Genomic DNA, 93,027 nt, shown 5'->3' with positions numbered 1-93,027 from the left:
AGCTTCGACACCGTCGGCTGGCTGACCCGCGACGCCGACCTGCTCGCCCTGGTCGGCGACGTGCTGCTGCCCGACAGCACCGCACGGGGCAGCAGCGAGCTGGTGCTGGTGCCCGAGCTGCTCGACCTCGCCGAGCCCGACGTGCGCGAGGCGGTCGAGGGCTGGGCGGCCAGCCACGGCCAGCTGGTGCGCGAGAGCTGGCCGCTCGACGAGCTCGCCGAGTGGCGCCACGCGTTCCAGACCTGGCAGGCGTGGGAGGCCTGGCAGGCGCACGGAACGTGGCTGCGCGGGCGTCTCGACGTGCTCGGCCCCGACGTCCGGGCCCGCTTCGAGCACGCCGCCGGCGTTCCCGAGCACACCGCGGAGCTGGCCCGCCAGACCGTGCAGGCCGCGCGCTCGCGCCTGCACGGGCTCGTGGCCGACCGGGTGGTGGTGCTCCCCTCGACGTCGTCGGTCGCGCCGCGGCCGGGCGCCGACCTGCAGCAGGTGCGTGACGCCACGATGACGCTGACCTGCCTGGCGGGCCTGGGCGGCCTGCCCGCGGTCTCGCTGCCCCTGACCACCGCGGCCGGGCTGCCCTGCGGCGTCAGCCTGGTCGCCGCTCCTGGCCGTGACCGTGACCTGCTGCGGCTGGTGGTGCCGCTGGCGCCGTAACGCTGCTGAAACCGTAGTTTCGCCAGGTCGTCATACGGAACGCCTAGTTTCAGCCCCCAGGAGGCACGGATGCGACTGGAGGAGCTCAACACGATGTCGATGGCCCAGGCGGAGGCGGCGCTGCGACCCTGTGCGGCGGTCACGTCGTGGGTACGCACGCTCGTCGACTCGCGCCCGTACGACGACCACGACGCCCTCGTCGAGACGGCCCGCTCGGCTGCGGCCTCGTGGGGCGAGGCGGAGCTCGACGAGGCGCTGGCGGACCATCCGAGGATCGGCGAGCGGCCGACCGGCGCCGGAGCGAGCGCCGCGTTGAGCAGCCGCGAGCAGTCCGGCGTCGGTGACGACTCGCTGGTCCGGGCCCGCCTGGCCGAGGGCAACCGTCGCTACGAGGAGCGCTTCGGGCGGATCTACCTGGTGCGCGCCGCCGGGCGCAGCGCCGAGGAGATGCTGGCGCTTCTCGAGCAGCGGTTGACCCACGATCCGGCTACCGAGCGCGCCGTCGCCATCGACCAGCTGGCCGAGATCGCACTGCTGCGCCTCGACGCCCTGGTCGAGGGACCCGCCTCGTGACCACCTTGTCGACGCACGTGCTGGACGCCGCCCTCGGGGTGCCGGCGGCGGGACTGGCCGTCGTGCTGTCGCGAGAGGGCCTCGAGCTCGAGCGGGCCACCACCGACGACGACGGCCGGGTCGCCTTCACGACCAGGCCACCCGGGGGTGAGTGCGCCCTCACCTTCGCCACCGGGGCGTGGTTCGCCGCCGCCGGGCGCACCGCCTTCCACCCGCAGGTCGACGTGGCCCTCGCCGTCGACCCGGACGAGGAGCATCTGCACGTGGCCCTGCTGCTGAGCCCCTTCGCCTACACCACCTACCGCGGGAGCTGAAGCGTGAACGAGCCCGCCCCCGGCACGATCGTCCTGGGCCCCAACCAGTACGGCAAGGCGGAGTGCCGCCTGGTCCGCCTCACCCGCGGCACGCCCGAGCACCCCGACCGGCACCTGGTCGAGGACCTCACCGTCACCAGCCAGCTGCGCGGTGACTTCGAGGCCTGCCACACCGAGGGCGACAACAGCCGCGTGGTGGCCACCGACACCCAGAAGAACACCGTGCACGCCTTCGCCCGCGAGCACGGCGTGCACTCCCCCGAGCGGTTCCTGCTGCGGCTGGCCGACCACTTCGTGGGGGAGTTCGACTGGGTCAGCGGAGGGCGGTGGTACGCCGAGCAGCACGCCTGGGAGCGCATCGGCACCGACCACGGTCCCCACGACCACGCCTTCGTGCGCAGCGGCGCCGGGACCCGCACCGCGCTGGTGCACCGCGACGGCGAGCAGACCCACGTCCTGTCCGGCATCCGCGACTGCACGGTGCTGAAGTCGACCGGCTCGGAGTTCAGCGGCTTCCCCCGCGACCGCTACACCACGCTCACCGAGACCGACGACCGTGTGCTGGCCACGAGCATCACCGCCTGGTGGCGCTGCACCGGCGACCTCGCCACGACCGCCGGCGAGCACGACCGGCGCTGGGACGAGGTCCGTGACGTGCTGCTCGCGACGTTCGCCGACCTGCACTCGCTGGCCCTGCAGCAGAGCATCTTCGCGATGGGCCGCGCGGTGCTGGAGCGCTTCGACGACATCGCCGAGATCCGCCTGTCGTGCCCCAACAAGCACCACTTCGTCGTCGACCTGGCGCCCTTCGGCCTCGACAACCCCGGTGAGGTCTTCCATGCCGCCGACCGGCCCTACGGGCTGATCGAGGCCGCGGTGCAGCGCCACGGCGCGCCGCAGGCCCCCGACGTGTGGGCCGGCGTCGCCGGCTTCTGCTGAGGCCGGGGTGCTGCCCAGGGGGGTGCGGGTCGAGGCGGTGCGCGCCGAGCACGTGCTGGTCGACGGCGCCTTCGTGCCGGCCACGCTGCGGCTCGTCGACGGGCGGGTCGCCGCCATCGAGCGGGGCTCGCGCGTCCAGGACGCCTCGGACGCCCAGGACGCCTCGGGCGGGGTGCTCCGGGTGCCACCGACGGCGTACGTCGTGCCGGGCGTGGTCGACACCCACGTGCACGTCAACGAGCCCGGCCGCACCGAGTGGGAGGGCTTCGCGACCGCGACGCGAGCCGCGGCGGCCGGCGGGGTGACCACGTTGGTCGACATGCCGCTGAACTCGGTGCCGCCCACGACGACGCTGACGGGGCTGCGTGCCAAGCAGCGGGCCGCCCGCGGAGCGCTCGCGGTCGACGTCGGGTTCTGGGGCGGGGCGGTGCCGGGCAACGTGGCCGACCTGAGACCGCTGTGGGAGGCCGGGGTGCTGGGCTTCAAGTGCTTCCTGTCGCCGTCGGGGGTCGAGGAGTTCCCCCCGCTGGACCGCGAGGGCCTGCACCGCGCCCTGTCCGAGGTCGCCTCCTTCGACGGGCTCGTCGTCGTGCACGCCGAGGACGCCGGCGTGCTGGCGAGCGCACCCCACCCGCCGAGCCGTGCCTACGCGGACTTCCTGCTCAGCCGCCCCGACGCCGCCGAGACCACCGCGATCGACCGGCTGCTCGCGAGCGCCCGCGAGACCGGGTGCCGGGTGCACGTGCTGCACCTGTCCAGCGCACGGGCGCTGGACAGGCTGGCCGCGGCCCGGGCCGAGGGGCTGCCGGTCACGGTGGAGACCTGTCCGCACTACCTGTGCTTCGCCGCCGAGGAGATCCCCGACGCGGCCCCCGAGTTCAAGTGCTGCCCGCCCATCCGCGACTCGGGCAACCGAGACGCGCTGTGGCAGGCCCTGCTGGAGGGGCTCGTCGACGTCGTCGTCACCGACCACTCCCCCTCCACCCCTGCCGAGAAGCTGCGCGGCGGCGGGGACCTCCAGCAGGCGTGGGGCGGCGTGGCGGGGCTGCAGGTCGGATTCGCTGCCGTCGCCGACGAGGCGCGCCGCCGCGGCATCGGCCTCGAGCACGTCGCGCGGTGGATGTCGAGCGCGACCGCCGACCTGGTGGGCCTGGGCGGTCCTGGCCGACCGGGCGGACGGGGTCGCATCGAGGTCGGCGCCAACGCCGACCTGGCTGTCTACGACACCGCGCTGGTGCACCGCGTCGAGGGCCCGGCGCTGGCCCACCGGCACCCGATGACGGCCTACGACGGACGCACGTTGGCCGGCCGGGTCTCGCACACCCTGGTGCGCGGACGACTGGTCGACCCGCTGGCCCCCGACCACGGGTGGGGACAGCAGCTGGTCCGGCCCTGAGCGGACCACAGGCCCCGGATCGAGAGCTGGAACAGAACGGCACACGAGCGAAACACCGGCGAAACCATCGTTTCATAGCGTCCCGGACATGAGCCTCGGACCGATCGCCCCGCCACCTCGGCTGTTGATGGGGCCGGGGCCCGCCACCGCCGATCCGCGGGTGCTCAGGGCGATGTCGGCGCAGCTGGTCGGCCAGTTCGACCCCGCGATGACCCGGACGATGGACGAGACGATGGCGCTGTACCGCCAGGTCTTCGCCACGACCAACGAGCACACGTTCCTGGTCGACGGGACCTCGCGGGCCGGCATCGAGGCGGCACTGGTGAGCCTGCTCGAGCCCGGCGACCGGGTGCTCGTGCCGGTCTTCGGTCGCTTCGGCCACCTGCTGGTCGAGATCGCCGAGCGGTGCCGCGCCGAGGTGCACACCGTCGAGGCCCCCTGGGGAGAGGTGGTCGAGGCCGAGGCGGTGGAGGAGGCGGTGCGCCGGGTGCGCCCCCGGCTCCTCGCGGTCGTGCAGGGCGACACCTCGACCACGATGCTGCAGCCGCTCGCCGGGATCGGCGAGGTCTGCCGCGCGCACGACGTGCTGCTCTACTGCGACGCCACGGCGAGCCTGGGCGGCAACCCCTTCGAGACCGACGCGTGGGGAGTCGACGCCGCGACGGCCGGGCTGCAGAAGTGCCTGGGCGGTCCCTCCGGCAGCGCACCCGTCACCCTCTCCCCCGCCGCCGTCGGGGTCATCGAGGCCCGCAAGCACGTCGAGGCCGGCATCCGCGACCCCGACGACCTGGCCCGCGGCACCCGGATCGCCTCGAACTACCTCGATCTCGCGCAGGTCATGGACTACTGGGGTCCACGCCGGCTCAACCACCACACCGAGGCCACCACCATGCTCTACGGCGCCCGCGAGTGCGCCCGGCTGCTGGTCGAGGAGGGCGTCGAGCAGGCGGTGGCCCGGCACCGGCTGCACGGCGCGGCGATGCTGGCCGGCGTCCGCGGGATGGGTCTGGAGGTCTTCGGCGACGTCACGCACAAGATGAGCAACGTCGTGGCCGTGCACGTGCCGCCCGGCGTGGACGCCGACGGGGCCCGCGCGGCGATGCTCGCCGACTTCGGCATCGAGATCGGCACCTCCTTCGGGCCGTTGCACGGCCGGGTCTGGCGCATCGGCACGATGGGCCACAACGCCCGCACCGACGCCGTGCTCACCACCCTGGCCTGCCTCGAGCAGGTGCTCCGCGCGGTCGGCGCCCCCGTCACCGCCGGAGGCGGCGTCGGCGCCGCACGGGAGGTGTACGCCGCGTGAGCACCGCCGCCGAGGTGCTGGCCCGCTGCAGCGAGCTGGACCGCTTCTCCCTGCACCGCACCCGGTTGGAGCGCACCCACCTGACCCCGCAGCACGCCCAGGCCAACGCGCGGGTCGCGCAGTGGATGGGCGCCGCCGGGCTGCGCACCTGGCAGGACGCTGCCGGCAACGTCTGCGGGCGTGCCGAGGGCCGCACGCCCGGTCTGCCCGCCCTGCTGCTCGGCTCCCACCTCGACAGCGTCCCCGACGCCGGCAGCTACGACGGCATGCTCGGCGTGCTGATGGCGATCGCCGTCGCCGAGCGGCTGGCCACCGCCGTGGCCTCGGGTGAGCTGGAGCCGCTGCCCGTCGCTCTCGAGGTGATCGGCTTCGGCGACGAGGAGGGGGCACGCTTCGGCACCGCACTGCTCGGCTCGCGCGCCGTCGCCGGCGCCTGGGACGACGACTGGTGGGACCTGCGCGACCGCGACGGCACCACGCTGCACCAGGCGTTCCTGGACTTCGGGCTCGACCCCCGCCGGGTCGGGGAGGCAGCGCGACGGCCCGAGGAGCTGGTCGGCTACCTGGAGGCCCACATCGAGCAGGGGCCGGTGCTCGAGGCGGCCGACGAACCGCTCGGCTACGTCACCAGCATCGCCGGCGCCCGCCGGTTCCGGCTCACGGTGCACGGCGAGGCCCGACACGCCGGCGGGACGCCGTACGCCCGTCGGCGCGACGCCCTCGTCGGCGCCAGCGAGGCCGTGACCGCCATCGAGCGGCTGGCGCGAGCCAGCGGCGAGGACGGCTGCATCGCCACCGTGGGCCGGTTCGTGGTGCACCCTGGGGCGGTCAACGTGATCCCGGGGCGCGTCGAGCTCAGCCTCGACCTGCGCGCCGCCACCGACGCGGCACGGGACGCGATGTGGGGTGACATCGAGGACGAGGTACGACGTCGGTGCACTGCCCGGGGGCTGCGCCTGGAGGTGCTCGAGACGCACCGCGCCGCGGCCGTCCGCTGCTCGCCCTGGCTGCAGGAGGCCGTCGTGCAGGGCATCGGGGCCACCGGTCGGGCGCGGCCGCCGGGCCTGTGGAGCCGCGCCGGGCACGACGCCATGGCGATGGCGCGGGTCACCGGCACCGGGATGCTGTTCCTGCGCTGTGCCGGCGGCATCAGCCACCACCCGGACGAGGCCGTCCGTGAGGACGACGTCGCCGCCGGCCTCGACGCGCTGCAGGCCGCGGTGCTGGCCGCAGCCGGCCGGCACGCGGAGAGCCGGGGTTGAGCGGGATGCGCATCGACGACCGGATCGCGGCCCACCAGCTCGACCTGAGCCCGCAGGAGCGACGCGCTGCCGCCACGCTGCTCGAGCACCTCGACGACCTCGCGACCTACCGGGCGGCCGAGCTGGCCGACCTGGCCGGCGTGTCGAGGGCGACGATGAGCCGGCTCTTCCGCAGCCTGGGCTACGCCGACTTCGACGAGGTGCGCGAGCAGCTGCGGGCCCAGCGGGCCGCGGGCGAGCCCCGGCGTCCCGAGGGCGGCACCGACCTGCCGGGCCACGCGCTGCGCGAGGCCGAGGCGGTGCGGCGGGCCGTGGAGCACCCGCGGGTCGCCGAGGTGGTCGCCCTGCTCGCGACCGCGCCCCGCGTCACCGTCGTGGGCTGGCGCAACAGCCACCCGGTCGCGCTGCACCTGCGTCAGCAGCTGGCGCACCTGCGCGGCGACGTGCGGCTGGCGCCGCTCCCGGGCCAGGTCGTCGGCGAGGAGCTGGCCGACCTGCGCGCCGGCGACGCCCTGGTCGTGGTCGGCTTCCGCCGCCGCCCAGCGGGATTCGCCGACGTGCTGCGCGAGGCCCTGGCCAGCGGCGCCACCGTGGTCCTGCTGGGCGACCCGACGGCGCTCGAGCACGGGCGCAGCGTCCACCTGTGGCTGGAGTGCCCCGTCGACAGCGTGCTCGGCTTCGACAGCTATGCCGCCGCGATGAGCCTGGTCAGCGTGCTGGCCGACGGCGTGCTGTGCCACCTGGGTCGCGCCGGCCAGGACCGCATCGACGCGATCAGCCGCAGCTACGAGCGCCTGGCTGAGGTCGAGAGGGCCCGGCACCCGGGTCGACCCCGGGCCGGACGGAGCAGCTGATGGACCTCACCACCGTGACCTCCTACCGGCTGGCCCACGGCCGCGACGACCTCGTGCTGGCCCCTGGGGAGGCGTTCGTCGCCGGTGGCACGTGGCTGTTCTCCGAGCCGCAGCCCGACCTCACCGGGCTGGTCGACCTGACCGCGCTGGGTTGGCCCGACACCGAGCCCCAGCCCGGAGGAGGCCTGCGGATCAGCGCCACCTGCCCGGTCTCGGTCGTGCGTGACCTCGGCCCCGCGCTCTTCCGCGACTGCGCCGACGCGCTCCTGATGTCGTGGAAGATCCAGCACGAGGCCACCGTCGGCGGCAACCTCGTGCTCGCCCTGCCGGCCGGCGGGATCATCTCGCTGGCAGCCGGCCTCGCCGGCGAGGTGGTGCTCTGGACCCCGGACGGCGGCGAGCGCCGCGAGCCGGTGACCGCGTTCGTGCGCGGCGCCGGGCTGACCGGGCTGCGTCGGGGCGAGGTGCTGCGTGCCGTCGACCTGCCCGGCCCCGCACTCGCCGCCCCGGCGGCGTACCGGCGCGCCGCCCTGGCCCCACGCGGCCGTTCCGGGGTGGTGGTGGTCGGGCTCCGCGACCCCCGCGGCGTGCGGGTCACGATCACCGCGGCCACCACCCGGCCCGTCGTCGTGCGCAGCCTCGCGGAGGTCGCGGCGGTCGACTGCTGGTACGACGACGTGCACGGCGCGCCCGACTGGCGCGCGGCCGTGACCGCCCGGCTGGTGGCCGAGGTCCTGGAGGAGCTGTCATGACCGGTTCGCGACCCACCGTGAACGGACGTCGGGCCGCGCAGGACCCCGCGCCCGGTCAGTGCCTGCGCACCTACCTGCGCCAGGTCGGCCGGCTCGACGTGAAGAAGGGCTGCGACAGCGGCGACTGCGGTGCCTGCACCGTGCTCGTGGACGGCGAGGCACGCCACTCGTGCGTCTATCCCGCCGCACGTGCCGCGGGACGCGAGGTCACCACCGCGGCCGGGCTGGGCACGCCCGAGCAGCCGCACCCGGTGCAGGAGGCGTTCGTGGCCTGCGCCGCGTTCCAGTGCGGCTTCTGCACCCCCGGGTACGTCGTCACCACGGCCGCCCTGGCCCAGCGCGGCGACCTGCCCACCAGCGACCGGGCCGAGGAGGTCGACCGGCTGTTCAAGGGCAACCTGTGCCGGTGCACGGGCTACCGGTCGATCCGCGACGCGATCGACCGGGTCGCCCGCGCCGAGGTGGCGCCGCAGCGCCCGGCGTCCGCCACCCCGCCCGCCGCGGCGCCCACCACCTCGGTCGGTGCCTCGGTGCGGGCCCCAGCCGCCTGGCGGGTGGCCTGCGGCCAGGAGCCGTTCACGATGGACGTCGCCGACGACCCGGCGCACCCCGAGGCGGCCACGCTGCACCTGGCGGTCCTGACCAGCCCGCACCCGCACGCCCGGATCACCGCGGTCGACACCGCCGCCGCCGAGGCACTGCCGGGCGTCCGGCTCGTGCTGACCCACCACGACGCCCCCGACGTGCTGTTCTCGACCGCGCGTCACGCCAGCCGGCTCGACGACCCCGACGACACCCGGATCCTCGACGACGTCGTCCGCTTCGCCGGCCAACGGGTGGCGGCGGTGGTCGCCGAGACCCTCGCCGTCGCGGAGGCGGCCTGCTCGCTCGTCGAGGTCACCTACGACGTCCTGCCGGCTGTCCTCGATCCCGAGGCGGCCCGCGCGCCGCAGGCACCGCTGGTGCACGGGGAGAAGTCGACGATGCGCTCGCGGATCGCCGAGCCGATGCGCAACGTGGCGGCGCAGACCCACGGCGAGGTCGGCGACGTGCGGGCCGGGCTGGCCGCGGCGGTGCACCGGGTGGGCGGCGAGTGGCGCAGCACCCGGGTCAGCCACGCCGCGCTCGAGACCCACGGCGCCCGCGCCTGGCTGGACGCCCCGTTGGCCGAGGGCGGCCGGTTGGTGGTCCGCACCTCCACCCAGGTCCCGTTCCTCGTGCGCGACGAGCTCGCGCACCTGTTCGCCCTGGACCCCACGCAGGTGCGCGTCGTCGCAGCGCGGGTGGGCGGCGGGTTCGGCGGCAAGCAGGAGATGCTGGTCGAGGACCTGGTCTCGCTCGCCGTGCTGAGGCTGGCCCAGCGCGGGGTGGACCGGCCGGTGCAGTGGGAGCTGACCCGCGAGCAGCAGTTCACCCTCGTGCCCAGCCGGCATCCCATGCGGGTGCGCGTCGAGCTCGGCGCGGACGCCGACGGGGTGCTGACCGCGATGACGGTCGACGTGCTCAGCGACACCGGCGCCTACGGCAACCACGCGGCGGGGGTGCTCTTCCACGGGGTGCACGAGTCGGTGGCCCTCTACCGGTGCGCCAACAAACGCGTCGACGGCGAGGCCGTCTACACCCATACCGTGCCGGCGGGAGCGTTCCGCGGCTACGGCCTGGGCCAGGTGGTGCTGGCCATCGAGTCGGCCGTCGACGAGCTGGCCCGGGCCGCGGGGCTGAGTCCCGCCGAGGTGCGACGCCGCAACGTCGTCGTGCCCGGCGACGAGCTCGTCGTCAACGGTCCCGCCGACACCGACCTGCTCTTCGGCAGCTACGGCCTCGACCAGTGCCTGGACCTGGTCGAGGACGCGCTCGCCGCCGACGACGGGCTGCCCTCCCCGGGGCCCGACTGGCTGCTCGGCGCGGGGCTCGCGTCGTCGATGATCGCCACCATCCCGCCCCGGGGCCACCACGCCAGCGCCACCGTCAGCCTCCTCGACGCAGCGTTGCACGGTCCCGCCGCCGGAGTGGTCGAGATCGGCGTCGGCTCCGCCGAGTTCGGCAACGGCTCGGCCACCGTGCACGTCCAGCTGGTCGCCGAGGCACTGGGCATCGACCCGGGGCGGGTGCGCCTGCGTTCCTCCGACACCGACGCCACGGCGTACGACACGGGCGCCTACGGCTCGACCGGCTCCGTCGTCGCCGGCGGCGCGGTGCTCGCCGCCGCCCACGACCTCTGCCGTCGTCTGGGCGACGGGGCCGAGGAACGACCGCTGGTGGGCACCGGGGAGCACCACGGCAGCCCCCGCTCGGTCGCCTTCAACGTGCACGGCGTGCGCGTGGCGGTGCACCCGGCCACGGGTGAGCTGCGGGTGCTGCGTTCGGTGCACGCCGCCGACGCCGGCGTGGTGCTCAACCCCGAGCAGCTGCGTGGCCAGGTCGAGGGCGGCGTCGCCCAGGGCTACGGCTCCGCGCTGCAGGAGGAGGTGCGCGTCGTCGACGGCCACGTCACCACCCGTGCGCTGCGCGGCTACCGCATGCCGCAGGCCGCCGACGTGCCGACCACCGAGGTGCTGCTCGCCGACACCGTCGACAGCCTCGGCCCGCACGGCGCGAAGTCGATGAGCGAGGCCCCGTACAACCCCGTCGCGGCCGCGGTCGCCAATGCCGTGCGTGACGCCACCGGGGTGCGGCCCCACGAGCTGCCGATGACCCGCGACCGGCTGTGGCGGCTGTTGCACGACCCCGGACACCAGGAACCGACCACCCACGACCTCACCAGGAGCACCCATGGACGTTGACGACCAGACCTGGCTCGCCCGCGCCGTCGAGCTGGCGGTGGCCAACGTCGCCGACGGCGGCGGTCCCTTCGGCGCCCTCGTCGTGTGCGACGACACCCTCGTGGCCACCGGCCAGAACCGGGTGACCCGTGACCTCGACCCCACCGCGCACGCGGAGGTCCTGGCCATCCGCGCGTCCTGCCGGGCTCGCGGTGACTTCTCGCTGGTCGGCTGCACGCTCTACACCTCGTGCGAGCCCTGTCCCCTGTGCGTCTCCTCGGCCCTGTGGGCCAGGCTCGACCGGGTCGTCTACGCCGCCGACCGCGACGACGCTGCTCGCGGGGGTTTCGACGACCGGGCCTTCTACGAGCTCTTCACCCAGGAGCGCTCCACCTGGCCGACACCGGTCGACGCGGTCTCCCTGGGGCAGTCCTTCGCTCCCTTCGACGCCTGGCTGGGCAAGAGCGACCGGACGCACTACTGAGCGGCCGACATCCCCATCCGGGCCAGCACGGCCGTCTCGAGCAGCTGTACGAGGTTGTAGAGCAGCAGGGTGACCGCGGTGATGATGGCGACCGAGGCCCACAGGTCGTCGAAGCGCGCCGAGGCGTTGAACTTCTGGATCGCACCTCCCACCCCCTGGCCCGTGGAGAGCCACTCGGCCAGCAGCGCCCCGGTGACCGCGCCCGGCACGGAGACCCGGGCGGCCGCGAACAGCGACGGCAGTGCCCCGGGCAGGGCCACCTTGGCCAACGCCGCGAAGCTGCCGCCGCCGTAGACGCGCACCAGGTCCAGGCTCTCCCGGCTGGCCCTGCTCAGGCCGAACAGCACCGAGGCCAGCGCCGGGAAGAGCACCACGATGGTGCCGATGACCGCCACCGAGGCGGTGGTGCCGCGACCGGTGACCAGGATGATGACCGGCGCGATCGAGACCAGCGGGATGCTGCGCAGCAGCAGCGCCACGGGCATCACCCCCGCCTCCACGGCCTTCGACAAGGTGAACAGCACCGCCAGCACGACCGCGGTGATCATCCCGACCACGAAGCCGATGCCGGCGTCGCCCAGGGAGGTGCGGGTCAGCGCCCACAGCTCGGCACGGTGCGCGGCGGCCGTGGCCCGCGCGTCGGGGTCGTCGACGAACAGGTAGGACCAGACGTCCGCCGGCCCCTTGGCGACGTACGGCGAGATGCTGGTCAGGCTGATGACCGCCTGCCACAGCGCGAGCACGATCAGCACGGTGGCCACCGCGTTGAGCAGCGCCCGGCCCAGCGAGGCCGTGGCGCTCATGCCGCCCGCCCCGAGACCCAGGGCGTCACCAGGCGGGCCACCAGCCCGAGGACGGCGTAGCCGAGCAGGGCGACGAGCGCGCAGAGCAGGAAGACGGCCCACACACGCTCGGAGTCGAGGTTGCCCTGCAGGCGGATCAGCGTGATGCCCACGCTGCGGTCGGTCGCGCCCATGTACTCCCCCAGCACGGCGCCGAGGAAGGCGGTGGGCACGGCGATCTGCAGCGCGTTGAGGATGGCCGGCAGCGCCGCCACCAGCTGGACCTTGCGCAGCTGGGCGAGGCGGCCGCCACCGAAGACCCGCACCACGTCGAGGCTGGCGTGGTCGGCCGCCTTGAACCCCAGCAACGCCCCGACCACGGTGGTGAAGAAGACTGCCAGCGCCGCGAGGAAGACCGCGGTGTCGGAGGTGTCCCCCGGGCGGTCGGCCCCGCCCAGCACCACGATCGAGATGCCACCGACCGCCACCAGCGGCAGGCAGTAGCTGACGACCGCCACCTGGACGACGACGACCTCGAGCCTGGGGGCCAGCAGCACTGTCGCGGCCAGCGCGAGGGCCAGGCCGTTGCCCCAGACGAAGCCCCACGCGGCCTCGGTGATGGTGACACGGAAGGGGCCCCAGTAGGGCTGCGGCCCGTCCTCGACGACCCGGGCGAGCACCGCCCACGGAGTGGGGACCGGCGTGTAGCCGGTCCCCGGCTGGGGCGTGTACACGCTCACCGAGAAGAGCCACCAGGCGGCGACCAGCACGCCGGTGCCGATGAGCGCGGCGAGCCAGCCGGGGAGCCGCCGCTGCCCGGTCATGCCTCGGCCGCCGCGCGTCCGTCGAGACCGAACAGCAGCTCGGAGGCCCGGTCGACCAGGGCGTGGAAGGCCGGGGTGCGCATCATCTCCGGGGTGCGCGGTCGGGGCAGGTCGACCTCGATGACCTCCTTGACCCGGCCCGGCCGGGGGCTCATCACGGCCACCTGGTCGGAGAGGAAGATCGCCTCGGCGATGCCGTGGGTGACGAGCAGCGTGGTGGCCGGCTTCTCGGTCCAGATCCGCAGCAGCTCGAGGTTGAGGTTCTGCCGGGTCATGTCGTCCAGCGCCCCGAACGGCTCGTCGAGCAGCAGCACGGACGGCTTGAGCACCAGCGCCCGGGCGATGGAGACCCGCTGGCGCATGCCGCCGGACAGCTGGGCGGGCCGGGCCTTCTCGAAGCCGCGCAGCCCGACCAGGTCGACCAGCTCCTCGACGTAGGCCCTGTCGACGGGTCGACCGGCCACCTCGAAGGGCAGCGCGATGTTCTTCAGCACGCTGCGCCAGGGCAGCAGGGCGTGGTCCTGGAACGCGATGCCCAGCTGGCTGCCGCGGCGCAGCTCCTCAGGCGTGCGCCCGTCGACGAGCGCCGAGCCGGCCGTGGGCTCCTCGAGACCGGCCAGGATGCGCAGGATGGTCGACTTGCCGCACCCCGAGGGGCCGAGCAGGGCCAGGAACGAACCCTGCTCGGTGTGCAGGTGGGCGTCCTCCAGCGCGGCCACGCCGCGACCACCGGCCCCCTTGAAGGTCTTGGCCAGCCCGTCGACCTGGATGCCGGTCCCGCCCCGGACCTGGTGCTGGTGCCGGGCCATCGTCAGGACAGGTAGTCGACGAGGTCGGGGTTCTCCTCGTAGACCCGGTCGATGAGCGAGGTGTCGAAGAGCTCCTCGACAGAGACCTCCCACCCGGCGGCGGCCAGGGAGTCGACGGTCTGCTGCTGCAGCTCCTCGGTGATGGTGAAGAGCCCCTCCGCCTCCGTGTCGGCCGTCGAGACGAGCTCCTCCTGTGCCGCCAGCCCCTTGGCGGTCTTCACCGGGTCGAGCGCCCCGAAGACGGCCTCCAGCCCCTCGTCGTTCTCGGAGGCCGCTTTGTCGTAGTAGTCCGAGACCAGCTCGACGGTGGCCTCGGTGGGCTCGGTGAGCGCATCGGTCCACCCCTTCACCTCGGCGGTCAGGAAGTCCACGAGCAGGTCCTGGTTCTCCGCCAGGTACTGCTCGGTGACGGTGAAGGTCTCGGCGACGTAGGGCACCCCGTTGTCGGCGTACGGCAGGTTGGTGACCCCGTAGCCGGCCTCCTCGACCGTGATCGCCTCGTTGGTGAGGTAGGCCATGAAGCCGTCGACCTCGCCGTTCATCAGCGGCGTCGGGTCGAAGTCGACCGGGACGACCTCCACGTCGGCGGGGTCGATGTCGTTGGCGTTGAGGATCGCGGCGAAGACGCTCGCGTTCGAGTCCTGCACACCGATCGTCTTGCCCACGAGGTCCTCGGGCGTGGCGATGTCGGCCCCGTCGCTGAGGGAGAGGATGGTGAAGGGGTTCTTCTGGAAGGTCGCGCCGATGATCTTCAGCGGCGCATCCTGCTCGGCGATGGCAGCTCCCACCGAGGCCGCGTCGCTCAGCGCCACCTGCACGCTGCCGCTCAGCAGCTTGGCGACGCCGGTGTCGGGGCCCGAGATCCCGTTGACCGCGTCGAAGCCGGCCTCGTCGTAGTAGCCGTTCTCCTCGGCGTAGAACTCCCCGGCGAACTCCTCGTTCTTGATCCAGGAGTACTGCACGTTGATCTCGCCGTGCGAGGCGTCGCCGTCCTCGCCGCCGGCCGTGGCGGCGTCGTCGGAGCCGCAGGCCGCGAGGGCCAGCACCAGGGTCGCGGACAGGACGGACGCGGCAGCGCCACGGCGGGAGGCGCCACGTCCGGACGGAGCCGGACGCGCGCGCAGGGGTGTCGACATGGTGGGGCCCTCTCGGAAGGTGTCTCAGGTCGCCGCAACGTATCCACGCTGCGTTTCAGCGCCTGGCACCGACGTTTCAGGGGTGTAAAAGTGCAGCGGCGACCGATCTCACAGTCCGTCCGGGTGGGCCAGTCCCTGCGCGGCCCGGGCCAGGTCGTCGACCACCCCGGCGAGCTGGTCGGAGGACTCGGTGGCCAGGTCGACGTGCAGGCCGAGCAGGGAGGCGTCGACCAGGCGCACCACGCGGCGGGCGCGGCGCGGCGGGGCGCCGCAGCGCACGAAGTACTCACGCAGGGCGGCGGCCCACTGCTCGTTGCTGGCCTGCACGTCGCTGCGGTAGGGCTCCTCGCCGAGCAGCCCGGTGGCGGCGGCCTGCAGGTAGATCGTCAGGCAGCCGCCCAGCGGGGTGGCGCCGAAGGACTCCCACAGCCCGTGCACGCCCGCACGCACGGTGCGCCGCGCGGGCAGCGCCTCGAGGGCGGCCACGGCGCGCTCGTTGACCCGCTGCACCACCGCCGAGACCAGCGCGTCGCGGTTCTCGAAGTGGTAGATCAGCATCCGGTCGCTGGTGCCGATCGCGGCCGCGAGCGGGCGCAGCGTCAGCCCGATCAACCCGTGCTCGAGGACGTGGTCGGTGACCTCGTCGAGCAGCTCCTCGCGGCGTGGCATCCGACTATTGTAGCGATCGCTACACTCGTTCGATGCCCGCCCTGCTCCTGACCCTCGCCATCCTGGTCGAGGTCGTCTCGACCGCCCTGCTACCGCGCACCGAGGGATTCACCCGGCCGGGGTGGACCATCGCGGCGGCGAGCGGCTACGTCTGCGCGGCGTTCCTGCTCTCGCTCGTGGTGCGCACGATGCCGATCTCGGTGGCGTACGCCGTGTGGGCCGGCCTCGGCACCGCCCTGGTCGCGGCCGTCGGGGTCGTCTTCCTCAGTGAGCCGCTCGGCTGGCTGCGCGCGGTCTCGCTGGGCATGATCGTGGTGGGCGTCGTGGGCCTGAACCTCACCGGCGCCCACTGAGCGGGGGCGCCTCGCCCAGGTGCCGGCGCTGGTCGTCCACCACCGCGGCGGCCGCGGCCCGGGCGCTGCGAGCCAGGTACGGGAAGCTCAGGAAGCCGTGCGGCATCAGGTGGAACTCCTCCACCCGCGCCGGCGTGCCGGCCGAGACCAGCGCCTCGGCGTAGCGCACCCCGCTGTCGTGCAGCGGGTCGAGCCCGGCGACCACCACCACGGCCGGCGGCAGGCCCGACAGGTCGCGCGCCAGCACCGGCGAGAGCCGCCAGTCGGTCGGGTCGACGCCCTCGGGCAGGTAGTGGCCGTAGAAGATCTCGAGGTCGTCGTTGCTGAGCACGATCCCGCGGTTGCCGACGTACGACGCGTGCTCGCGCAGCGACTCGGTCAGGTCGGTCGCGGGGTAGAGCAGCGCCTGGTGCCGCACCTGCGGCCCGCCCTCGTCACGCGCGCGCAGCGCCAGCACGGCGGCCAGGTTGCCGCCGGCGCTGTCGCCCATCAGCCCCAGGCGCTCCGGGTCGGCGCCGAGGGCGGCGGCGTGCTGGGCGGTCCACAGCAGCGCCTCGTAGCAGTCCTCGAGCGCGGCGGGGAAGCGGTGGGTGGGGGCCAGCCGGTAGTCGACGGCCACCACGACGGCGTCGAGCTCGTCGGCGACGGCGCTGCACAGCCAGTCGCCCTGCCGGGCGCTGCCGAGGACGAAGCCCCCGCCGTGCAGGTGCAGCACCACCGGGCGCGGCGTCGGCGCCGGGCGCTGCGGCACGTAGAGGCGCAGCGGCAGCTCGCCGTGGGAGGTGGGGAAGGTGCAGGTGCTGATCCGCACGCCGCGCCGGGGGCGACCGAGGAGGAGGTTGGCCGGGCCTCGGGAGGGGATGGTGGTCCCCTGGACCCGGCGCAACCTCTCCTCGCTCATCCGGGCGACCGACATCGCGGGCGCGGCGCGGAAGAGCCTGTCCAGCGCGCGCACGCCCAGCGGTGGTCGCTCCGTCACTGCGGGTCGGTCCTGCGGGTGGTTCCGGTGCCGGGTCAGCGGCGGGTGAAGCGGCTGAGGATGCCGCGCACGCCCTTGCCGATGGCGGCGTCGGTGCCGCCTCCGCGGGTCGCGCCGCCACCCATGCTGCCTCCGGTCATGCCGGCACCGCCCGTGCGGGCGCCGCCTCCGCCTCGACCGAGGACCTTGGACAAGATGCTGCCGATCATGGTGTCTCCCTCCTTGCCGGCGCGAGCGCCGGCGACGGTGTGTGCTGCCTGGGCTCCTACCCACTCCGCGGGCGGGTCATGCCGACTCACCCCCCTGGTGCGGACGCTGGTGCGGAGGGTGCCGCGGACGGCTCAGACGACCCGGTCGCCCACGATGCGCAGCTCGCCGCCGACCCGGCCCACGTCGATGCGGCGGGTCTCGCGCGAACCGCCGTCGTAGGTGAGGGTGACGTCGACGCTCCCGCCGCCCACGTCCTGCACCGCGACGATCTCGACTCTCGAGATCCCCGACCAGAACCCGTCGTAGCTGTCGCGCCCGATCTGCTCCTGCAGCGACGGGCTGAGCGTCGCCCAGCCGGCGTCGCGGTCGCCGGGCAGCACCGCGTAGTAGTCCTCGACGAGCCCGACCGCCTCTCCGCCGCTGGCACCCTGGGTGGGCTCGGTGTCCTCGGGCTCCTCGGTGGGTTCCGTGGCCTCCTGCGTCGGCTCCGAGGTCTCCTCGGTGGGCTCGTTCTCCTCGGTCGGCTCGGGCGAACCGGAGGGGGCCGAGGTGGTCTCGTCGGCGCTCGGGGCGCCGTCGTCGTCACCGGTGGTGGCCAGCAGCGCGAGGCCGCCGATGGCCAGCACCAGCACCACGATCACCGCGGCCACCCACCAGCCCGCCGTCGTACGCCGCTGCCGCTCGCGGCCCGGCTCGGGCGCCGGGGCCGGCACGGGCTCCGGCTCGGGCTCGGGCTCGGGCTCGGGCTCGGGCGCAGGAGACGAGGCCGCGGCCGCCGCGGCAGGTGCTGCGGCGGGGACGGGGGCGGGGAAGACCTGGGTCGCCGCGCCGTCGTCGTCGGCCCGCGTGTCCTGCACCCCGGCCCCGCCGGCGGCCACGTCGTGCAGCTCGCGCGCCACCTGGGCCATCGACCAGCGCACCTCGGGGTCGGGGTCGAGCATGTGCCCGATCACGCCGGCCAGGGCACCGGCGCGCCGGGGCGGGTCGGGGCTCTCCTGGGCGATCGCGGCCAGGGTGGCGATCGCGTTCTCGCGGGGTGCGTAGGGCTGGCGGCCCTCGACGGCGGCGTACAGCGTGGCGCCGAGCGCCCACACGTCGGAAGCGGGCGACGACTCGGCGCCGCGGGCCAGCTCGGGCGAGAAGTAGGCGGGGGTGCCGGTCAGCAGCCCGGTCTGGGTGCGGTGCTCGTCGGCGGCGTTGCTGCGGGCGATGCCGAAGTCGGAGATCTTGGCGTGGTCGCCCTCGGCGACCAGCACGTTGCCGGGCTTGACGTCGCGGTGCACGGTGCCGCGCTCGTGGGCCAGCGCCAGCCCGTCGGCGACCTGCGCGCCGATGGCCGCGGCACGGCGCGGGTCGAGCGGTCCCTCCTCACGCGCCAGCTGCGAGAGCGTGCGCGAGGGCACGTACTCCATCACCAGCCAGATGGTCTCGCCCTCGTCGACGGCGTCGAAGACCGAGACGACGTTGGGGTGCTGCAGCGCCGCCGAGCTGCGCGCCTCGCGCAGCCCTCGCGCCAGGTCGGCCGCCTCGCCGGGCAGCGCGCCGATCTGCTTGACCGCGACCTCGCGACCCAGCATCTCGTCGCGGCACAACCACACCGCGCCCATCCCGCCCCGGCCCAGCTCGCGCTCCACGCGGTAGCGCCCGGCGATCAGCTGCGGTGCCATCACTCCCCCTCCGACGACTGCGCCCGGCCCCGTTCGGGGCCCGACCTGTCCTGCATACCCGCTCCGGGCTCGATCCACGCAAGCGAACGGGTGACGACGCTCCGGCGCCTCACCCCGGCAGCACCGGCTCGAGCCCCAGCCACCCCGCCAGGTCCTCGATCTCGGAGCGCACCGCGGCCCGGGTCTCGGCGCCGAACGGCTCGTCCTCGTGCACCGCGTGCACCACCAGCGCCCCGGCGCGCCGGTCGGCGGTGGCGTCGACCTTGCCGAGCAGCCGGTCGCCGACCAGCACCGGCAGCGCGTAGTAGCCCCAGCGCCGCTGGGCCTGGGGCTTGTACATCTCCAGCTGGTAGTCGAAGGCGAACAGCTCGACCATCCGCTTGCGGTCGAAGACCAGCCGGTCGAGCGGCGAGAGCAGCGCCACCCGGGGCTCGAACGGCTCCTCGAGCGCCGCCAGCTGGGCGGGATCGACCCGCCACCGCCCGCGCACCCCCTCGACCACGGCCGGCTCCCCCACCTCGCCGACGTGGTCGGGGTCGGGGCCCGGCACCTTCGCCGACCTGGCGCGGGCCACGCCCAGCGCGGCCAGGCGGCGTATGCCGCGCTCGTGCAGGGCCACCTCGACCGGCGGCAGCGGGTCGTCGGTGTAGACGCGCTCGGCGAGGTCCCACAGCCGGGTGCGGCCCTCGCGCCCGGCCACCGCGACCTCGCCGCGGGTCGCGAGCACCTGCAGCAGCTTGTCGACGTTCTTGCCGTTGCTCCAGCCCGAGGAGCCCCACGGCCGCACGCAGGTGTCGGGCAGCGCGGTCGCCGGCAGCGGTCCGTCGGCGCGCAGCCGCTCGAGCACGTCGGCGCGGCAGCCGCCGTTGTCGAGCGCCCACTCCCAGGCGGCGTGCTCGTAGGGGTCGTGCAGCGCCGGGTCGGGCCAGACCGCCATCTCGGCGCGGTGCAGCGCGACGTCGTCGTGGTGGAGCAGGCGCATCGAGATCTCCACGAGACGCTGGTCCTCGCAGCGCGCGGGCAGCTCGTCGCGGTCGAGGCCCCCGCCCAGCCGGCTCCACAGCACCAGCTCGGCGCTCGGGGCGACCCGCGCGGTCAGGTCGACCTGCACCATCGTCAGCGCCCGCACCACCTCCAGCACGTCGAGCCCTCGTCGCCGCGCCGGCGCGTCGAGCAGCTGGGCCCGCACCGCGACCCGGCGCGCCTGCTCGGCGCTGAGCCGGTGCGGTGACGAGGAGTCGGTGGCCATGCCCGGCAGCGTAGGCCGCCCCGGGGACGGTGCGCAGCCACTACAGTCACGGCCGTGACCCCCCTCAGCGGCCTGCTCCACCGTGGCCTGCACCGTGGCCTGCACCGTGGCCTGCACCGTGGCCTGCACGCGGCCTGGCGCTACCTCGACGGTCTCGGCGAGATCGTGCCCGGCACCACCTCGGCCGCGGCCTTCGGCTCCCTGGGGCGCGGCAGCAGCATCGGCTTCGCCCCCGCCACGATCCTCAACCCCGCCTCGATCCACATCGGCGAGGACACCCTGGTCGGGCGCCAGGTGACCCTCTCGGTCGGGTACGGCGTCGGCGACCCCACCGCACCGCCGCGCGGCCTGGTGATCGGCGACCGGTGCGCCATCGGGGCGCGCAGCTCCTTCACCGCCCACGAGTCGATCGAGATCGGCGACGGGGTCTTCTGCGGGCAGGGCGTCTTCGTCACCGACACCAGCCACGGCTACCAGGACCCGACGATGCCGGTGGGCAAGCAGTTCGGCGCCCACGACCCGGTCGTGATCGGTGCGGGGTCGTGGCTGGGCCACGGCGCGATGGTGATGCCCGGCGCGCGCATCGGACGCAACGTCGTGGTCGCGGCCGGCTCGGTGGTGCGCGGTGTGGTCGAGGACCACGCGGTCGTCGCCGGCAACCCCGCGCGCGTCGTACGCCGCCTCGAGCCCGACGTCGGCTGGGTCGGCTCGCGCGGCGACGTGCGGCCGGTGGTGCCGCAGGCCGAGATGCTGGCGCGCCTCGCAGAGGGCTGAGGGCGGGCCTCAGCGGCTCCCGGTGCGCGCCAGCTCGTCGAGCTCGGCGTGGAAGGCGTCGAGGATCGTCTCCGGGTCGGGCACCACGCGGGTGTCGACCTTGAAGCCCACGCGCACGGTGCCGGCGTAGGTGAAGATGCAGGTGCCGACGGTCTGCTCGCCCGAGCCGGGCACCCAGCCCAGCAGGCTCCCGATGCGGGTGCCGGCCAGGTAGCGCGCCTCGCGCGGGCCCGGCACGTTGGTGGTCACGCCGCCGGCCTTCCCGGCGAAGAACGTCACCAGCGCCCGGCTCAGCCGCGACCCCAGGCGCCCGATCCCCTGGATCAGCGCGAAGGTGATCACCGGCTCCGGGGAGCGCTTGATGACGTCCATGCGCCGCTTGGTCTCCGCCAGCCGGTCGGCGGCGTCGAGGCGCCCCGAGGGCAGCATCAGCAGCACCAGGGCGAACCGGTTGCCGAGCTCGCGGGGCAGCGGCAGGTGCATCGGGCGCAGGTTGACCGGGATCATCGTCGGGATGTCGACCGAGCGGCCGTCGTGGTCGAGCTGGTAGTGCTCCAGCGCCCCGGCGAGCGCCGCGACCAGCACGTCGTTGACGGTGGCGCCGGTCGCGCGGGCGACCTGCTTGACGACCTCGAGGTCGATCGGCTCCGACCAGACGGCGGCCTTGTGGGCCCCCGCCGCGCCCGACAGGGCGGTGTCGGGGTTGGAGGTCAGCAGCAGCTTGCGCAGCGCCGCGACCCCGCTGACACCGATCCGCAGCCCCTCCAGCAGCCCGCGGCGCACCCGCTCGGGGCGCAGCATCTTGGGGACCTCCGGCGCTGCGCGGCGCGCGGCCTGCACCACGTCGGCCAGCGCGTGGTGCGGCTGCGGCGGGGCGTGCGTGCCGTCGCGGTCGGCCTCGGGCGTCTCGTCGGTCAGCGAGAGCAGCACCTGGGTCAGCGCGATCCCGTCGGCCAGCGCGTGGTGCAGCCGCACGTAGACCGCCGACCCCTCACGCAGGCCCTGGACCAGGTGGATGTCCCACAACGGCCGGTCCCGCGGCAGCGGCGTACCGAGGAAGCCGCTGACGTAGGCCTGCAGCGCCGCGTCGTCGCCGGGGGCGTCGAGGTGCACCTCGTGCACGTGCTGGTCGAGGTCGAGGTCGGGTACGTCGCGCCAGCGGGCCCGTCGCGCGCCGAACCGGCCGCGGCCGGGCACCGGCCGGCGCGAGAAGACCGGGTAGACGTCGAGCAGGCGGCTGCGCACCACGTGGTCGAAGCGGGCGCGGTCGAGCGGCCCGTCGAGGAACATCAGCGCCTCGATGACCATCAGGTTCTGCGGCCGGTCCATGCCCAGCCAGATCGCGTCGACCGGGTCGACCCGGTGCTCCCGGGGCCGCCTGGTCATGTCGCAGTCCTGTCGTCGAGCATCGTCAGGCCCCTCCCAAGGCTGCGTGGCACGTCACCGGCGAACCTACGCCGACAGTGGTCGTCGTCGTTCATCGCGGGCGCGAGCGTCGCGCCCCCTGCCCGGGCCGCCACCTCTCCGGCCAAAAACTCCGGGGAAGATGGGTGCCCCCGGCCTCACCTGGGGTATCAAGGGAGCCCACGCAGCACCACCCCCCACCTGTCACGGAGCACCGATGCCGCACTCCTCCACCAGCGACGCTGCGCCGCGCGGCGCGCCCGCGGCAACGCCACGAGGGCGCGGTCTGCACCGCCCACCGCGAGCCGAGGCGCTGGTCGCCACCGCCGTCGTCCTCCTCCTGGTGGTGCACCTCTTCTCGCCGGTCGGTCGCCTCGGGGACGCGACCTACCTCCTGGGGGTCAGCCTGCCCGCAGTGCTGGCGTGGTGGGCCGCGAGGCGGCTCGAGCCGCAGCGCAGGCTCCTCGGCCGACTGGTGGCGGGCGGCGTGACCGCCTCCGCCCTGGGCGACCTGCTGTGGCTGCTGATCTCGTGGAACGGCGGCGCCCCGGACGCGTCGGTGGCCGACGTCGCGTACGCGGCCGGCTACCTGCTGCTGGGTGCCGCCCTGGTGCTCGTGAGCGTCGTGCCGCACGACTCCAGGACCCGGCCCGACAGCATCATCGACGCGCTGACGGTCGTGACCGTCAGCCTGCTGGTGCTGTGGAGCCTGTCCATCGAGACGATCGTCGGCGACGAGTCCGTGTCGCCCGCGGTGCGCGCCGTCTGGTCGGCCTACCCGGTGGCCGACGCGATCCTGCTGGCGCTGGTCCTCCGGGTCCTCGTCAGCCCGCACGGGCGGTCCCGGGTGGGGGTCGTGTTCGCGCTGGGCGTCGGCTGCTGGCTCCTCTCCGACCTCGGCTACCTGCTCCTCGCCTCCAGCGACAGCGTCACGCCTCTCCTCGACGCCGGGTGGATCCTCGGTTCGCTCCTGCTGGCCCTGTCGCTGCGCTGGTGGCGCCCCGGGAGGGCGCGCGTCGCCGAGGCCGGCGACCTCACCGGCGCGCGGGCCAGCGCCAAGCTCGTCCTCGCCGTCCTGCCGCTGACCGTGCCCCTGCTCGTCGACCTGCACGAGCACCGCCAGCACGACGGTGGGAGCACGGCACCGATCTACGTCGCCATGGCCGTCCTCATCGCCCTGGCCTGGGCGCGGGCCGCTCGGCTCCTGCAGTCGGAGCGGGCCGCCAGGACCGCTGCCGCCCGCGAGCAGCGGCGCTACGCGAGGCTGAGCGCCAACAGCTCCGACGCGGTGGTCGTGCTGGACGCCGAGGGTCGCCTGCGCGACGACGCACCCGACCTCGCCCGGTTGCTGCCGGGCCCGGCCGGCGCTCGGGCGGGTGCGCACTGGCGCGACCTGGTGGGCACGCGCGGCCCACACCCCCTGGGCCCGGCCTTCGACGCCGCACTGGCCACGCCCGGCATCGCGGTGCACGCGGAGGTCGAGGTGGCCGGGCACGACGGGCACTGGCTGGGGGTCCGCCTGGTCAACCTCCTCCACGACGCGGACGTCGCGGGCGTGGTGGCCGCGTTCTCCGACATCTCCCCCGCCAAGCGCGCCGAGGCCGAGGTGGAGAGGGCGCGCGACGCCGCGCTCGAGGGATCGCGCGCCAAGTCGGCCTTCCTGGCGACCATGAGCCACGAGATCCGCACCCCCATGAACGGGGTCATCGGGCTGACGAGCCTGCTGCGCGACACCGAGCTCGACGCTCGTCAGCGCACCTACGTCGACGGGGTCCACGCGGCCGGCGACGCACTGCTGGCCGTCATCAACGACATCCTCGACTTCTCGAAGGTCGAGGCCGGCCACCTGGACCTCGAGGAGATCGACTTCGACCTCGTCCAGGTCCTGGAGGAGGTCGCGAGCGTGGTGTGGGACCGAGCCCGCGAGGGGGGCCTCGAGCTGCTGGCCTACTGCTCCCCCCAGCTGCCGCCGCACCTGCACGGCGACCCGGCCCGGCTGCGGCAGGTGCTGCTCAACCTCGCGGCCAACGCCGTCAAGTTCACCCACGAGGGAGAGGTGGTGGTCTCGGCCCACCTCGAGTCCCGCACCGACGACCGTGTGCTGGTGCGGCTCGAGGTCAGCGACACCGGCGTCGGCATCGACGACGACGCGCTGCCCCGGGTCTTCGAGCCCTTCTCCCAGGCCGACTCCTCCACGACCCGCCGCTACGGGGGCACCGGGCTGGGCCTGGCCATCGCCGACCGGCTGGTGCGCGCCATGGGCGGCACCATGGGGGTCACCAGCACCGCGGGCGTCGGCAGCACGTTCTGGTGCAGCGTGCCCCTGACCCTGGCTCACGCACCGGTCCCCCGACCGCCCGACCCCGGTCTGGCCGGCACCTCCGTGCTCGTCGTGGACGACAACGCCACGAACCGGCTGGTGCTCTGCGAGCAGGTCGAGGCGTGGGGCATGCGGTCACTGGCGGTGACCAACGGTCACGAGGCGCTGGCCGCGCTGCGGGACGCGAAGGCGCAGGGCCGGCCCTACCCCTTGGCGGTCCTCGACATGTGCATGCCCGAGATGGACGGCCTCGAGCTGGCGGCCACGATCTCCCAGGACCCCCAGCTGGCCGGGGTGCGGATGGTGCTGCTCACCTCCGGCCCTGACATCTCTGCCGAGCAGGCCCTCCGGGCCGGCATCGTGGCGCGCCTGACCAAGCCGGTGCGGCTGCACGACCTGCGGGCGGCGCTCAGCGAGGCCCTGGCCGATCCGGCCGACGCACCGTCTGCTCGCGGCGGCGCCAGACCGCGTCCCGCCCACCGAGGGCACCTCCTCGTCGTCGAGGACGACGAGACCAACCAGATGGTCGCCACCGGGATCACCCGCCGTCTCGGCTTCACCATCGACATCGCCGGCAACGGGCGCGAAGCCCTCGACGCGCTGGCCCGACGGCGCTACGACGCGGTGCTGATGGACTGCCAGATGCCGGTCCTCGACGGCTACGACGCGACTCGCGAGCTGCGCGCCCGCGAGGGCGACGGGCCCCGCACCCCCGTCATCGCCATGACCGCCAGCGCGGTCATGGGCGACCGGGAGCGGTGCCTGGCCGCTGGCATGGACGACTACCTGTCCAAGCCCTTCGACCCCAGCGGCCTCGACGCCGTGCTCACGCGCTGGGTGCCCGGCACCGGCAGCCGGCCCGACGACCAGGCCTCTGCCCACCCCTGACCGGGCGCCGGCTCAGGGCTGGTTGATGCGACGGTTCACCGCGCGCAGCAACCAGCTCGGCGTCACGCCGGCCGAGGCCAGCATCAACCGGGCCTGGCGGCCGACCGCGCGGTGGGCGCTCGGGCGCCGGCCGGGCTTGACCGCGGCCAGCACCTCGTCGGCGACGTCGTCGGCGGTGAGCTTGATGCCCAGCGAGCGCGTCGAGGCGGTGTCGACGCCCTGCGTCATCGCGGTCTGCACGAACAGCGGCCACAGCGCGCGCACCGTGATGTCGTCGGCGGCCCACTCGAGGTCGAGCGCCTCGGTCAGCCCGCGCACCGCGAACTTGGTGGCCGAGTAGGTCGCCAGCTCGGGCTGGCCGTAGATCGCCGAGGCCGAGGCCAGGTTGACCACGTGCGCGCCCGGTGTCGCGGCCAGGTAGGGGTGCGCGGTGTGGCAGCCGTTGACCACGCCGGTCACGTTGATCTCGACCTCGCGCTGCTGGGCCTCGAGCGGGATGTCGGCGAAGCGGCCGGCCTCGAGGACACCGGCGTTGTTGACCAGCGCGTCGAGGGTGCCGCCGGTGTGCGCGGTCAGCGTCGCCAGCGCGGCGCGCCACTGGTCGGCGTCGCGCACGTCGAGCCGACCGGTCACCACGCTGTCGCCCAGCTCTGCGGCGAGCGAGGCGAGGCCCGGCTCGTCGACGTCGTACGCCCCGACCAGCCAGCCCTCGGCAGCGAAGCGGCGGGCGACGGCGCGGCCGATGCCGGCCGCAGCACCGGTGACCAGGACGGATCGACGTGTCATGCGCGCCAGTATGGCGAGCCGGCCCCGGGTCGGCCGATCCCGCCCACCGTCATGCCGTGTTCTGGGAGAGTCGTGACATGAGCGAGCAGGACGCGGACGGGTCGATCCCGCTCGAGGGCGAGAACGGCGGCGCAGGCTGGTTCGCCTACGCCCCGCTGGGAGCCCAGCCCCCTGACGACGAGGACCCGGTGATCCGCACCGTGCAGCTGCGCGAGCACGGGCACGCGGGCCCGTTCTGGGACGACGAGGGACACCTCAGCGACGACTTCGACGAGCTGCACCGCTGGATCGGCATCTCGCGTGAGCTCTTCGACGACGCGATGGCGTGGAACGACGAGCTCGCGTCACTGCGCAGCGAGCCGGCCGACGACTGGAAGCGCCGTCACGCGGCCAAGCGTCAGGAGCTCCTCCGTCGTCTCGGTGAGGAGGTCCGGCCTGACATCGTGGTCGACTCGTCCGACCCCGGTCGCGGGGCTGGCGCGCGGTGGGCGAGGTCCAGACGTTGAGCGGAACGAGAACCGGGTACGTCGACTACCTTCGATCACCGTTGACAACAGCCGGGGAAGGGCATCTGAGCTGGGCGAATGCCGCCGACGCTAGACGTTGAAGCGAACACGGTCTGACCTGGGGGAACGCGTTCGGAACGATCTCGCGGGGTTTCGGGGGTTGATCGCCGACGACGTCCAACGGTCCCGAGACTGTTTGCGGACCGGTGGCTGTCGAGAGCCCTCCGGCGAGGGCGGCGTCGAACAGCCCCGGGCGACCTGCTCGGCCTTCTCGATCGTCGCAGCACCCACCGGCTGTGCCACGTAGGCTCGGGGCGGAGGACGGGATGGTCGCGCCAAGATCGAGCGAGGTACGTCGCACCTGCCCAGCTTGTATGCCGCCGTCAGATGCCTAGCGAGGTGTGAGTAGTGCCGGGTCAGGATTCGTGGCACCGTCCGAGCCTCGACTCGCCGCTGCACCGCCCTCCCGGGCCGCCGCCTGCTGTGCCCCATCGGGCGCTCATGGAGCTCCTCCCGCTTGACGTGCTCCCGTGGCCGGACTTCGAGAGCATCCAGTGGCGGTTGATGCGCGACGTTCTCGGCCTTCGCGATCCCCAGATGTACGGCACGCCGGGGCAGGAGCAACTGGGTCTCGACGTCATTGCCCAAGCCGTTGATGGCTCTGGTGTCGCTCTGCAAAGCAAGCGGCTAAAGCAGTTCGGACCCAAGAAGATCGAGGCTGCGGTCAACAAGTTCCGCGACTCGACGCACCCCTTCGATGTCTCCACCTTCATCATCGGCGTCAGCCGCGAGGTGCGCTCAGACCGGTCCCTGAAGATGCTCGCCAAACTGCGCGCAGAGATGCTGCCTGTCAGGCTGGAGCTCTGGGACCAGCGCGAGCTCTCGATGAGGCTCAAGAACGCGCCCTTGATCGTCATCGAGTACTTCGGACTGGACATCGCAGAGCGCTTCTGCACGCCGTTCACGATCGATGCTCAGAAGGTTCCGCCCCAGAATGCGGTCGCTGTTCAGCAGGCGTTGGCCCGGACCCCTGAGGTCACGACGGGCGCTGGTGAACTCCTGGCGGAGGTCGAGCGCCTCGAGGGCGAGGGGCAGGCATCCGCAGCCCTCGAGATGCTGGGACAGGCCCAACGGGCTCTGTCCGAAGGGGGCTTTGACGCCCACGCGGCGCAGCACGAGGGTCGTCGGACGTCGCTGCTGCTGGCGCTCGACCGAGGTGTCGAAGCGTCTCGGAGACGACTCGACGACTTCTGGGTGGCGATCGACCAGGGGCTGATGGGGCAGGCTCAACGCGCGCGGAGCGATCTTGAGAGGATCGCCCAGCAGACGAGTGATCCTACGGCGGCGCGTCTTCTCGAGTGCGCCGACTCGGCGCTGCGTCTGGCGGCCAATCCCGCGGCATCGCTACCACGGGTCGAGGACACTCCCGGCGCCCATGCGTCTGACAATGCTCGGCTCCTGATCCTCGCCGGGGAGACGGCGCTGGCCGCCGACCGCTTCGACTGGCTGTCAGAGAACGCGCAGAGTCTGCTGTCGGCCGCTGCTGAGGTCATCGAGCCGAAATTGCGCGTCTGCCTTCAGATACTCGCGGCGGAGGGCACGGGCGACTGGGTGCAGGTGCTCGGCGATGCCCGTGTTGCCCGCCAAGGACATGACCTGGCTGGCCTGGTGAACGCGCGCTACGCCCGGCATCTGGCTCTGCATCATCGGTTCCAGGAAGCAGACGCAGCGTGGGACGAGGCCGCTGGCGCAGCCTGCCTGGCGCAGCGCTGGACAGACGCTGCCAACTGGACCTTCAGCCGCCGAGCATTCCGCATCAGATGGAACCCGTTCACCAGTGACGAGCTCCTCCCGCTGCAGGCATCGTTGAAGGCCCGCGGGCCGGCCCAGACGGTGCTGACTCGCGACGAGGACGCTCTCGAGTACGCCTACGCACGGCGGTCAGATGGTGGTCTCAGGGCGGCCGCAATCGCAGCGCAGCGTGCACTCCGAGATGCCATCACCCTGAGCGACTGGGAGGGTGAGCGTCGGGCTCGTCGACTCCTGGCCGACATCCTCGGCGCCTCGGAGGAGCCCGGGCTCGCGGCTCACCACCTCGTCAGGGCAGGTGAGATCAAGGCCATTGAGGCACTCGCAGAATCCAACAACAAGGTCTTCCTCGATGTCATCGAGGACTTGTCGGCGACGAGTTACTGGATCGCTGGTACGGCCTATCGGCTGATCGCGAGCCAGGCGGATCTGGTTCCTGACGAGAAGGTCGATGACGTCGTGGCACCAGCGCTCGCTGTCCTTGAGAACGCGCGCGCGGGAACACTCGTAGATCTGATCGGCTTTGCGGGCTCGCGCTTCCTCGGCGCGGTCAACGCGCTGGCTGGACTCGCAGCGAGGCTCAACCAGTCGCAAGCAGAGACCGCGCTGAAGTTCTTCGAAACCCAGGGCGACATCGACCCTGGTCACTACCGTTACCACGACGACAGCGAGGCGCTCGCCGTTGCGGGCATCGCCTCGACTCAGCCGGCGTTGAGGGCTCGGGCTCTGGAGCACTTGGTGGCATTGCTCGCCAGGGCCGACGGATCACGCAACGCCACGACGTTGCGCCCCGTGACTGTCTTCTTCGAGGAAGCGCGTCCCTTCCTCGAGCCGCTGCGCGCCGATAGCAATGCCTGGGCGCGAGAGCTGATGGCCAGCCAGGAGCCCACAGCGGTGGATCCGCTCGAGGCAGCCCAGGCATTAGAGCGTCTGGTGCGCCCCCTGAAGCACGTCGAAGGTGTCTGGAGCGGCGGCGGCGGGGGTCAGGCAGTCGCGGACTCGGTCGTGGCCATGGGGCAGGGAGCGCCGGAGCGGAGCGCGGCGATTGATCAACTTCTCGAGCGCGCAGACCATCCTCGTGTAGGGAGCACTGAACGAGCCTCGTATCTCGTGGCGGCCTCGAACCTTGTAGATGGCCTGGCCGACGATGTCCGAGCGGCGTTTCTGGGGCGGGCGCTAACCCTGGTCTCGCAACCGTCGGCATCGCTGGCTGACGCGATGAACGAGCAGTTCTCCCACCCGCTGGGCGCAATGCGCATGGGACGCACTCAGGACGCGCGCGCCCAGTCTGCCCACCTGGCTGCCACGCTCGCAAAATCGCCAGAGGAACAGGCAATGGTCCGAGACTCGGTTCTGGCGCTTGTGGGCGACGAGAGCGTGAACGAGTACTGGGTGACACGTGCTTTCCAGCGACTTGGAGAGGCACTGGCCGCGGACGTCGGTTTCCTGAGCGGTCAAGGATGGGCGCTTCGCTCGCTCGCTGCCCTTCAGTGGGTGAAGACAACCCGTCCTGCGCCGGTTGGCGGGCGCCTCGCCGTCGACCCTGATGTGCGAGTGCGCCGTGCGCTGGCGACGGCGCTCTCAGAGGTCGCACAGGCTGCGGAGGAGACCGACCAGGGCCTGGAACTGGCCAGGTCCGCCGTCCGGGAGATACTCAGCGCCGATCCTTGCTACAGCGTACGTAGTCTCATAGCGCAAGAGTCGTCAGCCCAACCAGTCGACTAGCGCCCGCCGGTAGCGGGACGACCGACCCATGCCAGGTGGGCTGGCATGACGTTCTCATCCAGAGAGCGTCGGCCGCGCAGGATCCGTCGAGCCGCTCTGCGCAGCGAGGACTAGCCCAGGCGCACGACTCCGCCATCCTGGGAGACCACCCAGACGTCGATGGCCGCTGCGCGCAACGACACCGCTGTGTCCGCGTGCAGCTCCCGGTACACAGGGAAGTCGGGGAAGCACATCACCGACATCGAGTCGGGCTCTTGCGTCCGAAGGCGCATGGCCGGCACCAGCGCGCGCGCGTACCACTTCTTCGCCTGCTCCTTGGGTGTGCTGGTCTTCACCTGGCCCTTCTTCGGACCGGCGACATAGAAGCGAGACGGGTAGCCCTTCACCTCAACCCCGAGGCGCTGACCGTCGCGCTCGGCAATGACATCGAGGCCGTGCTCGCGCGTCGCCGTGTTCGCCGTTCGGACGATGGTCCATCCCTCACCAGCGAGCCATTCAACGAGAAGGCGCTGGGTGTTCTCCTCCGTGTGCCACTCCGACGCCGGCTCCCCCTCTGCTGGGAACGACGGCAGCGGTGTAACCGCCGGAGCGGGGACATCTGCTCGCCAGCCTTCGATCTCCTCGGGGCGCGCTCGCCGGAACAGACCTCGGTCGAGCTTGGTCAGGAACGGCTCCTTGGACGAGAACTGGGAGCGGTTATCCACGTTCCAAGATGCGCCGCGGATGTGAGTGCGAATGGTCCGCTCGTTGGCCTTGTCGGGGGCGTGGCGGCGAAACCACGAGAGCGCCTCTTGCGAAGTGAAGGCCCCGGACTGGGTCGCGGCGTAATCCCGGAGGAGTTCCCACACCGTCATCGTTTCTCTGTCGCTCACGCCGCAAGAGTTCCACAGGCCTCCGACAGCGCGCGTGCTTCCGCGCTGCGTTCCGGCGCTCTTGGACGCCAAGTTCCGGCGGCCCCACTGCGCGTCCCCTTAGCCTTTGAGCATGACGGGGCGAAACGAGCGGGACACCTGCCGCGAGTTCGTCGTTCCGAGATTGGTGGAGTCCGGCTGGGCGGACAGCTTCCGCACCGAGTACATGGTCCGCTCGGACCTTGCCACCAACACCACCCTCGGTGGCGATGGCCGGGTCGACTACCTGCTTGAGATCGTGCCCGGCCTGCCCGTTGGCGTGGTGGAGGCGAAGCGCGAGTACTCGAGCCCCGGACAGGGTCTCCAGCAAGCCATCGAGTACGCCGTCGCCCTCGACCTCCCGACAGCGATCGCCTCGGACGGTCACTCCATCATCGAGCGGGACCTGTCGACGGGGACCGAGCGGCAGCTGGACGCTTTCCCGACCCCGCCCGAGCTGTGGGACCGGTACGCCCGCCACCACCACTTGGACGATGAGGCGCGGTCGGCGCTCTCCCAGCCCCTCTCGCAGACCTTGACGAACGCCGACGGATCCATACGACAGTTGCGTTACTACCAGGTGGTCGCAATCAACCGCGTCCTGCGTGCCATCCTCGCCGGCGAGCCTCGTGTGCTGCTGCTGATGGCCACGGGCTCGGGCAAGACCCTCACCGCATTGCAGCTCTGCTGGAAGCTCCTGTCGTACTGGCGGGCTGTCGATGCCGAGCGACCCCGACGAATCCTCTACGTCGCTGACCGCGACGCGCTCATCAAGTCCCCGCTCAATGGCTACTTCCGACCCGTGTTCGGCGAGGGCGCGACGCGCATCCAGGGGCACGCCGTCATGGGCCGAGAGATCTACTTCGCCACCTACCAGTCGCTGAAGAACAGTCAGGACGCCGAGTCGACGTTCGAGGGCTACCCGCCGGACTTCTTCGACGTCGTGATCGTCGACGAGTGCCACCGCGGTTCTGTGCCCGGGTCCTCCTGGCGTGCCGTGCTCGATCGCTTCACGTCGGCAGTCCACCTCGGCCTGACCGCCACGCCAAAGCGCGAGGAAAACGTCGACACCTACGACTACTTCGGCGAGCCGGTGTTCGAGTACTCCCTGCGCCAGGGCATCGAGGACGGCTATCTCGCCCCTTACACGGTGCGACGGGTCGTGCTTACTCCCGATGCCGAGGGCTGGCGGCCGGATCCCGGCGAGGTCGACACCTTCGGGCGAGACATTCCCGACGGGCTCTACACGACCCGTGACTTCGAGCGCCTCGTGTCACTCCTGCGCCGCACGGACGCGGCAGCTCGTCACCTCACCCAGGTGTTCCAGGACCGCCCCGGACGCGCCGTCATCTTCTGCGTCGACTCAGAGCACGCGGAACAGATGCGCATGGCGCTGGTGGCGCACAACCGGGCAGCTGTGGAGGCCGATCCCTTCTGGGTGGTCCGGATCGTCAGTGCCGAAGCCGAGACCGGCCGGCGGCAGCTCGATCGATTCTGCGACCCTGAGTCGTCGTCACCCGTGGTCGCCACGACATCACGGATGCTGTCCACCGGCATTGATATCCAGGACCTGAAGTACGTCGTCCTGTTCCGCCCGATCGGCTCGATGGTCGAGTTCAAGCAGATCGTCGGGCGAGGGTCCCGTCTCTACCCCGACAACGACAAGTACTCCTTCGAGATCGTGGACTACGTCGGCGCGTCGGTCCTCTTCTCCGACCCGGGCTTCGACGGCGAGCCGGTGCGCATTCGGACCGAGCGCATCGACGAGTCCGGGGAGATCGTCGAGAGCGACGCCGGGGACGTCGCCCCCTCGATGCCGTCGCTCGGCGAACCGGAGCCCGACTTCGACCGCACCCGGTCCGAAGGAGAACTCAACCAGCCGCCTGCCAGGAAGTACTACGTCGACGGCACGGAAGTGACCGTCACGGCAGAGGCCTACTACGTCGCCGACACCAGCACGGGCGCTCTCCGCCTCGTGGAATACGCGGACTATCTGGCCGGCCAGGTCCGCGTGCTGTGTCCGACCATTGATGATCTTCGCGCACGCTGGGCCGATCCCCAGCTACGTGCGGTTCTGGAGGAGGGCCTCGCCTCCCGCGGCGTATCCATCGAGGAGATGTCGAGGCGCCTCGAACTTGCGCCTGACACGGACCCTTTCGACGTGCTCGCATACGCGGCGTGGAACATCCCTCAACGGACCAGGGCGGAACGCGCTCGGCTGGTTCGCGAGGACCACGCGAACGACCTCGAGGCGCTGGTGCCGACCGCCCGCGAGATCATCTCCGCCCTCCTCGACCGCTACGAGGAGTACGGCGTCGAGGAGATGACTCACGTCTATGCCTTCCAGGTGCCGCCGCTCAGCAACTTCGGCTCACCGGTCGAAGCGGCGCGACACTTCGGCGGTGTCGAAGGCTGGCGCCAAGCCATCAGCGAGCTCCAGGGCTGGCTGTACTCAGCGTGAGTCTTATTTTGACGATCACGGCTCACACACAACTAAAGTTTATATTGACTTCGAATATCGCTATGCTGGCCCCATGGCGGGCACACGACAGGACCTGAGGCTGGCGCTGCAACGCCTAGCCTTCAGCCAGTCTGGCTACTTCACCGCCGCCCAGGCTCTCGAGCTCGGGTACAGCTACCAGGCGCAGAAGTACCACGTCGACAGTGGTAATTGGCTGCGTGTCGACCGCGGCCTGTTCCGGCTTCCCGACTGGCCCTCCGCTCCGGAGGACCAGTGGGTGCGTTGGACGCTGTGGAGCGAGGACCGAGGTGTCGTATCCCATGACTCGGCCGCGCTCGTCCACGACCTCGGCGAGCTCGATCCTCGCCATGTGCACCTCTCCGTGCCCGTCGGGTTCCGAGCCGTCGACCCGGCGGTCGTGACGCACGTGAGCGAGCTACCCGCGACGGACGTCCTCGACCAGGGGGCCTGGCGGGTGACCACTCCGCTGCGCACGCTGCTCGACCTTGCTGGCGCTGACACCTCTCAGGAGCAACTTGAGGCTGCCGTCGCCGCTGCGCTCGAGCGCGGCCTGACGACCACACGCCGGATTCGCAGCCGCTCAGACGAGGCCGGAGACCGGGCGGCGCTCCGCATCGAGCGGGCGCTCGGGGCGACGACGAAATGACCGAAAACCAGGCACTCCGCACCAGCATCGAGCAACGGCTCGCAAATCTGGCAGCCGAGCGACAGACCTCGCTCGACCGGTTGCGACGCCACTTCGCTTTTCAGCGAATCCTGGTTCGACTGTCCGCGGATGACAACTGGGTACTCAAGGGAGGCTTCGCCCTCGAAGTGAGGCTCGGTCTGGACGCCCGCGCGACCAAGGACCTGGATCTGGCCATGCTGGAGGACCTCGACGGTGTTGAGGTGCAGGATCGTCTGCTCGACGCCCTTGACGTCGATGCCGATGACGGATTGACCTTCCAGGTTTCCCCACCGAGAGCGATTGCCTCGGACGAGGCTGGCAACCCCGGCTGGAAGTTCACCGTCACGTCGGCGATCGGCGGCAAGGTCTTCGCGTCGCTGCGCCTGGACGTGGTCGCGCGGAGCGAGGAGATCGCCGGCGCAGTGGGCACGATCGAGGTGCATCCGCCGATCCTCGCCGAACGCCTGAGCAGCACCGCCATGCCGGCGGTGGACGTCGCCCAGCACGCCGCGGAGAAGTTCCACGCCATGGCACGTACGTACGCCGGCGGCCGACCCAGCAGCCGGGTCAAGGACTTGGTCGACGTGGTTCTGCTCGCGGAAGCGGGACTGCTGCCCCATCCCGATCTGCCGGGCCGGCTTCGGACGGTCTGGCGGGTGCGGGACGGCGTGCCGCCACCGCCGCAGCTCCCCGAGTTCCCAGCGGCCTGGCTCAGCGACTACGCCGCGATGGCCGCCGAGCTCGACCTGGACATCGACTACCCGACCGCCCGCTCCACCGCCGAACGGCTTTACGCCGAGGCGCTTACCACCGAGGAGAACCAGCAGTGACCCGTGCCGCCAAGGCTGCCGTCCAGACCCCACAGGCGCGTCTCGCGTCGGTCATCAAGACCAGCCGGGACATCATGCGCAAGGATGCCGGCCTCAACGGCGACCTGGACCGGCTCCCGCAGCTGTCCTGGCTGCTCTTCCTCAAGGCCTTCGACGACCTCGAGCAGAACCGGATGATCGTCGACCCCGGCTACCGGCCGGCGCTCCCGGAGGACCTCCGCTGGAGCGTGTGGGCAGCAGATCCGACGAAGCGCAAGCAGGGTGACGCCCTGATCACCTGGGTCAACGGGACCCTTCTCCCGGGTCTGGGCGGACTTGAGGGTTCCGGCACGGCGGGCGACGCTCGCGCCACCCTCGCAACGGTCTTCAAGGAGACCAACAACCGGATGCTGTCCGGTTACCTGCTCGGTGACCTGATCGACCAGATCGACAAGGTGCACTTCACGTCAGCCGACGACATCCACACCATGGCCCATCTGTACGAGTCGATGCTGCGTGAGATGCGGGACGCCGCCGGAGACTCGGGCGAGTTCTACACACCGCGGCCGGTGATCCGGCTGATGGTTGAGCAGGTCGATCCGCGCCTGGGCGAGTCGGTGCTGGACCCTGCCGTCGGCACAGGCGGATTCTTGGTGGAGGCCTACGAGCACCTCCGCGACCAAGCGCGCTCCGCGACCGAGATCGCGACGGCGAAACGCTCGATCAGCGGCTTCGAGAAGAAGCCACTGCCCTACTTGCTCTGTCAGATGAACCTGCTGCTGCACGAGGTGGAGCAGCCCAAGGTCACCCGAACGAACTCGCTGACCTTCCCGCTGGCGGACCAGCGCAAGGCCGGGGTCGACGTCGTCCTGACGAACCCGCCGTTCGGGGGTGAGGAGGAGAGCAGCAGCCTGGAGAACTTCCCTGCCGACTCGCGGACGGCAGAGACCGCCTGGCTGTTTCTCCAAGTGGTGATGGCACGCCTGGAGAAGAAGAAGGGCCGGTGCGGGATCGTGGTCCCCAACGGGGTCCTCTTCGCCAACGAAGGCGCGCCGGCGCGAATCAAGAAGAAGCTGCTGACCGACTTCAACCTGCACACTGTGGTGCGGCTGCCAAACGGCGTCTTTGCGCCCTACACCCTCATCCCCTCCAACCTGCTCTTCTTCGAATACGGCGGGCCCACGAAGGACATCTGGTTCTACGAGCAGCCCCTCCCTGAGGGACGGAAGAACTACACGAAGACAAAGCCGCTGCGTTTCGAGGAATTCGCCGATGTCCAAGCATGGTGGGGTGGCGGTGATCGAGCAGGCCGGGTCGAGAACGAGCACGCCTGGAAGGTCGAAGCTGGGACGCTGGCGGAGGACGGCTACAACCTGGATCTCCGCAACCCACACGGTGCCGATGACCTGACGCATCGCTCGCCCGAGGAACTCGTCAAGGAACTGATCGCAGTGGAGGAGCAGATCCTCGCGGCCCTCCGTGACCTCCAGGTCGAACTCGGGGAAGACGTCTGATGGTGGTGCATCAGGTACGGGTGGGAGATGTACTCGAACTCCAGCGCCGCAAAGTCGCGCTCGACGCCTCTGAGGAGTACGTCGAGGTTGGACTCCGTTCGTTCGGCAAGGGCGTCTTCCACAAGCCGGCCGTCACCGGCGCTCAGTTGGGCACCAAGAAGGTCTTCAGGATCGAGCCCGGCGACCTGGTGATCAGCAATGTCTTCGCTTGGGAGGGCGCCTTGGCGGTCGCCTCGGAGGGAGAGAGGGGACTGATCGGCTCTCACCGCTTCATGACTTGGGTTCCCCGCGATGCCGACAAGGTGAGCGTCCGATACCTGTGGCATTACTTCCTTTCCGAGCCGGGCTTGCTTCATATCCGCAGGGCTTCGCCCGGTTCGGCTGGCAGGAACCGCACGCTTGGAATTGCCGCGTTCGAAAACGTCACGATCCCGCTGCCCGCTCTATCCGAGCAGTTGCGCATCGCCGATCGCCTCGACGGCATCCGAACTCGACAAGACAATATTTCGCGCGCAGCGAGCACGAGCGTGTCGGCTGCATTCAATGGAACTCTGTCCAGAATCTTCGAAGGCGCCAACAGATACTGGACAGTGGGCGAGGAGATTCGAGTCATGGGAGGTGGAACACCGAACAAGACAAACCCCAACTACTGGGGCGGAGACATTCCTTGGGTTACTCCGACTGACCTAGGTCGCCTACGATCACGCACTATTGAAACAACAGAGCGGACTCTTTCAGAGTCCGGGCTTGAACGAGGTGGTGCGCGCCTGATCCCATCAAATTCCGTCATCATGTCCAGCCGTGCGCCAATCGGCCATTTGGCAATCAACCCGTACAGTGCAGCCACGAATCAGGGCTGTAAGTCATTCGTTCCCAAGATTCAGACTTACCCCGAGTATCTCTACTTTGCTGTCCTCTCGGTGATGGGCGAGATCAAACGACGCGGCGCAGGCACGACCTTCAGCGAGGTTTCCGCATCTAAATTAATGGGGCTTCGAATACCAGGGGCAGAGATTAATGCGCAGCAAGAGATCGCCGATCATCTTGCACGAGTTCAGGACTCAACCTGGCGGATCGCGGCGCTACACACAGGATTCAAGTCGCTATCGTCAGCGCTACTTCCCGCGGCCAGAAATGAGGAGTTCACGCAGCTGGCCTGACGCTGCGCCACGAACTCCCCGCGAGCACCACGTGGTCGAGGAACCGGAGTCCGACCGCGTCGGCAGCCCGGCCTACCGCCTCAGTGGCCTCACGATCTTGCACACTCGGGGTTGGATCGCCTGACGGGTGATTGTGCGCTAGGGCGAACGCTCGACCGTCGTACCGCAGCACGGCCTGCAGCACCTCTCGGACAGGCAACGGACTCGAATCCACGCCGCCAGTCGCAACGGGCACAAGGCGAAGCACGCGGTTGGCCGCGTCGGCCACCAGGACCAGGACCTTCTCCCGTCGCTCGCGTGCGAGCACCGGTGAGACCAACTCAGCGATCGCGGCTGCGGAGTCCACGACGCGGTTGGTCGGCGCAGCTGTGGCCCGCGCCGCCAGTTCGAAGGCGGCGAGCAGGCGCGCCGCCCCAGCTGGGCCGATGCCCGGTGATCGCGTCAGCTCCTCGGGAAACGCCGTCGAGAGGCCGCGCAGTCCACCGACCTCGACGATCAGTTCGTGGCCCACCGCAACGTCGTCGCGTCCCTCAGCTTCGATGCCGGCGACCAGGGCAACAAGCTCGGCGTCGCTCAGCGCACCAACCCCCAGACGCAGGAGTCGCTCGCAGGGCTGGTCGCCGGCGAGCATCCGCGACCTGATCGACATTCCGCAACGCTAGGTCGCCGAGGGCGCGACCACTATCGCGTCAGAGTCGCCTGTGGAAAGGCAGGCCGGCTCAGCCCTTGAAGATGCAGGTGGGGTCGTCGTCGTACTCGGCCAGCAGCCGCTCGATCGGCTGATCTGGCTCGAGCAGGTCGTAGACATGAGCTCGGGAGTTCCGGTCGAACCCGTACAAGGTCCAGCCCTTGGTCTGCTCGTCGTACTTCATCCGAGCCTGCGGAGTGTCGGTCCACTCCGGGCCCAACGCCGGATTCCACGGCGGCCGATGCTCGACAATCGTCACGGTGCGACCGCGCACGCGGTGCTCCACCCGCACCTGCTCGCGCATCTCGGACGGGACCTGCTTCTCGCAGAACCGCCGTATCCGCGCGAGATCGGTCTCTGGGACGGCCATGGACTCAGTATCTGACGACCCCCACCGCCACCGACAACCTGCCCCTCCTCTCGTCCACCCTTGATTGACAATCATCGACCTTCATCGGTCCTCAGGATCTCCTCACTTTCCACCCGCCGTGAGCCTCTCAACACCTCCCTTCAAGCGGCACGCATGCTACGAAGGTTCGTAGATGGGTCGCCCGTGAACGGGCGGCCCACGCGGCATTTCTAGGGGTCCGTTGGTTATCGACGGACGGAGTGGAGGCGGTGGTCCGAGTGCACGGCGGCGTGAAGTTCTACCGCGGTGGAGCGAAGGCTGCCCGGGCCTACGTCGAGCGGGATCGCTCGCGGGCCGATGACTACTACCTCGGTGAGGGCACCGGCGTCGCCGAGCGGCTCACCGCGACCCCGGCCTGCGTCACGGGAGCCGGTTCGATGGACGGCGAAACCTACGAGCAGTGGGTCGCCGGGATCGACATCGACACTGGGCGCAAGAAGGGTCGGGTCCGCGAGGACGCGAACGCGCTGCGGTTCGTCGAGGTCACCGTCAACGGCCCGAAGACCTGGTCACTGGCCGCCGCGCTTCATCCAGACATCTCGGCTGCGCTGGACGAAGCCCAGGACAAGGCCGCCGCTGAGATCGTCGGCTGGGTCGCCCAGCACGCGACCACCCGGGTGGGACCGCGCGGTCGCCAGGTGCAGGTGCCGGTCGAGAAGATTGAGGCTGCAGTGATCCGGCACTACACGTCGCGTGCCGGTGATCCGCACCGGCACCTGCACCTTCAGATCAACGCCCGCGTGTGGGCGGCCGGCGCCTGGCGGGGGCTGCACTCCGTGGGTGTGCGCGACATGATCGAGGCGATCAACGGCATCGGGCACGCCGCGGTCGCCACCGACCCGGAGTTCCGGGTGGCCCTCGCCGCACGCGGCTTCACCCTGGACCCCGAAACCGGGGAGATCGAGCAGCTCGCGCCGTACGTCGGGGCGTTCAGCGCCCGGACCAGTCAGATCCACCGCAACATCGACCGGTTCGAGGCTGAGTGGCGGCGCGAGCATCCGGGTGAGGAGCCTGGGCCGCGGCTGCGTGAGGTGTGGGATCGCCGGGCGTGGGCCGATACGCGGCCGGACAAGGTCGTCCCCACCGACGGCGCGGAGCTGGTGGCGCGTTGGAACGACGAGCTGCGCGCCCTGGGCTACAGCGACCCGGCCGCCCCAGCCGTGCTCGAAGCGACCCAGATGGGCTGGATCGACCGAGACGGAGCGGCCGACTGGATCATCTCCCAGCTCGGAGCGAAGCGCTCGGCGTGGAACGCCGCCGACATCCGCGGGAAGGTCGAGGTCCTGCTGGCGCAGGCCAACCTGGTCGCCGAGCCCGCCGCGCGCATCGAGCTCGCCGAGGACGTGACGGCCCGCGCCGCCGCACGGTGTGTCCGGCTGCTCACCTCACCCGACGTGCCCGAACACGTCCGCTCACTGACCTCCCAGCAGGTGATGGAGGTCGAGGCGGACCTCATCGGTCGCCTCGCCCGCCGTGTGGAGCAGCCAGCCAGACGCGTCCGGCTGCACGGGCGAGGGCTGACGCGGGTCGACCCCACGCAGGCCGCCGTCGTCGGCGTCCTGGCCGGTGACGGCCAGCTGGTCGTCGTGGAGGGTGCGGCCGGTGCAGGCAAGACCACCGCGCTGAAGTCGGCGCAAACCGTGCTGGCTCGGCAGGGACATCGGCTGATTGTGGTGACGCCGACATTGAAGGCGGCTCAGGTCGCCGCCGCGGAGACCGGCGCCGACGGGCACTCGGCCGCGTGGCTGATCCACCAGCACGGCTGGCGCTGGGACGACGAGGGGCACTGGGCACGGTGCCCCGACGTAACGCCCGACCCGGTCGCCCGACTGCGACAAGGGGACCTGTTGCTGGTCGACGAGGCGGGCATGCTCGACCAGGACACCGCCCGCGGGCTCCTGACCATCGCCGACGAGGCCGGCGCGCGGGTCGCGCTTGTCGGCGACCGGCACCAACTCCCAGCGGTCGGACGCGGCGGCGTCCTGGACCACGCCCTCTCGTGGGCCCACCCAACCGCGGTCGTGTCGTTGGAGAAGGTGCACCGGTTCACTGACTCCGACTATGCGGCACTCTCCATGCGCATGCGCAAGGGCGACGACCCTGCCGCCGTCTTCGACGCGTTGCATCGCCGCGGGTCGATCGTCGTCCACCCCAGCGACAGCGAGCGCACCGCCGCCCTCGCCGAGGCGGGCGCGGCCGGCGACCTGGTCGTCGCCGACACCCGCGAGCACGTGGCCAACCTCAACTCCGCGATTCGCGACCAGCGTCGCGCCGACCTTGCCACGGGCGACTCGGCCGACGCAGACCCGTCTCTGGTGACCGCTCGAGGCGAACGGGCCGGGCTCGGGGACCGCGTCGCTACCCGCCGCAACGACCCTGATCTCGGGGTCGCGAATCGTCAGACCTGGACCGTCACCGGCATCGGCGAGGACGGCCACCTGATCCTTCACGGCCGCGGGCGCGATCGCGAGATCCCGGCGGAGTACGCGACCCGGTTCGTCGAGCTCGCCTACGCCACCACAGTCCACGGAGCGCAGGGCGAGACCGTCGAGGCCGCCCACGTCGCCATCGGCGCCACCACCGGTGCCGCCGCGGCGTACGTCGCGATGACGCGCGGCCGCGAATCCAACACTGCCCACCTTGTCGCCGAGACGCTCGAGGACGCACGGAAGCAGTGGGTCGATGTCTTCAGCCGCGACCGCGCGGACCTGGGCCCCGCCCACGCCCGACGGCTCGCCGTCGACGCGATCGACCGGTACGGCGCGGCCGCCGTAGCGCCTCCAACGCCACGACCAGCGGTCCCGGAGTACCGGCCGCCCATCTCACGGCCCTCCGGAATCGGCCTCTGAGAAGCGGGTGCAGCCAACGACTTAGGGAACGCCGTTGACCTGCACGAACGCAGCGTTCCCCCTCGCGTTCCCCTCGGTTGTTACCGCATTCCGGTAACGCCCCTCGCCCACGCTGATCGGCGTGAATCAACACCTTCACAAGTCCGCGGGGAAACGACTTAGGGATACCTGTTGACCTGCGGAAACACAGGTCCCCTGGCAGGTATCCCCCTCAGGTTCCCCCGATTCCGGGGAACCTGCCGCCCCATGCTGATCAACGCATTCAGATTGTTCGCGACGACAACCGGCGAGGAGCACGCGATGAGTTCCTGAACCTTTGGACGGGCGCCGCCTGACCTGCGAAAACGTCTCCTGACCGGGGCGCCCGTCCCGAGGACGGGCGGGGCCAGGACGGGCGCGAATTGTTGCCCCCCAGCGCGCACCGTAGGACGCGTACCTCTCGACGACAGACACCCACCCATCACGACCGGCGACGAACGACGCCGGGAACCCACCCACAAGGAGGCCGCCATGACCGCACAACCCAGTGGCCCACGACCCCGCCAGAACCCCGGCGACGACATGCTCACCCTCCAGGAAGCCTGCCGCTACCTCCGCGTGCCCGAAGGGACGCTGCGCTACTGGCGCCACCTGGGCGCCGGACCCCGCAGCTTCAAGGTCGGCCGCCACGTCCGCTACTGGCGCGCCGACCTCGTCCTCTGGCTCACCGAGCAGACCAACCGTCCCCAGAACCACCGCTGACCCTGCCCACGGCCGGATCTCAGAGAGACGATGGAGCGATCCTGGAAGGAGCAACACCATGGCGGGAAACATCGCCAAGCGATCCAACGGCAGGTGGCGGGCGCGGTACCGCGACGAGTCCGGCAAGGAGCACTCGCGGCACTTCGACCGCAAGATCGACGCCCAGCAGTGGCTGGACCAGGTCACCTCAGCCGTGGTCACCGGCACGTACCCCGATCCCAAGGCCGGACGGATCACGTTCGCGGCCTTCTTCGGCGAGTGGTCGGCACGCCAAGTCTGGGCGCCCGGCACCGTGCTCGCGATGTCGCTGGCGGCCCGATCGGTGCCCTTCGCGGGGAAACCGATGAAGCAGGTCCGCCGCTCGGACGTCGAGACCTGGATCAAGCAGATGGACGCCGCCGGACTTGCCCCCGGCACGATCAAGACGCGGTACGTCAACGTCAGATCGGTGTTCCGAGCCGCCGTGAAGGACCGGGTGATCGGCTCCGACCCGACCGACGGCGTACGCCTGCCCCGCGGCCGTCGCGCGGACGTCGCCATGTCGATTCCCGCTCCGGAGGAGGTCGGACAGGTCATGGCCGGGGCTGACGAGCGGTTCCAGCCGTTCATCGCCCTCTGCGCTTTCGCCGGCCTGCGGCTCGGCGAGGCCGCCGGGGTCCAGCTCGGCGACGTCGACTTCCTGCGCAGGTCGCTGAAGGTCTCCCGCCAGGTGCAGCGCGTCAACGGTGGGGCGATCGACGTACGGGCACCGAAGTACGGCTCAGAGCGCGTCGTCTACCTCGCCGACAGCCTCATCAACGTGCTCGCCGAACACGTCACCGCTCACGGCACCACCGGCAAGGATCGTTGGCTCTTCGCCGGACAGGGCGACGACCCACCGCACCAGAACACCGTCGGTTACTGGTGGCGCAAGACGCTGCGCGACGCTGGACTGTCCGGCATCAAGCTCCACGACCTGCGGCACTTCTACGCCTCCGGCCTGATCGCCGCCGGCTGCGACGTCGTGACCGTCCAGCGGTCGCTTGGCCACGCGAAAGCGACTACGACGCTCAACACCTACGCCCACCTCTGGCCAACGGCGGAGGACCGCACCCGTAAGGCTGCGGAGTCGATCATGTCTGCGTCACTCGGCGAGCGAGTCGAAGAGGTCACGCCGACACGGGGGCATGAATAGGTCAGGTGATCAGACGACCCTTTGTCCCAACGTCGCCGGCAACGCCCGTTGCACCCCGCAGACTTCATCGGTGATGGTTCGTTACCAAGAGCGCCCGTCGCTGGGTAGGTCATCTTCAATCTCACGCTGGACGTCCCTTTCAGCCGACTTCGCCATGTCGGCGTAGAACCGCCTCTCGATAGATCCCGCTGGCAAGTCCTTCGCAATAGCTCGCGACCTATCTCGCTGTTCAATGGTCTCCGGGAACGGCTCTCCGGGGGTGCCGCTCCGCACACCGGAGATGGTGGCGGACCATAGTGCCCCCATCATCTGTTGGCGCACGTCATCGCCGAGCTGGTCAGCCGCTTGCAACGCAATGCGAACGAAGTCGGGTTGGTCCCAGATGAAGGTCCGGGGAGCCTCGTGGAGGACCGCTGCTACAGCGCGTATCGAGTTCTCGGTGCCACCGGCGAGCGCCTTCCCAAGAAGATCCAGCACCTGACTGTCGTACTCGACCGCCACCGCACGGAAGAGATCGGCGCCCATCTTGCGCCGGGACCATGAGTCCAGGTTCTCCGCAATCCAGGCCAGAACACCGCTCAAACTTGCGAGGAACGCTGGAGTGTCTCGGATCCGCAAGCGCTTGTCCCAGGAGTACGGGAGCGCGTCGTACTCGCGGAGCGAGTTCAGACCCTCGGCAAGCTCGATCCGCTCCTGGAGAAGCCGAACAACCCACTCCGGGTCCGTCTTCGATCGATCCGCAAGCGCCTCTAACACCGAGTACTCGCCGATGCCGGGGAGCGTGACGAGATCGTTGCGAATCAACTCGAGTTCTCTGTCGGAGAAGTCGTCCCAAGAGATGCCGTCGTCGAGGCGAAATGACATGAAGTAGTCGTCGGCCAGACCTTGGCTATCACCGAATCGGAGGCATGCAAGCAAACGGATCGCCTCTGCCTTCTGGGTTCGCGTCAACAGTTGAGCCGCTCGGACCACGTTTCGTCGTATGACTATGTCGGTGTCGGAAGCTAGTTCAAGCAGCAGATCGAGTTCTCCGGAATGGAGCTCGCGGGGGCCTCGGTTCCAGCCGACCGCCTGACCTACGGCCCGTCGGCGTTCTAGTGACGAGCTGGCGAGCAAGTCCCGGATCTCCTGGAGCGCCGCTGCGGGATCGTGCTCTGCGAGAGCGCTGAGGATGACCGGGAGAGTCGGGTCGAGATCGGTAACTCCAGACGTGGTGCGCAGTTTCGCCAGCATCGCGTGTGCAAGGGACGGGCGAGCGTTGATTAGGTTCGCCACCAAGGGTCCCGGATGACCTTCAGCCGGACCAAAGACTTCCCGGTCGGCCCTAAGCCGAGCAATCAGGAGCTCGACTACTTCGTCGTCGGTGTGGGACGTAAGAGCATGACTCACCTGTTCGATGAGTTCCACGCGCTTGGCTTCCATCGCCGCGAAATCGTCGCCGCGGTCGCGCACAAGGCGGCCCCAGCCGTCATGGGTCATGAGCCCAAGCAATTCCTCGACACCGTCCGGGAGCGACTCCATTGCACGTTTGGCAGCCTCGTGCGTCGGGCCGGACCCGTAGCTGTCGTGCCAGAACAGGGCATCGCGCACGGCGACGAGAACGGCGGGGTCGAGACCCCCAGCCGCCGCCCTAGTGCCGAGGCGGTCGATGGTCTCGAGGATTCCGGGGACCCACCCGGCCCGTTCATCATCCGACACCTGGCGCCCAAAGCTCCCCGTCGGGAGTTGCATAGCGGACTTCAAGAGTTTGGCTGCGGCTCCCGAACGCCGCAGGTCGGGGGAGTCCAGTTCCTCGAAGGCCAGGTCAATGACACGCTGCCGAACCCGCATGATGCTCTGCGGTTTCAGCGCGAAGGGCTGAAAGGTGATCGTGTAGCCGCGGACGGTCGAGTCGTCTCCTTCCGTCGCGAGCATCGGTTCGAGAACGTCAAACGGAGACAGCGGCTGGCCATCGACGAACCATGTCGAAGCAATATCGACGATCAGGTCGTTGAACCAGATCGGCTTCCCGACACCGAACTCAGCCAGCTCGCGCAGGACCCGAAGCGGATGACTCGGATGCGGGTTAGTAGGGGGTGCATCACCCTGCGCCAGCTCCCACAACTGTGAAAGGGCACCCGGAAGCGTCTCCTCGGTCAACGCCGCGAGCTTGATCGCAGACGGCAATGCCTCAATCACTCTGCTGTAGTCCGCAGTGAGCAGACTTCGCCAAGCGGCATGCTCACCGTCGAGGCGGTCTGTTGGGTAGTCAATTAGCCAGCGGGTCAGCTCAAGCGCGCGCGTGGGCTGGAAGTACGCGACTTTGGCCAGAGTCTCGGCGAGTGTGCGCCTGTCGAAGACGTCGGCCGCCACGATGCGGGCACGGAAGGCAACCCAAAGGGAGTCAGCGAGGCTCGGTGCATCCGGACGCGTGTTGCGAACCTGCCAGTCGACGCGACTTACGTTTACGAACAAGTGCTCGACGCAGCTTCCGATCACTACAGGCTGGATACGCGCGAGGTACCCAGTACCGAGCGGGCTGTCGTCAAAGGTTGCCTCGGTAAGGATCACGTCGCCCAGAAGGTCGGGAACGATCCGAAGCGCGTCCCCGCGCCGCCGCAGGATGCCGGCGTTCTCTAGGCTCCGCAAGTGCTTGTGCAACTCGTCGTACGGCTTACCCACGATCGCGCTCAGCGATGTGCGCGCTGCTTCCTCGTTGGTGCGGAACGGCTGTAGGGCAGCGACCGCATCCAATACGGCGCGCCGAATCGGCGGGTCGTACGAGAGCGGATCATTCACAAGCGCGTCGCGGAAACCCCGCATGATGTGTAGTCGGACGTTCTCATCCTGCTCCAACGCTCCCGGATCAAGCTGGCCCTGCTTGATTAGGACGCCGCCGACAACGGTGGCCAGCGGAGAGTCCAGGGTGAGCCCGGCGAGCCGACGCGCGACCGCGGGCGACGCTGCGCCGCCGAGCGCTTCACGCGCCAGAGCAACGGCGTCGTCGAACTCAAGATCTCCGAGCATGACCTCGGTGTGGGGCACCGGAAGAAGTCCGTAGCGTGCCATTTCAGTCTTGAGAGTCCGCAGCCCATAAGGCCGAGTAGCGAGGATGACCTTTGCGTTCGGGTTGCGCCGCCAGATGCCAGCCACAATGCCGGTGACCTCGGCGATCTCATGGGCGTCGTCGATGATGATGGTGAGGTCACCGTCGTGCGGTAGCAACTCGAAGTCGGCTGCGGTCACTTGCACGTCGCCGGGCAGTATTCGAGTCTGGGCACCGGCTGGCGCAGCATCGGCGAAGGCCTTGAGGAGTCTCGTCTTGCCGACGCCACCAGCCCCGATCAAGAACGCGACGGTCGCGCCTCCCTGATGGGTTGCGCCCACCAGTTCGTCCAGTTGGGTCTGCCGTCCGACCAGGCTCCACTCGTGGTTGAAGATCGTGGCCTGGGTTCCGACGAAGTGTTCCTCCGGCAGGAGCCATGGTCCCGGCGCTGCAATGCCGAGGAACGACTCCCGATGACCCGGGAAGTAGGTATCGACGATCCGTACGGCCCGCTCGCGCGGAAGATTCCGGATATGGCGGGAGATGTCCTCGCCGTCCCACAGTTCCCAGCTCGCGTGCTTCCCCGCTTCCGCGCGCGCGGCAGGGGTGGCGATGAGTCGGGAGAGGAAGAGGTAGTTCCTGGGCGAAGGGATCGTCACCTCCTCGATGGCTCTTTTCACCGCGGACGGTCCGAACTCGCGGTGTCGCTTGCACTGCCCGGTCGCGACGTTCTTGCCTTGGGCGGCAACGAGGATGTCGATGCCGTGCTGCTTGTGACCGCGTCCGCCGAACCGGCTCGCGTGCCCATCGGGGTGAAGGGTGGCCATGACTTCGGCCAGGAGGTCCTCAAACCGTTCCTCGGTTAGCTCCTCGAGCGGAAGCGCGCGAGTCAGGGAACGGACAGGAAGCCGGACGGTTTGCGCCGGCGCCAAGTACTCACCAGCGTCGAGCAAGTCATCCTCTTCGACCGCGAGGACGCGGGCGACATCGCTGAGCATCGCGCGCCGCGGCCTTGAGCGGCCGTTCTCCCAGCCGCTCACGGCTTGCTGGCGCACATCCAGCTGGGCGGCGACCGCCGCCTGATCTAGCCCGAGCGCCTCTCGACGCTCCCGCATCAACTGAGCCAGTGCTTCATACATGGAGACATCGTACGCATCTACTACGTGTGGTACACATTACGTACGCAGGTTACTGCGTGTGTGTTCATGGCCGAGGGTCAATGTCGGTCCAGTTCACTAGGTTCACGACTCCACGCCACGCTGACGCACTCGAAAGGACCCACCATGGCCAAGACCGTTTTCTATAGCTTCCACTACGAGCGCGACGTTCACCGCGTGCAGCTCGTGAAGAACTTCAACGCGCTAGAAGGACAGCCGCTCCTGAACTCTCAGGACTGGGAGAAGGTGCGCAGAGGGGGCGATGCCGCCATCGAGAAGTGGATCAAGGACCAGATGGCTTACAAGAAGGCGGTCATCGTCCTCATCGGCAAGGAGACTGCAACCCGTCCGTGGGTGAAGTACGAGGTTGAGAAGGCCTGGGCGGACAAGAAGCCGCTCCTCGGCATCCGCATCCACGGCCTCTCCTCGATGGGAACGACCGATTCCATCGGCGGTAACCCGTTCACAAACGCGGGCCTCACCGGTGTCCCCATTTTCGACCCGACTGTCACGAACTGGCAGGGGAAGATCGACAGCCAGGCCACTTACAAAGCCTTGTCGGACAAGATCGAACTGTGGTCGGGTCAGGGAGTGACCCGCTCGTGATCCAGCCACCGTGCCCGTTCTGCCTCATCATCGAAGGGCATGACCCGAACGCCAAGGTCGTATATCAAGACGCCCAGGTCACCGCCTTGTTCCCGCTCAAACCAGCGACTCGCGGTCACACCATGGTGGTGCCGAACAGGCACGTTTCGGACCTCACCGACCTGACCGATGCAGAGAGCCGAATCCTGGGGGCCGCTGTCCGTAGGATCGCGCGCGCTGTTCGCGCATCAGTCTCCCCGGATGGGATGAACGTCATCCAGTCCACCGGCACAGCGGCAACACAGACCGTTCCACACGTTCACTTCCACATCGTTCCTCGATGGAACAGCGACGATATTAAGCTCGAGTGGCCCGACGAGCCGGCTGAGAGCATCTCCGCCCAAACTGAGACTCTCGGAGTCGTTCGCGCCCTCCTGCCGGCCGCTGTCGAAGACGTCTCGCCCGAGGACCGACGTCAGCACCTGTCCTTCATACAGGCCATCGTGACCCGGATGTCCCAGGCGTCCTCGTCCTCGAAGACCTGGCTGTTACCCATCGTGACTTTGACCTACGGCTACGCCATCACCAAGACCGAGTGGTGGATCGCAGTGCTCGGAGCGCTCGCAGTAGTCATCTTCGGCCTGCTCGACGCGAACTACTTGAAGCAAGAACGTGCATTTCGCAAGCTGTACGACAAAGTCGCGTCCGGAGGAGACATACCAACTTTCTTCCTGAATCCAGCCCTTGCAGGACCCGCTGGGACCAAGGTCAATTACTGGCCCGACTGGCAAGACGTCCGGTCTTGGGCCGTAGCCCCCGTCTATGGGCCGCTTCTTGTCGCGGGAGTCGCGATCGCTATCTGGGCCCATTGCACGTGACCAACAGCTGGAGCGCACGCCGCCCTCCGCGCTGACAGGTCGCGTTACAGGTCCCACCGGGCAGCGCCGAGTCGAGAGGCGGGCCGTCCGAACCAGTCCGATCGAGCTCATCCGACTGAATTTTCTTGCGGACTCTGTGCGGACTGGAAGGGGTCACACCCCCTCTGACCTGCGCAAATGCGCCGATTCACACGTTGAAGCGGAACTCCACCACGTCGCCGTCGGCCATGACGTAGTCCTTGCCCTCCATGCGCACCTTGCCGGCCTCCTTGGCCTTCTGCATGGTGCCGTGCTCCATCAGGTCGTCGAAGGAGACGATCTCGGCCTTGATGAAGCCCTTCTGGAAGTCGGTGTGGATGACACCGGCGGCCTCGGGGGCGGTGGCGCCCTTCCTGATCGTCCAGGCCCGCGTCTCCTTGGGGCCAGCTGTCAGGTAGGTCTGCAGGCCCAGGGTGTCGAAGCCGACGCGGGCCAGCACGTCGAGGCCGGGCTCGGTCACGCCCATCTCGGAGAGCATCTCGCGGGCCTCGTCCTCGTCACCGAGCTCGACGAGCTCGGACTCGAACTTGGCGTCGAGGAAGATCGCCTCGGAGGGGGCGACCAGGTCGCGCATCTGCTGCTTGAGGTCGTCGTCGGCGAGCTCGTCGGCGTCGCAGTTGAAGACGTAGATGAAGGGCTTGGCCGTCAGCAGCGACAGCTCGCGCAGCAGCGCGGTGTCGAGGTCGGTGTCGATGACGGGGGTGCCGGCCTCGAGGTGGGCCAGCGCCTCCTTGGCCGCCGCGACGACGGGGGCGAGGTCCTTGTTGCCCTTCGCCTCCTTCTCCAGGCGCGGGACAGCCTTCTCGACGGTCTGCAGGTCGGCCAGGATCAGCTCGGTCTGGATGGTCGAGATGTCGCTCTTCGGGTTCACCTCGCCGTCGACGTGGGTGACGTCCTCGTCACGGAAGACCCGGGTGACCTGGCAGATCGCGGCCGACTCGCGGATGTGGGAGAGGAACTTGTTGCCCAGGCCCTCGCCCTCCGAGGCGCCGCGCACGATGCCGGCGATGTCGACGAACTCCACGGTCGCCGGCAGCTGCTTGGCCGAGCCGAAGACCTCGGCCAGCCGCGGCAGCCGGTCGTCGGGCACCCCGACCACGCCGACGTTCGGCTCGATCGTGGCGAACGGGTAGTTCGCGGCGAGGACGTCGTTCTTGGTCAGGGCGTTGAAGAGGGTCGACTTGCCCGCGTTGGGGAGACCGACGATGCCGATGGTGAGAGCCACGTGGGCTGACTCTAGGCGGGCCGGGGACCCACGGTCACATCTCCACCGTCTCGTTGTCGCCGCGGACCCGGTCGCCGGTGACCTTGGCCTTGACCAGGTTGGTCAGCTGGACGACCTTCGAGCCGCCGGGCGCGTCCCAGTACTCCGCCGACTCGGCGTCGACCTCGATCAGGATGTTCTCGGGGTTGTCGGGCCCGCCCTGCAGCCACGAGTCGGTGAACGCGCTCCACAGCTCCTCGAGCCGAGCCTCGTCGTCGACCACCGAGGCGGTGCCGGCGATCGAGACCCACGAGCCGCGCTCGCTGTAGGAGACGTTGACCCGCGGGTCGGCCTGCAGGGCCTGCACCTTGTCGGAGTGCAGCTCGGCGATGAAGTAGAGCGAGCCGTCGACGTCGGTGTCCTGGGTGGCCATCGGCTTGCTGAGCAGCTTGCCCGAGGGGTCGACGTAGGTGAGCATCGCGATCTTGGCGTCGTTGACCAGGTCGAGCACGCGCTGCTCGTCGGCGGTCAGCTGGTCGTTCGTCACGGGGTCCTCCGGGGTGCTCGGGTGCGCGGGGCGCGGGGCGCGGGGGGGGTTGCGCCGTCGAACGTACGTCGGCCCCCGCGCCCGGAGGTCACCCCTGCAGCGCCCGGAACCGCTCGGCCAGCTCCTCGCCCAGCGCCCGCGACCCACGGGTCTCGTCGTCCATCTGCACGATGACGGTGGTGGCGCGCGCGACCGGCCGCCCGGCCTGGAAGAGCCCCTGCTGCATGGTCACCGAGGAGCGGCCCACCTTCTCGACACGGGTGCCGATGTCGATGGTGCCCGGCCAGGTGATCTCGCCGACCAGGTCCAGCTCGATGCGCACGATCACCCACGAGGCGCCCTCGTCGTTCATCGAGGCCCCGCCGGCCGGGTGCAGGAGCTCGACGCGCCCGGTCTCGAGCAGCGTCGAGAAGACCGCGTTGTTGACGTGACCCTGGCGGTCGGTGTCGCCGTAGCGCAGCTTGTCGTGGCTGCGGGCGGGGAAGTCCTCGAGGACGGGGTGCGCGGTGGTCTGCTCGGTCACGGCGCCCAGTCTGCCTGCGCGGGCGGCGGCGTACGCCGGGGGTGGTGCCGGTCATGTGGTGGTGTGGGTCACACTCGACACCTGCCCCCGCACCGGCCCGGAGCGGGGAGCCGGAACCACCTCGGGAGGAAGCCCATGACAGCGACCCGCTCCGAGCCCGCACGCCGGGCCGACGAACGCATCAGCGACGCAGGGGCCCGCGACGAGCCGGGCGGCTCCGAGCTCAGCACGCCGCTCGACCTGCTGCTCTCGGAGGCCGGACGCGGCCCGCTGCGCCGCTTCCTGCCCGGCATGTCGGGGGTGCGCCTCGCCGCCGGTCTCGCGCGGCGACCTGGGGCCGTCGTCGGCCGCGCCGCCGGCCTGGGCGCCGAGCTGGCCCGCGTCCAGGTCGGGCGCTCCGAGGTGGCCCCGCACCCCAAGGACCGCCGCTTCGCGGACGAGGCGTGGGCCAAGAACCCCTTCCTCAAGCGCACGCTGCAGAGCTACCTGGCGACCGGGCAGGCGCTGCGTGGGCTGGTCGCCGACGCGGGCCTCGGCTACGGCGACGAGCAGCGGATGGGCTTCATCGTCGACAACCTCGTCGAGGCCCTCTCCCCCACCAACAGCCCCGCACTGAACCCCAAGGTCCTCAAGCGCACCATCGACACCGGCGGCGGCAACCTGCTGGCCGGCGGGCGCCGCTTCGTCAAGGACTACGCGACCGCGCCCCGGGTGCCCTCGATGGTCGAGCCCGACGCCTTCGCGGTCGGCGAGGACATCGCGGTCACCCCCGGCTCGGTGGTCCTGCGCACCGAGGTCTTCGAGCTCATCCAGTACACCCCGCAGACCACCAAGGTCCGCAGCGTGCCGCTGCTGATCGTGCCGCCGACGATCAACAAGTACTACGTCATCGACCTGGCCGAGCAGCGCAGCCTCGTCGAGCACCTGGTGCAGGCCGGCCAGCAGGTCTACTGCATCTCCTGGCGCAACCCCGACGCCCGGCACGCCGACTGGGGCCTCGACACCTACGGCCAGGCGATCATCGAGGCGATGAGCACCGCCCAGGACATCGCCCGCCAGGAGCAGGTCGCGCTGCTGGGCATCTGCTCGGGCGGGATGATCGCCTCGATGGTGATGGCCCACCTGGCCGCCACCGGCGACCTCGACCGGGTCGCCGCCTTCAGCCTGGCCGTCACCGTGCTCGACCAGCACCAGGCCGGGCTGCCCAGCGCGCTGCTCTCCCACAAGGGCGCGGCCGCCTCGACGCGGGCCTCGCGCGAGAAGGGCTACCTCGACGGGCGGGCACTGGCCGAGATCTTCGCCTGGCTGCGGCCCAACGACCTGATCTGGAACTACTGGGTCAACAACTACCTGATGGGCCACGCCCCCAAGGCCTTCGACATCCTCTACTGGAACGCCGACCCGGTGCGGATGACCGCGGCGATGCACCGCGACTTCATGGACCTGGCGGTGCGCAACGCGCTCACCCAGCCCGGCGAGTCCACGATGCTCGGCTCGCCCGTCGACCTGGGCACCGTCGACGTCGACTCCTACGTCGTGGCCGGCATCGCCGACCACCTGTGCCAGTGGGAGTCCTGCTACCGCACCACCCAGATGATGGGCGGGCAGTCGCGCTTCGTGCTCTCCACCAGCGGCCACATCGCCGCGATGGTCAACCCGCCCGGCAACGAGAAGGCCAGCTTCCAGACCGCCGAGACCAACCCGGCCGACCCCGCCGAGTGGCTCGCCGGGGCCACCAAGGTCCGGGGCAGCTGGTGGGAGGACTACGTCGAGTGGCTGGCCGCGCGCACCGGGCCGGAGCGCAACCGGCCCCGGCGCACGGGCTCGGCCGCCTACGAGCCGGTCTGCGAGGCGCCGGGCACCTATGTCCACGACCGCTGAGCCGCCCGTGAGCACCCCCGAGTCCGCACCCGAGTCCGCACCCGACAGGGTGCGCACCATCTCGGTCCGCGGCATCACCGCCAGGATCTCGGTGCGCCCCGGCGTCGGGCCGTTCGTCAACGAGCCGCCGCTGCTGCTGTGCAACGGCATCGGTGTCTCCTTCGAGGTGCTGCAGCCCCTGGTCGACGCGCTCGACCCGCGCCGCGGCGTGGTGCGCTTCGACGTGCCCGGCGTGGGCGGCAGCGCACCGCCGCCGACGCCGTACCCGATCGCGGCGCTCGCCTCGTGGGTCGCCCGGCTGATGGCCGACCTGGGCCACCAGCGCTTCGACGTGCTCGGGCTGTCGTGGGGCGGCGGGCTGGCCCAGCAGCTTGCGGTGCAGTCGTGGCGGCGCGTACGCCGCGTGGTGCTGGTCGCGACCGGCACCGGCGTGCTGATGGTGCCGGCGCACCCCTCGGTGCTGCTGAAGATGTCGACGCCGCGGCGCCACCGCGACCCGGCGTACGCCGCCAGCATCGCCGCGGAGATCTACGGGGGCACGATGCGCACCGACCCCGAGAAGGGCGCGCGGCTGCTGCACTCGGTGACCCGCTCGGGCCCGCGGCGCGGCTACTACTACCAGCTCGGCGCGATGGCGGGCTGGTCGAGCCTGCCGTTCCTGCGCCTGCTGCGCCAGCCGACGCTGGTGATGGGCGGTGACGACGACCCGATCATCCCGGCCGCCAACCCGCGGCTGCAGGCCCGGCTGATCCCCCGCGCCCGGCTGCACCTCTACGAGGGCGGCCACCTCGACATCGTCACCGAGGCCGAGAGCCTGGTGCCGGTCGTCGAGGAGTTCCTGCTCGCGCCCGACCACGAGCTGTGACCCGCACCCCCTGATCCGCACCCTGTCGAAAGGCCCTGTCGATGAGCCACGAGCCCGAGGTCGCCGACCTCGACGACTCCCCCTTCTCCGACTTCCTCGGCTTCGAGCTGCTGCTCGAGGAGCAGGACCGCGAGCTGCTCAGCCGGGTGCGCGCCTTCATGACCCGCGAGGTCGAGCCGGTCATCAACGAGCACTGGACCCGCGGCGAGTTCCCGCACCAGCTGGTGCCCCAGATCGCCGAGCTCGGCATCGCCGGGCTGGCCTACGACGGCCCCGGCTGCCCGGGCCGCGGCGCGCTGGTCGACGGCATGGTCGCGATGGAGCTCAGCCGCACCGACCCCTCGATCGGCACCTTCATGGGCGTGCACGGCGGGCTGGCGATGGGCTCCATCCAGCTGTGCGGCTCGGAGGAGCAGCGCGAGCGGTGGCTGCCGGCGATGGCGCGGATGGAGCTGATCGGCGCCTTCGCGCTCACCGAGCCCGACGTCGGGTCGGCGATCTCGATGGGCCTGGCCACCACGGCCCGCCGCGACGGCGACGGCTGGGTGCTCAACGGCGAGAAGAAGTGGATCGGCAACGCCTCCTTCGCCGACCTGGTCGTGGTGTGGGCCCGCGACGAGGACGACGGCGAGGTGAAGGGCTTCGTGGTCGAGAAGGGCACCGAGGGCATGGAGTTCGACGTCCAGCAGGACAAGATCGCGCTGCGGGTGGTGCAGAACGCCGAGATCCACCTGCGCGACGTGCACGTGCCCGAGACCAACCGGCTGCAGGGCGCCGACAGCTTCGCCAGCACCTCCGAGGTGCTGCGGGCGACCCGGATGGGGGTGGCCTGGCAGGCCGTCGGCTGCGCACGCGGCGCCTACGAGCACGCGGTGCGCTACACCAAGGCCCGCGAGCAGTTCGGCCGCTCGATCGCCTCCTTCCAGCTGGTCCAGGACCTGCTGGTCAAGATGCTCTCCAACGTCACCGCCGGCACCGCCATGAACGTGCGCGCCTCGCAGCTGCAGGACGCCGGGCTGCTGCGCGACGAGCACGCCTCGCTGTGCAAGGTGCACAGCACCGTGCGGATGCGCGAGACCGTCGGCTGGGCCCGCGAGGTGCTGGGCGGCAACGGCATCCTGCTCGAGCACCACGTCGGCCGCTTCGTCGCCGACGCCGAGGCCATCTACTCCTACGAGGGCACCCGCGAGATCAACACCCTGATCGTGGGCCGCGCCATCACCGGCGAGAGCGCCTTCGTCTAGGCGGGTGGCCGCTCAGGCCTCCTCGCCCGACTCGCCCCGCACGAAGGCCGCGAAGCCGGGCACGGTGAAGCGCAGCATCCCGCGCGCGGCCACCTCGACGAGCCCCTTGTCGAGCAGGCTGCGGCGCGCGACGCTGATCTCGTTGGTGCCCACGCCCATCCGCTGCGCCACGTCGCCGCGGCGTACGGCGTCGTCGCCCAGCGCCGCCATCGCCGCGAGGAGCCGGCGCTCCCCCGGCGCGGCCTTGGCCCAGCGCGCGCGGAACATCGTCTCGAGCTCGCGCTCGACGTCGGCGTGGGCGCCCTCGAGGTGCTCGAGGCCCAGGCGGGCACCGGCCCGGGGCCGGGCCCGGCGCCACAGCGCGTCGCCGTAGAGCTGCAGGAAGTAGGGGTAGCCCTGCGCGAGGGTGACGACCGCCTCGAGGAGGTCGGGGGCCCACCCGACGTCGTGCTGCGCGGCCGGCACCACGAGCGCCTCGGCCGCGTCGGCGTCGTGGAGCCGCTCGAGGGTGCGGAAGCCGAAGCGCTCGCTGAAGGTCACCGCGGCGGTGAGCACGTCGGGGGCGTTGGGCAGGCCGGCGGCGAAGAGCACCGCCGGCGGCTCGGGCACGGCGTTCTGCAGCTCCTGCCAGGCGTAGGCCAGGGTGCGCAGGTCGGCGCGCGGGGCCGCCTGGATCTCGTCGACGAGCAGGCACAGCCCGGCCGAGCCCCGGCGGCGCGCCTCGAGCGCCGCGGTCGTGACCAGCTCGCCGAAGGCCGCCGAGGTGGCGCGCTGGCCCGGCCCGGGCGCGCCGCCGGGGCTGACGTCGACCTCGACGCCGGCCTTGGCGGGCCCCACCCCCAGCTCGACGCTGAGCCGCTCGAGCCGCTCGCGCCACGGGGTGCGCCGCGCGACGTCGACGCCGATCCGGTCGAGCTCGGTGGCCAGGGCGTGCACCAGCGAGGTCACCAGCGACTCGTCGGTGCGCGCCGTCACCCAGGCCGTCACCATGCCCACGCCCGCCGCCGACTCGCGCACGGTCTTGAGCAGGGAGGTCTTGCCGACCCCGCGGGAGCCGATGTCGACGCGGATCCGCCCCTGGAAGCGGGCGTAGGTGGCCACCACGGCCAGGTCGGCCTCGGCCGACTCGACCTGCTCGCGTCGTCCGGCGAGGACGCTGGGGGCGGCGCCGGGGGTGTAGGGACTGGGCGGGAGCGTCATGATGATTCCTTATGGACCGGTGGTTCCATCAGGAACCATAACCGGGCCCGGCGACGCTGTCGGCACCGCTGCGGCGTACGTTGTCAGCGTGCGCCTGGCCACCTGGAACGTCAACTCCCTCCGCTCCCGCATCGACCGTGTCGAGGCCTTCCTGGCCCGCCACGACGTCGACGTCCTGGCCCTGCAGGAGACCAAGGCCCGGCTCGACCAGCTGCCCCTGATGGGCCTGCAGTCGGCCGGCTACGAGGTCGCCGCCGCCGGGGTGGACCAGTGGAACGGCGTGGCGGTCATCAGCCGCGTGGGCCTCGCCGACATCGAGGTCGGCTTCCCCGACATGCCCGGGTGGGGAGACCCGGTCGCCGCCGAGGCGCGCGCGATCGGCGCCACCTGCGGCGGGGTGCGGGTGTGGAGCCTCTACGTGCCCAACGGCCGCAAGGTCGACGACCCGCACTACGCCTACAAGCTCGACTGGCTGGCCCGCCTGCGCGCGGCCGCCCGCGACTGGGCCGCGACCCCCACCGCGCTGGTCGGCGACTGGAACATCGCGCCGCGCGACGAGGACGTCTTCGACATCGCCCAGTTCAGGACCAGCACCCACGTGACCCCGCCCGAGCGGGCGGCCTTCCAGGGCTTCCTCGACGACGGGTACGCCGACCTGGCCCGCCCCTACACCCCCGAGCCCGACAGCTACACCTACTGGGACTACTACCGCCAGCGCTTCGAGCGCAACCGCGGCATGCGCATCGACTTCGTGCTCGGCTCGCCCGCCCTGGCCGCGCGCACCACCGGTGCCTTCGTCGACCGCGACGAGCGCGCCGGCAAGGGCGCCTCCGACCACGCGCCGGTGGTCGTCGACCTGACCGACTGAGGACTGTCGGCGCCCGGGTCCATGCTGGGCCCATGGACGTCTCGACGGTCGCCTCCCTGACCACCACCCTCCTGCTCGGCCTGGCCGTCGGCGCCGTGCTCGGGCTGCTCTGGGCGCGGCTGCGGCACGCCGAGGCCGCGGCCGAGAAGCCGTACGACGACCGCGTGGGCGCCGCGCTCGACCAGCGCGCCGCCGACCAGGCGGTGGTGCGCGAGGGGCTGGAGCGCCTGCAGGACCAGCTGCGCGACCTCGAGCACAGCCGCGTCTCGTGGCAGGGCCAGCTGCACCAGCAGGTCGCCGACATGCGCCACACCACCGACCTGCTCGGCCGGGAGACCCGGGCCCTGAGCACCGCGCTGCGCAAGCCGCAGGTGCGCGGGCAGTGGGGCGAGCTGCACCTGCGCCGCGCCGTCGAGCTGGCCGGCCTGGTCGACCGCTGCGACTTCCGCGAGCAGGTGCGCCTCGACGACGGCGCGCTGCGCCCCGACCTGGTCGTGCAGCTGGTCGGCGAGCGCCAGGTGGTCGTCGACTCCAAGGTGCCGCTCGACGCCTACCTCGACGCCACCGCCGCCGACGACGAGGAGACCCAGCGCGCCCACCTGGCCCGCCACGCCCGGCAGGTGCGCACCCACGTCGAGCAGCTCGGCGCCAAGTCCTACTGGCGCTCGCTGGAGCAGACCCCCGAGTTCGTGGTGCTCTTCGTGCCGGCCGAGTCGTTCCTGGCCGCCGCTCTCGAGGCCGACCCGGGCCTGATCGAGCACGCCGCGACCCGCCAGGTGGTGCTGGCCTCGCCGACCACCCTGATCGCGCTGCTGCGCACCGTGGCCCAGGGCTGGCAGCACGAGGCGCTGGCCGAGCAGACCCGCGAGATCCACCGGCTGGGCCGCGACCTGCACGGACGCCTGGGCACCCTCGGCAGCCACGTCGATGCCGTCGGGCGCTCCCTCAACGCCGCGGTCGGGCACTACAACAGCGCGGTCGCCTCGCTGGAGTCGCGGGTGCTGGTCTCGGCGCGCCGCTTCACGGACCTGGCGGTCACCGACGAGGAGCTCGGCTCCCCGCGCACCGTCGAGCTGCGCGCGGTCGACCGGCGCGGCGCGCACGACGATCCCGACGAGCGCCCTAGCGTGGCGCTGTAGGCCCCCGGGCCGCCCACACCCGAGCGGAGGTGCGACAGCGATGAGCAGCCCTGGTCGCGCGCCCACGCTGTGGGAGGAGGGCACCACGCCCGGTCGTCAGGTGGTGGCGCTCGGGCTCGCGCTCACCCTGACCGCGGTGGCCCTCGACCTGCTCGTCTCCCCCGGCCTCGGCTGGGTCTTCGGCGTGGCCTTCGTGCTGGTCTGCGTCGGCTGCGCGCTGCTGGTGCGACCGCGCGACTTCTTCACCGTCGGCGTGCTGCCGCCGCCGCTGATGCTGGCCGCCCTGGTGCTGCTCGGCGCGGTCACCCCCGGGGCGATCGCCCGCGAGCAGGACGGCGCGGTGCAGGCGGTCTTCTCCGGGTTGGCCGACCACGCACTGGCGCTGGTGCTGGGCTACGCGCTGGCGCTGGCGGTGCTGGTGGTGCGCGACCGGTTCGCCCGCGCCCACGGGCGCGGCGCGGCCATCGCCTGGCCTACTCGAAGCGCGACGCGTCGCCCGAGCCGTGGCGCAGCACCTCGGGCTCCGGGCCCGACCAGTCCACGACCGTCGTAGGCTCCGAGGTCGTCTCGCCGGCCTCGATCACGATGTCGACCTGGTGCTCGAGCTCCTCCTTGATGTCCCAGCCCATCGTGCGGACCTCGCTCTCGCCGGGCAGGATCAGCGAGCTCGACAGCAGTGGCTCGCCGAGCTCCTCGAGCAGCGCCGTGACCACCACGTGGTCGGGGATCCGCACCCCCACGGTCTTCTTCTTGGGGTGCAGTAGCCGCCGCGGCACCTCGGGGGTGCCGGGCAGGATGAAGGTGTAGGGCCCCGGCGTCGCCGAGCGGATCGCGCGGAACGCCGAGTTGTCGACGTGCACCAGCTGGCCGAGCTGCGAGAAGTCGCGGCAGACCAGCGTGAAGTGGTGCTTGTCGTCGAGACCGCGGATCTTGAGGATGCGGTCGCGGCCGTCGCGGTTGCCGATCCGGCAGCCGAGCGCGTAGCCCGAGTCGGTCGGGTAGGCGATCAGCGCGTCGTCGCGCAGCGCCTCGACGACCTGCGAGACGAGTCGCGGCTGCGGGTCGACGGGGTGCAGGTCGACGTACCTGGCCATCTGCTGCGCCCGCCTCAGCCGCGGGCCGCGGCCTGGGCGGCCTTCATGTCGCGGCGCAGCTCCTTGGGCAGCGAGAAGATCAGCGACTCCTCGGCGCTGTGCACCGCCTTGGCGTCGGGGTAGCCGCGCTCGGCCAGGTAGGCCAGCACGCCCTCGACCAGCGCCTCGGGCACGCTCGCGCCCGAGGTGACGCTGACGGTGCGCACGCCCTCGAGCCAGGCCTCGTCGATCTCGCTGGCGTCGTCGACGCGGTACGACGCCTTGGCGCCGGCCTCGAGCGCCACCTCGACCAGGCGCACGGAGTTGGAGGAGTTGCCGGAGCCGACCACGATCAGCAGGTCGCAGCCCTGGGCGATCTCCTTGACCGCCAGCTGGCGGTTCTGGGTGGCGTAGCAGATGTCGTCGCTCGGCGGGTCGAGCAGCTCGGGGAAGCGCTCGCGGATGGCCGCGACCGTCTCGAGGGTCTCGTCGACCGACAGCGTGGTCTGCGAGAGCCAGGCGACCCGGCTGGGGTCACGCACCTCGATGCCCGCCACGTCGGCGGGGCTCTGCACGAGCTGGATGTGCTCGGGGGCCTCGCCGGCGGTGCCCTCGACCTCCTCGTGCCCCTCGTGGCCGATCAGCAGGATGTCGTAGTCGTCGGAGGCGAAGCGCTTGGCCTCGTGGTGGACCTTGGTGACCAGCGGGCAGGTCGCGTCGATCGTCTTCAGCTCGCGCTCGGCGGCCTGGCGGTGCACCTCGGGGCTCACGCCGTGGGCGGAGAAGACGACGGTGGCGCCCGCCGGCACCTCGGCGATCTCCTCGACGAAGATCGCGCCGCGCGCCTCCAGGTCGGCCACCACGTGCTTGTTGTGCACGATCTGCTTGCGCACGTAGACGGGGGCGCCGTAGAGGTCCAGGGCCTGCTCGACGGTGACGACCGCACGGTCGACGCCGGCGCAGTAGCCGCGTGGGGCCGCCAGCAGCACGGCCTTCTCGGCCTCGTCGGGGCTCAGGACGGGAGGCATGCCCATGCTCACGCCCGTGCTGGTCGCTGCGTCGGTGCTCATGTGCTCCATCGTAGGCGTGTCGGCGTGATGGCCTAACCTCGCGGCCATGGCCCTCGAGACCTCCGCCGCCGCACCCGCCCCGGTGCGCCAGATCGCCACGGCGATCGCGGGCTGGGTCGACCGGCTCGGCGCGGTCTGGGTGGAGGGTCAGCTGGCCCAGGTCAACCGCCGCCCGGGCATGGCCACGGTCTTCATGACCCTGCGCGACACCGTCGCCGACGTGTCGGTGCCGCTGACCGCGCCGCGCACCCTCGTCGACTCCCTCAACCCGCCGCTGGTCGAGGGCGCCAGCGTCGTGGTGCACGCCAAGCCGTCGTACTACGCCAACCGCGGCAGCATGTCGCTGCAGGTGCGCGAGATCCGCATGGTCGGGCTCGGCGAGCTGCTCGCCCAGCTCGAGCGGCGCCGCCAGCTGCTGGCCGCCGAGGGGCTCTTCGACCCGGCCCGCAAGCGGCGGCTGCCGTTCCTGCCCGGCCGGGTCGGGCTGGTCACCGCCCCCAACAGCGCCGCCGAGCGCGACGTGCTCGAGAACGCGCGCCGGCGCTGGCCGGCCGTCGAGTTCGAGGTGGTGCACGCCACCATGCAGGGCACCCGTTGCGCCGGCGAGGTGATGGCCGCCCTCGAGCGCCTCGACCGCCACGGCGACGTCGACGTCGTCGTGGTCGCCCGCGGCGGCGGCTCGGTCGAGGACCTGCTGCCGTTCTCCGACGAGGCGCTGGTGCGCACCGTGCACCGGATGAGCACCCCGGTGGTCTCCGCGATCGGCCACGAGCAGGACGCCCCGCTGCTCGACCTGGTCGCCGACGTGCGCGCCTCCACCCCCACCGACGCCGCCAAGCTGGTCGTGCCCGACGTCGCCGAGGAGCTCCAGGGCGTCGCCGGGGCCCGCGACCGGCTGCGCTCGCTCGTCGCCGCGCAGGTGGCCCGCGAGCAGGCCGGCCTCGACGCGCTGCGCTCGCGCCCCGCCCTCGCCGACCCCCGCTCGCTGGTCGACGGCCGCGCCGAGGAGCTGGTGGCCCTGCGCGAGCGCGCCCGCCGCTCGCTCTCCCACCGCCTCGACCGGGCCGCCGACGAGATCGACCACCAGCGCGCCCGGGCCCGGGCCCTGTCGCCGCTGGCGACGCTGCGCCGCGGCTACGCCGTGCTCCAGGGCCCCGACGGCCACGTCGTCACCTCCGTCGAAGGCGTCGCCCCCGGCGCCGAGGTCAGCGTGCGGGTCGCCGACGGCCGCGTGCACGCCACCACCACCCGGCTCGAGCCGCTGCTCGAGCACCCCGCCTCCACCTCCCCCACCGCAGAGGACGAGCCCGATGGCTGAGCCCACCACCGACCCCGCCGGCACGACCGACCCCGAGGCGCCGTCGTACGAAGCGGCGCGCGAGGAGCTCGTCGACGTCGTACGACGCCTCGAGGCCGGCGGCACCACGCTCGAGGAGTCGCTGGCGCTCTGGGAGCGCGGCGAGCAGCTCGCCGGCGCCTGCCAGCGCTGGCTCGACGGCGCCCGCGCCCGCCTCGACGAGGTCCTCGACGCCGACGACTGACCCGCGCACACTCCCCGCCGCAGGTCCGGGCCGGGTCAGCGCGACATTCAGGACGGGTCAGCGCGAGATTTGGGACGGGTCAGCGCAGGGGGGCGGTGGTGAGGGAGGCCAGGAGGTCCTGGAGCACCTCGGGGTCGGCCGAGCCGTAGACCATCACCGTGCGCGTCACGTCCTCGCCGATCGCGTCGGCGGCGGTCGCCTCGTCGCCGGCGACCGGGGCGAGGTCGATCTCGGCGACGTACGCCGTGTCGCCGCCGTCGTCGGTGAAGGTGCGCCACTCGGTGGTCACCTCCGCCGCCTCGAGGACCAGCGGGTCGCCCTCGACCGCCGCTTGGTCGACGAAGGACGTGACGAGCTCGTCGACCTCGGCGCCGGTGTCGATGACGCCGGCGAAGTCCTCGTCGTCGGTGAGCAGCGCCAGCGAGAACGTCGGCGGGAGGCCGGGCTCGTAGTCGAGGTTGTTGACGACCCAGCCCTCGGGCAGCTGCTCGGGGTAGACGAGCTCGCCGCCCTCGCCCTGCACGGCTCGGACCACCTCGACGTAGTCGGTGTCGGGTGGGATGTACTCGGTCTCGGTGCGGAAGAGACCGCGGAAGACCACGAAGCCGATGACCGCCACGAAGAGGATCAGCATCGCGCCGATCAACCCACTGGTCGATCGGGTGTAGCGGCCCGGACGGCCCGTCTCGCTCATGGCCTGATTGTCCCGTGCCACCCCAGCCCGCGCCGCTCCGGGGCACCGCCGACCCAGGATGGGCCCGCAGATGCGGTCGGACGAACCCGATACACCCGCAGGTGCGGCATACTCGCAGCGTGAGCACCTACCGGATCGCGGAAGCAGCCGACCTGCTCGGGGTCAGCGACGACACCGTGCGTCGCTGGGTCGAGGCCGGCCGGGTGCGTGCCGAGCACGGCGAGGGCCGCACCACGATCGCCGGCCCCGACCTCGCGGCGCTGGCCGAGTCGCTGGCCGACGCCCCCGACGCCGCACGCGCCTCGGCGGTCAGTGCCCGCAACCGGCTGGTCGGCATCGTCACCCGGGTCCGCAAGGACACCGTGATGGCCCAGGTCGACATGGTCTGCGGGCCCTACCGGATGGTCTCGCTGATGTCGGCCGAGGCGGCCGACGACCTCGCCCTGGCCCCCGGCTCCCGGGTCGTGGCGTCGGTGAAGTCCACCAACGTCGTCGTGGAGCTGCCGTGAGGGCCCGCACCGCCGCCGCGACCGCCCTGCTGGCCGCCCTCGCGGCCACGGCCTGCACCCCCGGCGGCAGCGACCGGGACGACACAGCCGACACGAGCGAACCGGGGCCCGAGCAGCGCCTGACCGTGCTGGCCGCCGCCTCGCTCACCGAGACCTTCACCGAGCTGGCCCGCGAGCTCGAGGCCGAGCGGCCCGGCGTCGAGGTCACGCTGGCCTTCGACTCGTCCGCGACCCTGGCCCAGCAGGCCCTGGAGGGGGCGCCCGCCGACCTGCTGGCCACCGCCGACACCCGCACCATCGAGTCGGCCGCCGACGCGCTCGCCGCGGCCCCCGAGGTCTTCGCGACCAACACGCTGGTGCTGGTCGTGCCGGCCGGCAACCCGGCCGGCATCGAGTCGGTCGACGACCTCGCCGGCGCCACCTTCGTCACCTGCGTCGAGACCGCCCCCTGCGGCGCCTCCTGGGCCGCCATCGCCGACGAGCAGGACGTCGAGGCCGAGCCGGCCAGCCTCGAGGTCGACGTCAAGGCGGTGCTGGCCCGCGTGGTCGCCGACGAGGTCGACGCCGGCGTCGTCTACGCCACCGACGCGGTCGCGGCCGGCGACGCGGTGGAGACCCTCGACCTGCCGGGCGCCGAGCAGCAGGTGACGTCGTACGCGCTGGGACTGCTCGCGCAGAGCAGCCGGCCGGGCCTCGCCCAGGACTTCGCCGACCTGGTGCTCGGCGAGACCGGGCAGCGCGTGCTCACCGACGCCGGGTTCGGCCCCCCGTGACGCTCACCGCCCCGGCCCCGCGCGCCGGCGAGACCGCCCACCACCTCGGCCGCCCGCCCCTGGTGCTGATCGCCCCCGCGGTGCTGGCCGCGGTGCTGCTGGTGCTGCCGCTGGTGACGCTGGTGCTCGACACGCCCTGGGGCTCGTTCTGGTCCGAGCTGCGCTCCGAGCCCGTACGCCGGGCGCTCGGCCTCTCCGCGCTCACCTCGCTGCTCACGGTGCTGGTCTGCGTGGTGCTGGGCACCCCGCTGGCCTGGCTGCTGGCGCGGGTGGAGTTCCGGGGCCGGGGCCTGCTGCGCGCCGCGGTGGCGGTGCCGCTGGTGCTGCCGCCGGTGGTGGCCGGCGTCGCGCTGGTCACCGCCCTGGGCCGCAACGGCCTGGTCGGCTCGCTGCTGCGCGAGACCACCGGCCTGACCGTGCCGTTCACCACCACCGCGGTCGTGGTGGCCCACGTCTTCGTCTCGATGCCGTTCTACGTGCTCAGCGTCGAGGGTGCGCTGCGCACCGCCGGTGAGCGCTACGACGTCGTCGCCGCCACCCTCGGTGCCACCCGCTGGACCACGTTCCGGCGGGTCACCCTGCCGCTGGCGCTGCCGGGGCTGGTCGCGGGCGCGGTGCTGGCGTGGGCGCGCAGCCTGGGCGAGTTCGGCGCGACGATCACCTTCGCCGGCAACTTCCCGGGCACCACCCAGACGATGCCGTCGCTGATCTACACGACCCTGCAGGCCGACCCCGCCGCCGCGCGCACCCTGAGCATGATCCTGCTGGTGGTCTCGGTCGGCGTGCTCGCCGGCCTGCGGCACCGCTGGCTGAGGCCCCGGTGACCGGCCTGCACGCCGCCGTCACCGTCGAGGGCCGGCTGCACGCGAGCCTGCACGCCGAGCCGGGCCGGGTCGTGGCCGTCATCGGTCCCAACGGCGCCGGCAAGTCGACCCTGCTGGGAGCCCTGGCCGGCACCGTGCGCGCCACCGGCCGCGTCGAGGTCGCCGGTCGCGACTGGAGCGACCTCCCGGTGCGCGAGCGCCGCCTCGGCGTTGTCTTCCAGGACCGCTCGCTGCTCCCCCACCTGCGCGCCCGCGACGACGTCGCCTTCGGGCTGCGGGCCCGCGGCGTGCCGCGCCGCGAGGCCGACCGGCGTGCCCTGGGCTGGCTCGAGCGGCTCGGCGTCGGCGAGCTGGCCGACCGGCGCCCCGCCCAGCTCTCCGGGGGCCAGGCCCAACGGGTCGCGATCGCCCGCGCCCTGGCCGGCGAGCCCGACCTGCTGCTGCTCGACGAGCCCTTCGCCGGTCTCGACGTCGGGGTCGCCACCGGGCTGCGCATCGAGCTGGCCCGCCACCTCGCGGCGTACGCCGGCATCGCGCTGCTGGTCACCCACGACGCCCTCGACGCGCTCACCCTGGCCGACGAGGTGCTGGTCCTCGACGAGGGCCGGGTCGTGCAGACCGGCACGCCCCGCGAGGTCGCGGCCCGCCCCCGCAGCGAGCACGTGGCCCGGCTGGTCGGGCTCAACGTGGTCCGCGAGGGCGACGAGCTGCGCTCCTTCGCCCCCAGCGCCGTCGCCGTGGCCCCCCGCGCCCCGAGCGGGCACGACGCGCCGGCGACGTCGGCGCGGCACCGCTGGGCCGGCCGGGTGGCGGCGGTCGCACCGCACGGCGACGCCGTTCGCCTGCTGGTCAGCACCGAGGAGGGCCCCGAGCTGATCGCCGACGTCACCCCGGCCTCCGCCGTGGAGCTGGGGCTCGAGCCCGGCGCCGAGGTGTGGTTGAGCGTCAAGGCGACGGCCGTGCAGACCGATAGCATGCGCCCATGACCTCGATCTCGCCGCTCGACAGCCCCTCCTCGACCCCCGACCGCAACCTCGCGCTCGAGCTGGTGCGGGTGACCGAGGCGGCCGCGATGGCAGCCGGGCGCTGGGTGGGCCGCGGCGACAAGAACGGCGCCGACGGCGTGGCCGTCAACGCGATGCGGGTGCTGATCTCGACCATCGGGATGAACGGCACCGTGGTGATCGGCGAGGGCGAGAAGGACAACGCCCCGATGCTCTACAACGGCGAGCAGGTCGGCGACGGCACCGGCCCCGAGTGCGACGTCGCGGTCGACCCGATCGACGGCACCACCCTGACCGCCAAGGGCATGACCAACGCCGTCTCGGTGCTCGCGGTCTCGCCGCGCGGCTCGATGTACGACCCGTCCGCGGTCTTCTACATGGAGAAGCTGGTCACCGGGCCCGAGGCCGCCGACGTCGTCGACATCGAGGCCCCCGTGGCCGACAACATCGCCGCGGTCGCCAAGGCCAAGGGCAAGCGCGCCGAGGACGTCACCGTCGTGCTCCTCGACCGGCCCCGCCACGAGAACCTCGTGGCCCAGATCCGCGCCACCGGCGCGATGATCAAGTTCATCAGCGACGGCGACGTGGCCGGCGCGATCATGGCCGCGCGCCCCGAGACCGGCATCGACCTGCTGCTGGGCATCGGCGGCACCCCCGAGGGCATCATCACCGCCTGCGCCATGAAGTGCATGGGCGGCACCATCCAGGGCAAGCTCTGGCCCCAGGGCGCCGACGAGACCCGCAAGGCCATCGACGCGGGCCTCGACCTGGGCCAGGTGCTGACCACCGACGACCTGGTCACCGGCGACGACTGCTTCTTCGTGGCCACCGGCATCACCGACGGCGAGCTGCTGCGCGGCGTGCGCTACAGCGCCGGCGGGGTCACCACGCACTCGCTGGTGATGCGCTCGCGCTCGGGCACGATCCGCCAGATCCACTCCGAGCACCAGCTGCACAAGCTGCGCGCCTACTCCGCGGTCGACTTCGACCGCTGAGACCCGGGGGTCAGGCGGTCGCCACCCAGCTCTGCGCCTCCTCGCGCGCGGCGCGGTGGCGCACCAGCGCCTCGCTGACGGCGCCGACGACGCTGGGGTCGACGGCCATGCCGACGTGGGAGGTGCGCACCTCGACCTGGGCGGTGGCCTCGGGGTCGATGCAGGCCCGCCAGTCGACGATGCCGTCACGGCGCGAGTAGATCGCGGTGAACTCCACGCCCTCGGGCAGCGGGGCGCGGCTCTCCTCGAAGCTCTGGCGCGCGCAGGGCCCGCCGACGCAGTCGCTGGTCATGGTGCGCGGCACGCCCAGCCTGCTCAGCGCGATCACCCCGCCCAGGCTCGCGGTCAGCGCGCGGTGGTGGGCGGCCGGCGCCATCATCGGGCTGCCCATGGTCACGATGCCCGAGACCAGGTCGGGGCGGCGCACCGCGATCCCGCGGGCCAGCATGCCGCCCAGGCTGTGCCCGACCAGCTGCACCCGCGAGCCGCGCTTGGCCGCGATCACCTCGAGCCGCTGCTCGATCAGCTCCGCGGCGTCGACCGTGCACCCGACGTTGGCCAGGAAGTGCGAGCGGTAGGTGCGCATCCCCTGCCCCCGCAGGGCACCGGCCATCAGCCGCAGCGTCAGGTCGCCGGCCAGGAAGCCCGGCACCAGCAGCACCGGGTCGAGGTCGCGCTGCTGCGGGCCCGCGACGTACGGCGTGCGGCGGCGCTCGCGCAGGCCGCCGACGGCGGCCGTGGCCCAGCGCCGGGCCTCGCCCGCCACGCGGGCCTCGTTGAGCACGGCGACCACCGGCGGGCGGCGGTAGCCCTCCGGGAGGAGGAAGGAGGCGAGCGGCGACTCGTTCATCGTTCAACGGTAGCGTGACGTAGGCCACCCTGTGAGGTGTGACACCCAATTGTGACCGGAGGTCCGGTCGGTCTGCCCGGTGCGGTGTACTTGACACATGTCTGCCCGCACCCCGGTGACCGTGTCCGAGCAGCTGCGCGCCCCCGTGGGGCCGCAGGTGGAGCTGTGCTACCAGACCTTCGGCGAGCCCGACGCCGACCCGCTGGTCCTGGTGATGGGCCTCGGCGCCCCGCTGACCTGGTGGGACGACGACCTGTGCACCCGCCTGGCCCGGCGCGGCTTCTACGTCGTGCGCTTCGACAACCGCGACGCCGGGCGCTCGAGCCGGATGACGGGCCGGGTCACCCGGGCCACCCTGCTGCGCGCCTTCGCCGGCCTGCCCACGCGGGCGCCGTACACGCTGGGCGACATGGCCGGCGACGTCGTCGGCCTGCTCGACCACCTGGGCCTGGAGTCGGCGCACGTGGCCGGGGTCTCGATGGGCGGGATGATCGTGCAGACCCTGGCCGTCGAGCACCCCGCCCGGGTCCGCTCGCTGACCTCGATCATGTCGACGACCGGTCGGCGCACCGTGGGCTGGCAGCACCCCGCCCTGCTGCCGATGCTGATCGGCAGCGGCGCCCAGGGCAAGGAGGCCTACATCAAGCAGAGCGCCCGCCTGTGGCGCCTGATCGGCTCCCCCGGCTACCCGCTGAGCCCCGAGGAGAACCGGCAGCGGGCCGCCGACACCTACGACCACGGCGTCAGCGCCGGCGGCACCCTGCGCCAGATGGTGGCCATCCTGACCCAGCCCGACCGCGGGCCGCGCCTGGCCGCGCTCGACCTGCCCGCCCTGGTGGTGCACGGCCTGGCCGACAAGATGGTGCACCCCTCCGGCGGTCGCGCCACCGCGCGGGCGCTGCGCGGCAGCGAGCTGCTGCTGGTCGACGGCATGGGCCACGACCTGCCCACGGCGCTGCACGAGAGCCTGGCCGCCGCGATCCGGCGCACCGCCGACCGCGCCTGAGCGCCCCCCTCCCCCCTCCCCCCCTGGCCCCAAGGGGGTGTGGCGCCGCTCTTTACCCAGCGACTAGACCGGTGGGCCCACACCCGCCCACGGGAGGTCGCATGCCGCAGGAGAGCCCACCCACGTCGTCGCCGCGACGCCGAGCGCCCGGCGTACGCCGCCGTCGCGGCCTGGCGACGCTCGCCGCCCTGGCCCTGTCGACCGGCCTGCTGGCCGCCTGCGGCTCCGAGGGCAAGCCGACCCTGACCTGGTACCTCAACCCCGACGGCCAGGCGACCTTCGAGGCCTTCGCCGAGCAGTGCAGCACCGACGAGTACGACATCCAGACCCGGCTGCTGCCCACGAGCGCCACCGACCAGCGCGTCCAGCTGGCGCGGCGGCTGGCGGCCGAGGACGGTCAGACCGACCTGATGAACCTCGACCCGGTCTTCGTGCCCGAGTTCGCCAACGCCGGCTGGCTGCTCGAGCTGCCCGACGACACGGTCACCGACGACACCCTCGAGGGCATCGCCGAGACCGTGCGCTGGGAGGACGAGATCTTCGCCGCGCCGCTGTGGGCCAACACCCAGGTGCTCTGGTACCGCAAGTCGCTGGCCCGGGAGGCGGGGCTCGACATGAGCCAGCCGGTCACCTGGGAGCAGGTCATCGACGCCGCCGACTCCGTCGAGGGCGCCACGGTGGGCGTGCAGGGCAACAAGTACGAGGCCTACGTCGTGTGGATCAACGCGATGATCGAGGGCGCCGGCGGCACCATCATCGAGAACCCCGAGGCCGGCGTCGACGCCGAGGTCATGCTCGACACCGACGCGGCCCGCCAGGCCGCACGGATCATCGAGACCCTCGCCGACTCCTCCGCCGCCCAGGGCGACCTGTCGGTCTCCAACGAGGGCACCGCGCTGGCCTACATGTACGGCGACGGGCCGGGCTCGTTCATGACGAACTGGACCTTCGTCTACAAGAACTTCGAGCCGGGCGACGCCAACGACTACACCCAGGAGCAGTTCGACGACCTGGGCTGGACGCGCTACCCGCGCAGCGTCGAGGACCAGGAGTCCGCTCCCCCGGTGGGCGGCATCGACATCGGGGTCGGCGCCTTCAGCCAGCACCCTGACTTCGCGAGGCAGGCCGCGGCCTGCATCACCTCGGTGGAGAACCAGGTCGAGCTGGCCGTCACCGACGGGCTGATGCCCGCGACCCAGTCGGCGTACGACGCCCCCGAGCTGGCCGAGGCCTACCCGCCCGACCTGCTCGAGCTGTTCCGCACCAGCGTCGACGAGGGCGGCCCGCGCCCCAAGAGCGCCTTCTACGCCACCATCTCCAGCGCGATCCAGGCCAGGTGGCACGCCCCCAGCGACGTCGACCCCGAGACCACCCCCGAGAGGTCGCAGGAGTTCCTGCAGGCCGTGCTGGAAGGGAAGGCCCTGCTGTGACCTCCGCGACCGTCGCCACGCCGGCCACCGACGCCGGCAAGGGCCCCACGTCCGCCCCGCCCCGGGTCAGCGACCGGGCCCGCCACGAGAACCGGCTGGGCCAGCGGCTGGTGGCCCCGGCGATCGTGGTGATGCTCGTCGTCACCGCGTTCCCGATCCTGCGCGCGCTCTACCTCTCGCTCTACAACTACTCGCTCACCGCCCCCGAGGACCGCGAGTTCATCGGGATCTCCAACTACGTCACCGCGCTGAGCGACACCCTGTTCTGGCGCGACATCGGCGTGACCGTGCTCTACATGGTCGTCACCGTCGCGATCGAGCTGGTGATCGGCTTCGTCTTCGCCCTGGTCATGCACCGGGTGGTCTTCGTCCGCGGGCTGATCCGCACCTCGATCCTGATCCCCTACGGCATCATCACCGTCGTCTCGGGCTTCGCCTGGCAGTTCGCCTTCACCTACCAGAACGGCTTCGTCAACGGCTGGCTGCCGTTCATCGAGGACAACTTCAACTGGTTCGGCGACCCGGTGCCGGCGGTGATCGCGATCATGGTCTCGGAGATCTGGAAGACCACCCCGTTCATGTCGCTGCTGCTGCTCGCGGGCCTGGCGCAGGTCTCCGAGGACATGGTCGAGGCCGCCAAGGTCGACGGCGCCACCTGGTGGCAACGGCTGTGGAAGGTGGTCCTGCCCAACATGAAGGCCGCCATCATGGTCGCGGTGCTCTTCCGGGCCCTCGACGCCTACCGGATCTTCGACAACATCTTCGTGATGACCGCCGGCGCCCAGGGCACCGAGTCGATCTCGTTCCTGACCTACCGCCAGAGCATCGAGCAGTTCCAGCTCGGCATGGGCTCGGCGCTGGCGGTCCTGCTGTTCCTGTCCGTGCTGCTGGTGGCCTTCCTCATCGTCAAGATGTTCAAGGTCGACCTCGCCCAGGCCCGAGGGGAGTGATCGCGATGAGGAAGATCGGACTGGTGGTCGGCGTCGCAGCCGTGCTGGTGTGGTGCCTGCTGCCCGTGGTGTGGATCGTCTCGCTGTCGTTCAAGAGCCAGGCCGCCGTCTCCGGCGGCACCGACCCCGGGTTCCTGCCGCTGGACTCCTTCACCGGCTGGGACAACTACTCGACGGTCCTGGCCGACGACCAGTTCCGTCGCGCCATCATCAACTCCATCGGCATCAGCCTGATCGCGACGCTGCTGTCGGTCATCATCGCGACCCTGGCGGCGTACGCCATCGCGCGCCTGGAGTTCAAGGGCAAGAAGCTGGTGCTGACCACGGCGCTGGCGATCGCGATGTTCCCGGTCGTCTCGCTGGTCAGCCCGCTCTTCGACCTGTGGCGCACGATCGGTCTCTACGACACCTGGCCGGGACTGATCCTGCCCTACATGTCGTTCACGCTGCCGCTGGCGATCTGGACCCTCTCGGCGTTCTTCCGCGAGATCCCGTGGGAGATGGAGCAGGCCGCCCAGGTCGACGGCGCGACCTCCTGGCAGGCGTTCCGCAAGGTGATCGTGCCGCTGGCCGCCCCCGGCGTCTTCACCGCCGCGATCCTGACCTTCTTCTTCGCCTGGAACGACTTCGTCTTCGGCATCACCCTCACCTCCACCGAGAACGCGCGCCCGATCCCCGCGGCGCTGTCGTTCTTCGTGGGTCCCGACCCGTTCCAGCGACCCGCCGGCCTGCTGGCCGCCGCGGCCGTGGTGGCCACGATCCCGATCGTGCTCATCGTGCTCGTCTTCCAACGCAAGATCGTCGCCGGTCTGACCTCCGGCGCCGTCAAGGGCTGAGTCAGACACAGAAAGGCAGGTCCGATGGCCGCCATCACGCTCAAGAACATCGTCAAGAAGTACGGGGACGGCTTCGCCGCCGTCAACGACGTCTCCATCGACATCGCCGACGGCGAGTTCGTCATCCTGGTCGGCCCCTCGGGCTGCGGGAAGTCGACGCTGCTGCGGATGATCGTGGGCCTCGAGGACATCACCTCCGGGGACATGCTGATCGGGGACCGCAAGGTCAACGACCTGGCTCCGCGCGAGCGGAACCTCGCGATGGTCTTCCAGAACTACGCGCTCTACCCGCACCTGTCGGTCTACGAGAACATCGCCTTCCCGCTGCGGCTGGCCGGCGCCTCCGACCAGGAGGTCGACGACAAGGTCCGCCAGGCCTCGAAGACGCTCGAGCTCGACGAGCACCTCGAGCGCAAGCCCGGCAACCTCTCCGGCGGCCAGCGCCAGCGGGTCGCGATGGGGCGCGCGATCGTCCGCGAGGCCGACGCGTTCCTCTTCGACGAGCCGCTGTCGAACCTCGACGCCAAGCTCCGCGGGCAGATGCGCACCGAGATCGCCCGGCTGCAGAAGCGCCTGGGCATCACCACCGTCTACGTCACCCACGACCAGACCGAGGCGATGACCCTCGGCGACCGGGTGGCGGTGCTCAAGCGCGGCTACCTGCAGCAGCTGGCCACGCCGCGCGAGCTCTACGAGAACCCCGGCAACCTCTTCGTCGCCGGCTTCATCGGCTCCCCGCCGATGAACTTCCTGCCCGCCGAGGTCGAGGGCACCACGGTGACGCTCCCCTTCGGCACCGTCCAGATCCCCGAGGAGAAGGCCGAGCGGGCCCAGGGCAAGGGCGTGCTGATGGCCGGCATCCGCCCGGAGTTCTTCGAGGACGCCCAGATCGCCGACAAGGTCGGCTCCGACTCCACCTTCACCGCCGACATCGACTTCGTGGAGTGGCTGGGCAACGAGACCTACGCCTACATCCCCTTCGAGGCACCCCCGGAGGTGGAGGCCAAGATGCGCGAGCTCGAGGCCGACCTCGAGGGCGAGGGGCTGCGCACCCAGCTGGTCGTCTCGCTCGACGGCTCGAGCCGGATCAAGGAGGGCGACAAGGCCGAGATCTTCGTCGACGCCACCAAGATGCACCTCTTCGACCCCGCCACCGGCGAGAACCTCACCGTCGACCGCGAGCACGCCGGCGAGATCCCCGACCACGCCCTGGTCACCGCCGGCTCGACGTGAGGCGGGGGTGCGGCTCAGTCGCTGAGGCGCGCTCCCGACTTCGTGTCGAAGACGTGCACGTTGTGCGGGTCGGTGGTCACGTGCATGACCTCGCCCTTGCGTGCGTGGTCACGGCCGTGGACCCGCACGATGATCGTGCTGGGCACGCCCTCCACGTCGGAGGTGCCGTAGATGTAGTTGTCGGCGCCGAGCTCCTCGACGACCGTCACCTTGATCGGCAGGCCCTCGCCGGGGCCCACCACGCGCCACGCCTCGGGGCGTACGCCGACGGTGATCGCGCCCTCCATCTTGCGCTCGGCCGCCGGGTCGACGGGCACCTCGTAGCCGCCGATGTTGGCCCGGCCGTTCTCGGCCACGGCCTCCATCAGGTTCATCTGCGGGGAGCCGATGAACCCGGCCACGAACAGGTTGGCGGGCTTGTCGTAGAGCTCCAGCGGGGTCGCGACCTGCTGCAGCTCGCCGAGCTTCATCACCGCGACGCGGTCGCCCATCGTCATCGCCTCGACCTGGTCGTGGGTGACGTAGACGGTGGTGATGCCCAGGTCGGACTGCAGCTTGGCGATGTCGGTGCGGGTCTGCACACGCATCTTGGCGTCGAGGTTCGACAGCGGCTCGTCCATGCAGAAGACCTGCGGCTGGCGCACGATCGCGCGGCCCATGGCCACGCGCTGGCGCTGACCGCCCGAGAGCGCCTTGGGCTTGCGCTCGAGGAACTCGGTGAGCCCGAGCATCGCCGCGGCCTCCTCGACGCGCTTGGTCCGCTCGTCGGTGGGCACCTTGGCCATCTTGAGGGAGAAGCCCATGTTCTCGGCGACGCTCATGTGCGGGTAGAGCGCGTAGTTCTGGAAGACCATCGCGATGTCGCGGTCCTTGGGCGGCAGGTGCGTGATGTCGCGGTCGCCGATGTAGATCTGGCCCTCGTTGACCTCCTCGAGCCCGGCGAGCATCCGCAGGGTCGTGGACTTGCCGCAGCCGGACGGGCCGACCAGGACCATGAACTCGCCGTCCTTGATGTCCAGGTCGATGCCCGGGACGGCGGGGCTGTCAGCGCCGGGATACCAGCGCTGCGCCTTCTGGAATGACACAGTTGCCATGATTTCGTTCTCCTCGTTCCTTCACCGGCAGGTACGTGCCGGACGATCCGTCGTGAAGTGACTCGGATCACTCTAGGCCGTCGCCGCCCCGGTTGCCCACAGCTCCCCCACCCGGGCAGGCCCACAGGGCCGGTCGGGCAGGCCCAGGGGGTGCGCCTGCCCGACCGGGCACTACCGCACGGGTGTCGCCGCGGCCGACGGGTCGACGTACACCGACGCGCCGAGCTCGACGAACTCGCGCGACTTCTCCCGGAAGCGCTCGCGCACGTCCTGGCTGATCCGCATCGAGCAGAACTTCGGGCCGCACATCGAGCAGAAGTGCGCGGTCTTGGCCGCCTCGGCCGGCAGCGTCTCGTCGTGCATCGACTGCGCGGTGGGCGGGTCGAGGGAGAGCGCGAACTGGTCGTGCCAGCGGAACTCGAAGCGGGCCCGCGACAGCGCGTCGTCCCAGGCCCGGGCCCCCGGGTGCCCCTTGGCCACGTCGGCGGCGTGCGCGGCGAGCTTGTAGGTGATCACCCCGGTCTTGACGTCGTCGCGGTCGGGCAGGCCCAGGTGCTCCTTGGGCGTGACGTAGCAGAGCATCGCGGTGCCGTGCATCGCGATCGCCGCAGCCCCGATGGCGCTGGTGATGTGGTCGTAGCCGGGCGCGACGTCGGTGGCCAGCGGGCCCAGCGTGTAGAACGGCGCGCCGTGGCACCAGTCCTGCTGCAGGGCCACGTTCTCCTCCACCAGGTGCAGCGGCACGTGCCCGGGCCCCTCCACCATCACCTGCACGTCGTGCTCCCAGGCCCGCAGGGTCAGCTCGCCCAGGGTGCGCAGCTCGGCGAGCTGGGCCTCGTCGTTGGCGTCGGCCACGCTGCCCGGGCGCAGGCCGTCGCCCAGGCTGAACGCGACGTCGTAGGCCGCGAAGATCTCGCAGAGCTCGTCGAAGTGGGTGTAGAGGAAGTTCTCCTCGTGGTGGGCCAGGCACCAGCCGGCCATGATCGACCCGCCGCGCGAGACGATGCCGGTGACCCGGTCGACGGTCAGCGGCACGTGGCGCAGCAGCACCCCGGCGTGCACCGTCATGTAGTCGACGCCCTGCTCGGCCTGCTCGACGACCGTGTCGCGGTAGACCTCCCAGGTGAGCCGGTCGGCCTCGCCGTCGACCTTCTCGAGCGCCTGGTAGATCGGCACCGTGCCGATCGGCACCGCCGAGTTGCGCAGGATCCACTCGCGCGTGGTGTGGATGTCGTCGCCGGTGGACAGGTCCATGACGGTGTCGGCGCCCCAGGTCGTGGCCCAGGTCAGCTTCTCGACCTCCTCGTCGATGCTCGAGGTGACGGCGCTGTTGCCGATGTTGGCGTTGATCTTCACCAGGAACCGCCTGCCGATGACCATCGGCTCGGCCTCGGGGTGGTTGAGGTTGGCGGGGATGATCGCGCGGCCGGCGGCCACCTCGCTGCGCACCAGCTCGACGTCGCAGCCCTCCCGCGCGGCGGCGTAGCGCATCTCCTCGGTCACCACGCCGCGGCGGGCGTAGGCCATCTGGGTGACCGCGGCGCCGGTGGCGCGCCGGGGGGCGCGGCGGGGGCCGGTCCAGGCCTGGCGGGTGCCGCCGCGCCGGGCCGCGCCGCGCCCGTCGTCGAGCGGGTCGGCGCTCCTGCCGTCGTACGCCGCGGAGTCGCCGCGCGCCTCGACCCACGGCTCGCGCAGGGCGGGGAGCCCGACCGCGGGGTCGCTGCCCGGGCCGGTGGTGCAGTAGCGGTCGAAGCTCTCGCCGTTGGTCAGGGCGACCCGGGTGACCGGGACCTGCACGCCGTCGTGGTCGACGAGCACGCGGGAGTGGGCGGGGTGGACGGACTGCTGGGTCATCGGGTGACTCCTCATCAGGGGGTTGGGATCGGCTCGGGGAACGTGTGGGCGACTGGGCCGCGACCGCGGCCCAGCTGCCAGCGCCGGCTGCGGTGCAGCGCGGCGACGGTGTGGGCACCGGCCCGGGCGACCGCGGCCTCGAGGTCGCCGGGATGGTCGGGGCCGTGGGCCAGGCCCGCGGCCAGGGCGGCGCTGAACGTGCACCCCGTGCCGTGGTCGTTGGTGGTGGCCAGCGCGGGGTGCCGCAGGGCGCGGGCGGCCCGGCCCGGCAGCGCGAGCCAGTCGGTGCAGGTCTCCCCCGCGGTGTCGGCGTCGGGTCCGCCGGTCACCACGACGGCGCAGCCGAGGTCGGCCAGCGCGGCCGCGAGGTCTCCCGGCGGCCCGTCGCGCCCGAGCAGGGCGGCGGCCTCCTCGGCGTTGGGGGTGGCCACGGTGGCCACCGGCAGCAGGTGCTCGACGTAGGCGCGGGCCACGTCGGCGCCGCCGAGCACCGCCCCGCTGGTGGCCACCAGCACGGGGTCGACGACCAGTCGATGGCCGCCGAGCCGCTCGGCGACGAGGCGGACCACGGCGGCGCTGCCGAGCATGCCGGTCTTGGCGGCGGCCACCGGCAGGTCCTCGAGCACCGCGTCGAGCTGGGCCGCGACGCTGGTCAGGGGCACAGGGTGCACGTCGCGCACCCCCGTGGTGTCCTGGGCGGTCACCGCCGTGACGACGCAGGCCCCGTGGGTGCCGAGAGCGGCGAACGTGGTCAGGTCGGCCGCGGTGCCGGCCGCGCCGCCCGAGTCGGTGCCGGCGACGCTGAGCACCACCGGCGGGGTGGCGTGGGCGGCTGTCATCGCTGGTCCTCCTGGTCGAGGGTCGCCAGCAGGTCGGCGACCACGGCGGCCGGCTCACGGGCGCGCATCACCGCGCCCATCACCGCCACCCCCGCGGCGCCGTGGCGCAGCGCGTCGGCGGCGTTCGTGGCGTCGATGCCGCCGAGCGCCCAGACGGGCGGCGCGCCGGGCAGCCGCGCGAGCCCCGGGTCGACCGGCGGTCCGTGGCCGGGCTTGCTCGCGCTGGCGGCGTACGGCGAGAGGGTGGCCCAGGCCGCCCCCTCGGCCCCGGCCCGGGCCAGCTCGCCCGCGTCGTGGCAGGAGCGTCCGAAGCGCCCGGTCGTCGGCGCGGGCTGGTGGGCGGCCAGGTGCAGCCCGTGGGCCTCGGGATGGGGGCGGCGGGAGGTGAGCACCGTGAGCCCCGGCACCGCCAGCAGCGTCTCGACCAGCGCGGCATGGGCGCCGGGTGCGAGGTCGTGCTCACGCACCAGCACTGCCCCGAGGCCGGCGGCCGCGCACTCGGCGACCGTGGCGCTGAGGCCGCGGCCCTTGGCGAGCTGGGCCCGGTCGGTGAGCAGCAGCAACCGGGGCAACGGCGGCGGCGGGGCGTTCACGCGATCCTCCCGGCGGTCGGGCTCGAGGCGCGGGCCACGGCCCGGCGCGGGATCCGCCCCGCGGCGCGCGCCAGCGCGCCCGCCTCGACCGCGTGGGCCAGCGCGCCGGCCATCGCCACCGGGTCCTCGGCCCGGGTGACCGCGCTCGCGGCGAGCACCGCCGCGCAACCCAGCTCGATCGCCAGGGCGGCGTCGCTGGCGGTGCCGACCCCGGCGTCGAGGACGACGGGCACGTCGACGGCAGCGACGACGGCCTCGACGGCGTACGGGTCGAGGACGCCCAGCCCGGAGCCGATCGGCGAGCCCAGCGGCATCACCGCGGCGCACCCGACGTCCTCAAGCCGACGCGCGAGCACCGGGTCGGCGGTCGTGTAGGGCAGCACGGTGAAGCCGTCGCGCACCAGCGTCGCGGCCGCGTCGAGGAGCTCGACGACGTCGGGCATCAGGCTGGTCTCGTCACCGATCACCTCGAGCTTGACCCACGACGTACCGAGGGCCTCGCGGGCCAGGCGGGCGGTCAGCACCGCCTCGCGCGCCGAGGTGCAGCCGGCGGTGTTGGGCAGCAGCCGCACGCCCGCGGTCCGCAGCAGGTCGAGGAGCCCGCCGGCCCCGGTGCTCGAGGTGCGGCGCACCGAGACCGTCACCAGCGCCGGGTCGGCGGCCTCGAGGACGGCGGGCAGGAGGGACAGGTGCGGCAGCCCGCCGGTGCCCAGGAAGAGGCGCGAGGGGAGCTCCTCCCCCGCCACCCGCAGGGCGGGCAGCCCGCTTGCCGTCACGTCGCTCATCCGCCCTGCACCGCCGTCACCACGTCGACGACGTCGCCGGCGCGCAGCCGGCGCGAGGCGTGCTCGGCGCGCGGCACCACGTCGCCGTTGACGGCAACCGCGCGGCCGTCGGGGTCGGGCACGAGGTCGCGCACCGTCTCGACGAGCGGCGCCGGCCGCCCGTTGAGCAGGATCTGCTCGGTGGGTCTCATCGGTTCTCCAGGAGTCGTCGGGGGTCGGTGGCCGGGTCGACCCGGCCGGTGTCGAGGTGGTCGGCGACCAGCTCGGCGGTCAGCGGCGCCAGCAGCACGCCGTGGCGGAAGTGGCCGGTGGCCATGACCAGCGCGGGGTCGCGGGTGGGCCCGACGAGGGGCAGCCCGTCGACGGTGCCCGGCCGGTCGCGGGCGAGCGCCTCGACCAGCTCGGCGCGGTCGAAGCCGGGCAGCAGCTCGCGGGCGGCCTCGAGCAGGGCGTGCAGCCCGCCGAGGGTGACCACCGGCGGGGCGTCGTGCTCCTCGCTGGTGGCGCCCACGACGACCTCGCCGCCCGCCCGGGGCACCACGTAGACGGCGCGGCCTCGCGCCCAGCCGCGCACCGTGCGTCCGGGCGGGTCGTCGGTGCGCGCGCGCAGCACCTCGCCGCGCACTCCGCGCACCAGCCCGGGCGGCAGGCCGGCCCTGTCGACGTACGCCGCCGGCGGGGTCGAGCCGGTGGCGAGCACCGTGACCTCGGCCCAGCCGGGCGGCCCGGGCTCGGGCTGCACGGGCACCCGCTCGAGCAGCGCGGCCAGGACCAGGCGGGGGTCGATGCTGTGGTCGTCGGGCAGCAGGGCGCCGCCCAGCACCCGTCCGGCCAGACCGGGCTCGAGGTCACGCACCCCGCGGGAGTCGAGCTCCTCGACGCGGCCACCGAGCCGGCGCACGAGCGCGGCCTGGCGGTCGACCTCCTGCAGGTCGGCGGCGTCGCGGCCGACCAGGAGCGTGCCGGTCGACGAGGTCGCCAACCCCAGCCGCGCGGCCCAGCCCGGCCACAGCGCCTGGCTGCGGCGCCCGAGGCCGAGCAGCGCCGGCTCGTCGTGCGAGACCTCGGCGGCGGGGCTCAGCATCCCGGCGGCGGCCCAGGAGGCGCCTCGGGCAGGCGCGGGGTCGACGACGCGTACGTCGTGGCCACGCCGCAGCAGCTCGTCGGCGACCGCCAGGCCCACGATCCCGGCCCCGAGCACCTCGACCCGGGCCGTGCTCCCCCGGCTCACGCGACGGCGTCGAGCAGCTCCCGGGCGGCGTGCAGCGGGTCGGGTTGTCGCCACAGGGCGCCGATGACGGCGACCCCGTGGGCGCCGGCGGCTCGCGCCTGTCGGGCCCGGGCGGCGTCGATGCCCCCGATGGCCAGCAGCGGCAGGGTGCCGGTCGCGGCGGTGATCGCCTCGAGGCCCAGTGCCGGCGGAAGGCCGGGCTTGCTCACGGTGTCGAAGACCGGGCCGAGGCCGGCGTAGTCGGCACCGTCGTCGGCGGCGCGGCGTACGTCGTCGGCGTCGCGGCAGGTCGCCCCGACCAGCAGGCGGGGCGCCAGACGGCGCGCGTCGGCGACCGGCAGGTCGAGCGCTCCCAGGTGCACCCCGTCGGCGCCGGCCGCCAGCGCCACGTCGACGCGGTCGTCGACCACGACGGTGGCACCGTGCGGGCGCACCGCCGCGACCACGCTGCGCGCGAGGCTGAGGATGTCGCGGTCGGCGAGGGGCACGACCTCGTGCTTGGCCCGCACCTGGAAACCGCGCACCCCCAGCCGGGCCAGCTCGGGCAGGACGGACAGGTCGTCGGCAGGGCCGACCAGGCAGAACAGACGTGGCAGCACCATCGCTCCTCGCTTCCTTCGCCGGCTTTACCCGGATCAGGTTCGACGGTCGGAGCGGCTCAGCTCCCTCTCAGCCCGCTGCCGCGAGCTCCCGTGGTGGACGAGACGAACCTAGCGCGGGGGTGGGCGGGGACGTCAAGGCCCTTGCCGTCGGTCTCAGGCGGCGTGGTCGATGCGGCGGGTGCCGGTGTGGTCGACGAGGTAGAGCGCGCCGTGGGGGTCGCGCCACAGGAACACGCCCGGGTAGGGCTGCTTGAGGCGCCAGTGTCCGAAGGTCTTGGCGCGGTGGTGGGTGGTGGTCATCGGCCCGTAGTTCCCGACCTCGCTCGACCCACCGACCTCCCCGGGTGCCCAGGGGTCGGTGTGGTCGACCTGCATGCTGGTGGTGGTGCAGGAGGAGTAGGGGAACACGTCGGCCGGCGAGATCACTCGCACGGCCCGCCTATGTCGCGCCGGGATCTCGTAGGCATCGACCGGCACCTGACCGAGTGGGTCGAACACCGGGCGGATCGTGAACCTCGCGTGCGGACCCAGCACCTCGCGGACCCACTCCCGGGTGACCGGGCCATGGCCCTCCACCCGCGCTATCGGCGCGACGACTCCGTTGTCGATGTCGTGGCCGTCGAGGTGGACCACCACCTCCACACGCGGTGTGAGCGTGGTCAGGTCGAGGTCCGCAGGAGCGGTGTCGGGGTGGGCGAGCATCAGCACCGCCAGCCCCCGCCGCTCGTCGGCGCACACCACCGTGGTCGCCTCGTCGGGCTGCTCCTCACCCTCTGGCTGACGCAGGGGGTCGGCGGCGTGCGGATCATCCGGGAGCTGCTCACGCAGCCGCTCCGCGAGCGCACCGATGGTGGCGTCGAGCTGGGTGATCACCGGGATCGGGGCGCGGATCAGGAACGAGGCCATCCCGTGCTCGGGCTTCCCGACGATCTTCGCGAACGTCGCCCGACGGGCACGCTCCTCCTTCTCCCGCGCCAGCTCCGGGGCCGCGGCGGCGACCTTGCCCACCACCAGCGCCTCGAACCGCGTCCACGGAATCCGCCCGTCCGCGGACTCGGCAACCTCCGCGTCGACCCACTCAGCCTCGAGCGCGGTCAGCTCACGGGTCTTGGTGACCACGAACCGGGCATAGGAGGACCGCACCTCCCCGGCCACCACCCGGGCCCACAGCACGGGGTGGCGGTGGTGCAGGTCCTGGGCGTCCGCGATCAGAGCCGCCGCCGCGTAGGTGGTGCGCCCGATCCGAGCACCGAACTCCGCAGCCGCGAACTCACTGACCGGGGCGGTGCCCTCACCGCCGTACTGCCGGGCCTTCTCCCGCCCCGGCAACACCGCCACCCCCGGGTCCAGGGTGCGGGCCGGATCGTGCAGCACCGCCCACCGGTACGCCGCCCGCAACAACCCCACCTCGGCCCGCTGCACCGTGCTCGCCAGCGCGGCAGCAGTGTCGAGGACAGCGTCCTCCGACATCTCCTCCACCACCGCCATCCCGAGCATGCACCCACTCAAGCACCAGCAACTCAATGCAGTCCCGGCCGGGAGACGCCCCGTGGATCGACCAGGACAGAGCCTCGCCACCATGGACCAACCCGGAGCTGCAGCCCTCTGCCGGACTTCGTCTACACGCTCCCTCAGGGCGGCAGAACCGGGTGCCGCGGGCGCAAGCTATGCGGCAAAGGAAGGCGTGAGCGTGCGTTGGGGAACCTCGACGCGTCACTTCAGAGCCTCCATCAGACCCGGCACGCGACACACAGAGGGGGGCCAGAAGTGGACCCCCGCTCGCCTACAGGCGCTGCGTCAGCGCTATCGGGTGAACATGAGGTCGGTTGCGAACTGAGATGCAGCGTGATTCTCATACCCCCCTTGGTCGCGGTAGGGGTAGGTGCGGCTGAGAGGCGTCATGTCCCCGGTTAGCGGGTCGATGCCATAGATGGCGTCTGGGCCTCCGCTGATGTCAGTCGGGTACACCCCGGGTGCACTCCGGTTGGCTATCTGCGGGACGTCACCGCGATGCTCGAAGTCTTCGATCACTTCGCCAGTGGCCATATCCAGCAAGGTGAAGCGGTAGACGAACCGACGCTGGTCGACGAGAGCGGACAGCAGCAGTCTGCGTCCATCGAATGTCCTGACGCCGGTGTCGCGGGACCGGTACCCCTGGGGTAGCGCGCACGTCTGCGTCCGCAATGCTGCACCGTCGGACGATATGGTCACGAGACGGACGCTCGGCACTTCGTCCTCAACGCTCTCGGCGAGGGTGAGGTGACCCTCGGGCAGCAGGAACACTCGACGCTTGCCGACGTCGACGGGCACCCGGTCCGTTTGCCTGCCGCGCTTGTCGAAGATCGTGATTCCCGGGTCTGTAGGGGACCATAGGGCCACACCCGAACTGTCCTGCGCCCAGGCGATACCGGACATCCGGGCAGGAGTGAGGTCCCTGACGTTGCCAGTTCGTAGGTCGACCACGACGTTGCGATCGTCGAAGTTCGTGACCCACCGTGATCCGTCGGGGGAGAGCGTCCCGCGACCTGCGTTGAGGTACCACGTTTCGCCGCCCAGGTCTCTGACCGTGAGGGTCCTCCATCGGTCGTCGACGCCGAGGAAGGTGACAGGGGTGTCTACGTCAGGTTCCTGCACGCCGGGATTCCCCCAGAACGCCACCATCCTTACTTGCCCTGGCGGGTCGTCGAGCAAGTTGGTGGCGCCCGCGACGATCTCGTCAGGCGGGGGCAAGACGCGAGGCAGGGCTGATGACCTCAGAGGACTCGTCTGAGAGATCTCGTTCCAAGGTGTCATGGTCACTACCCGTGGGACAGAAGGCGACCTGAGGGCGCAGTGGCTCTCACTTGTGTCGAATGCAAGCGGTCCTGGCGTCGGCACGCCGGACCTCGTCGGTGAACCGACGCCGGTGCAACCGCTCAACAAGAACAGGCAGCCGACAGCCCACGCGATGTGTCGCCGAGTCACCCCACGAGTGTGGCATCAACCTGCACTGACCGACCGTTCGCGCATCGGCAGAGTCGCATGTCAACCCCGCGTCAGTCGGCTAGAGCAGGTCGAAGTCGAACGGGCACAACAGCCCGTCGCGCCGCGCGTCCCTTCGGGGAGCCGGCGTCCGGGGTGTCTGGCGAAGCGTTGTGCCCGTTCGACTACGGGACCAGAGCCGCACCCCGGGCAGTGACACCGCGGTCGCAGCGAGCTCCGAGACGCTCGCGGTGGTGCAGCCGGTCGCCCCAGGATCAGTAGGTGCCGAGGTACTTCTTCGGCGTGCCGGGCGGGGGCAGCCGCTGCACCTGCACCGAGCCCATCACCGCGACGCCCTGCACCCGCACGACGGGCGAGTCGGGGCCGAGGTCGGCCGGCACCTTGTCCTTGCCCTGGCCGTAGTCGCCCATCACCGGCGTGCCGTCGACGACGACGTGCACGTGGGCGGGCACGACGACCTTCACCTCGCCCATCACGGCACTGGCCTGGATGCGCGTCTCGTGGCTCTCGAGCACGGCCTCGCGCAGGTCGATCAGGACGCTGCCCATCAGCGCGAACGCCGTGTGCTGCGCGGGGACCCGCCACACGCCCTGGCGCTTGCACTCGCCCATGATCGAACGGGACGACAGGTGCTCGGGCACGTGGAGCGGAGTGCTGCCCGGGCGGGGCGAGGGCACGTGCGGCCGCGGCTCGACGGCGGGCTGCAGGTCGTGCGTGATCGGCACCAGGTCGGCGTACGTCTTGGCCGCCCAGGTGAGGTCGAGGCGCTCCTCCAGCTCGTCGAGGTCGAGCCGGCCCTCGCCCGCCGCCACACGCAGCACCTCGGCCACCTGCTCCCGGTCGGCGTGCGAGACCCGCATCGACAACGGGTCCGGGGCGCGCTCCTCCATCTCTCCCATGCCCGCAGAGTAGTGCCGACGCACGCGGCGTACCCTGGGCGCTCGTGAGCGAAGCCGAGTTCCGTTACTCCGACCTCCTGCCCACCGGCAAGGACGACACTCCCTACCGGTTGGTCACCACCGAGGGCGTCTCGACCGTCGACGTCGAGGGCCAGACCTTCCTCAAGGTCAGCCCGGAGGCGATCCAGCGCCTGACCGCCGAGGCGATGCACGACATCGCCCACTACCTGCGCCCGGCCCACCTGGCCCAGCTGCGCAAGATCATCGACGACCCCGACGCGTCGGGCAACGACCGGTTCGTGGCCACCGACCTGCTCAAGAACGTCAACATCTCCGCCGGCGGCGTGCTGCCGATGTGCCAGGACACCGGCACCGCGATCGTGATGGGCAAGAAGTCCGAGGGCGTGCTGACCGGCATCGACGACGGCGAGGCGATCAGCCGTGGCGTCCACGAGGCCTACACCAGGCTCAACCTGCGCTACTCGCAGCTCGCGCCGCTGACGACGTACGACGAGAAGAACACCGGCACCAACCTGCCGGCCCAGATCGAGATCTACTCCACGCCCCAGACCTCGGGGAAGCCCGAGTACAAGTTCCTCTTCATGGCCAAGGGTGGCGGGTCGGCCAACAAGTCGTTCCTGTTCCAGGAGACCAAGGCGATCCTCAACCCGAAGCGGATGCTGAGCTTCCTCGACGAGAAGATCCGCTCGCTCGGCACGGCCGCCTGCCCGCCGTACCACCTGGCCGTGGTCATCGGCGGCACCAGCGCGGAGTTCGCGCTCAAGACCGCCAAGTACGCCTCGGCGCACTACCTCGACAACCTGCCGACCGAGGGCTCGATGGACGCCCACGGCTTCCGCGACCTCGAGCTGGAGGAGCAGGTCTTCGAGCTGACCCAGTCGTTCGGCATCGGCGCCCAGTTCGGCGGCAAGTACTTCTGCCACGACGTGCGCGTCGTGCGGCTGCCGCGCCACGGCGCCTCGTGCCCCGTCGCGATCGCCGTCTCCTGCTCGGCCGACCGGCAGGCGCTCGGCAAGATCACCCCCGAGGGCGTCTTCCTCGAGCAGCTCGAGACGGACCCCGCGCACTACCTGCCCGAGACCACCGACGAGGCCCTGCAGGCCGAGGCCGACGTGGTGCGCATCGACCTCAACCAGCCGATGCCCGACATCCTCGCCGAGCTCACGAAGCACCCGGTCAAGACCCGCCTCTCCCTGACCGGGCCGCTGGTCGTGGCCCGCGACATCGCGCACGCCAAGATCCAGGAGCGCCTCGACGCCGGCGAGGGCATGCCGCAGTACCTCAAGGACCACGCGGTCTACTACGCCGGCCCGGCCAAGACCCCTGAGGGCTACGCCTCCGGGTCGTTCGGGCCGACCACCGCCGGTCGGATGGACTCCTACGTGAAGTCCTTCCAGGCCGAGGGCGGCTCGATGGTGATGCTCGCCAAGGGCAACCGCTCCAAGCAGGTCACCGAGTCGTGCGGCGAGCACGGCGGCTTCTACCTCGGCTCGATCGGTGGCCCCGCCGCCCGCCTGGCCCAGGACTGCATCAAGTCGGTCGAGGTGCTGGAGTACCCCGAGCTCGGCATGGAGGCCGTCTGGAAGATCGAGGTCGAGGACTTCCCCGCCTTCATCGTCGTCGACGACAAGGGCAACGACTTCTTCACCGACCCCGGTGGCGCGGTGACCGTCCCGATCTCGGGGATCCGGGTCCGCTCCGCCGAGTAGCGGCCCGGCTCAGTTGTCGTCGGAGCCGCTGCGGGCGTTGGGGCCCGTGGGGCCCTCGTCGACGCGGCCGCTCTCACCGTCGGGCTGCCCGGCGACCGCCTGGTCGTCGGAGATCTCCTCGCCGGCCGAGTCCATGTTCTGCACCGACGAGACCTGGCCGCCCGAGGACGCCTCACCGGTCTCGTCGGCGTCGCTCTGCTTGTCGCGCTTGCGCTCCTGCTCGCGCTCGTGCTGGCCCTGGCTCACAGGTCCTCCTCGTGGTGGGGTGTCCCCTCGACGCTAGCCAGGCGGGCCCAGGACCAACCTCACCCCCACGGCGGGCGTGGGCCCCTCGCCGCGTCGGGCAGGATGCGTGCGTGGACCACGTGGAGATCGCCAGGGCAGAGACCGAGCGCGGCGAGCTGGTGCTCACCGAGCGCCGCGACGAGAACGCCCCGGCCTCGCTCGAGCTGCGCGCCAACGGCGTCTTCGTGATGGACACCGTCGAGGTCGCCAGCGAGCGCGCCCTGGCCGCGGCCGCGCTCGCCGTGGTCGACGACCCGCGGGCGGTGGTCGTCGGCGGGCTGGGCCTGGGCTACACGATGCACGAGGTGCTGGCCGACTCCCGTGTCGAGCGGTGCGCGGTCGTCGAGATCGAGGAGGCCCTGATCGGCTGGATGCGCGACGGCACCGTGCCGCACGGCCCCGCCCTGCTGGCCGACGAGCGCGTCAGCGTCGTCGCGGCCGACATCGCGGTGGCGATGGCCGAGGCCCGTCCGCAGACCTACGACCTGGTGCTGCTCGATGTCGACAACGGGCCCGGCTACCTGGTGCACGAGGGCAACGCCGGGCTCTACGAGCGCACCTTCCTGCGCACCGTGCAGGCCGTGCTGCGCCCCGGAGGTGCGCTGGTGGTCTGGTCGGCGGCGGAGTCGCCCGACCTCGAGTCGGCGCTGCGGTCGGTCTTCGACGAGGTCGACGTACGCCGCCACGACGTGCGGCTGCAGGACCGCGACGAGCAGTACCTGCTCTACCTCGCCCGCGCTGCCTAGACCGTGGGCCGGGGCGCGCCGGGCGGCGCCGGGTCGGCCGGCTCGTGCCCCTCGAGCTGCTCGTGGTCGCGCTGGCGCACCGCGACCCGGATCTGCTCGAGGTTGTTGCGCAGCAGGTCGGAGACCAGCTCGTCGGTGCGCGGGTCGGAGAGCATCTCGATCATCACCCGCAGCGTGGTCTCGGTGACCTCGGAGACGATGGTGTCGTAGCCCGGCAGCCGCGAGACCAGGCGCGCGTTGGGGTCCTCCCGGACCTTCTCGGCCACCAGCGCCTTGAGCTCGTCGTGGTTCTCGATCAGCGCGTCGGAGATGTTCTTGGTGTAGTGACCGGTGCGCATCACCGCGGCCACCTCGTCGAGCACCGTGATCGTCAGCGGCCGCTTGATCAGCTCGAGGCCCTTGAAGGCCAGCCGGCTGGCCAGCCGCAGCACCCACGGCCGCCGCATCCCCATCCGCACCAGCAGCGCGCCCAGGAGCGCCGCCAGCACCGAGCCGCCCACCAGCACGGCCACCACGAGCAGCAGCACCTGGAGCGTGCTGAGGTCCTCCAGCCACTGCGTCATCGTCGGCCCTTCCTCACCCGTGGTCGCGTCGGAGCAGGCCCACCGTAGCGGTGAGGCGCACGGCCATCGTCACTCGTTAGCGTGGCCGCATGAGCGAGCACGCTGAGAGCCAGGCCGGCCGCGAGGTCCGCATCGAGCACGACTCCATGGGCGAGGTCGAGGTGCCCCGCGACGCCCTGTGGCGGGCGCAGACGCAGCGGGCGGTGCAAAACTTCCCGATCAGCGGCACCCCGATCGAGCCGGCGCTGGTGCACGCCATCGGCCAGGTCAAGGCGGCCGCGGCGACCGTGAACGGCGAGCTGGGCATCCTGGAGCCCGCCCGGGCCGAGGCCGTGACGCTGGCAGCCCAGCAGGTCGCGGCCGGCGAGCACGACGACGCCTTCCCCGTCGACGTCTTCCAGACCGGGTCGGGCACGTCGTCGAACATGAACGCCAACGAGGTGATCGCCTCGCTCGCGGCCCGGGCCGGCACCGAGGTGCACCCCAACGACCACGTCAACGCCAGCCAGTCGAGCAACGACACCTTCCCCACCGCCATCCACGTCGCCGCGACGCTGGCCGTCGTCGACGACCTGCTGCCCGCGCTCGACACCCTGGCGGGCTCGCTCGAGGCCAAGGCCGAGGAGTTCGCCGGCCTGGTGAAGTCGGGGCGCACCCACCTGATGGACGCCACCCCGGTGATGCTCGGCCAGGAGATGGGCGGGTACGCCGCCACCGTGCGCTACGCCGTGGAGCGGCTGGAGGCGGTGCTCCCCCGGGTGCGGGAGCTGCCGCTGGGCGGCACCGCCGTCGGCACCGGCATCAACACCCCCGAGGGCTTCGCCGCCCGCGTGATCGAGGTGCTGGGCGAGCGCACCGGCCAGCCGTTCACCGAGGCCCGCAACCACTTCGAGGCCCAGGGCACCCGCGACTCGCTCGTCGAGCTGAGCGGCGCGCTCAAGACGTACGCCGTCGGGCTGACCAAGATCTGCAACGACCTGCGCTGGATGGCCTCGGGGCCCACCACGGGGCTGGCCGAGATCCACCTGCCCGACCTGCAGCCGGGCTCGAGCATCATGCCGGGCAAGGTGAACCCGGTGCTGCCCGAGGCGACGCTGATGGTCTGCTTCCAGGTGGTCGGCAACGACGCCGCGGTGACCGCGGCCGGGGCCAGCGGCTCCTTCGAGCTCAACGTCGCGATGCCGGTCATCGCCCGCAACGTGCTGGAGTCGGTGCGGCTGCTGGCCGCCTCCTCGCGGGTGCTGGCCGAGCGCACCGTCGACGGCATCAGCGCCGACGCCGAGCGGATGCGCACCTACGCCGAGTCCTCGCCCTCGGTGGTCACCCCGCTCAACAAGCACATCGGCTACGAGGAGGCGGCCAAGGTCGCCAAGGCGGCGCTGGCCGAGGGCCGCACCATCCGCGAGCAGGTGCTGGAGATGGGCTACGTCGAGCGGGGCGACCTCACCGAGGAGCAGCTCGACGCCGCCCTCGACGTCGAGAGCATGACGCACCCCTGAGCGGCTACTCGGGGCCGACGACGAAGAAGGCCATCCCGCCCTCGGGGCTCGTGGGCTCGACGTCGGGCTCGTCGAGGGGCACGCAGGAGTAGCTGCTCGTGCCCAGCCGGGGCTCGAGCTCGACGCACGCCGAGAGCGGCTCCTCGCGCGAGGCCGGGTCGGCGAGGAGGTAGGTGCCCACGTCGGGCAGGTCGACCGCCGGGTCCTCGAGGAAGGTGGCGGCGATCTCGGCCAGCGCCGGCCCGCCGCGGGCGGCGTCGCCCTGCTCCACCCGGGCCTGCAGGGCCGCCGCGAGGTCCGGCAGCACGCCCTCGGCCCGGTGGCGGTCCACCCGGTCGAGACCGACCACCCCACCGAGGCCGAGCGCGAGGACCAGCAGGCCGCCCACGACCAGGGCGAGCCGGTGCCGGCGCCGCCGTCTGGCCCGTTGGCGGGGGTCGTTGGCGACGTCGTACCCCTGCGCGGCAAGGTCGGCGAGCTGATCGTCCACCCCGCCACGCTCTCACGCCGGCGCGGCTCCGAGGCTCAGCGCAGCGCGACCGGGTCGCCCTCGTAGCGCTGCAGGGCCGCGCGCACGTCGTCGCTCATCGCCCACGAGGCCTGCGTGGCGTGGTCCCACAGCACCACCGTGGTCGCGGCCACCAGGGCCGGGCCGTGGTCGGCCTGCACGCGCATCTCGGTGGCGACGGTGAAGGAGGAGCCGCCCACGCGCTGCACCCACAACCTCAGCAGGAACGGCTGGAAGGCCACGTAGCGCATCTCGGCGTGGTAGTCGACGCGCTGCGAGCCGACCAGCTCGACGACGCCGTCGGGCCGGGCGCCCAGCAGCCCGGGGCGACGACCGGCGGGCGGCTGCAGGTCGGCGTGGTGGTGGAAGAGGATGCGGGCCTCGTCGAGGATCCGGATCGCCTCGACGTTGTCGACGTGGCCGCCGAGGTTGATGTCGCGCAGCCGGGCCTGGATCTCGCACTCGAAGACGTCGCTCACGCGGGCATCCTCGCAGCCGCGCGGCTCAGTACCAGTTGTTGGCCTGCTTGAAGGACCAGGCGCTGCACGGGCTGCCGTAGGAGTCCTGGATGTAGCCCAGGCCCCAGCGGATCTGGCTCTCCGCGGAGGTCATGTAGTCGGCCGGGAGGTCGTGCAGCTGGGTGAGCGCCTGCGGGATGCCGTAGGCGGAGGAGGTCGGGTTGTCGGCGTCGACCTCCCAGTCGCTCTCGCTGACCCACAGGGAGTCGAGACAGCCGAACTGGTCGGCGGAGAAGCCGAAGTCGCCGAGCAGCGCCCGGCCGATCTCGCGCGGGTCGGCGTCGGCGAGCCGCTCGGACTTCGTCATCGCCTGGCCGTCGGTGGTCTCCAGCGCGGCCTTCTTGGCCGGGTCGGCCTGCTCGCGCCGGTCGGTGCGCGAGACGACGGTCTCGTCGCGCCCCTCGAGCGCCGACTCGCGGTCGGAGGCCGAGACGACGTCGGCGGCCAGCGGCACGATCGAGGCCGGCGACTCGGCGCCGGCGGTGGTGGCCGGGCCCCCCATGACCCCGCCGGTCACCGCTGCCCCGGTCGCCCCGACCGCCAGCGTCGACATCACGACGGTGGAGCGCAGTGCCACGCGGGGCGCGGCGCTGGCGCGGTGGGTCTTGGGGGCGGCGTGCTTGCCGACGTACTTGGGCTTCTTCGACACAGGGGATGGCTCGCGATGCTCGGGGACAGGACACGGCGCCCGTCGCGAGCGACGGGCGCCGTCGTGACCTGCTGGGGGAAGGACGAGGTCACGAAACGATCACGGGCCACTGTGCAGGAGGCGCGGTGCGCACGCAAACCGAGCGGGTCGGCCGGTGGGGCACATCGCGAGCGGATGCGCCCCACAGGCCTCCCTGGTCCCAGGAGGAACAGCAGCCCCAGCCTCAGACCTAGAGCGTGACGTTCTCCAGCATCTCGGTGACCAGGGCCGCGATCGGCGAGCGCTCGGAGCGGGTCAGGGTGACGTGCGCGAAGAGCGGGTGGCCCTTGAGCTTGTCGATCACCGCCACCACGCCGTCGTGCCGGCCCACCCGCAGGTTGTCGCGCTGCGCCACGTCGTGGGTCAGCACCACCTTGGAGTTGGCGCCGATGCGCGAGAGCACCGTCAGCAGCACGTTGCGCTCCAGCGACTGCGCCTCGTCGACGATGACGAAGGCGTCGTGCAGCGAGCGGCCGCGGATGTGGGTCAGCGGCAGCACCTCGAGCATCCCCCGGTCGAGGATCTCGTCGACCACCTCGCGCGAGGTCATCGCGCCGAGCGTGTCGAAGACCGCCTGCCCCCAGGGCGACATCTTCTCCGACTCCGAGCCGGGCAGGTAGCCCAGCTCCTGCCCGCCGACGGCGAAGAGCGGCCGGAACACGACGACCTTCTGGTGCTGACGGCGCTCGAGGACCGCCTCGAGCCCGGCGCACAGCGCCATCGCCGACTTGCCGGTGCCGGCGCGCCCGCCCAGCGACACGATCCCGACCTCGGGGTCCAGGAGCAGCTCGAGGGCGACCCGCTGCTCGGCCGAGCGGCCGTGGATGCCGAAGGCCTCGCGGTCGCCCCGCACCAGGTGCACCCGCTTGTCGGGACCCACGCGGCCCAGCGCGGTGCCGCGCTCCGAGAGCATCACCAGGCCCTGGTGGCAGGGCAGGTCGCGCGCCTCGTCGAGGTCGATCACCCCCTCGTCGTAGAGCGCGTCGATCTCGAGGGCCGGCACGTCGATCTCGGCCATGCCCGAGTAGCCGGTGTCGGACTCCGAGATCGCCTCGCCGCGGTACTCCTGGGCGTCGAGGCCGACCGCGGAGGCCTTGATCCGCAGCGGCAGGTCCTTGGAGACCAGCGTGACGTCAGCGCCCTCGTCGGCCAGGTTCTTGGCCACCGCGAGGATGCGGGTGTCGTTGTCGCCGAGGCGGAAGCCGGAGGGCAGCGCCGTCGGGTCGGTGTGGTTGAGCTCGACGCGCACGCTGCCGCCCAGCTCCCCCACCGGCACCGGTGTGTCCAGCCGCCCGTGGCTGACCCGCAGCTCGTCGAGACCGCGCAGCGCGGCCCGGGCGAAGTAGCCGAGCTCGGGGTGGTGACGCTTGCCCTCGAGCTCGGTGATGACGACGACGGGCAGCACGACCTCGTGCTCCGCGAAGCGCTTGAGCGCCCCCGGGTCTGCCAGCAGGACGCTGGTGTCGAGGACGTAGGTGCGTGTTGCGTGAAGCGACTGCGGCTGCTGCGACGTGACCTTGGTCGGCACGGTTCACCCCTCACGGGTCGCGGCGCGCACTCGTCGCCCCGGCCCTAGTACCTGATCTCGGACCGGGAGGGGACCCGACAGCGGGAGTGCCCGCCTCCGTCCGCACGCCAGGGGCGAACCTGCCGTGCGGTGCAGTCGTGAGTGCTCACGATCGGGCCTCCAGGTGCGGCGAGCTTCCCCACTCGCCGATGCCCCGAACGTACGCCCGGCCACCGCCGGATCGGAGCAACACGCCGAGAAGACGCGCGGAGCGGGAGGTGAACACCCGGTGCCGCGACCGGTGGTCGAGCAGCGAGGGCCGAAGGCTCGAGCGACGCCGAGACCCCGCAACCGATCGACGTACGCCGAGCGCGCCACTCACCGGGTCTCGGCGACGCTCCTCGCTGGCGCTCGTCACTGCTCGACCAACGGCGTTCGTGGGTCGAGCAGCGAGGGCCGAAGGCTCGAGCGACGCCGAGACCCCGCAACCACCCGGCGTACGGCGAGCGCGTCGGTCACCCGGTCTCGGCGACGCTCCTCGCTGGCGCTCGTCACTGCTCGACCAACGGCGGTCGTTGGTCGAGCAGCGAGG

87 protein-coding genes and 1 riboswitch are annotated in these 93,027 nt (G+C 71.6%); of the genes, 47 read left to right on the top strand and 40 right to left on the bottom strand.

The annotated features are described in order from the left end of the window. The 11 genes from ABKW28_RS04565 to ABKW28_RS04515 all read left to right on the top strand — a co-directional run. A partial coding sequence (locus tag ABKW28_RS04565) for an amidase family protein (protein WP_348606687.1) occupies positions 1-654 on the top strand: 654 nt, incomplete at its 5' end. A 69-nt stretch (positions 655-723) separates the two neighbouring features. After that, complete coding sequence (gene uraD, locus ABKW28_RS04560) at positions 724-1,227, top strand: 2-oxo-4-hydroxy-4-carboxy-5-ureidoimidazoline decarboxylase (protein WP_348606685.1); 504 nt, start codon at positions 724-726, stop codon at positions 1,225-1,227. Then, the gene (gene uraH, locus ABKW28_RS04555) at positions 1,224-1,541 is read left to right on the top strand and encodes a hydroxyisourate hydrolase (protein ID WP_348606683.1); all 318 of its coding nucleotides are present in this window, start codon (positions 1,224-1,226) and stop codon (positions 1,539-1,541) included. Before uraD ends, uraH begins: the two co-directional genes overlap by 4 nt. Before the next feature lie 3 nt (positions 1,542-1,544). Next, positions 1,545-2,480, top strand: coding sequence for a factor-independent urate hydroxylase (gene pucL, locus ABKW28_RS04550; protein WP_348606681.1), 936 nt, complete (start codon positions 1,545-1,547; stop codon positions 2,478-2,480). A 7-nt stretch (positions 2,481-2,487) separates the two neighbouring features. Next, complete coding sequence (gene allB / locus ABKW28_RS04545) at positions 2,488-3,876, top strand: allantoinase AllB (protein WP_348606680.1); 1,389 nt, start codon at positions 2,488-2,490, stop codon at positions 3,874-3,876. 88 nt (positions 3,877-3,964) lie between these two features. After that, a complete protein-coding gene (locus ABKW28_RS04540) occupies positions 3,965-5,182 on the top strand; it encodes an alanine--glyoxylate aminotransferase family protein (protein WP_348606678.1) in 1,218 nt (405 codons plus the stop codon). Then, positions 5,179-6,444 carry an allantoate amidohydrolase gene (locus ABKW28_RS04535; RefSeq protein ID WP_348606677.1) on the top strand — a complete coding sequence of 422 codons (1,266 nt, stop codon included), beginning with the start codon at positions 5,179-5,181 and terminating at the stop codon, positions 6,442-6,444. The genes ABKW28_RS04540 and ABKW28_RS04535 overlap by 4 nt, the downstream gene beginning before the upstream one ends. Before the next feature lie 5 nt (positions 6,445-6,449). Beyond that, positions 6,450-7,298, top strand: coding sequence for a MurR/RpiR family transcriptional regulator (locus tag ABKW28_RS04530; protein ID WP_348606675.1), 849 nt, complete (start codon positions 6,450-6,452; stop codon positions 7,296-7,298). Beyond that, positions 7,298-8,050 carry an FAD binding domain-containing protein gene (locus ABKW28_RS04525; RefSeq protein WP_348606673.1) on the top strand — a complete coding sequence of 251 codons (753 nt, stop codon included), beginning with the start codon at positions 7,298-7,300 and terminating at the stop codon, positions 8,048-8,050. The genes ABKW28_RS04530 and ABKW28_RS04525 overlap by 1 nt, the downstream gene beginning before the upstream one ends. Next, positions 8,047-10,833 (top strand): molybdopterin-dependent oxidoreductase, encoded by a 2,787-nt coding sequence (locus ABKW28_RS04520; protein WP_348606671.1) that lies wholly within the window; start codon positions 8,047-8,049, stop codon positions 10,831-10,833. Before ABKW28_RS04525 ends, ABKW28_RS04520 begins: the two co-directional genes overlap by 4 nt. Then, positions 10,823-11,296, top strand: a complete 474-nt coding sequence (locus tag ABKW28_RS04515; protein WP_348606669.1) for a nucleoside deaminase — start codon at positions 10,823-10,825, stop codon at positions 11,294-11,296. Before ABKW28_RS04520 ends, ABKW28_RS04515 begins: the two co-directional genes overlap by 11 nt. Here the strand turns inward: ABKW28_RS04515 and ABKW28_RS04510 are convergent. From ABKW28_RS04510 to ABKW28_RS04490, 5 genes are all read right to left on the bottom strand, one after another. Beyond that, the gene (locus ABKW28_RS04510) at positions 11,290-12,099 is read right to left on the bottom strand and encodes an ABC transporter permease subunit (RefSeq protein ID WP_348606667.1); all 810 of its coding nucleotides are present in this window, start codon (positions 12,097-12,099) and stop codon (positions 11,290-11,292) included. The genes ABKW28_RS04515 and ABKW28_RS04510 overlap by 7 nt on opposite strands. Further along, on the bottom strand, positions 12,096-12,902 hold the full coding sequence (locus ABKW28_RS04505; protein ID WP_348606665.1) for an ABC transporter permease subunit: 807 nt from the start codon (positions 12,900-12,902) through the stop codon (positions 12,096-12,098). Before ABKW28_RS04505 ends, ABKW28_RS04510 begins: the two co-directional genes overlap by 4 nt. After that, positions 12,899-13,711: an ABC transporter ATP-binding protein gene (locus ABKW28_RS04500; protein ID WP_348606663.1), complete on the bottom strand. Its 813-nt coding sequence runs from the start codon at positions 13,709-13,711 to the stop codon at positions 12,899-12,901. Before ABKW28_RS04500 ends, ABKW28_RS04505 begins: the two co-directional genes overlap by 4 nt. Before the next feature lie 2 nt (positions 13,712-13,713). After that, positions 13,714-14,847: an ABC transporter substrate-binding protein gene (locus ABKW28_RS04495; RefSeq protein WP_348606661.1), complete on the bottom strand. Its 1,134-nt coding sequence runs from the start codon at positions 14,845-14,847 to the stop codon at positions 13,714-13,716. Between the two features lie 108 nt (positions 14,848-14,955). Continuing rightward, positions 14,956-15,516 carry a TetR/AcrR family transcriptional regulator gene (locus tag ABKW28_RS04490; protein ID WP_348606659.1) on the bottom strand — a complete coding sequence of 187 codons (561 nt, stop codon included), beginning with the start codon at positions 15,514-15,516 and terminating at the stop codon, positions 14,956-14,958. A gap of 32 nt (positions 15,517-15,548) precedes the next feature. On the opposite strand from ABKW28_RS04490, the gene ABKW28_RS04485 reads away from it, so the two are divergent. Beyond that, complete coding sequence (locus tag ABKW28_RS04485) at positions 15,549-15,869, top strand: multidrug efflux SMR transporter (protein ID WP_341231519.1); 321 nt, start codon at positions 15,549-15,551, stop codon at positions 15,867-15,869. Here the strand turns inward: ABKW28_RS04485 and ABKW28_RS04480 are convergent. The 4 genes from ABKW28_RS04480 to ABKW28_RS04465 all read right to left on the bottom strand — a co-directional run bounded on the left by ABKW28_RS04480 (position 15,853) and on the right by ABKW28_RS04465 (position 19,974). Further along, positions 15,853-16,848: an alpha/beta hydrolase gene (locus ABKW28_RS04480; protein ID WP_348606657.1), complete on the bottom strand. Its 996-nt coding sequence runs from the start codon at positions 16,846-16,848 to the stop codon at positions 15,853-15,855. The two genes, ABKW28_RS04485 and ABKW28_RS04480, sit on opposite strands and share 17 nt — an antisense overlap. A gap of 35 nt (positions 16,849-16,883) precedes the next feature. Continuing rightward, positions 16,884-17,057 carry a hypothetical protein gene (locus ABKW28_RS04475; protein ID WP_193669041.1) on the bottom strand — a complete coding sequence of 58 codons (174 nt, stop codon included), beginning with the start codon at positions 17,055-17,057 and terminating at the stop codon, positions 16,884-16,886. Between the two features lie 132 nt (positions 17,058-17,189). Continuing rightward, positions 17,190-18,725, bottom strand: coding sequence for a serine/threonine-protein kinase (locus tag ABKW28_RS04470; protein ID WP_348606655.1), 1,536 nt, complete (start codon positions 18,723-18,725; stop codon positions 17,190-17,192). A 109-nt stretch (positions 18,726-18,834) separates the two neighbouring features. Further along, positions 18,835-19,974, bottom strand: coding sequence for a crosslink repair DNA glycosylase YcaQ family protein (locus tag ABKW28_RS04465; protein ID WP_348606653.1), 1,140 nt, complete (start codon positions 19,972-19,974; stop codon positions 18,835-18,837). A gap of 54 nt (positions 19,975-20,028) precedes the next feature. Between ABKW28_RS04465 and ABKW28_RS04460 the strand changes: the two genes are divergently transcribed. Beyond that, positions 20,029-20,748, top strand: coding sequence for a DapH/DapD/GlmU-related protein (locus ABKW28_RS04460; protein ID WP_348606651.1), 720 nt, complete (start codon positions 20,029-20,031; stop codon positions 20,746-20,748). Positions 20,749-20,757: 9 nt separating this feature from the next. Here ABKW28_RS04460 and ABKW28_RS04455 read toward each other — a convergent pair whose 3' ends face one another. Then, the gene (locus ABKW28_RS04455) at positions 20,758-22,134 is read right to left on the bottom strand and encodes a wax ester/triacylglycerol synthase family O-acyltransferase (protein ID WP_348606649.1); all 1,377 of its coding nucleotides are present in this window, start codon (positions 22,132-22,134) and stop codon (positions 20,758-20,760) included. A 235-nt stretch (positions 22,135-22,369) separates the two neighbouring features. Between ABKW28_RS04455 and ABKW28_RS04450 the strand changes: the two genes are divergently transcribed. Beyond that, complete coding sequence (locus ABKW28_RS04450) at positions 22,370-25,360, top strand: response regulator (RefSeq protein WP_348606647.1); 2,991 nt, start codon at positions 22,370-22,372, stop codon at positions 25,358-25,360. 12 nt (positions 25,361-25,372) lie between these two features. Here ABKW28_RS04450 and ABKW28_RS04445 read toward each other — a convergent pair whose 3' ends face one another. Then, positions 25,373-26,146, bottom strand: a complete 774-nt coding sequence (locus tag ABKW28_RS04445) for an SDR family oxidoreductase (RefSeq protein ID WP_348606645.1) — start codon at positions 26,144-26,146, stop codon at positions 25,373-25,375. A gap of 77 nt (positions 26,147-26,223) precedes the next feature. Here ABKW28_RS04445 and ABKW28_RS04440 point away from each other — a divergent pair, with 77 nt between their 5' ends. Beyond that, positions 26,224-26,652, top strand: coding sequence for a hypothetical protein (locus tag ABKW28_RS04440; RefSeq protein ID WP_193669036.1), 429 nt, complete (start codon positions 26,224-26,226; stop codon positions 26,650-26,652). A gap of 501 nt (positions 26,653-27,153) precedes the next feature. Beyond that, complete coding sequence (locus ABKW28_RS04435) at positions 27,154-30,186, top strand: hypothetical protein (RefSeq protein WP_348606643.1); 3,033 nt, start codon at positions 27,154-27,156, stop codon at positions 30,184-30,186. 110 nt (positions 30,187-30,296) lie between these two features. On the opposite strand, the gene ABKW28_RS04430 is transcribed toward ABKW28_RS04435, so the two are convergent. Then, positions 30,297-31,058 carry a hypothetical protein gene (locus ABKW28_RS04430; RefSeq protein WP_348606641.1) on the bottom strand — a complete coding sequence of 254 codons (762 nt, stop codon included), beginning with the start codon at positions 31,056-31,058 and terminating at the stop codon, positions 30,297-30,299. 112 nt (positions 31,059-31,170) lie between these two features. Here ABKW28_RS04430 and ABKW28_RS04425 point away from each other — a divergent pair, with 112 nt between their 5' ends. From ABKW28_RS04425 to ABKW28_RS04405, 5 genes are all read left to right on the top strand, one after another. Continuing rightward, the gene (locus ABKW28_RS04425; RefSeq protein ID WP_348606639.1) at positions 31,171-33,537 is read left to right on the top strand and encodes a DEAD/DEAH box helicase family protein; all 2,367 of its coding nucleotides are present in this window, start codon (positions 31,171-31,173) and stop codon (positions 33,535-33,537) included. Between the two features lie 73 nt (positions 33,538-33,610). Continuing rightward, entirely contained in the window at positions 33,611-34,204 is a 594-nt protein-coding gene (locus tag ABKW28_RS04420; protein ID WP_348606637.1) for a type IV toxin-antitoxin system AbiEi family antitoxin domain-containing protein, read from the top strand. Further along, positions 34,201-35,055: a nucleotidyl transferase AbiEii/AbiGii toxin family protein gene (locus ABKW28_RS04415; RefSeq protein WP_348606635.1), complete on the top strand. Its 855-nt coding sequence runs from the start codon at positions 34,201-34,203 to the stop codon at positions 35,053-35,055. The genes ABKW28_RS04420 and ABKW28_RS04415 overlap by 4 nt, the downstream gene beginning before the upstream one ends. Continuing rightward, positions 35,052-36,548, top strand: a complete 1,497-nt coding sequence (locus tag ABKW28_RS04410) for an N-6 DNA methylase (protein ID WP_348606633.1) — start codon at positions 35,052-35,054, stop codon at positions 36,546-36,548. Before ABKW28_RS04415 ends, ABKW28_RS04410 begins: the two co-directional genes overlap by 4 nt. After that, positions 36,548-37,708, top strand: coding sequence for a restriction endonuclease subunit S (locus ABKW28_RS04405; protein WP_348606631.1), 1,161 nt, complete (start codon positions 36,548-36,550; stop codon positions 37,706-37,708). The genes ABKW28_RS04410 and ABKW28_RS04405 overlap by 1 nt, the downstream gene beginning before the upstream one ends. On the opposite strand, the gene radC is transcribed toward ABKW28_RS04405, so the two are convergent. Then, a complete protein-coding gene (gene radC / locus ABKW28_RS04400) occupies positions 37,692-38,357 on the bottom strand; it encodes a DNA repair protein RadC (RefSeq protein ID WP_348606626.1) in 666 nt (221 codons plus the stop codon). The genes ABKW28_RS04405 and radC overlap by 17 nt on opposite strands. 70 nt (positions 38,358-38,427) lie before the next feature. Further along, positions 38,428-38,766 carry a DUF3024 domain-containing protein gene (locus tag ABKW28_RS04395; protein ID WP_348606624.1) on the bottom strand — a complete coding sequence of 113 codons (339 nt, stop codon included), beginning with the start codon at positions 38,764-38,766 and terminating at the stop codon, positions 38,428-38,430. A 248-nt stretch (positions 38,767-39,014) separates the two neighbouring features. Here ABKW28_RS04395 and mobF point away from each other — a divergent pair, with 248 nt between their 5' ends. The 3 genes from mobF to ABKW28_RS04380 all read left to right on the top strand — a co-directional run bounded on the left by mobF (position 39,015) and on the right by ABKW28_RS04380 (position 43,569). Continuing rightward, complete coding sequence (gene mobF / locus ABKW28_RS04390) at positions 39,015-41,654, top strand: MobF family relaxase (protein WP_348606622.1); 2,640 nt, start codon at positions 39,015-39,017, stop codon at positions 41,652-41,654. Between the two features lie 510 nt (positions 41,655-42,164). Further along, positions 42,165-42,395, top strand: a complete 231-nt coding sequence (locus ABKW28_RS04385; RefSeq protein WP_348606620.1) for a helix-turn-helix domain-containing protein — start codon at positions 42,165-42,167, stop codon at positions 42,393-42,395. A 58-nt stretch (positions 42,396-42,453) separates the two neighbouring features. Next, a complete protein-coding gene (locus tag ABKW28_RS04380) occupies positions 42,454-43,569 on the top strand; it encodes a site-specific integrase (RefSeq protein WP_348606618.1) in 1,116 nt (371 codons plus the stop codon). A gap of 81 nt (positions 43,570-43,650) precedes the next feature. On the opposite strand, the gene ABKW28_RS04375 is transcribed toward ABKW28_RS04380, so the two are convergent. Then, positions 43,651-47,733: a helix-turn-helix domain-containing protein gene (locus ABKW28_RS04375; protein ID WP_348606616.1), complete on the bottom strand. Its 4,083-nt coding sequence runs from the start codon at positions 47,731-47,733 to the stop codon at positions 43,651-43,653. 144 nt (positions 47,734-47,877) lie between these two features. On the opposite strand from ABKW28_RS04375, the gene ABKW28_RS04370 reads away from it, so the two are divergent. Then, on the top strand, positions 47,878-48,357 hold the full coding sequence (locus ABKW28_RS04370; RefSeq protein WP_348606614.1) for a TIR domain-containing protein: 480 nt from the start codon (positions 47,878-47,880) through the stop codon (positions 48,355-48,357). Then, positions 48,354-49,214: an HIT family protein gene (locus ABKW28_RS04365; protein ID WP_348606612.1), complete on the top strand. Its 861-nt coding sequence runs from the start codon at positions 48,354-48,356 to the stop codon at positions 49,212-49,214. The genes ABKW28_RS04370 and ABKW28_RS04365 overlap by 4 nt, the downstream gene beginning before the upstream one ends. Positions 49,215-49,401: 187 nt before the next feature. On the opposite strand, the gene ychF is transcribed toward ABKW28_RS04365, so the two are convergent. The 3 genes from ychF to ABKW28_RS04350 form a co-directional block, all read right to left on the bottom strand. Then, positions 49,402-50,478, bottom strand: coding sequence for a redox-regulated ATPase YchF (ychF, locus tag ABKW28_RS04360; protein ID WP_348606610.1), 1,077 nt, complete (start codon positions 50,476-50,478; stop codon positions 49,402-49,404). Between the two features lie 34 nt (positions 50,479-50,512). Then, positions 50,513-51,004: a pyridoxamine 5'-phosphate oxidase family protein gene (locus ABKW28_RS04355; protein ID WP_204797156.1), complete on the bottom strand. Its 492-nt coding sequence runs from the start codon at positions 51,002-51,004 to the stop codon at positions 50,513-50,515. An 88-nt stretch (positions 51,005-51,092) separates the two neighbouring features. Continuing rightward, positions 51,093-51,527, bottom strand: coding sequence for a thioesterase family protein (locus ABKW28_RS04350; RefSeq protein ID WP_193669034.1), 435 nt, complete (start codon positions 51,525-51,527; stop codon positions 51,093-51,095). A 135-nt stretch (positions 51,528-51,662) separates the two neighbouring features. Here ABKW28_RS04350 and ABKW28_RS04345 point away from each other — a divergent pair, with 135 nt between their 5' ends. From ABKW28_RS04345 to ABKW28_RS04335, 3 genes are read left to right on the top strand one after another with little or no spacing between them, the layout of a single operon-like run. Beyond that, positions 51,663-53,408, top strand: coding sequence for an alpha/beta fold hydrolase (locus tag ABKW28_RS04345; protein ID WP_348606608.1), 1,746 nt, complete (start codon positions 51,663-51,665; stop codon positions 53,406-53,408). A 7-nt stretch (positions 53,409-53,415) separates the two neighbouring features. Beyond that, a complete protein-coding gene (gene phaZ, locus ABKW28_RS04340) occupies positions 53,416-54,273 on the top strand; it encodes a poly(3-hydroxyalkanoate) depolymerase (RefSeq protein WP_348606606.1) in 858 nt (285 codons plus the stop codon). A 41-nt stretch (positions 54,274-54,314) separates the two neighbouring features. Beyond that, positions 54,315-55,517, top strand: coding sequence for an acyl-CoA dehydrogenase family protein (locus tag ABKW28_RS04335; RefSeq protein ID WP_348606604.1), 1,203 nt, complete (start codon positions 54,315-54,317; stop codon positions 55,515-55,517). A 12-nt stretch (positions 55,518-55,529) separates the two neighbouring features. Here ABKW28_RS04335 and ABKW28_RS04330 read toward each other — a convergent pair whose 3' ends face one another. After that, entirely contained in the window at positions 55,530-56,717 is a 1,188-nt protein-coding gene (locus ABKW28_RS04330; protein WP_348606602.1) for an AAA family ATPase, read from the bottom strand. Between the two features lie 88 nt (positions 56,718-56,805). Here ABKW28_RS04330 and ABKW28_RS04325 point away from each other — a divergent pair, with 88 nt between their 5' ends. The 3 genes from ABKW28_RS04325 to ABKW28_RS04315 are packed head-to-tail and all read left to right on the top strand — an operon-like array spanning position 56,806 to position 59,277. After that, a complete protein-coding gene (locus ABKW28_RS04325; RefSeq protein ID WP_348606600.1) occupies positions 56,806-57,585 on the top strand; it encodes an exodeoxyribonuclease III in 780 nt (259 codons plus the stop codon). Between the two features lie 32 nt (positions 57,586-57,617). Beyond that, positions 57,618-58,724, top strand: coding sequence for a DNA recombination protein RmuC (locus tag ABKW28_RS04320; RefSeq protein WP_348606599.1), 1,107 nt, complete (start codon positions 57,618-57,620; stop codon positions 58,722-58,724). Positions 58,725-58,764: 40 nt separating this feature from the next. Beyond that, complete coding sequence (locus tag ABKW28_RS04315; RefSeq protein WP_193669027.1) at positions 58,765-59,277, top strand: DUF6542 domain-containing protein; 513 nt, start codon at positions 58,765-58,767, stop codon at positions 59,275-59,277. On the opposite strand, the gene ABKW28_RS04310 is transcribed toward ABKW28_RS04315, so the two are convergent. Then, positions 59,198-59,818, bottom strand: a complete 621-nt coding sequence (locus ABKW28_RS04310) for an L-threonylcarbamoyladenylate synthase (protein ID WP_193669026.1) — start codon at positions 59,816-59,818, stop codon at positions 59,198-59,200. The two genes, ABKW28_RS04315 and ABKW28_RS04310, sit on opposite strands and share 80 nt — an antisense overlap. Positions 59,819-59,832: 14 nt before the next feature. Next, entirely contained in the window at positions 59,833-60,831 is a 999-nt protein-coding gene (locus ABKW28_RS04305; protein WP_348606691.1) for a 4-hydroxy-3-methylbut-2-enyl diphosphate reductase, read from the bottom strand. A gap of 82 nt (positions 60,832-60,913) precedes the next feature. Between ABKW28_RS04305 and xseA the strand changes: the two genes are divergently transcribed. After that, a complete protein-coding gene (gene xseA / locus ABKW28_RS04300; protein WP_348606597.1) occupies positions 60,914-62,185 on the top strand; it encodes an exodeoxyribonuclease VII large subunit in 1,272 nt (423 codons plus the stop codon). Then, positions 62,178-62,408, top strand: coding sequence for an exodeoxyribonuclease VII small subunit (locus tag ABKW28_RS04295; RefSeq protein ID WP_193669024.1), 231 nt, complete (start codon positions 62,178-62,180; stop codon positions 62,406-62,408). Before xseA ends, ABKW28_RS04295 begins: the two co-directional genes overlap by 8 nt. Positions 62,409-62,487: 79 nt before the next feature. On the opposite strand, the gene ABKW28_RS04290 is transcribed toward ABKW28_RS04295, so the two are convergent. Further along, complete coding sequence (locus tag ABKW28_RS04290; protein ID WP_348606595.1) at positions 62,488-63,102, bottom strand: DUF4245 family protein; 615 nt, start codon at positions 63,100-63,102, stop codon at positions 62,488-62,490. Positions 63,103-63,221: 119 nt separating this feature from the next. Between ABKW28_RS04290 and ABKW28_RS04285 the strand changes: the two genes are divergently transcribed. Genes ABKW28_RS04285 through glpX form a run of 5 tightly spaced genes read left to right on the top strand, consistent with a single transcriptional unit; the run spans position 63,222 to position 67,207 of the window. Next, on the top strand, positions 63,222-63,611 hold the full coding sequence (locus ABKW28_RS04285) for a TOBE domain-containing protein (RefSeq protein ID WP_193669022.1): 390 nt from the start codon (positions 63,222-63,224) through the stop codon (positions 63,609-63,611). Next, entirely contained in the window at positions 63,608-64,384 is a 777-nt protein-coding gene (gene modA, locus ABKW28_RS04280; RefSeq protein ID WP_348606593.1) for a molybdate ABC transporter substrate-binding protein, read from the top strand. Before ABKW28_RS04285 ends, modA begins: the two co-directional genes overlap by 4 nt. After that, a complete protein-coding gene (locus ABKW28_RS04275) occupies positions 64,381-65,208 on the top strand; it encodes an ABC transporter permease (protein ID WP_348606591.1) in 828 nt (275 codons plus the stop codon). The genes modA and ABKW28_RS04275 overlap by 4 nt, the downstream gene beginning before the upstream one ends. Beyond that, on the top strand, positions 65,205-66,194 hold the full coding sequence (locus ABKW28_RS04270; protein ID WP_348606589.1) for an ABC transporter ATP-binding protein: 990 nt from the start codon (positions 65,205-65,207) through the stop codon (positions 66,192-66,194). The genes ABKW28_RS04275 and ABKW28_RS04270 overlap by 4 nt, the downstream gene beginning before the upstream one ends. Next, on the top strand, positions 66,191-67,207 hold the full coding sequence (glpX, locus tag ABKW28_RS04265; RefSeq protein WP_193669018.1) for a class II fructose-bisphosphatase: 1,017 nt from the start codon (positions 66,191-66,193) through the stop codon (positions 67,205-67,207). The genes ABKW28_RS04270 and glpX overlap by 4 nt, the downstream gene beginning before the upstream one ends. A gap of 10 nt (positions 67,208-67,217) precedes the next feature. Here the strand turns inward: glpX and ABKW28_RS04260 are convergent, their stop codons facing one another. Further along, positions 67,218-68,057, bottom strand: a complete 840-nt coding sequence (locus ABKW28_RS04260; protein ID WP_193669017.1) for an alpha/beta fold hydrolase — start codon at positions 68,055-68,057, stop codon at positions 67,218-67,220. A gap of 97 nt (positions 68,058-68,154) precedes the next feature. Between ABKW28_RS04260 and ABKW28_RS04255 the strand changes: the two genes are divergently transcribed. The 5 genes from ABKW28_RS04255 to ugpC (ABKW28_RS04235) all read left to right on the top strand — a co-directional run bounded on the left by ABKW28_RS04255 (position 68,155) and on the right by ugpC (ABKW28_RS04235) (position 73,512). Then, positions 68,155-69,063: an alpha/beta hydrolase gene (locus tag ABKW28_RS04255; RefSeq protein ID WP_348606587.1), complete on the top strand. Its 909-nt coding sequence runs from the start codon at positions 68,155-68,157 to the stop codon at positions 69,061-69,063. Between the two features lie 101 nt (positions 69,064-69,164). Further along, positions 69,165-70,493 (top strand): extracellular solute-binding protein, encoded by a 1,329-nt coding sequence (locus ABKW28_RS04250; RefSeq protein WP_193669015.1) that lies wholly within the window; start codon positions 69,165-69,167, stop codon positions 70,491-70,493. Further along, the gene (locus ABKW28_RS04245) at positions 70,490-71,443 is read left to right on the top strand and encodes a sugar ABC transporter permease (protein WP_348606585.1); all 954 of its coding nucleotides are present in this window, start codon (positions 70,490-70,492) and stop codon (positions 71,441-71,443) included. Before ABKW28_RS04250 ends, ABKW28_RS04245 begins: the two co-directional genes overlap by 4 nt. A gap of 5 nt (positions 71,444-71,448) precedes the next feature. Continuing rightward, the gene (locus ABKW28_RS04240; RefSeq protein ID WP_193669014.1) at positions 71,449-72,279 is read left to right on the top strand and encodes a carbohydrate ABC transporter permease; all 831 of its coding nucleotides are present in this window, start codon (positions 71,449-71,451) and stop codon (positions 72,277-72,279) included. A 24-nt stretch (positions 72,280-72,303) separates the two neighbouring features. Beyond that, the gene (ugpC, locus tag ABKW28_RS04235) at positions 72,304-73,512 is read left to right on the top strand and encodes a sn-glycerol-3-phosphate ABC transporter ATP-binding protein UgpC (protein ID WP_348606580.1); all 1,209 of its coding nucleotides are present in this window, start codon (positions 72,304-72,306) and stop codon (positions 73,510-73,512) included. 14 nt (positions 73,513-73,526) lie between these two features. Here the strand turns inward: ugpC (ABKW28_RS04235) and ugpC (ABKW28_RS04230) are convergent, their stop codons facing one another. The 11 genes from ugpC (ABKW28_RS04230) to ABKW28_RS04180 all read right to left on the bottom strand — a co-directional run bounded on the left by ugpC (ABKW28_RS04230) (position 73,527) and on the right by ABKW28_RS04180 (position 84,391). Then, positions 73,527-74,606: a sn-glycerol-3-phosphate ABC transporter ATP-binding protein UgpC gene (gene ugpC / locus ABKW28_RS04230; RefSeq protein ID WP_193669012.1), complete on the bottom strand. Its 1,080-nt coding sequence runs from the start codon at positions 74,604-74,606 to the stop codon at positions 73,527-73,529. A 171-nt stretch (positions 74,607-74,777) separates the two neighbouring features. Beyond that, positions 74,778-76,460: a phosphomethylpyrimidine synthase ThiC gene (thiC, locus tag ABKW28_RS04225; RefSeq protein WP_348606578.1), complete on the bottom strand. Its 1,683-nt coding sequence runs from the start codon at positions 76,458-76,460 to the stop codon at positions 74,778-74,780. 14 nt (positions 76,461-76,474) lie between these two features. Further along, positions 76,475-77,299, bottom strand: a complete 825-nt coding sequence (gene thiD, locus ABKW28_RS04220) for a bifunctional hydroxymethylpyrimidine kinase/phosphomethylpyrimidine kinase (RefSeq protein ID WP_348606576.1) — start codon at positions 77,297-77,299, stop codon at positions 76,475-76,477. Then, a complete protein-coding gene (locus ABKW28_RS04215) occupies positions 77,296-77,892 on the bottom strand; it encodes a thiamine phosphate synthase (protein WP_348606574.1) in 597 nt (198 codons plus the stop codon). Before ABKW28_RS04215 ends, thiD begins: the two co-directional genes overlap by 4 nt. Further along, complete coding sequence (locus tag ABKW28_RS04210; RefSeq protein WP_348606572.1) at positions 77,889-78,677, bottom strand: thiazole synthase; 789 nt, start codon at positions 78,675-78,677, stop codon at positions 77,889-77,891. Before ABKW28_RS04210 ends, ABKW28_RS04215 begins: the two co-directional genes overlap by 4 nt. Further along, positions 78,674-78,868, bottom strand: coding sequence for a sulfur carrier protein ThiS (gene thiS, locus ABKW28_RS04205; RefSeq protein WP_193669007.1), 195 nt, complete (start codon positions 78,866-78,868; stop codon positions 78,674-78,676). Before thiS ends, ABKW28_RS04210 begins: the two co-directional genes overlap by 4 nt. Beyond that, a complete protein-coding gene (gene thiO, locus ABKW28_RS04200) occupies positions 78,865-79,908 on the bottom strand; it encodes a glycine oxidase ThiO (RefSeq protein WP_348606570.1) in 1,044 nt (347 codons plus the stop codon). Before thiO ends, thiS begins: the two co-directional genes overlap by 4 nt. Then, the gene (locus ABKW28_RS04195) at positions 79,905-80,465 is read right to left on the bottom strand and encodes a thiamine phosphate synthase (protein ID WP_348606689.1); all 561 of its coding nucleotides are present in this window, start codon (positions 80,463-80,465) and stop codon (positions 79,905-79,907) included. Before ABKW28_RS04195 ends, thiO begins: the two co-directional genes overlap by 4 nt. A 37-nt stretch (positions 80,466-80,502) precedes the next feature. Further along, positions 80,503-80,612: riboswitch (TPP riboswitch) on the bottom strand. A 51-nt stretch (positions 80,613-80,663) separates the two neighbouring features. Then, complete coding sequence (locus ABKW28_RS04190; protein ID WP_348606568.1) at positions 80,664-82,007, bottom strand: HNH endonuclease signature motif containing protein; 1,344 nt, start codon at positions 82,005-82,007, stop codon at positions 80,664-80,666. A 306-nt stretch (positions 82,008-82,313) separates the two neighbouring features. Further along, complete coding sequence (locus tag ABKW28_RS04185) at positions 82,314-83,240, bottom strand: hypothetical protein (RefSeq protein ID WP_348606566.1); 927 nt, start codon at positions 83,238-83,240, stop codon at positions 82,314-82,316. 506 nt (positions 83,241-83,746) lie between these two features. Next, the gene (locus tag ABKW28_RS04180; protein WP_348606564.1) at positions 83,747-84,391 is read right to left on the bottom strand and encodes a DUF1707 domain-containing protein; all 645 of its coding nucleotides are present in this window, start codon (positions 84,389-84,391) and stop codon (positions 83,747-83,749) included. A gap of 44 nt (positions 84,392-84,435) precedes the next feature. On the opposite strand from ABKW28_RS04180, the gene ABKW28_RS04175 reads away from it, so the two are divergent. Then, positions 84,436-86,121: a fumarate hydratase gene (locus ABKW28_RS04175; protein WP_348606562.1), complete on the top strand. Its 1,686-nt coding sequence runs from the start codon at positions 84,436-84,438 to the stop codon at positions 86,119-86,121. A 9-nt stretch (positions 86,122-86,130) separates the two neighbouring features. Here the strand turns inward: ABKW28_RS04175 and ABKW28_RS04170 are convergent, their stop codons facing one another. Beyond that, positions 86,131-86,367 (bottom strand): hypothetical protein, encoded by a 237-nt coding sequence (locus tag ABKW28_RS04170; protein WP_341229126.1) that lies wholly within the window; start codon positions 86,365-86,367, stop codon positions 86,131-86,133. Positions 86,368-86,477: 110 nt separating this feature from the next. Here ABKW28_RS04170 and ABKW28_RS04165 point away from each other — a divergent pair, with 110 nt between their 5' ends. Beyond that, positions 86,478-87,152 carry a hypothetical protein gene (locus ABKW28_RS04165; RefSeq protein WP_193669002.1) on the top strand — a complete coding sequence of 225 codons (675 nt, stop codon included), beginning with the start codon at positions 86,478-86,480 and terminating at the stop codon, positions 87,150-87,152. Here the strand turns inward: ABKW28_RS04165 and ABKW28_RS04160 are convergent. Continuing rightward, positions 87,149-87,715: a hypothetical protein gene (locus ABKW28_RS04160; protein ID WP_348606560.1), complete on the bottom strand. Its 567-nt coding sequence runs from the start codon at positions 87,713-87,715 to the stop codon at positions 87,149-87,151. The genes ABKW28_RS04165 and ABKW28_RS04160 overlap by 4 nt on opposite strands. A gap of 89 nt (positions 87,716-87,804) precedes the next feature. Between ABKW28_RS04160 and ABKW28_RS04155 the strand changes: the two genes are divergently transcribed. Continuing rightward, entirely contained in the window at positions 87,805-89,214 is a 1,410-nt protein-coding gene (locus ABKW28_RS04155; protein ID WP_348606558.1) for a class II fumarate hydratase, read from the top strand. A gap of 4 nt (positions 89,215-89,218) precedes the next feature. Here ABKW28_RS04155 and ABKW28_RS04150 read toward each other — a convergent pair whose 3' ends face one another. From ABKW28_RS04150 to ABKW28_RS04135, 4 genes are all read right to left on the bottom strand, one after another. Then, the gene (locus ABKW28_RS04150) at positions 89,219-89,704 is read right to left on the bottom strand and encodes a hypothetical protein (RefSeq protein WP_348606556.1); all 486 of its coding nucleotides are present in this window, start codon (positions 89,702-89,704) and stop codon (positions 89,219-89,221) included. 35 nt (positions 89,705-89,739) lie between these two features. Then, positions 89,740-90,201, bottom strand: a complete 462-nt coding sequence (locus ABKW28_RS04145) for a thioesterase family protein (RefSeq protein WP_348606554.1) — start codon at positions 90,199-90,201, stop codon at positions 89,740-89,742. A gap of 25 nt (positions 90,202-90,226) precedes the next feature. Next, complete coding sequence (locus ABKW28_RS04140) at positions 90,227-90,889, bottom strand: lytic transglycosylase domain-containing protein (protein ID WP_193668997.1); 663 nt, start codon at positions 90,887-90,889, stop codon at positions 90,227-90,229. Between the two features lie 229 nt (positions 90,890-91,118). Beyond that, positions 91,119-92,456, bottom strand: a complete 1,338-nt coding sequence (locus ABKW28_RS04135; protein ID WP_193668996.1) for a PhoH family protein — start codon at positions 92,454-92,456, stop codon at positions 91,119-91,121. Positions 92,457-93,027 lie beyond the last annotated feature (571 nt).

This window comes from Nocardioides sp. 31GB23 (genome assembly GCF_040012395.1).
In the GTDB taxonomy this organism is placed as follows: Bacteria; Actinomycetota; Actinomycetes; order Propionibacteriales; family Nocardioidaceae; genus Nocardioides; species Nocardioides salarius.
Note: the sequence above shows the minus strand (reverse complement) of the source record. Positions and strands in the feature narration are given on the sequence as shown.

Bases quoted from the DNA above. Each gene is read 5' to 3' on its own strand.
- uraD (WP_348606685.1), top strand. From the start codon at position 724: ATGCGACTGGAGGAGCTCAACACGATGTCGATGGCCCAGGCGGAGGCG.
- ABKW28_RS04540 (WP_348606678.1), top strand. From the start codon at position 3,965: ATGAGCCTCGGACCGATCGCCCCGCCACCTCGGCTGTTGATGGGGCCG.
- ABKW28_RS04530 (WP_348606675.1), top strand. From the start codon at position 6,450: ATGCGCATCGACGACCGGATCGCGGCCCACCAGCTCGACCTGAGCCCG.
- ABKW28_RS04525 (WP_348606673.1), top strand. From the start codon at position 7,298: ATGGACCTCACCACCGTGACCTCCTACCGGCTGGCCCACGGCCGCGAC.
- ABKW28_RS04520 (WP_348606671.1), top strand. From the start codon at position 8,047: ATGACCGGTTCGCGACCCACCGTGAACGGACGTCGGGCCGCGCAGGAC.
- ABKW28_RS04515 (WP_348606669.1), top strand. From the start codon at position 10,823: ATGGACGTTGACGACCAGACCTGGCTCGCCCGCGCCGTCGAGCTGGCG.
- ABKW28_RS04510 (WP_348606667.1), bottom strand. From the start codon at position 12,099: ATGAGCGCCACGGCCTCGCTGGGCCGGGCGCTGCTCAACGCGGTGGCC.
- ABKW28_RS04505 (WP_348606665.1), bottom strand. From the start codon at position 12,902: ATGACCGGGCAGCGGCGGCTCCCCGGCTGGCTCGCCGCGCTCATCGGC.
- ABKW28_RS04500 (WP_348606663.1), bottom strand. From the start codon at position 13,711: ATGGCCCGGCACCAGCACCAGGTCCGGGGCGGGACCGGCATCCAGGTC.
- ABKW28_RS04495 (WP_348606661.1), bottom strand. From the start codon at position 14,847: ATGTCGACACCCCTGCGCGCGCGTCCGGCTCCGTCCGGACGTGGCGCC.
- ABKW28_RS04490 (WP_348606659.1), bottom strand. From the start codon at position 15,516: ATGCCACGCCGCGAGGAGCTGCTCGACGAGGTCACCGACCACGTCCTC.
- ABKW28_RS04485 (WP_341231519.1), top strand. From the start codon at position 15,549: ATGCCCGCCCTGCTCCTGACCCTCGCCATCCTGGTCGAGGTCGTCTCG.
- ABKW28_RS04475 (WP_193669041.1), bottom strand. From the start codon at position 17,057: ATGATCGGCAGCATCTTGTCCAAGGTCCTCGGTCGAGGCGGAGGCGGC.
- ABKW28_RS04470 (WP_348606655.1), bottom strand. From the start codon at position 18,725: ATGGCACCGCAGCTGATCGCCGGGCGCTACCGCGTGGAGCGCGAGCTG.
- ABKW28_RS04465 (WP_348606653.1), bottom strand. From the start codon at position 19,974: ATGGCCACCGACTCCTCGTCACCGCACCGGCTCAGCGCCGAGCAGGCG.
- ABKW28_RS04455 (WP_348606649.1), bottom strand. From the start codon at position 22,134: ATGACCAGGCGGCCCCGGGAGCACCGGGTCGACCCGGTCGACGCGATC.
- ABKW28_RS04450 (WP_348606647.1), top strand. From the start codon at position 22,370: ATGCCGCACTCCTCCACCAGCGACGCTGCGCCGCGCGGCGCGCCCGCG.
- ABKW28_RS04445 (WP_348606645.1), bottom strand. From the start codon at position 26,146: ATGACACGTCGATCCGTCCTGGTCACCGGTGCTGCGGCCGGCATCGGC.
- ABKW28_RS04440 (WP_193669036.1), top strand. From the start codon at position 26,224: ATGAGCGAGCAGGACGCGGACGGGTCGATCCCGCTCGAGGGCGAGAAC.
- ABKW28_RS04435 (WP_348606643.1), top strand. From the start codon at position 27,154: ATGGAGCTCCTCCCGCTTGACGTGCTCCCGTGGCCGGACTTCGAGAGC.
- ABKW28_RS04425 (WP_348606639.1), top strand. From the start codon at position 31,171: ATGACGGGGCGAAACGAGCGGGACACCTGCCGCGAGTTCGTCGTTCCG.
- ABKW28_RS04420 (WP_348606637.1), top strand. From the start codon at position 33,611: ATGGCGGGCACACGACAGGACCTGAGGCTGGCGCTGCAACGCCTAGCC.
- ABKW28_RS04415 (WP_348606635.1), top strand. From the start codon at position 34,201: ATGACCGAAAACCAGGCACTCCGCACCAGCATCGAGCAACGGCTCGCA.
- ABKW28_RS04405 (WP_348606631.1), top strand. From the start codon at position 36,548: ATGGTGGTGCATCAGGTACGGGTGGGAGATGTACTCGAACTCCAGCGC.
- radC (WP_348606626.1), bottom strand. From the start codon at position 38,357: ATGTCGATCAGGTCGCGGATGCTCGCCGGCGACCAGCCCTGCGAGCGA.
- ABKW28_RS04395 (WP_348606624.1), bottom strand. From the start codon at position 38,766: ATGGCCGTCCCAGAGACCGATCTCGCGCGGATACGGCGGTTCTGCGAG.
- ABKW28_RS04385 (WP_348606620.1), top strand. From the start codon at position 42,165: ATGACCGCACAACCCAGTGGCCCACGACCCCGCCAGAACCCCGGCGAC.
- ABKW28_RS04380 (WP_348606618.1), top strand. From the start codon at position 42,454: ATGGCGGGAAACATCGCCAAGCGATCCAACGGCAGGTGGCGGGCGCGG.
- ABKW28_RS04375 (WP_348606616.1), bottom strand. From the start codon at position 47,733: ATGTATGAAGCACTGGCTCAGTTGATGCGGGAGCGTCGAGAGGCGCTC.
- ABKW28_RS04370 (WP_348606614.1), top strand. From the start codon at position 47,878: ATGGCCAAGACCGTTTTCTATAGCTTCCACTACGAGCGCGACGTTCAC.
- ABKW28_RS04345 (WP_348606608.1), top strand. From the start codon at position 51,663: ATGACAGCGACCCGCTCCGAGCCCGCACGCCGGGCCGACGAACGCATC.
- ABKW28_RS04335 (WP_348606604.1), top strand. From the start codon at position 54,315: ATGAGCCACGAGCCCGAGGTCGCCGACCTCGACGACTCCCCCTTCTCC.
- ABKW28_RS04330 (WP_348606602.1), bottom strand. From the start codon at position 56,717: ATGACGCTCCCGCCCAGTCCCTACACCCCCGGCGCCGCCCCCAGCGTC.
- ABKW28_RS04320 (WP_348606599.1), top strand. From the start codon at position 57,618: ATGGACGTCTCGACGGTCGCCTCCCTGACCACCACCCTCCTGCTCGGC.
- ABKW28_RS04315 (WP_193669027.1), top strand. From the start codon at position 58,765: ATGAGCAGCCCTGGTCGCGCGCCCACGCTGTGGGAGGAGGGCACCACG.
- ABKW28_RS04310 (WP_193669026.1), bottom strand. From the start codon at position 59,818: ATGGCCAGGTACGTCGACCTGCACCCCGTCGACCCGCAGCCGCGACTC.
- ABKW28_RS04305 (WP_348606691.1), bottom strand. From the start codon at position 60,831: ATGGGCATGCCTCCCGTCCTGAGCCCCGACGAGGCCGAGAAGGCCGTG.
- xseA (WP_348606597.1), top strand. From the start codon at position 60,914: ATGGCCCTCGAGACCTCCGCCGCCGCACCCGCCCCGGTGCGCCAGATC.
- ABKW28_RS04295 (WP_193669024.1), top strand. From the start codon at position 62,178: ATGGCTGAGCCCACCACCGACCCCGCCGGCACGACCGACCCCGAGGCG.
- ABKW28_RS04290 (WP_348606595.1), bottom strand. From the start codon at position 63,102: ATGAGCGAGACGGGCCGTCCGGGCCGCTACACCCGATCGACCAGTGGG.
- glpX (WP_193669018.1), top strand. From the start codon at position 66,191: ATGACCTCGATCTCGCCGCTCGACAGCCCCTCCTCGACCCCCGACCGC.
- ABKW28_RS04260 (WP_193669017.1), bottom strand. From the start codon at position 68,057: ATGAACGAGTCGCCGCTCGCCTCCTTCCTCCTCCCGGAGGGCTACCGC.
- ABKW28_RS04255 (WP_348606587.1), top strand. From the start codon at position 68,155: ATGTCTGCCCGCACCCCGGTGACCGTGTCCGAGCAGCTGCGCGCCCCC.
- ABKW28_RS04250 (WP_193669015.1), top strand. From the start codon at position 69,165: ATGCCGCAGGAGAGCCCACCCACGTCGTCGCCGCGACGCCGAGCGCCC.
- ABKW28_RS04240 (WP_193669014.1), top strand. From the start codon at position 71,449: ATGAGGAAGATCGGACTGGTGGTCGGCGTCGCAGCCGTGCTGGTGTGG.
- ugpC (WP_348606580.1), top strand. From the start codon at position 72,304: ATGGCCGCCATCACGCTCAAGAACATCGTCAAGAAGTACGGGGACGGC.
- ugpC (WP_193669012.1), bottom strand. From the start codon at position 74,606: ATGGCAACTGTGTCATTCCAGAAGGCGCAGCGCTGGTATCCCGGCGCT.
- thiC (WP_348606578.1), bottom strand. From the start codon at position 76,460: ATGACCCAGCAGTCCGTCCACCCCGCCCACTCCCGCGTGCTCGTCGAC.
- thiD (WP_348606576.1), bottom strand. From the start codon at position 77,299: ATGACAGCCGCCCACGCCACCCCGCCGGTGGTGCTCAGCGTCGCCGGC.
- ABKW28_RS04210 (WP_348606572.1), bottom strand. From the start codon at position 78,677: ATGAGCGACGTGACGGCAAGCGGGCTGCCCGCCCTGCGGGTGGCGGGG.
- thiS (WP_193669007.1), bottom strand. From the start codon at position 78,868: ATGAGACCCACCGAGCAGATCCTGCTCAACGGGCGGCCGGCGCCGCTC.
- ABKW28_RS04190 (WP_348606568.1), bottom strand. From the start codon at position 82,007: ATGCTCGGGATGGCGGTGGTGGAGGAGATGTCGGAGGACGCTGTCCTC.
- ABKW28_RS04180 (WP_348606564.1), bottom strand. From the start codon at position 84,391: ATGGGAGAGATGGAGGAGCGCGCCCCGGACCCGTTGTCGATGCGGGTC.
- ABKW28_RS04160 (WP_348606560.1), bottom strand. From the start codon at position 87,715: ATGACGCAGTGGCTGGAGGACCTCAGCACGCTCCAGGTGCTGCTGCTC.
- ABKW28_RS04155 (WP_348606558.1), top strand. From the start codon at position 87,805: ATGAGCGAGCACGCTGAGAGCCAGGCCGGCCGCGAGGTCCGCATCGAG.